Annotated in this window: 108 protein-coding genes, 1 tRNA gene and 3 pseudogenes (2 of these 112 cut by a window edge); 53 read left to right on the forward strand and 59 right to left on the reverse strand. The window is 65.0% G+C overall.

The features are described 5' to 3' along the window. Positions 1–613, reverse strand: the 5' portion of a protein-coding gene (gene miaB, locus OIE68_RS16570; protein WP_327100246.1) for a tRNA (N6-isopentenyl adenosine(37)-C2)-methylthiotransferase MiaB. 944 nt of this gene lie to the left of the window's left edge; only the first 613 of its 1,557 coding nucleotides appear in the window; the start codon lies at positions 611–613; the stop codon falls past the left edge of the window. 264 nt (positions 614–877) lie between these two features. Here miaB and gluA point away from each other — a divergent pair, with 264 nt between their 5' ends. The 4 genes from gluA to OIE68_RS16590 all read left to right on the forward strand — a co-directional run bounded on the left by gluA (position 878) and on the right by OIE68_RS16590 (position 4,191). Beyond that, positions 878–1,606 carry a glutamate ABC transporter ATP-binding protein GluA gene (gene gluA, locus OIE68_RS16575; protein ID WP_327101702.1) on the forward strand — a complete coding sequence of 243 codons (729 nt, stop codon included), beginning with the start codon at positions 878–880 and terminating at the stop codon, positions 1,604–1,606. 65 nt (positions 1,607–1,671) lie between these two features. Beyond that, positions 1,672–2,505: a glutamate ABC transporter substrate-binding protein gene (locus OIE68_RS16580; RefSeq protein ID WP_327100247.1), complete on the forward strand. Its 834-nt coding sequence runs from the start codon at positions 1,672–1,674 to the stop codon at positions 2,503–2,505. A gap of 121 nt (positions 2,506–2,626) precedes the next feature. After that, positions 2,627–3,301 (forward strand): amino acid ABC transporter permease, encoded by a 675-nt coding sequence (locus tag OIE68_RS16585; protein ID WP_327100248.1) that lies wholly within the window; start codon positions 2,627–2,629, stop codon positions 3,299–3,301. Further along, entirely contained in the window at positions 3,298–4,191 is an 894-nt protein-coding gene (locus OIE68_RS16590) for an amino acid ABC transporter permease (RefSeq protein WP_327100249.1), read from the forward strand. The genes OIE68_RS16585 and OIE68_RS16590 overlap by 4 nt, the downstream gene beginning before the upstream one ends. 367 nt (positions 4,192–4,558) lie before the next feature. Here the strand turns inward: OIE68_RS16590 and OIE68_RS16595 are convergent, their stop codons facing one another. Then, positions 4,559–5,509 (reverse strand): LysR family transcriptional regulator, encoded by a 951-nt coding sequence (locus OIE68_RS16595; RefSeq protein ID WP_327100250.1) that lies wholly within the window; start codon positions 5,507–5,509, stop codon positions 4,559–4,561. Between the two features lie 96 nt (positions 5,510–5,605). On the opposite strand from OIE68_RS16595, the gene OIE68_RS16600 reads away from it, so the two are divergent. After that, positions 5,606–6,490 (forward strand): NAD(P)H-binding protein, encoded by an 885-nt coding sequence (locus tag OIE68_RS16600; protein ID WP_327100251.1) that lies wholly within the window; start codon positions 5,606–5,608, stop codon positions 6,488–6,490. Positions 6,491–6,621: 131 nt separating this feature from the next. On the opposite strand, the gene recX is transcribed toward OIE68_RS16600, so the two are convergent. From recX to OIE68_RS16615, 3 genes are all read right to left on the reverse strand, one after another. After that, complete coding sequence (gene recX, locus OIE68_RS16605; protein ID WP_327100252.1) at positions 6,622–7,191, reverse strand: recombination regulator RecX; 570 nt, start codon at positions 7,189–7,191, stop codon at positions 6,622–6,624. 613 nt (positions 7,192–7,804) lie between these two features. Next, positions 7,805–8,851 (reverse strand): recombinase RecA, encoded by a 1,047-nt coding sequence (gene recA / locus OIE68_RS16610; RefSeq protein ID WP_327100253.1) that lies wholly within the window; start codon positions 8,849–8,851, stop codon positions 7,805–7,807. A 208-nt stretch (positions 8,852–9,059) separates the two neighbouring features. After that, positions 9,060–10,082, reverse strand: coding sequence for an Lrp/AsnC family transcriptional regulator (locus tag OIE68_RS16615; RefSeq protein WP_327100254.1), 1,023 nt, complete (start codon positions 10,080–10,082; stop codon positions 9,060–9,062). Positions 10,083–10,179: 97 nt separating this feature from the next. Between OIE68_RS16615 and OIE68_RS16620 the strand changes: the two genes are divergently transcribed. Continuing rightward, entirely contained in the window at positions 10,180–11,586 is a 1,407-nt protein-coding gene (locus OIE68_RS16620; RefSeq protein WP_327100255.1) for an MFS transporter, read from the forward strand. Positions 11,587–11,690: 104 nt separating this feature from the next. On the opposite strand, the gene OIE68_RS16625 is transcribed toward OIE68_RS16620, so the two are convergent. Genes OIE68_RS16625 through OIE68_RS16635 form a run of 3 tightly spaced genes read right to left on the reverse strand, consistent with a single transcriptional unit; the run spans position 11,691 to position 13,544 of the window. Next, a complete protein-coding gene (locus OIE68_RS16625) occupies positions 11,691–12,140 on the reverse strand; it encodes a nuclear transport factor 2 family protein (protein ID WP_327100256.1) in 450 nt (149 codons plus the stop codon). Between the two features lie 27 nt (positions 12,141–12,167). Then, the gene (locus OIE68_RS16630; protein WP_327101703.1) at positions 12,168–13,055 is read right to left on the reverse strand and encodes a pyridoxamine 5'-phosphate oxidase family protein; all 888 of its coding nucleotides are present in this window, start codon (positions 13,053–13,055) and stop codon (positions 12,168–12,170) included. A 24-nt stretch (positions 13,056–13,079) separates the two neighbouring features. Beyond that, positions 13,080–13,544 (reverse strand): VOC family protein, encoded by a 465-nt coding sequence (locus OIE68_RS16635; RefSeq protein ID WP_327100257.1) that lies wholly within the window; start codon positions 13,542–13,544, stop codon positions 13,080–13,082. 154 nt (positions 13,545–13,698) lie between these two features. On the opposite strand from OIE68_RS16635, the gene OIE68_RS16640 reads away from it, so the two are divergent. Then, positions 13,699–14,214, forward strand: coding sequence for a CGNR zinc finger domain-containing protein (locus OIE68_RS16640; RefSeq protein ID WP_327100258.1), 516 nt, complete (start codon positions 13,699–13,701; stop codon positions 14,212–14,214). Positions 14,215–14,216: 2 nt separating this feature from the next. Here OIE68_RS16640 and OIE68_RS16645 read toward each other — a convergent pair whose 3' ends face one another. The 3 genes from OIE68_RS16645 to OIE68_RS16655 all read right to left on the reverse strand — a co-directional run bounded on the left by OIE68_RS16645 (position 14,217) and on the right by OIE68_RS16655 (position 16,885). Further along, positions 14,217–15,413, reverse strand: a complete 1,197-nt coding sequence (locus OIE68_RS16645) for a phosphotransferase (protein ID WP_327100259.1) — start codon at positions 15,411–15,413, stop codon at positions 14,217–14,219. After that, complete coding sequence (locus tag OIE68_RS16650; protein ID WP_327100260.1) at positions 15,410–15,604, reverse strand: DUF3046 domain-containing protein; 195 nt, start codon at positions 15,602–15,604, stop codon at positions 15,410–15,412. The genes OIE68_RS16645 and OIE68_RS16650 overlap by 4 nt, the downstream gene beginning before the upstream one ends. A 120-nt stretch (positions 15,605–15,724) precedes the next feature. Then, a complete protein-coding gene (locus tag OIE68_RS16655) occupies positions 15,725–16,885 on the reverse strand; it encodes a glycosyl transferase (RefSeq protein WP_327100261.1) in 1,161 nt (386 codons plus the stop codon). A gap of 66 nt (positions 16,886–16,951) precedes the next feature. On the opposite strand from OIE68_RS16655, the gene OIE68_RS16660 reads away from it, so the two are divergent. The 5 genes from OIE68_RS16660 to OIE68_RS16680 all read left to right on the forward strand — a co-directional run bounded on the left by OIE68_RS16660 (position 16,952) and on the right by OIE68_RS16680 (position 19,965). Continuing rightward, positions 16,952–17,098, forward strand: a complete 147-nt coding sequence (locus OIE68_RS16660) for a hypothetical protein (protein WP_327100262.1) — start codon at positions 16,952–16,954, stop codon at positions 17,096–17,098. Between the two features lie 55 nt (positions 17,099–17,153). Beyond that, positions 17,154–17,238 (forward strand) — tRNA-Leu (locus OIE68_RS16665). 109 nt (positions 17,239–17,347) lie between these two features. Next, positions 17,348–17,803, forward strand: a complete 456-nt coding sequence (locus OIE68_RS16670; RefSeq protein ID WP_327100263.1) for a hypothetical protein — start codon at positions 17,348–17,350, stop codon at positions 17,801–17,803. Next, complete coding sequence (locus OIE68_RS16675) at positions 17,800–18,855, forward strand: site-specific integrase (RefSeq protein ID WP_327100264.1); 1,056 nt, start codon at positions 17,800–17,802, stop codon at positions 18,853–18,855. The genes OIE68_RS16670 and OIE68_RS16675 overlap by 4 nt, the downstream gene beginning before the upstream one ends. Before the next feature lie 501 nt (positions 18,856–19,356). After that, a complete protein-coding gene (locus tag OIE68_RS16680) occupies positions 19,357–19,965 on the forward strand; it encodes a hypothetical protein (protein WP_327100265.1) in 609 nt (202 codons plus the stop codon). Here the strand turns inward: OIE68_RS16680 and OIE68_RS16685 are convergent. Further along, a complete protein-coding gene (locus OIE68_RS16685; protein ID WP_327100266.1) occupies positions 19,894–20,433 on the reverse strand; it encodes a hypothetical protein in 540 nt (179 codons plus the stop codon). The genes OIE68_RS16680 and OIE68_RS16685 overlap by 72 nt on opposite strands. A gap of 244 nt (positions 20,434–20,677) precedes the next feature. Continuing rightward, positions 20,678–21,007: an alpha/beta hydrolase gene (locus OIE68_RS16690; protein ID WP_327100267.1), complete on the reverse strand. Its 330-nt coding sequence runs from the start codon at positions 21,005–21,007 to the stop codon at positions 20,678–20,680. Between the two features lie 821 nt (positions 21,008–21,828). Here OIE68_RS16690 and OIE68_RS16695 point away from each other — a divergent pair. The 3 genes from OIE68_RS16695 (at position 21,829) to OIE68_RS16705 (ending at position 26,676) form a co-directional block, all read left to right on the forward strand. Then, on the forward strand, positions 21,829–23,367 hold the full coding sequence (locus OIE68_RS16695; RefSeq protein ID WP_327100268.1) for an RNA-directed DNA polymerase: 1,539 nt from the start codon (positions 21,829–21,831) through the stop codon (positions 23,365–23,367). Further along, positions 23,364–23,963, forward strand: a complete 600-nt coding sequence (locus OIE68_RS16700) for a hypothetical protein (protein WP_327100269.1) — start codon at positions 23,364–23,366, stop codon at positions 23,961–23,963. Before OIE68_RS16695 ends, OIE68_RS16700 begins: the two co-directional genes overlap by 4 nt. Before the next feature lie 682 nt (positions 23,964–24,645). Next, positions 24,646–26,676 (forward strand): hypothetical protein, encoded by a 2,031-nt coding sequence (locus OIE68_RS16705; RefSeq protein ID WP_327100270.1) that lies wholly within the window; start codon positions 24,646–24,648, stop codon positions 26,674–26,676. 587 nt (positions 26,677–27,263) lie between these two features. On the opposite strand, the gene OIE68_RS16710 is transcribed toward OIE68_RS16705, so the two are convergent. Further along, positions 27,264–27,716 (reverse strand): hypothetical protein, encoded by a 453-nt coding sequence (locus tag OIE68_RS16710; protein ID WP_327100271.1) that lies wholly within the window; start codon positions 27,714–27,716, stop codon positions 27,264–27,266. Positions 27,717–28,418: 702 nt separating this feature from the next. Here OIE68_RS16710 and OIE68_RS16715 point away from each other — a divergent pair. The 30 genes and pseudogenes from OIE68_RS16715 to OIE68_RS16860 all read left to right on the forward strand — a co-directional run bounded on the left by OIE68_RS16715 (position 28,419) and on the right by OIE68_RS16860 (position 60,852). Continuing rightward, entirely contained in the window at positions 28,419–28,760 is a 342-nt protein-coding gene (locus OIE68_RS16715) for a hypothetical protein (RefSeq protein WP_327100272.1), read from the forward strand. A gap of 406 nt (positions 28,761–29,166) precedes the next feature. Continuing rightward, entirely contained in the window at positions 29,167–31,590 is a 2,424-nt protein-coding gene (locus tag OIE68_RS16720; RefSeq protein ID WP_327100273.1) for an ATP-binding protein, read from the forward strand. Positions 31,591–31,638: 48 nt separating this feature from the next. After that, positions 31,639–32,679, forward strand: a complete 1,041-nt coding sequence (locus OIE68_RS16725; protein WP_327100274.1) for a hypothetical protein — start codon at positions 31,639–31,641, stop codon at positions 32,677–32,679. A gap of 478 nt (positions 32,680–33,157) precedes the next feature. Then, positions 33,158–33,643: a DUF3560 domain-containing protein gene (locus OIE68_RS16730; protein ID WP_327100275.1), complete on the forward strand. Its 486-nt coding sequence runs from the start codon at positions 33,158–33,160 to the stop codon at positions 33,641–33,643. After that, the gene (locus OIE68_RS16735; protein ID WP_327100276.1) at positions 33,640–34,179 is read left to right on the forward strand and encodes a hypothetical protein; all 540 of its coding nucleotides are present in this window, start codon (positions 33,640–33,642) and stop codon (positions 34,177–34,179) included. The genes OIE68_RS16730 and OIE68_RS16735 overlap by 4 nt, the downstream gene beginning before the upstream one ends. 79 nt (positions 34,180–34,258) lie before the next feature. Next, a complete protein-coding gene (locus OIE68_RS16740) occupies positions 34,259–34,399 on the forward strand; it encodes a hypothetical protein (protein ID WP_327100277.1) in 141 nt (46 codons plus the stop codon). Beyond that, on the forward strand, positions 34,396–34,677 hold the full coding sequence (locus OIE68_RS16745; RefSeq protein WP_327100278.1) for a hypothetical protein: 282 nt from the start codon (positions 34,396–34,398) through the stop codon (positions 34,675–34,677). Before OIE68_RS16740 ends, OIE68_RS16745 begins: the two co-directional genes overlap by 4 nt. Positions 34,678–34,957: 280 nt before the next feature. Continuing rightward, positions 34,958–35,134 carry a hypothetical protein gene (locus OIE68_RS16750; protein ID WP_327100279.1) on the forward strand — a complete coding sequence of 59 codons (177 nt, stop codon included), beginning with the start codon at positions 34,958–34,960 and terminating at the stop codon, positions 35,132–35,134. Positions 35,135–35,179: 45 nt separating this feature from the next. After that, the gene (locus OIE68_RS16755; protein ID WP_327100280.1) at positions 35,180–35,407 is read left to right on the forward strand and encodes a hypothetical protein; all 228 of its coding nucleotides are present in this window, start codon (positions 35,180–35,182) and stop codon (positions 35,405–35,407) included. A gap of 74 nt (positions 35,408–35,481) precedes the next feature. Then, positions 35,482–36,714 carry a hypothetical protein gene (locus OIE68_RS16760; protein ID WP_327100281.1) on the forward strand — a complete coding sequence of 411 codons (1,233 nt, stop codon included), beginning with the start codon at positions 35,482–35,484 and terminating at the stop codon, positions 36,712–36,714. 113 nt (positions 36,715–36,827) lie between these two features. Next, complete coding sequence (locus OIE68_RS16765) at positions 36,828–37,043, forward strand: hypothetical protein (RefSeq protein WP_327100282.1); 216 nt, start codon at positions 36,828–36,830, stop codon at positions 37,041–37,043. 142 nt (positions 37,044–37,185) lie between these two features. Then, positions 37,186–39,018 (forward strand): ParB/RepB/Spo0J family partition protein, encoded by a 1,833-nt coding sequence (locus OIE68_RS16770; protein ID WP_327100283.1) that lies wholly within the window; start codon positions 37,186–37,188, stop codon positions 39,016–39,018. 109 nt (positions 39,019–39,127) lie between these two features. Beyond that, entirely contained in the window at positions 39,128–39,991 is an 864-nt protein-coding gene (locus tag OIE68_RS16775; protein ID WP_327100284.1) for a bifunctional DNA primase/polymerase, read from the forward strand. Positions 39,992–40,022: 31 nt separating this feature from the next. Then, a complete protein-coding gene (locus OIE68_RS16780) occupies positions 40,023–40,292 on the forward strand; it encodes a hypothetical protein (RefSeq protein ID WP_327100285.1) in 270 nt (89 codons plus the stop codon). Positions 40,293–40,768: 476 nt separating this feature from the next. Beyond that, the gene (locus tag OIE68_RS16785) at positions 40,769–41,989 is read left to right on the forward strand and encodes a DUF4192 domain-containing protein (protein WP_327100286.1); all 1,221 of its coding nucleotides are present in this window, start codon (positions 40,769–40,771) and stop codon (positions 41,987–41,989) included. Beyond that, positions 41,989–42,198 carry a hypothetical protein gene (locus OIE68_RS16790; protein ID WP_327100287.1) on the forward strand — a complete coding sequence of 70 codons (210 nt, stop codon included), beginning with the start codon at positions 41,989–41,991 and terminating at the stop codon, positions 42,196–42,198. The genes OIE68_RS16785 and OIE68_RS16790 overlap by 1 nt, the downstream gene beginning before the upstream one ends. Positions 42,199–42,299: 101 nt before the next feature. Continuing rightward, positions 42,300–42,855, forward strand: a pseudogene (locus OIE68_RS16795) (single-stranded DNA-binding protein). Positions 42,856–42,961: 106 nt separating this feature from the next. Continuing rightward, entirely contained in the window at positions 42,962–43,549 is a 588-nt protein-coding gene (locus OIE68_RS16800; protein WP_327100288.1) for a hypothetical protein, read from the forward strand. Positions 43,550–43,918: 369 nt separating this feature from the next. Continuing rightward, positions 43,919–45,493: a hypothetical protein gene (locus OIE68_RS16805; RefSeq protein WP_327100289.1), complete on the forward strand. Its 1,575-nt coding sequence runs from the start codon at positions 43,919–43,921 to the stop codon at positions 45,491–45,493. A gap of 100 nt (positions 45,494–45,593) precedes the next feature. Continuing rightward, entirely contained in the window at positions 45,594–45,980 is a 387-nt protein-coding gene (locus OIE68_RS16810; protein WP_327100290.1) for a hypothetical protein, read from the forward strand. Positions 45,981–46,313: 333 nt separating this feature from the next. Beyond that, on the forward strand, positions 46,314–52,340 hold the full coding sequence (gene mobF, locus OIE68_RS16815) for a MobF family relaxase (protein ID WP_327100291.1): 6,027 nt from the start codon (positions 46,314–46,316) through the stop codon (positions 52,338–52,340). Between the two features lie 153 nt (positions 52,341–52,493). After that, positions 52,494–53,540: a radical SAM protein gene (locus OIE68_RS16820; RefSeq protein ID WP_327100292.1), complete on the forward strand. Its 1,047-nt coding sequence runs from the start codon at positions 52,494–52,496 to the stop codon at positions 53,538–53,540. Further along, positions 53,537–54,907 (forward strand): B12-binding domain-containing radical SAM protein, encoded by a 1,371-nt coding sequence (locus tag OIE68_RS16825; protein ID WP_327100293.1) that lies wholly within the window; start codon positions 53,537–53,539, stop codon positions 54,905–54,907. Before OIE68_RS16820 ends, OIE68_RS16825 begins: the two co-directional genes overlap by 4 nt. Before the next feature lie 60 nt (positions 54,908–54,967). Continuing rightward, entirely contained in the window at positions 54,968–55,906 is a 939-nt protein-coding gene (locus OIE68_RS16830; RefSeq protein WP_327100294.1) for an LD-carboxypeptidase, read from the forward strand. A gap of 31 nt (positions 55,907–55,937) precedes the next feature. After that, the gene (locus OIE68_RS16835; RefSeq protein ID WP_327100295.1) at positions 55,938–56,945 is read left to right on the forward strand and encodes an amino acid--tRNA ligase-related protein; all 1,008 of its coding nucleotides are present in this window, start codon (positions 55,938–55,940) and stop codon (positions 56,943–56,945) included. An 11-nt stretch (positions 56,946–56,956) separates the two neighbouring features. Beyond that, complete coding sequence (locus tag OIE68_RS16840; protein WP_327100296.1) at positions 56,957–57,367, forward strand: hypothetical protein; 411 nt, start codon at positions 56,957–56,959, stop codon at positions 57,365–57,367. Further along, complete coding sequence (locus OIE68_RS16845; protein WP_327100297.1) at positions 57,364–58,086, forward strand: SDR family oxidoreductase; 723 nt, start codon at positions 57,364–57,366, stop codon at positions 58,084–58,086. Before OIE68_RS16840 ends, OIE68_RS16845 begins: the two co-directional genes overlap by 4 nt. Next, complete coding sequence (locus OIE68_RS16850) at positions 58,083–59,138, forward strand: helix-turn-helix transcriptional regulator (RefSeq protein WP_327100298.1); 1,056 nt, start codon at positions 58,083–58,085, stop codon at positions 59,136–59,138. The genes OIE68_RS16845 and OIE68_RS16850 overlap by 4 nt, the downstream gene beginning before the upstream one ends. Next, complete coding sequence (locus OIE68_RS16855) at positions 59,131–60,105, forward strand: hypothetical protein (protein WP_327100299.1); 975 nt, start codon at positions 59,131–59,133, stop codon at positions 60,103–60,105. Before OIE68_RS16850 ends, OIE68_RS16855 begins: the two co-directional genes overlap by 8 nt. Positions 60,106–60,171: 66 nt before the next feature. Next, positions 60,172–60,852: a hypothetical protein gene (locus tag OIE68_RS16860; RefSeq protein ID WP_327100300.1), complete on the forward strand. Its 681-nt coding sequence runs from the start codon at positions 60,172–60,174 to the stop codon at positions 60,850–60,852. 360 nt (positions 60,853–61,212) lie between these two features. Here the strand turns inward: OIE68_RS16860 and OIE68_RS16865 are convergent, their stop codons facing one another. The 5 genes from OIE68_RS16865 to OIE68_RS16885 form a co-directional block, all read right to left on the reverse strand. Next, positions 61,213–61,455, reverse strand: coding sequence for a hypothetical protein (locus OIE68_RS16865; RefSeq protein WP_327100301.1), 243 nt, complete (start codon positions 61,453–61,455; stop codon positions 61,213–61,215). Then, the gene (locus tag OIE68_RS16870) at positions 61,452–62,057 is read right to left on the reverse strand and encodes a hypothetical protein (RefSeq protein WP_327100302.1); all 606 of its coding nucleotides are present in this window, start codon (positions 62,055–62,057) and stop codon (positions 61,452–61,454) included. Before OIE68_RS16870 ends, OIE68_RS16865 begins: the two co-directional genes overlap by 4 nt. Before the next feature lie 101 nt (positions 62,058–62,158). Then, on the reverse strand, positions 62,159–62,380 hold the full coding sequence (locus OIE68_RS16875; RefSeq protein ID WP_327100303.1) for a hypothetical protein: 222 nt from the start codon (positions 62,378–62,380) through the stop codon (positions 62,159–62,161). A gap of 6 nt (positions 62,381–62,386) precedes the next feature. Further along, the gene (locus tag OIE68_RS16880; protein ID WP_327100304.1) at positions 62,387–62,989 is read right to left on the reverse strand and encodes a hypothetical protein; all 603 of its coding nucleotides are present in this window, start codon (positions 62,987–62,989) and stop codon (positions 62,387–62,389) included. Between the two features lie 6 nt (positions 62,990–62,995). Then, on the reverse strand, positions 62,996–63,214 hold the full coding sequence (locus OIE68_RS16885; RefSeq protein ID WP_327100305.1) for a hypothetical protein: 219 nt from the start codon (positions 63,212–63,214) through the stop codon (positions 62,996–62,998). A 289-nt stretch (positions 63,215–63,503) separates the two neighbouring features. On the opposite strand from OIE68_RS16885, the gene OIE68_RS16890 reads away from it, so the two are divergent. Continuing rightward, positions 63,504–64,739, forward strand: coding sequence for a helix-turn-helix transcriptional regulator (locus OIE68_RS16890; RefSeq protein WP_327100306.1), 1,236 nt, complete (start codon positions 63,504–63,506; stop codon positions 64,737–64,739). Between the two features lie 521 nt (positions 64,740–65,260). Here OIE68_RS16890 and OIE68_RS16895 read toward each other — a convergent pair. From OIE68_RS16895 to OIE68_RS16960, 14 genes are all read right to left on the reverse strand, one after another. Next, positions 65,261–66,130: an MBL fold metallo-hydrolase gene (locus OIE68_RS16895; protein ID WP_327100307.1), complete on the reverse strand. Its 870-nt coding sequence runs from the start codon at positions 66,128–66,130 to the stop codon at positions 65,261–65,263. 247 nt (positions 66,131–66,377) lie between these two features. Beyond that, complete coding sequence (locus OIE68_RS16900; protein ID WP_327100308.1) at positions 66,378–67,307, reverse strand: hypothetical protein; 930 nt, start codon at positions 67,305–67,307, stop codon at positions 66,378–66,380. Further along, on the reverse strand, positions 67,304–68,227 hold the full coding sequence (locus tag OIE68_RS16905) for a hypothetical protein (RefSeq protein WP_327100309.1): 924 nt from the start codon (positions 68,225–68,227) through the stop codon (positions 67,304–67,306). Before OIE68_RS16905 ends, OIE68_RS16900 begins: the two co-directional genes overlap by 4 nt. Further along, a complete protein-coding gene (locus tag OIE68_RS16910; RefSeq protein ID WP_327100310.1) occupies positions 68,224–69,102 on the reverse strand; it encodes a DUF4913 domain-containing protein in 879 nt (292 codons plus the stop codon). Before OIE68_RS16910 ends, OIE68_RS16905 begins: the two co-directional genes overlap by 4 nt. Continuing rightward, the gene (locus tag OIE68_RS16915; RefSeq protein WP_327100311.1) at positions 69,099–70,976 is read right to left on the reverse strand and encodes a type IV secretory system conjugative DNA transfer family protein; all 1,878 of its coding nucleotides are present in this window, start codon (positions 70,974–70,976) and stop codon (positions 69,099–69,101) included. Before OIE68_RS16915 ends, OIE68_RS16910 begins: the two co-directional genes overlap by 4 nt. 47 nt (positions 70,977–71,023) lie before the next feature. Beyond that, positions 71,024–72,016 carry a hypothetical protein gene (locus OIE68_RS16920; RefSeq protein ID WP_327100312.1) on the reverse strand — a complete coding sequence of 331 codons (993 nt, stop codon included), beginning with the start codon at positions 72,014–72,016 and terminating at the stop codon, positions 71,024–71,026. A gap of 337 nt (positions 72,017–72,353) precedes the next feature. Beyond that, positions 72,354–73,334 (reverse strand): hypothetical protein, encoded by a 981-nt coding sequence (locus OIE68_RS16925; RefSeq protein ID WP_327100313.1) that lies wholly within the window; start codon positions 73,332–73,334, stop codon positions 72,354–72,356. 12 nt (positions 73,335–73,346) lie between these two features. Further along, entirely contained in the window at positions 73,347–74,279 is a 933-nt protein-coding gene (locus OIE68_RS16930; RefSeq protein WP_327100314.1) for a hypothetical protein, read from the reverse strand. A gap of 70 nt (positions 74,280–74,349) precedes the next feature. Beyond that, a complete protein-coding gene (locus OIE68_RS16935; protein WP_327100315.1) occupies positions 74,350–75,258 on the reverse strand; it encodes a hypothetical protein in 909 nt (302 codons plus the stop codon). A gap of 54 nt (positions 75,259–75,312) precedes the next feature. Next, on the reverse strand, positions 75,313–76,329 hold the full coding sequence (locus OIE68_RS16940; RefSeq protein WP_327100316.1) for a hypothetical protein: 1,017 nt from the start codon (positions 76,327–76,329) through the stop codon (positions 75,313–75,315). Then, complete coding sequence (locus tag OIE68_RS16945; protein ID WP_327100317.1) at positions 76,326–76,688, reverse strand: hypothetical protein; 363 nt, start codon at positions 76,686–76,688, stop codon at positions 76,326–76,328. Before OIE68_RS16945 ends, OIE68_RS16940 begins: the two co-directional genes overlap by 4 nt. Positions 76,689–76,861: 173 nt before the next feature. After that, positions 76,862–77,530, reverse strand: a complete 669-nt coding sequence (locus OIE68_RS16950) for a hypothetical protein (protein WP_327100318.1) — start codon at positions 77,528–77,530, stop codon at positions 76,862–76,864. After that, positions 77,527–78,663 (reverse strand): C40 family peptidase, encoded by a 1,137-nt coding sequence (locus OIE68_RS16955; protein ID WP_327100319.1) that lies wholly within the window; start codon positions 78,661–78,663, stop codon positions 77,527–77,529. Before OIE68_RS16955 ends, OIE68_RS16950 begins: the two co-directional genes overlap by 4 nt. Then, positions 78,663–80,372 (reverse strand): hypothetical protein, encoded by a 1,710-nt coding sequence (locus tag OIE68_RS16960; RefSeq protein WP_327100320.1) that lies wholly within the window; start codon positions 80,370–80,372, stop codon positions 78,663–78,665. Before OIE68_RS16960 ends, OIE68_RS16955 begins: the two co-directional genes overlap by 1 nt. Before the next feature lie 176 nt (positions 80,373–80,548). On the opposite strand from OIE68_RS16960, the gene OIE68_RS16965 reads away from it, so the two are divergent. From OIE68_RS16965 to OIE68_RS16975, 3 genes are all read left to right on the forward strand, one after another. Next, positions 80,549–81,622, forward strand: coding sequence for a site-specific integrase (locus OIE68_RS16965; RefSeq protein ID WP_327100321.1), 1,074 nt, complete (start codon positions 80,549–80,551; stop codon positions 81,620–81,622). Continuing rightward, positions 81,623–81,952 (forward strand): helix-turn-helix transcriptional regulator, encoded by a 330-nt coding sequence (locus OIE68_RS16970; RefSeq protein WP_327100322.1) that lies wholly within the window; start codon positions 81,623–81,625, stop codon positions 81,950–81,952. Between the two features lie 558 nt (positions 81,953–82,510). Further along, the gene (locus OIE68_RS16975) at positions 82,511–83,758 is read left to right on the forward strand and encodes an integrase (protein ID WP_327100323.1); all 1,248 of its coding nucleotides are present in this window, start codon (positions 82,511–82,513) and stop codon (positions 83,756–83,758) included. A 26-nt stretch (positions 83,759–83,784) separates the two neighbouring features. On the opposite strand, the gene OIE68_RS16980 is transcribed toward OIE68_RS16975, so the two are convergent. The 13 genes from OIE68_RS16980 to OIE68_RS17040 form a co-directional block, all read right to left on the reverse strand. Then, complete coding sequence (locus tag OIE68_RS16980) at positions 83,785–85,257, reverse strand: SCO6880 family protein (RefSeq protein WP_327100324.1); 1,473 nt, start codon at positions 85,255–85,257, stop codon at positions 83,785–83,787. Then, on the reverse strand, positions 85,254–86,699 hold the full coding sequence (locus OIE68_RS16985) for a hypothetical protein (RefSeq protein WP_327100325.1): 1,446 nt from the start codon (positions 86,697–86,699) through the stop codon (positions 85,254–85,256). Before OIE68_RS16985 ends, OIE68_RS16980 begins: the two co-directional genes overlap by 4 nt. Continuing rightward, positions 86,696–87,499 (reverse strand): hypothetical protein, encoded by an 804-nt coding sequence (locus OIE68_RS16990; RefSeq protein WP_327100326.1) that lies wholly within the window; start codon positions 87,497–87,499, stop codon positions 86,696–86,698. The genes OIE68_RS16985 and OIE68_RS16990 overlap by 4 nt, the downstream gene beginning before the upstream one ends. Positions 87,500–87,511: 12 nt before the next feature. Beyond that, positions 87,512–88,150 carry a hypothetical protein gene (locus tag OIE68_RS16995; RefSeq protein ID WP_327100327.1) on the reverse strand — a complete coding sequence of 213 codons (639 nt, stop codon included), beginning with the start codon at positions 88,148–88,150 and terminating at the stop codon, positions 87,512–87,514. A 22-nt stretch (positions 88,151–88,172) separates the two neighbouring features. Then, positions 88,173–88,382: a hypothetical protein gene (locus tag OIE68_RS17000; RefSeq protein WP_327100328.1), complete on the reverse strand. Its 210-nt coding sequence runs from the start codon at positions 88,380–88,382 to the stop codon at positions 88,173–88,175. Positions 88,383–88,399: 17 nt separating this feature from the next. Next, positions 88,400–89,389 carry an alpha/beta hydrolase gene (locus tag OIE68_RS17005; protein WP_327100329.1) on the reverse strand — a complete coding sequence of 330 codons (990 nt, stop codon included), beginning with the start codon at positions 89,387–89,389 and terminating at the stop codon, positions 88,400–88,402. A gap of 3 nt (positions 89,390–89,392) precedes the next feature. Then, positions 89,393–89,689 carry a hypothetical protein gene (locus tag OIE68_RS17010; protein WP_327100330.1) on the reverse strand — a complete coding sequence of 99 codons (297 nt, stop codon included), beginning with the start codon at positions 89,687–89,689 and terminating at the stop codon, positions 89,393–89,395. Next, positions 89,686–90,336 (reverse strand): hypothetical protein, encoded by a 651-nt coding sequence (locus tag OIE68_RS17015; protein ID WP_327100331.1) that lies wholly within the window; start codon positions 90,334–90,336, stop codon positions 89,686–89,688. Before OIE68_RS17015 ends, OIE68_RS17010 begins: the two co-directional genes overlap by 4 nt. A 3-nt stretch (positions 90,337–90,339) precedes the next feature. After that, positions 90,340–91,038, reverse strand: a complete 699-nt coding sequence (locus tag OIE68_RS17020; RefSeq protein ID WP_327100332.1) for a hypothetical protein — start codon at positions 91,036–91,038, stop codon at positions 90,340–90,342. Between the two features lie 126 nt (positions 91,039–91,164). Beyond that, positions 91,165–92,661 carry a cutinase family protein gene (locus tag OIE68_RS17025; protein WP_327100333.1) on the reverse strand — a complete coding sequence of 499 codons (1,497 nt, stop codon included), beginning with the start codon at positions 92,659–92,661 and terminating at the stop codon, positions 91,165–91,167. Between the two features lie 77 nt (positions 92,662–92,738). Next, positions 92,739–93,881 (reverse strand): lipase family protein, encoded by a 1,143-nt coding sequence (locus tag OIE68_RS17030; protein WP_327100334.1) that lies wholly within the window; start codon positions 93,879–93,881, stop codon positions 92,739–92,741. Further along, entirely contained in the window at positions 93,881–95,128 is a 1,248-nt protein-coding gene (locus OIE68_RS17035) for a cutinase family protein (RefSeq protein ID WP_327100335.1), read from the reverse strand. The genes OIE68_RS17030 and OIE68_RS17035 overlap by 1 nt, the downstream gene beginning before the upstream one ends. Further along, positions 95,125–95,682, reverse strand: a complete 558-nt coding sequence (locus OIE68_RS17040; RefSeq protein ID WP_327100336.1) for a hypothetical protein — start codon at positions 95,680–95,682, stop codon at positions 95,125–95,127. The genes OIE68_RS17035 and OIE68_RS17040 overlap by 4 nt, the downstream gene beginning before the upstream one ends. 1,243 nt (positions 95,683–96,925) lie before the next feature. On the opposite strand from OIE68_RS17040, the gene OIE68_RS17045 reads away from it, so the two are divergent. Next, the gene (locus OIE68_RS17045) at positions 96,926–97,696 is read left to right on the forward strand and encodes an MBL fold metallo-hydrolase (RefSeq protein ID WP_327100337.1); all 771 of its coding nucleotides are present in this window, start codon (positions 96,926–96,928) and stop codon (positions 97,694–97,696) included. Positions 97,697–97,920: 224 nt separating this feature from the next. Here OIE68_RS17045 and OIE68_RS17050 read toward each other — a convergent pair whose 3' ends face one another. Then, positions 97,921–98,673 carry a helix-turn-helix transcriptional regulator gene (locus OIE68_RS17050; RefSeq protein WP_327100338.1) on the reverse strand — a complete coding sequence of 251 codons (753 nt, stop codon included), beginning with the start codon at positions 98,671–98,673 and terminating at the stop codon, positions 97,921–97,923. A 97-nt stretch (positions 98,674–98,770) separates the two neighbouring features. On the opposite strand from OIE68_RS17050, the gene OIE68_RS17055 reads away from it, so the two are divergent. Beyond that, the gene (locus OIE68_RS17055) at positions 98,771–99,667 is read left to right on the forward strand and encodes a helix-turn-helix domain-containing protein (protein WP_327100339.1); all 897 of its coding nucleotides are present in this window, start codon (positions 98,771–98,773) and stop codon (positions 99,665–99,667) included. Between the two features lie 660 nt (positions 99,668–100,327). On the opposite strand, the gene OIE68_RS17060 is transcribed toward OIE68_RS17055, so the two are convergent. The 12 genes and pseudogenes from OIE68_RS17060 to OIE68_RS17115 all read right to left on the reverse strand — a co-directional run bounded on the left by OIE68_RS17060 (position 100,328) and on the right by OIE68_RS17115 (position 113,797). Next, a complete protein-coding gene (locus OIE68_RS17060) occupies positions 100,328–103,624 on the reverse strand; it encodes a protein kinase domain-containing protein (RefSeq protein ID WP_327101704.1) in 3,297 nt (1,098 codons plus the stop codon). A 297-nt stretch (positions 103,625–103,921) separates the two neighbouring features. Further along, positions 103,922–104,450: pseudogene (locus OIE68_RS17065) on the reverse strand (3-oxoacid CoA-transferase subunit A); the annotation flags it as partial. Between the two features lie 77 nt (positions 104,451–104,527). Next, positions 104,528–105,216: pseudogene (locus tag OIE68_RS17070) on the reverse strand (integrase core domain-containing protein); the annotation flags it as partial. A gap of 631 nt (positions 105,217–105,847) precedes the next feature. Next, positions 105,848–106,039: a hypothetical protein gene (locus tag OIE68_RS17075; RefSeq protein WP_327100340.1), complete on the reverse strand. Its 192-nt coding sequence runs from the start codon at positions 106,037–106,039 to the stop codon at positions 105,848–105,850. A 149-nt stretch (positions 106,040–106,188) separates the two neighbouring features. Next, a complete protein-coding gene (locus tag OIE68_RS17080) occupies positions 106,189–107,157 on the reverse strand; it encodes a fumarylacetoacetate hydrolase family protein (protein ID WP_327100341.1) in 969 nt (322 codons plus the stop codon). A 49-nt stretch (positions 107,158–107,206) separates the two neighbouring features. Beyond that, complete coding sequence (locus OIE68_RS17085; protein WP_327100342.1) at positions 107,207–108,223, reverse strand: cyclase family protein; 1,017 nt, start codon at positions 108,221–108,223, stop codon at positions 107,207–107,209. Between the two features lie 53 nt (positions 108,224–108,276). Then, entirely contained in the window at positions 108,277–109,449 is a 1,173-nt protein-coding gene (locus OIE68_RS17090; RefSeq protein ID WP_327100343.1) for an alpha/beta hydrolase family protein, read from the reverse strand. A 44-nt stretch (positions 109,450–109,493) separates the two neighbouring features. Then, complete coding sequence (locus tag OIE68_RS17095) at positions 109,494–110,327, reverse strand: SDR family oxidoreductase (protein WP_327100344.1); 834 nt, start codon at positions 110,325–110,327, stop codon at positions 109,494–109,496. A gap of 66 nt (positions 110,328–110,393) precedes the next feature. Continuing rightward, positions 110,394–111,638 (reverse strand): NAD(P)/FAD-dependent oxidoreductase, encoded by a 1,245-nt coding sequence (locus OIE68_RS17100; RefSeq protein WP_327100345.1) that lies wholly within the window; start codon positions 111,636–111,638, stop codon positions 110,394–110,396. Then, entirely contained in the window at positions 111,635–111,850 is a 216-nt protein-coding gene (locus OIE68_RS17105; RefSeq protein WP_327100346.1) for a ferredoxin, read from the reverse strand. The genes OIE68_RS17100 and OIE68_RS17105 overlap by 4 nt, the downstream gene beginning before the upstream one ends. Before the next feature lie 16 nt (positions 111,851–111,866). After that, on the reverse strand, positions 111,867–112,421 hold the full coding sequence (locus OIE68_RS17110; RefSeq protein ID WP_327100347.1) for an aromatic-ring-hydroxylating dioxygenase subunit beta: 555 nt from the start codon (positions 112,419–112,421) through the stop codon (positions 111,867–111,869). Beyond that, positions 112,421–113,797, reverse strand: coding sequence for an aromatic ring-hydroxylating oxygenase subunit alpha (locus OIE68_RS17115; RefSeq protein ID WP_327100348.1), 1,377 nt, complete (start codon positions 113,795–113,797; stop codon positions 112,421–112,423). Before OIE68_RS17115 ends, OIE68_RS17110 begins: the two co-directional genes overlap by 1 nt. A gap of 557 nt (positions 113,798–114,354) precedes the next feature. Here OIE68_RS17115 and OIE68_RS17120 point away from each other — a divergent pair. Both OIE68_RS17120 and OIE68_RS17125 read left to right on the forward strand, forming a co-directional pair. Then, positions 114,355–115,215: an ornithine cyclodeaminase family protein gene (locus OIE68_RS17120; protein ID WP_327100349.1), complete on the forward strand. Its 861-nt coding sequence runs from the start codon at positions 114,355–114,357 to the stop codon at positions 115,213–115,215. 10 nt (positions 115,216–115,225) lie between these two features. Further along, positions 115,226–115,343, forward strand: the 5' end (the start) of a protein-coding gene (locus OIE68_RS17125; protein ID WP_327100350.1) for an NAD-dependent succinate-semialdehyde dehydrogenase. It continues 1,376 nt past the right edge of the window; 118 of the gene's 1,494 nt are visible here — the first part of the coding sequence; its start codon is at positions 115,226–115,228; the stop codon falls past the right edge of the window.

Below are 115,343 nucleotides of genomic sequence, written 5' to 3' on the forward strand. Positions count from 1 at the left end.
CCAGCGCCTGCACCTCGGCGAGCACATCGCCCGGACGGCGGTCGACCTCCTTGCCGCGCAGCGACGGCACGATGCAGAACGTGCAGGTGTTATTGCAGCCCACCGAGATCGAAACCCAACCGGCATAGGCGGATTCGCGCTTGGCGGGCAGGCTCGACGGGAATGCCTCCAGCGATTCCAGAATCTCCACCTGTGCCTCGGCATTGTGCCGCGCGCGTTCCAGCAGCACCGGCAGCGATCCGATGTTGTGTGTGCCGAATACCACATCGACCCACGGCGCCTTGCGCACGACGGTGTCGCGGTCCTTCTGCGCCAGGCAGCCGCCGACGGCGATCTGCATGCCCGGCCGGTCGGCCTTGATCGGGGCGAGGTGGCCGAGAGTGCCGTAGAGCTTGTTGTCGGCGTTCTCGCGCACCGCGCAGGTATTGAAGACGACGAGGTCGGCCGTCGCACCCGGCGCGGCCTTCACATAACCCGCATCCTCGAGCAGGCCCGACAAGCGTTCGGAATCGTGCACGTTCATCTGGCAACCGAAGGTGCGGACCTCGTAACTGCGTGCGCCGTCCGCGGCCGCAGGGGCGGGAGACAACACTGCCTGTCCGATCGAATCCACCCGTCCAGGGTACGGGGGTGCGCAACGCGGGTTTTCAGCGCATCGGCGCAGGCTCCGGGCCCCGGCCGGGTCGCATCGGAAGGGTTACGGCGCTGTGTCGTATCGGCGCGGCGTGACGGTGTGTCGCCGAAACCCGGGCAAATCGCCGTTTTCCGCTTAAGGTCTTGGACCATGACCGACGACGCCACCACGCCCGACACAATCGGGTTGGCCAAAACCGGGGCAGCTAGTTCTGATGAGGGCAGTACCGCTACGAGCGCGCCGATGATTTCGATGCGCAATGTGGAAAAGCACTTCGGTGACCTCCATGTGCTGCGCGATATCAACCTCGAAGTCCCCAAGGGACAGGTCGTCATCGTTCTCGGCCCCTCGGGGTCCGGGAAGTCGACGCTGTGCCGCACCATCAACCGATTGGAGCCGATCGACTCCGGCGATATCGCCATCGACGGCGTACCACTGCCCGCCGAGGGCCGCGCGCTCGCCGCACTGCGCGCCGATGTCGGCATGGTGTTCCAATCGTTCAACCTCTTCGCGCACAAGACGATCGTCGAGAACGTGATGCTCGCGCCGCTGAAGGTCCGCAAGGTGAAAAAGGAGGGCGCCCGCAAGCGCGCGATGGAACTGCTCGAGCGTGTCGGGATCGCCAATCAGGCCGATAAGTATCCGGCGCAGCTCTCCGGCGGCCAGCAGCAGCGCGTGGCGATCGCCCGCGCGCTGGCGATGAGCCCGAAGGTGATGCTGTTCGACGAGCCGACCTCGGCGCTGGACCCGGAGATGGTCAACGAGGTGCTCGACGTCATGGTGTCGCTGGCCAAGGAGGGGATGACGATGCTGGTCGTCACCCATGAGATGGGCTTCGCACGCAAGGCGGGCAACCGGGTGCTCTTCATGGCGGACGGGCTGATCGTCGAGGACGACACACCCGAGGTGTTCTTCACTGCGCCGAAGTCCGACCGTGCCAAGGACTTCCTCGGCAAGATTCTGAGCCACTGAACCGAGCAATCACCGCAAACGTAAAGACCTCGGCCACCGAAATCACCAGAGGGAGAAGGAACACGATGAGGATCAACCGTTCGCTTCGACTCGGCATCGGGGCGATAGCCCTGACGCTGGCCGCCACCACCGCCGCCTGTGGCGGGGGTAGCGACAAGTCCGCACTCGACAACGCCAAGGACGGAAAGCTCACCGTCGGCATCAAATTCGACCAGCCGGGCCTCGGCCTGCGCAACAAAGACGGCTCCTACAGCGGCTTCGACGTCGAGGTCGCCAAGTACGTCGCGGGCAAGCTCGGTGTGAAGCCGGAGAACATCACGTTCAAGGAGTCCCCATCCGGTCAGCGCGAGACGCTGATCGAGAACGGTCAGGTCGACTACATCGTCGCGACCTACTCGATCAACGATGCGCGTAAGCAGAAGGTCGACTTCGCCGGGCCGTATTACGTTGCGGGCCAGGCGCTTTTGGTGAAGGCCGACAACTCCGGCATCAACGGTCCCGATGATCTGAAGGGTAAGAAGGTCTGCTCGGTGAAGGGCTCCACCCCGGCCCAGAACATCGAGAAGAACTACCCCGCCACGCAGTTGCAGACCAACGACACCTACTCGCTGTGCCTCGAGGGCCTGCAGGCCGGTTCGTACGACGCGGTGACCACCGATGACATCATCCTGGCCGGTTACGCCGCGCAGAGCGCGGGCACGTTCAAGGTCGTCGGCAAACCGTTCACCACAGAGAACTACGGCATCGGCCTGAAGAAGGGCGATAAAGAGTTGCGTGACAAGGTCAACGACGCGATCGAGGCCATGATCGCCGACGGGTCCTGGAAGAAGGCGTTCGACTCCACGGTCGGCGTCTCCGGCTACCAGGCGCCCACGCCGCCGACGGTGAACCGGTACTGAGATACGTGATCGGGTGGCCTGCACGGGCCACCCGATCTCTTGGCTACGAGCAACCTGTACATCGCGCGCGGAAGGACGATCTCCGGCCGCCGCACAATCCGATCGGAGGGACGCGAGCACAGTGTTCGACCTGATCTCGAGGTATGACGTCCTCGGCGCCTTCTGGGTGACCATCAAACTGGCCGCGTCGTCGGCGGTCCTCGCCCTGATCCTGGGCACATTCGTCGCCGCGATGCGCGTGTCCCCCGTGCCGGTCGCCCGTTTTCTCGGCGCCGCCTACGTCACCATCTTCCGCAATACCCCGCTGACGCTGATCATCGTGTTCTGCTCACTGGGCCTCTACTCCACCATGGGCTGGAAGCTCGCACCGGAGGGCCCGAACTCGCTGGCGCAGAACAACTTCCGTTACGCCGTACTCGGACTCAGCATCTACACAGCGGCATTCGTGTGCGAGTCTTTGCGCTCGGGCATCAACACCGTGCCGATGGGCCAGTCCGAGGCGGGCCGCTCACTGGGCTTCACCTTTACGCAGAATCTGCGAATCGTGGTGCTGCCGCAGGCATTCCGCTCGGTCATCGCCCCGTTGGGCAGCGTGCTGATCGCGCTCACCAAGAACTCGACGATCGCCTCGGCGATCGGCGTCGCCGAGGCCGCGACCCTGATGGCCAAGATGAACGAGAACGAGGCCGCTCTGATCACCATCGGCTTCATCTTCGCACTCGGCTTCGTAATCCTGACCCTGCCGACCGGCCTGCTGTTCGGCTGGCTGGCCAAGCGATTCGAGGTGGCTCGATGAGTGCTTCGGTTCTTTTCGATGCGCCGGGGCCCCGCGCGCGCATTCGAAATCAAATCTATTCCGTCATCGCGATTGTCGCGGTGCTGGCACTCGGCTGGGTGTTCTACCGCGGCTTCGCCGATAAGGGCCAGTTCACCGCGGAGAAGTGGAAGCCGTTCATCGAGGCGGACGTCTGGAAGACCTATCTGCTGCCCGGCCTGCGCGGCACCCTGATCGCGGCGCTGCTGTCGATTGTGTTCGCGCTGGTGATCGGCATGGTCTTCGGCATCCTTCGCCTGTCGGATCACCGGGTGGTGCGCTGGGTGGCGGGAGCGATCGTCGAAGTGGCCCGGGCCATTCCGGTGCTGATCCTGATGATCTTCCTGTTCTACGTCTTCTCCGATTACAAGGTGTTCAAGGTCGATCAGCTTGCGCTGTGGGCCGTGGTGATCGCGCTGACGGTCTACAACGGTTCGGTCATCGCCGAAATCGTGCGAGCCGGCATCAAATCGCTGCCGAAGGGGCAGACCGAGGCCGCGGTGGCGCTGGGTCTGCGCAAGGGGCAGCTGATGCGGTTGATCCTGCTGCCGCAGGCGATTACCGCCATGCTGCCCGCCTTGATCTCGCAAATGGTTGTGGCGCTGAAGGATTCGGCGCTCGGTTACCAGATCACGTACCTCGAGATCGTGCGTCAGGGCTCGCAACTCGGTGCGGCCGAACGCAACACGGTGCCCGCGCTGATGGTCGTCGCCGTCGTGATGATTCTGCTGAACAGCACGTTGACGATCGTGGCCAATAAGCTGGAGCAGCGGTTGCGCTCGCGCAAGCGGACCAAGGGTGCCGGCGTCGTGGCGGCCGACTCGATTCTGGCCGATGCGACTCCGGGGATGGATATCACGCAGAAGCCGTGAGTCCGTGGCCTAACGGGTCTGAGCGCGCACCTTCGCCCGAATCCAGCTGAGATCGCCAGATTTCGCGGGAACGTGCACGCTCAGACCCATTTCGGGCTGACTCGGCTTTCGCACACGCAGTATCGGGGGCGTGCGGCTGATACCAAGCGCGTGCAGATTCCAGTGTGCAGCGGTTGGGTTATCGTCGCGTCGATCGGGTGAGTGGCGCGCAATCGGTCGCGGTAATCAGGACGAGAGCACTGGTGGCGCGGAGGCTTTCACCCCCTTTTGGGACGGCCGCACACCCGGTATGCGCGGGTGTGCGGCCGTCACAGGGGGTGCGGGAGCCCAGCGTATGCGCGGGGCACGTCGATCAGGTGGTTGGTGATCAGGACGAGTGCACGGTGCTGCGGAGTTCTTCGGTTTCGGAGTGCGAGGCAGCGGTGAAAGTTTCGGCGGGTATTGCGGATTCGGGTGGGTAGGTGGCCGCTGCTACGGCGGTGGCTGCGCGGACGAAGGCCGCTACCGCGGGTGAGTGGCAGTTTTGCGGCCAGGCTATCGCGAGGGCCGTTGGTTTGAGGTCGGCGACAGGGCGGTAGGCGATCCCGGGGCGGGGGTGGCGGCGAGCGACCGAGGTGGGCGGGAACCAGATGATGTTGCCCAGTTCGACCAAGTTGAACAGCTGCGCCAGATCCAGGACCGGACGTGGGGGTTCGGGAGGCGGGGCGAGGCCGTCGCGGTCGGCGGGAGTTCCGTCGGGGAGCGTTCGACCGGCCAGGTCGGCAAGGCACAGGGTGGTCCGGGCGGCGAGCGGATCGGATGCGGCCAGCGCGACCAGGCGGGGTTCGGTGAGCAGCGGTTCGACATCCAGACCACGGTCGTCGAATGGGGTGGCCAGGAGGGCGACATCTGCGCGGCCCTGACGAAGGGCCGGGACCTGCTCGCCCCGACCGCCCAACATCAACTCCACCGGAACTGCCGCGTCCTCGAGGTGATATGTCTCGAAGATCTGTGGCAGGAGTCCGGCGTCGTAGTCGGCTTTGAGCGCGAGCCGTAGCCCCGGTGCGGGCCTGCCGACGTGCCGGGCACGCTCAGCAGCCGCCGCGACGGCATCGAGTGCGGTCCGCGCGTCGCGGAGCAAGGTCTCGCCGGGCGGGGTGAGCACGACGTGTCGGGTGGTGCGCTCGAAAAGTTGAACGCCCAGCTGACGTTCCAGTTCCCGGATCGCCCGCGAGAGGGGTGGTTGCGCCATCCCCAGTCGGTCGGCTGCGCGTCCGAAATGCAGTTCCTCGGCGACGGCCACGAAGTATCGGAGTTGCCGAACCTCCAGATCACTCATATCCCCACGGTATCAACGCTTATCGAATCGGTCCTTCAGGTTCGGTGCCGCGCCGACTTGACTGGCCAGTGCCAAATCACTCGAGCAGAGGTTGTCATGATCGTTGTTACTACCCCTACCGGCGCCATCGGCCGTCAGGTCCTCCCCCATCTCCTCGACCGCGGCGCGCCGGTCCGCGTTATCGTGCGTGATCCAGCACGCCTGCCCGCGCACATCCGCGAGCACGTCGAAGTCGTAACCGGATCGCATAGCGATATTGATGTGGTCACCCAGGCGTTCGCCGACGCCGACGCCGTGTTCTGGTTGCTGCCCCCCGTCCATCGTGGCGCGAGCCTCGAAGCCGCGGTTCTGGACTTCACACGGCCCGCGTGCGAGGCATTCAAGAGTCAGGGTGTCGAGCGAGTGGTCGGAGTCTCATCCATCGGTCGCGGGTCAGCGGTGGTCGGGAACGCCGGACTGGTCACGGCGTCGCTGGCCATGGACGATCTGATTGCGAGTACCGGCGTGAGCTACCGAGCGCTGGCGATGCCCTCGTTCATGGATAATCTGCTTCGCCAAGTCGAAGTAATCAAGACTCAGGGCATATTCTTCGCACCGCTGTCCCCCGATCTGAAACGCCCCACCTGCGCAACCCGCGATATCGCCGCCGTCGCCGCCGAACTGCTGCTCGACGACTCGTGGAGTGGATACGACAGCGTCCCTGTACTCGGCCCAGAGGACTTGTCCAACAACGACATGGCGCAAATCATGTCCGAAGTGCTCGGCCGCCCGATCCGCTTCCAACAAGTCTCCGGCGAGGCCTACAAGACCACAATGCTCGAATCCGGCATGTCCGAGGCCATGGCCCAGGGCATGTACGACATGCTGGAGGCAAAGGAGAACGGCCTCGACAACGCCGAACCCCGCACCCCCCAATCCACAACCCCCACCACCTTCCGCCAATGGTGCGAAGAAGTTCTCACCCCCGCCCTTCAGCTCTAACCACTGAAGCCAGTCCGCAGCCCGAGCCGGCCCCTGTTCACCACGCACACGCGCGGCCGCACATGTGCCTCGAGCAAGAGTCACGTGGGCGACCAAGACCTCACGCAGGTGGGCGGGGCGTGCTGCCAGGCTCAGTCGAGGTCCGGCGTGTCGAACTGGGCCTGTGCGAGTTCGGCTTTCACGACGGTGAAGGCTGTGGATTGGTTGTAGCCGCGGCGGGCGAGCATGGAGACGAGGCGGCGGATCGTTTTGTCGCGGTCCAGGTTTGTGGGCATGGTGCGTAGTTTGCGCCGGACCAGTTCGGTGGCGCGTTGTTCCTCGTCGTCGGCGGTGATGGCGTCGAGGGCGCAGGCGGCGTCGGATTGGGAGACGCCTTTGCGGCGAAGTTCTTGGGCAAGAGCTTGTTTGCCCTTGCCGGAGAATGTGTGGCGGGACTGGACCCATTGTTCCGCGAAGGCGGCATCGTCGATCAGGCCGACCTCGGTGAAGCGGTCCAGGGCGCGTTCGGTGATTTCAGGCGTAAAGCCCTTGGCCGCGAGACGCTGCGCCAGTTCGGCACGGCTGCGGGCGCGGACGGCGAGCAGGCGAAGACACGCCTCCTTCGCCTGCTCGACCGTCCCGCCTTGGGGAGTGCGCTCCACACGGGACCGGTTCGCACCGGTGCCAGTCGAGGACGCACCTTCCTCGGATCCGGCCGCCACCGGATCCGCCCATCGGCCTTCGGAACTCTGTAAGTCAGCCGAGTGGGAGTCGTTGCGCCGGAATTCGTTCCGGCGCCCGCGACCGCGCCGGGACCCAGTCGAGCGCACCCGCTGCGGATCGGGCGCGCTCGACCGAGTTCCCATGATGTCCGAATCGGCCAAACCACCTTCGGCCAACCGGACCCGCCTATCCCCCTGCCCCCTCCCCCGAAACCCCGATCCCTCCGAATCCCCCTCGAGCCACTGGCCCCGGCCCGACTCGTGCTCGTCCGAGTGGAAATCCACAGCCTCCGACTCGATCTCGGACCGCCGACCACGGCTCCGCTGGGAACCACCCGACCGGAGCCCGGCAGCCCCTGCGGACTGCTGGACTCGCCTGGACTCAGGCTCGCCCACCTGGAAACCAGCGGCTTCCGAACCGCCCTCGGACCAGTGCACCCGCCCTGGTTCGGGCTCGCCCGAACCGGATCCGGCGGGGGTTGAGATGGGTGGGCGGCCTGAGGCGGAGAGTAGTTCGTTCAGGCGGTGGCGGGCCTCGGTTACCGGGTCGGGCCGCGTTGTATCGGGTGCGGGCCCGGTGGGGTGTGGGGCTGGGCGCCGAGGGGGCATCGGATCAGAAGTCGGCGGGGACCTCGGCGGCCGCGCCGTCGGCGGTCACGTCGGCGCCGATGCCGAGCTTTTCCTTGATCTTCTTCTCGACCTCGTCGCGGACGTCGGTGTTCTCCAGCAGGAACTTGCGGGCGTTCTCCTTGCCCTGGCCGAGCTGGTCGCCCTCGTAGGTGTACCAGGAGCCGGACTTGCGGATGAAGCCCTGCTCGACACCCATATCGATGAGCGAGCCCTCCTTGGAAATGCCATGGCCGTAGAGGATGTCGAATTCGGCCTGCTTGAACGGCGGCGAGACCTTGTTCTTCACGACCTTCACGCGGGTGCGGTTGCCGACCGCATCGCTGCCGTCCTTGAGCGTCTCGATGCGGCGCACATCCAGGCGCACCGAAGCGTAGAACTTCAACGCCTTACCACCGGTCGTGGTCTCGGGCGAACCGAACATCACACCGATCTTCTCGCGCAGCTGATTGATGAAGATGGCGGTGGTGCCGGAGTTGTTCAGCGCACCGGTCATCTTGCGCAGCGCCTGGCTCATCAGGCGCGCCTGCAGACCAACGTGGCTGTCACCCATCTCGCCCTCGATTTCGGCGCGCGGTACCAGCGCGGCCACCGAGTCGATGACGATGATGTCGATCGCGCCCGAACGCACCAGCATGTCGGCGATTTCCAGCGCCTGCTCACCGGTGTCGGGCTGGGAGACGAGCAGTGCGTCGGTGTCGACGCCCAGCTTGCGGGCGTAGTCGGGATCGAGCGCGTGCTCGGCGTCGATGAAGGCGGCGACACCGCCCGCGGCCTGGGCATTGGCCACCGCGTGCAGTGCGACGGTCGTCTTACCCGAGGACTCCGGGCCGTAGACCTCGACGATGCGGCCGCGCGGCAGACCGCCGATACCGAGCGCCACGTCCAGGGCGATGGATCCGGTCGGGATCACCGAGATGGGCTGGCGGGCCTCCTCGCCGAGACGCATGACCGCGCCCTTGCCGAAGCTCTTCTCGACCTGAGCCAGCGCCAGCTCGAGCGCCTTATCACGGTCGTACGCCTGTGGTGCCATATCCTGATCCCCTTCTCGACGGGTAAGTCTCGTTCTTGGTTGGCGCCCACATTAGAGGGCGGCACCGACAAGTTCTGACGACCAGCCTAGACGAACAGATGTTCGAGTCAAGCGACGCGCCCGACAACACGCGCCGCGAACTTCCCGACCACAGCAACCGCCGCGCTACGGCCGATCGCAGCCCCTTTCTGAGCGCCGAACACCCCCATCACCGCCCCAGCGAAATCCGATCACTGTCCAGCAACGTCTGCGCCTGCTTGTACACCCGCAACGCGGGCGTCACCTCCACATCCGTGATCCCGTCGAGCGCACCCAGCCGCTGCGTGACGTACCGGTAGAGGTGTGCGGTATCGCGGCACATCAACGACGCCATCAGATTGGTCGGCCCCGTGGTCGCGGCAATGAAAACGATCTCCGGATGGGTCGCCATCGCGGTGCCCACGGCCTCGAGATCCGCCGGTCGCGTGCGTAGCCACAGCGCCGCCCGCACGGCGTACCCCATCCGTTCGATCGCGAAATCGAGATCGAAATACAGCACCCGGGATTCGACTAGTTCGGCCATGCGGCGCGCCACTTTCGTCGCGGTCCAACCGATTTCGGTGGCGATCTGGGCGTACGGCGCGCGACCGTCACGACCGAGCAGTGCCAGCATCGCCTCGTCCTGCGCCGAAAGTTCCACCGGCGCTTCCGGTCCCGTATCGGCCCGCCACAGCGGCCGCGGGCCGAGTTCGCGCAGTTGCGCCGCGGTGAACAGGTGCCCGAAATGCGGCCATTCCTCGTCGAGCGGGAAGCGGTGGATCACCTCATGGGCGGTCAGTCCGATCACCTGACTGGCCTGAGGCAACGTCTGCATCAACAACTTGTCGCGCCGCTCGACCGAGCGCGGCCTGCTCACGCACGTCACCTCGGATCCGGTGGACAGCAGGGTGACCCAGCTCAGATCCGGAAAGCGGGCCAGCGATTCGGCCAGCCGCGCCGCCTTGTCCGGAGTGGATCGGAGCCGGATCACCCAGCGCGCATGCCCGAGCGGCACCGTGTTGACCTGCCCCGCCACATGCAGGATGCCGCGCTGCCGCAGCGATCGGTAGCGCCGCGCCACCGTCTGCTCCGAAACCCCGAGGATCGCGCCGAGCTTGGCGAACGGGATGCGCGCATCGGTCACCAGCGCGTGCAGGATCTGCTTCTCGAGGACATCGAGTACGGAGGAATCCGCGCCGTCTTCGGATTGCATAGGAGGAATCTAACGCACATGACCACGTGACTATGTGGATATCAACGCCTGGCGCACCCTGAGTGTCGATATCATTCGAATCGCCTCGGAGGCTCCCGTGAGGAAATGGCTGCCCTTATTCGCCGCGTGCCTGGGCACGCTGATGCTGCTCATCGACGTCACCATCGTCAATGTCGCGCTGCCCGACATCGCCGCCGATCTCGGCACCGGTCTGTCCGGACTGCAGTGGGTAATGGACGGATACGCGCTCGCGCTGGCCGCGCTGCTGCTGGTGCTCGGTTCGCTGGCCGATCGGGTCGGCGCGAAATGCGCCTATCTCGCCGGACTCGTCGTTTTCGCGATCGCATCGCTGATCTGCGGGATCGCCGATACCTCGGCGAGCCTCATTGCGGCGCGCGCACTTCAGGGCATCGGCGGGGCCGCGATGTTTGCGACCACACTGTCGCTGCTGCACTCCACCTACACCGGCCGTGATCGGGGTGTCGCCTTCGGCATCTGGGGTGCGGTGTCGGGTGCGGCGGCCGGAATCGGTGTGGTGCTCGGCGGTGTGCTCACCGAGGCACTGTCTTGGCGGTGGATCTTCTTCGTCAATCTGCCGATCGCGGTACTGGCGATCGTGTTGACCGCCATCGTGTTCCAGCCGTCGCCGCGGCAGGCGGATCGGGTCATCGATGTGCCGGGCATGCTCGCGTTCGCGACCGCCGCGACGGCGGTCACCTACGGCGTCATCCGCGGCGGCGAACACGGCTGGTCCGATGGCCCTACGCTGCTCGCCCTGACGCTCGGCGCGGTCGCACTGCTGGCCTTCGTATTCGTCGAATCCCACAGTGCGGCAGCGATGTTCCCGCTGGCACTGCTCGGCAATCGCAACTTCGGGGCGACCCTTGTCTCCGCGTCCGGCCAGACGTTCGCCGCCTTCGCCGCCACACCCCTGATTTCGCTCTGGCTGCAGCAGCAGTTGCATATGTCACCCATGCACGCCGGACTGGCCATGCTGCCGATGGCGGCGACAGCGTTCGTGGTCGCCGGCGCATTCGGCAAACTGCTGCACGACGTTTCGCCGAAGTGGACGATCGGAGCGGGTCTGGTGCTGGTCGGCATCGGCACCGGCCTGCTCACGATCATCGATACCGAATCATCTTGGGCCGCACTGGTTCCTGGATTCGTGGTGATCGGTGCCGGGATCGGCGTCAACGCACCTGCGCTGGTCGCGGTGGGGATGGCGGCGGTGCCGCCGCAGCAAGGCGGGATCGCCGCGGGCGCGGTGAATACCGCACGACAGCTCGGCCTCGCTCTCGGAGTCGCGGTGCTGGGCACCGTATTCCGCGAAGTCGCCGACGACAGTCACCCGATGACATTGTCGCGGTTCGTGGATGGGTTGGATGCGGCATTCAGTGTCGCGGCCGGAGTCGGAATCGTATTCGGGGTGATCGCATTCGGACTGTTCCACCGTCAGCGACATGCTGCCGATGCCGCGGTTCAGCCCGAGACCGTCGCCGCCTGAGCCCCACCGGCGCGACCATCAGGCATGGCCGGGCACCCCATACACCAACCGGGCACCCGCACGTGGGATGCCCGGTCTGGCAACGGGTGCCCGGTACCTGCCGATTACTGCTGCGGCAGAACGGATTCGTCGCCTTCCGGGCGCAGGCCCGGGATGCGACGGTCGGATTCGTCGATGCGGACATCGTTGATGCTGGCCTCGCGCCGCGACATCAGGCCTTCCGGGGTGAACTCCCACTGCTCATTGCCGTAACTGCGCCACCACTGGCCGGATTCGTCATGCCATTCGTACTGGAAGCGGACCGCGATGCGGTTGCCTTCGAATGCCCAGAGATCCTTACGCAGTGCGTAACCGTTTTCGATGGACCACTTTCGGGTGAGAAATTCGACGATGGCGGCGCGACCGGTGAAGAACTCGTCACGATTGCGCCACACCGAATCCTCGGTGTAGGCGGCGGCGACGCGCTCGGGATCCCTGGTGTTCCAGGCATTCTCGGCGGCGCGCACCTTGGCCTTGGCGGATTCCCGGTCGAATGGTGGCAGCGGAGGTCGCATTTGCAATTCTCTTCTCGGGGATCGGGGTCAGGGGTTGACCGGGGAAAGTTCGGCGGGACCCCAGCGGAGGGGGCCCGCGCCGTGGATTTCGATCACTTCCGTAATGGTGAAGTCGATCGAGCACTGAGCTCCGGCGGTGAAGGTTTCCGGCGCCCAGGACAATTCGGCGGTTCCGGTGAGTTGGAGGGTTCCGCCGGTGGTCCACTCCGGGATCAGGATGCCGCAACGTGGGTTCACCGCGATGTTCCCGAGTGTCATGAACATCGAATTCCCCTGGTAATCCGGCCATCTCAGCCGAGTCGGCGAAAGCACCTGCAGGAAGCCGGGATTCCCGCCACGGTGGGAGGCGTCGGCATTGCCGTCGGTATCCGCGGTGGCGGCGAAGAAGGCGTCCGCCGCGGCGATCAGTGCACGCTGCCGCGCATCGAGTTCCGTGCCGTGCCGGGGCGCTGGTAGGTCGATATCGGGGCGATACGATTCGATTTGCCTGCGCGAGATGTACTTCGGGCAGTTCGAATACACCTGCTCGACGGTAATCCGTAGCCCCGCCTCCGCCGGAGCAGCGAATCCGTTGACGCGCATTCGCCTGCGCCGCTCAGGCTGTAGCGCGATCATGCCGATCCGGGCAGGGCGGGCAAGTGCTTCGTGTAGCGGATCTCCCGCTGCCGGAAATGCATCGATTGCGATCGTCTCGGCATCGACGACGTGCACGAATCCCGGCGACCCGACCACCGCGCCTGCCCACATCCGTCCGTCGAGGTCCGCAGCCGCGATCACGACCATCGGCTGCTCCGCCAGGAAACCCGCCGCGATATCCGGGATGTCGGCACGAATCATCCGTCCCACCCGGTCGGCGATATGCGCCTGGCCCATTCGCTGCTGCACGGCGACCTCGCCCGAATGAAAGTGAGACATCACGGTGTTCAACAGCATCCGGGCTCAGAAGAATCCACACGTCGGGGCGGCACCGCTGGGCGCGGGAGCGGATTCGGCGCCCGTGGGTGCGTAGATCTCGAGGCGGATACCGTCGGGGTCGACGAAGAAGATGCCCCCCGAGGCGACACCCTCGCCATGTGCGACCACCCCGTCGTGGGCGAAGCTCACCGAGAGTTCACGCAGCAGCGCCTCGATCGAACGCACCTGTTCGATGGTGTCGACATGGAACGAAAGATGGTGCAGACCAGGGGTTTCGGTGGAGAACGCGCCGTCGGACTGCTGCCAGAGGGTCAGCACTAGCTTGCCGTTTGCGCCGAGGAAGGCCCACCGCTTTTCGTCGTCGTCGGCGCTGGCCGCGAGCTGCTCGAAACCGAATGCACGGCGATAGAAGTCCACCGATCGGTCCAGGTCGGAGACGTTCAGGCCGATGTGTCCGGTGGCCAGTTCGGGCGCGATGGCTGTGGTCATCGTGATCCTCCTCGGAATTTGTAACCGCTCTAAGCAGATGTACCAGTTAGAACATAACTAGAAGCCGGAAGACAGTCAACCTCTAAAATCTAGTTAACTGGTTAGAACGGCGGTGGTTGCCTTGGCAACGAAAGGAAGATCGTTACCCTCAGGTATGCCCGATCCACGCCCCCACGTCGGTGAACCGCTGGCACTCGACCTGCTGAACACCCGGTGGATCCAGGACGGACCACAGGATCTGCTCACCGATGTCGCAGGCTTGGGCATATGGCTGACCTCAGCCGGACTCGACGCTCGCGCGAATGCCGACGAGCGGACCCTGCAGGCGATACTCGCCGCCCGTACTGCCATCTACGACACCGTGAAACACACCTCACACACCGCGCTCAACGAGATCCTCGACCACGGCCGGATCCGACGCATGCTGACCGACACCGGCCCCGCCGAAATCGTCGACGTACCCGAAACCACCTGGCTCCCCGGCTGGCTCGCCGCCGACAACCTGCTGCGACTACTGGCCGAGGCGCCCGACCGGATCCGCCAGTGCGCCCATCCGGACTGCGTCCTGTTCTTCTACGACACCTCGAAAAACGGCACCCGCCGATGGCATTCGATGGCGACCTGTGGCAACCGCACCAAGGCCGCACGCCACTACGCGAAAAAAGCCTGAGCTCAGAAGAGTTCGTCGAGCGTCCGGTAGTAGCCCAGTCGCCGCCGGTCCGGCTCGGCGAGCCCATAGGCGGCGTAGAACGCGCTCAATTCGTCGGTACCGAAGTCCTCGCGCAGGTCGCGCTCGACCAGGGCCAGATCGCGGTACCGATCCGCAATACCCAAACCGCCGACGTCGATCAGTAGACCGCCGCCCAGCACATTGGACGGGGTGAAATCACCATGCGCGACAACGAGATCCTCCTCCGGCGGACGTTCGGCGAGCAGTCGTTGGTAGATCTGTTCCGGCGTCAGCCCTCGATTGTCGTCGTCGAAGTCGTCGACATCGACCAAACCCTCGAGCACACGGCGCCGCGCCTGGGCCAGCATCACATCCAACCTGCCGTCGAACGGGCACTCGGCAACGGGAATGTCATGCAGACGCCGCAGCAGCGAGCCCATGACCGCGCCCACCGATTCTGTCGGTTCAGCAGCCAGACTCGGCAGACCCGCGTCGGCGAGAACCAGCACATCCTCTTCGAACACAGCAACGTCGGGTAGCTGAATCCCTTTGCCCTGCAACCAATTCAGCCGCGCATACTCGGCCGCGGCCTTCGGTCCCCGCTTCACCCAGTACGCACCGTCGACGTGCGCGACATCGCCGCTCATTCCCTCGTGTTCCTCCGACCACGCGGGGTCCTCACCCAGCACCGCGGCGACCTTCGGCGGCAATGTCGTCGGCAGATCATCGAGCAGGTCGAGGGTGGAGCAGGTGGCTTCGATCAGCTCGGCATCCCCCTCGACGACGCGCAGTTTCAACGCCTCGGTGAGCCGCGCCCTGGCCTCGGGGAGTCTGCCCTGTTCGGCAAGGGCCTTGCCCAGGTGCTGCAGCGCGAAGGAGAGCACCTCGGAGTCGTCGGCCCGGTCCACGGCTCGGCGATACAGCGTTTCGGCGGTGACGGTGTCACCCCAATAGCGGTAGACATCACCGAGGTTGATCCAGACCGACATCCGGCGATAGTCACTATCGGCGAGTTCGAGGGCGCGATCGAGGTGATCGAGGGCCTCGACGTAGCGGCCGAGCAGCATCAGCTCGATGCCGATCTTGCGGAATTCGGCGAAGTCGACGGGCCGCGCGGTCGCAACGCGAGCGGCCAGCTGCGCATGATCGATGGGGATCATGCGCAGCCGCTCGTCGAAGCGGTATCCGTGATCGCTCACCAGCGTGATCTCGGTACGTCGAAGTCGGCGCAGAGCGCGCGCCACACGTCACGCGGGTCGAGGCCCGCCTCGATGGCGGCGACGCCCGTCCGCCCGCCCAATGCCGGGATGGTGTGGTCCCTGAGCAGCGCATCGCCGCGGGACACACCGAACTCGGTGTGCAACAGCTCCTGGAACTCGGTCAACCGCACCGTATTCAAGATACTCGCGCCGCTGGGAGCCTTCACTCGGGCCGTTCGATTGGCGTCAGCGCATTTCCTGCGCGAATTCCGCAGAATCAGCTCAGGAACGGGTGAACAGGCCAAACCCCTCTAGTGGGTCCGCACGCTGAGAACTTCGCGGCAGATACGGATCGGGTCGGCGACTTGCCCGATACCTACTGCCGCTCGTTGCGCCGCGGCCGTGTAGTCGGGGGTGTTGAGCAGATCGAGGACCGCGGTACGCACCGCATCGGCAGTCAACGGGCGGACCAGGATCGAACTACCTTGGCGGGCAGCGCGATTGGCGAGTTCCCATTGGTCGCCGCCGCCGGGGACCGTCACGATGGGCACACCCGCGAGCAGGGATTTCGCGAGCAGACCGTGGCCGCCGCCGCCCACCACGACCGACGCGTGGGTGAGCAGTTCGTCCTGACGACCGAGTCCGGCCGTTGCCCATGGCGGCAGGTCGGCGGGCGGGGTGTCGAGCATCGAAATGGCCACCCGGACGCCCACTCCGTCCAATGCGGCGAGCACGGTTTCGACCATGCCCGCGACACCTGTATGCGCGGTCGACGGTGCGACCATGACCAGCGGCTCATCGCCGAGCGGTGGCTCGAGGATTTCAGGAGTCGGCTCCCACAGCAGTGGGCCGACGACGTGGGTGTGCTCAGGCCAGTCGGGGCGCGGCACCTCGAGGGCGGGCAGGGTGGCGATCAGGCGGGCCGCCGGGCCCGGATCGGTACCGGGCAATCCGACACTTTCGCGGGCCTGCTCGCGCTGACGCAGACCGTTGCGAACGGCACGGGCGGTCATGGTGCGCAACACGCCGTCACGCAGGCGGCCGCGCACCCCCTCCCCCGGCGCGAGGCCACTTCCGATGGGCGGCAACGCTTTCGACGGTAGATACAGCGGATGCGGCGACAGCTCGACCCACGGCACCCCGAGCCGCTCGGCAGCCATCCCGCCGCCCGCGGTCAGCACATCCGACACCACGAGCTCCGGCAGCATCGCGCTCAGATCGGGCAGGATTTCGGTCGAGATATGCGCCGCACGCTCATGAATGCGCTGACCGGCATCATTGTCGTCGTCGACCGTGCGCGGCGCGAGCCCCTTGAGTCTGCGCACCGCGATGCCCGCCTGCCTGGCGGCGTCGAACCAACGCGGTCCGGTGAACAGCACCGGATCATCACCGGCGGCCAGGAAGCGTTCGCACAGCGCCAGCGCCGGAAACGCATGGCCGGGATCCGGCCCGGCAACAACGGCAACACGCATGCGGCCAGCCTGCCACATCGATCTCAGAACTCGGTGCGGCACGGACCGGGTTCGGGCGAGCACCCAATGCGGCATGAATTCCGAACCGATCCCGATTTCACCGCCGCCCTCGCCCTCCGCCGCGCCGACGACGCGGGCAAAGTGGGCGGCCTTCGAGTCGCCTCCGTCGAGTCCTGGCGTCCAGTGATCGAACGAGTCGCCGGCACCCACTGACCCAACCGATTTCAACACTCCCCTACCCATCCGTTACCCTTGCTCAGCAACACCCGTCCGGGTGGCGGAATGGCAGACGCGCTAGCTTGAGGTGCTAGTGCCCTTTATCGGGCGTGGGGGTTCAAGTCCCCCTCCGGACACCTAATTGTGGCATTTATGCCCCCAAAATCGGGTCCGGGCATCGCCTGGACACCCTGTCCTGGCCGTACACCGTCACCTGCGGGTTTGCTCCATTCGGCGGTGGTCGATGTGACCGATGACACATTATCTCCGCTGATACCTTCCTTCTCCGCCATCGGGCTCGGCGGTGGCGATGGCGGCGGAATCGGTGCCGGTCTGCCGATGGCGAGCATCGAGCAACCACCAGCACACACCGCGGTGTACAGCGTGCGGCCGGTCGACACCAACGGGCGCGTGGTCGACAAAGCCGTTCTAGCAGCGCTGGATTGGCACCCGGGTGACCTCCTGTCGTGGCGGATCGCCGCAGGGCTGATCGTGATCACCCGGCCCGGCTACGGCCGCCGCGGGGTCACCAAGCATGGGCATCTGTCCTTGCCCGCCCATGCACGGCGCGCCGCGGGCATCCAACATCACGACAGGGTCCTGTTGGCCGCCGATCCTGATCAACGCCTGCTGGTGGTTTTCCCACCGCATGTCCTCGACGAGATGGCCGCTCAGCGCTTCTGCGAGGGGGTAAGGCGATGAGCGCGCGCAGCGACGCCGACATCGCCGCGGTCCGGATGATGATGGAGCGGCTCGATCTCACCGTCGCCGAGCTCAGTGACGACACCGGTCGGGCCACAAGCGTGCCGACCTTCGGTGACTACATCCCAGTCGTCGCCGACAGCATGCCCGCGAGCCGGACTCGCGACCACTACCAGACATACTGGACCAAGATTCTTGCCCAGCCAGGGTGGGCCGAGCGGGCATTGAACGAGCCGACTCCCGTGGAGCTGCAGCGGTTGTGCGAGGTGATCAAGACCCAGCGACTGATCCGCCGCAACGGGCGAGACGGACGGGAAGTCGTCCGCCACGTCATCGACGCGTTGCGCCGGGTCTACAAGCACGCCGAAGACAACCGGATCATCGACCCACGCGACAACCCGGCCGCGAGGCTGACCAAACCCCGGCGCACCCGATCCAATCGGCGTGCACTGCCCGAAGACATCCTCACCGAGATCAACCGCGTCGCCGCTACCACCGGCAACGACCCGCAGCTCGACACCCTGCTGCTGCGCCTGCACACCGAAACCGCCTGCCGCCGTGGCGGTGCACTGGCCTTGCGTCCTCGAGATCTCGATCCCGTGCAGTCGGTGATTCTCTTACGGGAGAAAGGCGGCACCGAACAATGGCAGCCGGTCTCCCCCACACTGATGCGCGCGCTGTGCCGCCACGCCGAACAACGCGGAGCCGCACCGAACGAGCAACTGCTCCGTGCCCGCAACGGCAAGCCCATCACTCGCCGTCGCTACAACTACCTGTTCGAGCGTCTCGGCCGATATCTGCCCTGGGTCATCACCCACGGCATCTCCATCCACTGGCTGCGCCACACCACAACCACCTGGGTCGAGCGCCGCTACGGCGGCGCGATCGCACGCGAGTTCGCCCGCCATGGCCTCGGCAGCGCCGGACCCACCGGTGTCTACACCACGGCAACAATCAACGAAGTCGCATCCGCGCTCGCCCACCTCACCGGGGAACCCCACCCCCTCGCCACAACGGACACGCCGGCAAAGAAGAACCATATGACGACATAACCGACGCGGTCAGGCAGATGGTCTGCCCCGCGGCCGGCGATAGCCACTGGGACGAACTCTTCGACATTGGTCCACAGCGAATGCCGCTCCTCGGGGCAACCCCAGGATATGTGCTGCCACGATCCGTGTTTCGAGCATCACCCCACCGCGCGCACCGCAGGCAGTTCACCGGCGCGACCTCACCCATGACAGACCCGTTTCGAGCGGCGCTTCCAGCCGCTCCCAACAGTCGCCCCAGGGCTTCATTTCACCGATCGTGCAGGACAAGACACAAGCCATACGCGCGACAACATCAGGGTCTGGGACCGCGTGCAGCTGGATCGCCCGAATCCGCCTCAGCCCACAGCCCTCAGCTAGGAAGGGACACCAATGCATCAGCACGCCAATACCTCTCGACAGCGGGTCGCTGAAGGTGTTGGATACCTCACAGAGCTTTCGTTGCAGGTATCAGCACCACAAACGCGCCGCTACAGCGCGACGGCTTGGGAGGGGGTCCCCCGCATGGACATCGACCTCACGTGTCCACACTGCCGCCAGCTCGACTCGGTTCAGAGTGTGCCCGCGTTGAATGCGGACGGTGTGTCGACCAGCTCCGGAACGGACGTCTATTCCGGCGTTGGTGTGGCTTCAACCGGCCTGGTCCCCGTCTTCGGTACTGCCACGGTTGAGCGCACTCACACCACAACACTGGCACGGAGTCTGGCCCGCGAGCCCGCACGTACTCCAGCCGGGCGCCTGACCTTCTTTGCGCTTGTGCTGCTGTTGCCAGCGATGTGCTGGATCGTTCCGGCAATCATCTCGGTCGCCGATCCGTATCCCGGCGTATCACCGTGGGTCGCGGCTCTTTCCACCGTGATCTTCTTCGTCGTCCTGACGACGCCTGGCGGCCTCCTGCTCAGCGTTGCTGTACGTCGTATTCGCCGCAACGGGAAGGTCGTACGAGGACGTCGGCGCGCTCACGCCGTATGGCAAGCCGGTTTCTACTGCCATCGGTGCGGTGTCGCGTTCTGGCCCTTGTCTCCAGCGCCGGGCATTCCGTCACGGCAAGCCTTCGCGCCGCAGCACTTCCGGTGGTTCGTGTGGAACGCCGGTGGTTACGCGAGCGCCTGAATCCAACATCGAGTCGGAAGAGGTGGTCGGCGTGGCGGTCGGCTTCGGTGATGGGCTCGCCGACATTGTGCCGCCCATTGCGCGTGCGGCGGTGATCAGTTGCCGGGCTTGTTTGACGCTGATTTCGAGCAGATCAGCGACGTCTTCGTCGGTTTGATCTTGGTCACGGATCACTGCGGCGGCAACAGCTTGGTCGGTGCAGTGGCGGGCGATCTCCTCAGTGGCTCGTGATTCGACTGCGCTGATCTGCTGGCGCAGCGCCTGGATTTCTTGGTCACGCTTGGCTTCACACGTCGTGATCGCCTGCCAATCGATGAGGTACCGCTTCACCGCGTCGGTGATCGCTCGCTCCCGCTGACGTGCCTGTTCTCGGCGTTCACGAATACGCGCACGCGAGCGTTCCAGGCGCTCAAGGGTTTCCGGGGATCGAACTGTCCGCGGTGACCGCGGCGGATGACGCGACGACATGGCCGACCTCCTAGTCGGGTCTGCCTGCTGATTCTCCCGCCATCGATCATACTCCCGCACTCGCGCGGCAAGTCTCGGTCGTATTCGAACGATGATCTGTCGAATTCGATTCCTGCGCCTCGCCCAAGCTGGCGACGAGTGCTCCAGCACTTGTGATCTGGTCGCCGCAGTCTTGCCGCTCAGCTAACCCGGTTTACGCCTGATCCAGATCGCGAGCAAATTCCGAGCCAGATCCAGGCGTTATCTATCCGCTCAGGTTGGCGAGCAGAAAGTCACGGGCGACGCCGGAGGCTCGTTGAAACTCCTCGTACACCGCGAAGTGCGGGCCGGGGATCAGCGCCAGTTGTTTGGGTTCCAGTGCCTCGGCGTAGCTCTGCAACGCGATATCGGCGGATGTCAGAGTGTCCTGCTCGGCGATCACCATCAGCAACGGTGTCGGAGATACGCGCCGTAGGAACGCTTCCGGGGCGTAGGACTGGAATTTATCGATGCTGGAGAGGGTGACCTCGTTGCGCCAGGTCGGGACTTGCGGCCCATTGGCCATCAACCAGTTGTAGACCTCGATGCCGGGCATGGCGACGAGCCAAGTTGATACCGTCCTGGGGCCGCGCGTCCTTGGGAGGGCTCCGCCGGCGCGAATCCACCCTGGAGACTAAGCATCCTGGCGTTGAGCAGGGCATGCGCTGCGGCAATCCCGTTGCCCGCGGCCGTCGCGGTCTGCGCTGCCTTCGCGTCGAAGCGTCGCGCGTCCAGTCGTCCGGCGTCGTAATGCACCCAACCTGTGGCGGCCATGATCTCACCCGCTCGCCTACCTCTAGGCAAGCTGGAGGGTTGAGAACGCCAGAACAGAGGCGGAAAAACCGCCTCTGACCTGGTCGGGCTGACAGGATTTGAACCTGCGACCACCTGACCCCCAGGACTGGGAATCGGCTATTTGCGCACGTCTAGCACGTTCTGCCGGTTGTCCGAAAGTTCGTGTGTTCTGCGGATGTTCAGTGCCGCGCATGACGTGTGGTCCCCAAATGGTCCCCACACTGCCAGGCATGGGCGAGGCGCCTGGTCAGTCCGAATCCCGCGGTGGTCCCTATGTCGGGCAAGCAGCGAAGGTCCATGATTGTCGTCGTTGCTGTTGTCACGAGTGTTCACCCAGTCCGCAGGCCAACTTGGCCCCCAGCAATGGCGATCTGTCGTCCAGGCACGTCGCGCACGTTGTGCGCGTCCGCCCCCCTCGCATGTAGGACGTTTGGCCCTACCAGTCCCCACCACTAGGCCCAAGCTGCCGTCCTAGGCGTGCGAGATGTAGCGAGTCCCTGTGGTGATGATGTGGACGCAAAGCTTTGTGGAATCGAGTGACGCACACTAAGTTTTCCGAGTGTGCGTCCAATCACAACTGAGGTGCTCGAGAAGCTGAAGATCGCGGATTCGCTTGTGCGCGTCGCGCGCACACAACGCAACCTTGTCCCCTCAGAACCCGGCTGGGAACAGCTGACAGTCAATAATGCCACGATTACACGTGTCGAACGGTACATCAAATCCCTTTGTCGCGGAGGCATGGAACTAGCAACAGAGCGTGAGCTAACGGCACGGAAACCCGGTCATGGAGTGCGGCCAGTCGCCTTCTGGGGCATCAAGGAACAGGTACTATACGATGCGCTAACAGCTGCCGCATTGCAGACTCTTCCTGTTGTAGACCGAAGCGTAGCGAAATATATCGAATTCATTGAATCGCCAGTTTCCTACGCTCGAGAAATTCAGCCCGACAAGAAGACCACCAATGCCAACAAGGTGCTGTTCTTTGTATTCGACTCCGAGGTAAAGTATGTTGTCAAGTCCGATCTGACGTCTTTCTATCAGTTCATCGACCACTCAATCCTTGCTGATGAACTCATATCTCAGGGTGCCGATTTCGATATAGTTTCCCACCTTATCGATTTGATTTCCGAGGTCACTGGGCGCCCATTGGGACTACCCCAGCTGTACCATGCATCGGACCGACTTTCGGAGGTTTACATCGACCAAGTTGAGCGAGCCCTTCTCCGGAAAGGCTTCGCCGTATGGCGCTTCAACGATGACTTCAGAATCGCATGTAAGAACTTTTCCGAAGCGATTGCGGCAATCGAGGCACTCGACAGCGCGGCCAGATCGGTGGGGCTTGCAATAAACGAGTTGAAAACCTTCACATATCAATTCTCGACATATTTCTTGAGTACGTACGATATCGACAAGTTGCCCGAAGGTGGGATAATTTCACTGGATGATGTTGAGGCTGCTGCTGGTGACTACACCGACGATTTCAGCGAAGCTCCAGATTCTGCTCTTGCTTTCATTCAATCGACCAACCTTACCGGAGAAAACGACGGCCTAGATCTGAAAAACGCGGATCGCGACGACGTTCGCCGAATCCGGCGTGCTTTAGATTCATTGGCGCAGGACCAGAACGCAGAAGCCTTCGACTCCATTGAGCTTCTGATCAGTTTCGTTCCCTCACTAACCCCAGATCTAATCAAATACATGATGGCCGCCGGCTCTGGGGATCATCGAATACGAGCGGGTGAGATTCTTGATTCCATAATCGAATCAGTCTCGCTGAATAGTTGGCAACAGGTGTGGCTGATCGAGGCACTCCGAGCTCTTGACCTTCTATCCGATGCAGACCCAAGCTCTATAGCGAGTCGATTAACATGGGTTCAGAAGTGCTTTGCTACTGGTAAAGAGCCATTGAGAGGGGCCGCATTCTGGGCACTGGCGGCCTCTTCAAACCTGGAAGTAGTAGAAACTGTGGCAGAAGCCATGGACGCCCCTGAAGCGGTGAAGTCTCTATACCTGGCCGGTGTAAGAGACCGTTTGCCAATCAACCCAACGATGCAAGAAGGGAATGCAGTTTCAGGGCTGCGCGAAACCGATGACATAACCCGGGCTCTTCTGGCTTCATGACATCACTGCGGAAAGTTCCTTGGGATGTTACCGAGGAAGCGTTGAGACTCCTGAACCTTACGGTCGCTGACTTTGCGTCTCTTCCGCCTGTCAAGGGTGGCCGATGGTCCGGCGCATCAGGTGCGGCAAAGTGGGCGAGATTCGATCCACGTCAGATTCGTTTTCAGAGTCAGTATCTGCGAATGGTCAGTATCGTCGAAGCTTACGTCGATACAGTGTCTGAGGCTTTGTTCGATCGTCGGGTCGAATCTCTTGATTCATTCTTCAAAAACTTGGCTGTGGCCATTCAAGATATATCGTCAGCCAGCTGGAATGAGCGCAAAAATTGCTTCAAGGCCCATCACGGATTCAGCCTACAGAGTTGCTCTGGATGGAGCGAGTTCGATCGAGCAATCGACGTTCGAAACTCTATTGCGCACGGCCTTGGTGTAGTAACAAAGAAGCAATTGGACTCGAATAAGGATAAGAAGATACGCTTGGCAAAGGTTAAGATTACAGACGGGAGAATTGAAGTGACCAAAGATTCGTTACGGGTCTGCTCAACTGCCTGCGCAATGCTAATAAAATCAATTGACGACAATCTGCCACACCCATGATCAGAAAGAATTAGGTAAGCAACCACAGCCTAGCCCCATGTTTCAAACTGCGCGGCTTCGTGACTAATCGATGCGACTTGAGCGCTCCGCGCGTGCAGACTCCGAGCATCACATGAATCCGAGCGGACGGACGCCCGCAGATGGACCTCCGTGTGCAGGTCGGAGGCTTACAACGACGTACACCTCGAAGTAGAGCTCGGACTACCACCTGAGTGTTTGCAGACGTTGGTGGGATTAGTGAAGCGACCTGACCTGCTGTTTCGATGTTGGTGGGGTTGGATGATCGCTGGCTCTGATCGAAAGTGCTGCGTACCCTCTGCGTACCTGCACAGGGAATGACGCTCGGCCCCACTCTCCTGCAGCTGGCCTAGCGAGGGCAGCCAGTGTTCGTTTCGCCCGATCCAGCGCATCACCAAAAACGGATGGCTGCGACTCAGCGAATTTCGCAAGGATCTTCACTGCTTCGGTCGCGGCCTGCAGTGCCACAAGCCCACCCATTTATCAGATTTGGTTGTCCTGGGAACAGTAGCCTCCCGGCGCCCGCTCGGAGCACCGGTTTCTTGTACATGCCGCCGCGGTCTGTCCGGTCGCAGCCAGCTCAAGCATGAGTTGCGTGCGGATGGCGTGACCAGTGTCGCGAACATCGTCACGGCGTTCCGGTCAGTGCGGAACGATCGTCTTCGTGAGTGGACAAGTGGAGGCGGACGAGGTTGCGTCGTGGGTGGAACGACTTACCGCGGCAGCTGAGCGGGGTGAAGTACTCGATCTTGCAGAAGAGTTTGCCTCTGATTCGGCCGGTGGCGCCTACTGGGTGCCCGAGCGGCGGATTCCGGCTGCCGCGCTGCGCACAGTCCTGATCAACCGGAACCTTGCTGTCGATCCTCATGGAATCCGAATCCATGGCGCTCTGATCACCGGGGCGGTCGATCTGGAAAACGTCAAGTTCGAGCACCCTGTACACCTCACGACATGCCTCATCGAGGATCACGTCGATCTTGCCGGTGCGACGTTAAAGGAACTATCCCTCAGCGGTTCTCACATCAGGTCGCTTGGTCTAGCTCATGCGACGATCACCGGCAACCTGTTCGCCGACAGGCTCACCGCCACTGGGGAGATCAACGCCATTGGCGCAACCATCGGCGGGCAGCTCTCGCTAAGGGGTGCCGGTCTCTCTAACCCTGATGGCATCACGCTGAACCTCGCTGGTGCGACAATCACCGGCGGTCTTTTCATCCGAGACAGGTTTACCGCTGCCGGGCAGATCCGCGCCATCGGCGCAACCATCGGCGGGCAACTCTCGCTGAAGGGCGCCAGTCTCGTCAATCTCAATGGCATCGCACTGAACCTCGACGGCGTCACGGTCACCGGCAACCTGTTCGCCGACGACGGGTTCACCGCGACAGGGGAAGTCCGCGCAATCGGCGCGAACATAGGGGAGCTCTCGTTGAAGGGTGCCAGTCTCGTCAATTCCGACGGTGTCGCACTGAACCTCGATCGGGCGACGGTCACCGGCAACCTGTTCGCCGACGACGGGTTCACCGCGACAGGGGAAGTCCGCGCAATTGGCGCAACCATCGGCGGGCAGCTTTTGCTGAAAGGCGCCAGTCTTGCCAATCCCGGCAGCTACGCCTTGTCCCTCGACGGCGCGGCGATCGCCGACAGCCTGGTTGCCCGCGACGGGTTCACCGCGACAGGGGAAGTCCGCGCAATCGGCGCGAAGGTGGGGGGACAGCTTTCACTGACTGGCGCCAGTCTCGCCAACCCCGCAGGCGTTGCACTCAACCTCGATAGTGCAACGATCGCTGGAGACTTGTTCGCTGACAAGCTCACCGCGACAGGGGAAGTCCGCGCAATTGGCGCAAATGTCGGCGGACAGCTCGCACTGAACGATGCCAGCCTTGCAAACCCTGACGGCAAGGCCATTAACCTTGAGTCTTGTGTCATTACAAGACTTAGGTTGATACCAGCTTGCGTTGACGGGACGGTCGACCTGACCCGGGCCACGATCACTGATCTGCGGACATCATCGAAGTCTTTGCCACTTGGGCGACTGATCGCGACCGGTTGGCAGATCACCGACGTACACGGATTGATCCGCACCGACCGAGGTGCCGTGACAGCATGGCTGAAGTCGACCCCTGCTGGACACGAGTTCACCGCCCAACCCTGGCACGCACTGGCTGCGGTCTATGACCGCAACGGACATCCGGCCGATGCGCGCCGCCTCCAATTCACCGCCGCAAACCAAACCACCGCACACGCCCCCTGGTCGACGAAACTGCTGCGCTGGATGTACCTGGCGCTGGCCGGGCACGGCTACTACCCACTGTTGGCTGCCCTGTGGCTCGCGGGAGCCCTGCTGCTCGGGACGTTCATCGCCGACCACAACACGGAACATTTCGTCCCCACCGACCGGACCGCCGCAAACAAGGCCGCAGCCGTTCAAGCCACCGAAACCTCCACGCCCCAACTTCAATCGATCACCGCAGCCGAGTCCTGCGCCCGATACCCCGACTATCCGTGTTTCAACGCCTTCAGCTACGCCCTCGCAGGCGTCGTCCCCGCCGCGACCGGAGCAACCAAAGCTGACTGGACCATCAGCTCCACCGCGCCCACCGCCCTTACTCTCAGCATTCCGGCCCTACGCATCCTGGGCTGGATCTTCACCGCCGTTCTCCTTGCCGGCGTCACCGGACTACTCCGCAAAGGCTAGTTGTGCTATCTCGTGAGATTGGTGTCGACAGGCGGGCGTTTGGGTAGATCGTCGGTCTCATGGACCAGCCAGCGCAGGAACGCCACCACGTGTGCGTTCAGATTCGAGTCGACCTGCGCGACAGCTGCTTTGGCGCGTTCGTGTAGATCCGGGTCGGGTCGAGCTGCGTTAGATTATGTGCGCATCTGACCTACTCCGCCATTGACTCGAACGTGACCGATGCGCCATCGACCGCAATCAGGCCGACCACGTCAGGAGGGCTCGCCAGGAGCTGCAGGAGACGGCGGACGACCGACATAGCTTCGGTCCGCGACTTGATGCCTTTTGTCAGTTCCAAACTGGTCCGATCATGTGTGAACCAAGTGGCCGACACACCGTAGCTCTCGGCCTTGTCTCGGTAGCCCTCGCTGGTCGTGACCGCAACCGCGATTACCTCGTCCCCGCGGACCCATACTTCCCGGCGACCGCTGCTCTCGATCCGGAGCCAGACACTGCTCGACATCTTCTTACCTCCCCTGTAGCGCGAAACCGTTACGGCACAACACTACTGACTGGAACAGGGTCTTTGTTGCGTATCTAAGTTGGGCCTACTCGCCGTACGGAAAGTGGGGGAGTCGATAATCTGGGCGTGCAGGTAGCTCATCGGTGTCTCGAATGAACCAGCGCAGGAACGCAATAACATGCTCCCGATAGGTTGAATCGACCGCCTGAAGGGCTTGCTCGACCCGTTCCTTTAGCTCACTGTCCAACGTCAGCGACACGGCCGGGTTGCGGTTGCGCTTGGGGGTGGACGGGACAATTTTCAACTCTTCGCGCCGGGTTCCGGGACGAACAGCTATTCCGGGGTCGGGGTAACTTCGACTGGCCTGGTTCCGGTGTTCGGCACTGCCACTGTAGAGCGTACTCACACAACGGCACTCGCGGCGAGTCTGTCGCGAGAGCCAGCCCGCACCCCCGGCAGGGCTCCTGACCTTCATCGCGCTGGGATTGCTCTTGCCAGCAATATGCTGGGTAGGGACGGCACTCGTCTCGATCGTCAATCCGGCTCCTGGGGAGTCGCGATGGATCACCGCGCTAGCGATGGTCGTCTTCTTCGCGATGCTGGCGGCGCCCGGGGCCGTCCCGCTCACCATTGCGGTGTGCCGTATTCGTCGCAACGGCAAAGTCGTACGGGGACCGGCGCAAGGCGCATACGGTGTGGCAAGCCGGTTTCTATTGCCATCGGTGCGGCTTTGCGTTCTGGCCCTACTCACCAGCACCGGGTATCCCCTCCCGGCAGGCTCTCGCGCCGCAGCACTTCCGCTGGCACGTGTGGAACGCCGGTGGCTACGCCAACGCCTGAAACCTCGCACCGGGAAGCTGGCAGAAATCCGCACACCGCAATCGACCGACCTGCCGCCACCGTTCGATATTCCTCGCAACTGTGGAGTCCGAAATAGGCTCTCTGATCCGCGTGGTTGCGGGTGGGGTGAGCGTGTTCGGCATCCTCGATATCGGTGTGGATGGCGACCCGACCAAAGCCATCGCCTGAATCGCTCCGGTGAGTCCGGAGACCTACTTGTGTGACAGCCCGGCCGGTTGCCAGGCTGGGTTCTGAGCGTAATAGGCGGCCTCCATTTCGGCGGGCGGGATGTCCCCGCAGTACTGATAGAGGCGCCGGTGATTGAACCAATCGATGTTCATATTCAAGAAAGGGTGGTGGTGACTGTGGTGACGATTCCCATACCGCTGAGGAAGGCACCGTGTTGGAGGGCGCGGTCCGTGGTGACGGCACCTATGAAGTGATGGTGGGGGTGAAAAAAGCTGTCGGGCATTGGCGTTGGGCTCGCAGCCTGGGGATGTGGATCGTGGTGTCCTCCCGGGATCGCCAGCCTAAGCAGTTCGTCATCGACGCCGCCGCGAAGGCGTTGCGGGATGCCGGGTTCGACGTCGAGATCCAGATCGATCGCACCGCGCGCCCGCCCCTGCTTGCCGAAGGTGACCGCGCTGTACGCCAGGTCGACCGGGTGCAGGCGTTGCAGGACAAGGCGTCCCGCAAGGACGCGGAAGCTGTCGCTGCCGATGCGGCGCACGAGCGTGCTTGAACTGGTGGAGTGCCGGTATTCCAAACGTGCGCTATTCCGGTCCACACGGCGACTATCATCGCGAAACGGTCTCTGCAAGACCACATTCGGCTCCCGGCTGCGGTATGTGGTGCAGCTCAGGTCCTGCTACAGCGTGCTGCTGGTTAACGCGGCCGGGCGGCCACTACAGTGGAGCGCCACAGTGAGCGGTCTCGGTCAGATTGGATATGGCTGCACCGTGTTGGAGCGGGTGCATTCGCTCTTCGCTATTCGAGACTGCGGATGATTCGATGAGGAGGTGGGAGGGGTGAGCGGTGTCGATGCGGCAGGTGGGTTCGCCTATCAACACGCTCAGGCGGTGCTTCGGATCCTCGACCTCGCGGCAGACGCAAATCTCGGATTCGTTCGTGTAGAGGCCACGAACGACGTGATCGACATCGAGACATACACGATTGACGGCAGCCTGGTGTCGGCCGCGCAGTTCAAGCGTCGGGATCGGCGATACACCTGGGGCAAAGGCGAACTCGTCGCAGAACTTTCTCGATGGTCGGAGTTGGGTTGTGCCTATCCCGACGCGTACTACGCTTTCGTGACTGACGGAAGGCTCGGCCCGACCGGACGAGAGGTGCAGCAGGCCATCGAGGCCGCAGGTGCCGGCGACGCCAGCCAGCTGCGGACTCTGGAGCAGGAACATGGGGTGCCGCTCGACTTCGATGTCTGCCGACGGGCAACCATCGTCGCCGATACACCCGGATTCGACACGCTGATCGACTCAGCGGCACGCCGCGCAGCAGGTCTGCTCCCCCACGTCTCAAGTGAAATGGAGGCAGAAGAGCGATCGGTCGGCGTTGTGCTAGAGATTCTCCGGATCGTGGTAGGCCGTAGCGGTGAGACGGACCCGCAGGCACGCATCGTCACCAGAGCCGAAGTCGTCAGCCTGCTCGGTGACCGAGTCGAGTACGTACCGACTGTTACGTGGTCGGATGAACTGAAACACGTATTCACTACCGCAGTTCAACAGTCGCCCCCACCTGGCATGGTCCTGAATTGCCTGAGGATTGCCCCCCAGTCCGCCGCAGACACGCCGGACGCGGCGGTGCCTGTGCAGCTTGTCGCCGCCGCGGTCACCGGGCGGACACCTCTTCTGAGTGGACCGACCGGCACGGGGAAGACCACCGTGTTGCACCACATACAGAACGCCGCCGCACAACAGGGACAGGTCGTGATCGTCGTCGACGCCGAGGCCTATGTCCGACAACGTCTCGGCTCACTGGTCGCGCACGGAATCAATACCCCCGAATTCGCTGGCGCCTACTCCGCGACAGGAGTCCAAGCGCTCAAGGATCCAACTGTTGTCCTCGTCATCGACGGAGTCTCGGAGATTCCGAAACCCGACCGCGATGCGCTGGCCGAGGAGCTTCGACAGCTGCTGGCTTCCGATAGCCGTGCTGGCCTGGTGCTCGTAGGAAGGGACGCGACAGTCCTTCGGTCTGTGCTTCCCAGCCACGCGCCATCGATCCGCGTGGGCATTGAGCCGTTGAATCGCAAGCGCCGCATCAAGCTGCTGAAGACCATCGCAGGCGATGGGTCTAACGACCGGATCATCGGCGAACTTGTAGCCCAGGTCGAGCATGCTCTTGCAGGAGCGGCCGATAATCCGCAACTGTTCGTCGTTGGTATCACACTCGTTCTTGAGGGACACGTATTCACAGACCCGGCGTCGATGTATCAGAGCTACGTCCGCGCCACGGCCGAAAGAAACGGGTACCCAGGCGTCACTGTTCTAGAGACAGGATTGGGAATGGCGTTCGCCGCCTTGGCAGGCCAGGGACGCCGATACTGCGAGGCAATCGAGTGGACCGAAGTCATCGAACGAGCCTCCAACGCCCTCGCAGAACGCGGCGAGGACATCACAGCCCGCGACCTCCGTTCGTTCGGCTTCGAAAGCGGACTGGTCGTGCGCTCGACCGGAGACACGGTCCGGGCACTGCACGACTCCTTCGCCGACTATCTCGCCGCAGTCGCATACAAGCGCCGGCTGGCCTCGTTGCCGACCGCACTGACCGGCGACGATCGCACACGAATCGAGTTCTACGCCGAACTCGCCGGAATCGACACAGCCTTGGCAGACTTGATCACCAAGAACCTCCCATTCCTGGTTCCCAAATTGTGCTCACGCGAGAATCAGTCGCCGGATCCTGTGCGCTGGTATGAAGCCACTCGCAGCTACATCGACCGATTCTTGCCCATGAATCAGCAACCACCACGCATCGCGTATTGGAGTAGCGCAGATCGCCTGGTCGTCACTATTGATGGAGACGTCGAAGGCTGGCTCGGCGAGCAGTCCATCGACAACATCGGCATAAATGGATTCACTTTCCACGCCGAACGAGGTCCACTGACCGTTGCGACGCGGATCTGGGAACAAAGGATGCACTCGATTCTGGATACCCACCACCAACGTCCCGATGCCGTGCCGACATCCGACACCGAGACGGTCGACATCCTCGACCGCTACTCGGCGTCCCTGATCGAGTCTGTGCACGAACTGGTCGGCCAGACCGCACCCGCATGTCATGAGACAGACCTCCAGACCGCGATCGGCGCCACGCGCATCCAGTTTCTACTCAGCGAGACACAAAAACCTCAATCTCAACGCAACCGGCCTCTGAGGTATCGATTCATCGACAACGGAACTGCTCCTACCGTCCTCCGCGGGCCGGACACGGTGCACGAGGATGTATGGACCGGGTACGGATTTCTCGACTCGTTCCTGGCCGGTACTCATGGCAGAGCAAAGGACATCGTGACCGATGCGATCAACGATCTCGCCGGGATGAAATGGCTGTGACACTGGATATGCCCTGCAATCCACTGATGAACTCATAGAGGAGGGCCGTTGTCGACCAAGAAGGTCTGGGACGCAACCCGATCGCTTGCCGAACTCTGGCGGGAAAGTGAGACCATACAACAGTTGCGTACGCAACTGCCAGAAAACAACTCCTCCGTCGAAGGCATCCCTGAGATGCTTCGCAATATCGACGCCAGCACAAGCCTTGTCTCGACCGAACCTCTGTTACCGAACAAATGGGGTCCGATGGGTGCGGCGTTGCCCCTCGTCAACCTTCAAACGCCCGGCGCGGCCGACTTTCTGACCAAGATGCAGGCTGTGGGGTTCGCTGCTGAATGCAACACCGCGTGGTTGCGATCGCGCCTCCGTGGATATCCCTTGATCCCCGTTCCTCAATTGGCCGCGAATACCCATCTAACATCGCCCGAGGTCAGCCCTGGCCTCGGCTGGCGTCGGGAAGCTCTGCAAGGTGGCCTGCAATTCGACTCGACCCCACGTGGGGTCTCCCAGCTACTCGCACTGCGACAACAGGACCACGATCGCGCAGCACGCGAACTGGCCGACGCCCTGACGACCGCGCCGGAATGGCTGGCATTCAGCGAACTTTTCTCAACCTTAACCGAAGGAGACCGTCAACAACTTGCCCACGCTCGACAAAGACTCAAGCCGCTCATATCCGCCGAGGCCGTGGACCGCCATGATCCAGAACGGATGATGCGGCGTTACCACTACCGCCGCGATCGAGTCATGGAGGTGGTCAGTCAACTCGACGGACAGGCCGCCGAGTTCACCCGCTCCTTCGATAATGTCAACAGCCTTATCAATCTTGCGTCACTGAACGTGCTCGGTCAACTCGTCGCATATCACGGACCAGTCGAACTTACGAACGTCACGGATCTTGAGCGACATGGCCGCACCATCCGTTTCCGTTCGACCGACCCGCTGCGGCCAGCAGCACTCGTTCGGATCGCAGACCCACTGACACCAGACGCTGCGATGATCACTGACATGGAAATGCACGGCGATGAAACGGGACTGGTAGTCCAATCTTTCGGAGCAGAGGTACTCGTTGGTGCCAGGTCTTTCTGAGGTATCTACCGCCCGTGCGTTTGTCTTCACAATTCGCGCTACCTGATTTCGAATGCGCGTTCATTGACGATCGTCCTCCGACGCCAATATTCGAGATCGAAGCATTTCGGGCCACATCCAACGGACAATCCATGAAAGCGACCACGAAGAAACACAACAGAAGGGCTCGAAACTGTGCAACTCAGGCAGATCCAGCAGTAACGCGGCGAATTTGATCCGCCAGCCCACGCTGTTCAGTGGTCGACCTCGGATCAGTCGACTGGTTTGGGTTCGTCTTCGGCAGCGGCGAGGTATCCGGCCCAGCTGGCCCCCGCCTGTTGTATCAGACGCAACATTGATGCCGCAAGACCTCAGAGAGGCTGCTAAACCCCGCAACTGATAGTCTCGGCAACGTTCGCCGCACCCGACCGACGAGGACGGACAGGCGTCGCCCGGTCGACGGAGATGCATCAGATGCAATTCCGCCTAATTTCAGGCGTTGCCGCCGGGTGGTGAGCCGGTCAAGATCGGCCATCACTCCGAACGCCGTCACCGTCGCGCGATCGAGAAGACGTGGGATGCGTTGGGCCGGTCGGTGCAGGCGGGCCGGGACGCCGATCACGCGCATGATCGCGCCGACGCGGCGGCGCGAACCACCGATCACCGCTACGCCCCACGCACCGTGGCCAATCGTATCGAGGCCCTAGAGGCCGAGCAGCGCGGCGATCAACGCACCCTCGACGGTCACACCCGGGTGATTTCGAGAACCGCCGACGGTGAGGTCCAATACGGCGAAACCCACTCCCCCGCAACGGGTGAGTACCGGCAGCGAGTCCTGGACCGCATGGCGCAACGCCGCGATGAGATCACCTACTGGCATCAGCTCCGCGATCAACAGATCGCCGACGGCCTCACCCCCGGCTGGGGACCCGCGGATTTCAGCGTCGGTGACTTCGTCCGCGTCGGTGGCAGGTCACTCGCGTGAACACGAAATCGGTGTCGGTGGCCAACATTCCGCAACCGCGCACGCCGCTGCACACCATCCTCGACAAGCGGACCTGTCATCGTGAGGTCACCACCGACTACACCGTGCGCTACCACGAGATCACTGCTGTGATGACTGAACCCGAAGCCCGCGACCGGTTCCCGGATGTCTTCGAGGACTTCGACGCGAGCCCGTTGCCGCCGCGTCCGAAACGCTGTGGTGGGAAGACCAAACTCGGCCACCACCGCGGCCCGCAGTCCGATCGCTGGTACTGGGAAATCGACGGCCTCGAATACGCCGCAGTGTGGGCGCACCCCGACCGCTGGTATGCCACCCCACCAGAGCCGGTCACCGACCCGGGAGTGGTCCGGGTGAGCGCGCAGCGCCGCGAACCGTGCCGATTACGCGGTGAACCGATCGAGCTGCCGGTCACCGAGTTCCCGGTGTCCGGGCCGGTGTGCTGGCGCGAACAGGTCCACAACCAGGTCCGCGTCATCGTCGAGGCCCGCACCTACCTGCCCGCCGCCGCAGCCTGAAAACAAACTCTGTCACCGCCGCCCCGCACCCGCATGGGTGCGGGGCGGGCTCGTCGATCCCACGAAGGAGCTGCTCGCCATGTCCGCACACCAGCCGCCACGACCAGTGCCGCCGGAGTTCCTCGCCCAGCGGCGCACCACCCTGTCCTCGAACCCGAACTCCTGGCGGGCGTGGCTGAGCTGTGGCGAGGTCGCCGACGGACCCGGAGCAGACCGATGACCCGGGTGCCGGCGTTCGAGCAGTACACCGCCGCGATGCGGAACCGGAGCGCGGAGTTGTTGTGTTTCGAGGCCATCGGCTACGTGCGTGGCTGGTGCGACGCGCGTGGGGTCGGTGCTGGGGAGGCGATCGATTTCGGGCATGCCTTCGCCGTACTCGTCGCCGCGGGCGGTTCGCGCCCGAATATCGCCGACGCTTGGACCAACTGGTGCCACGGCCGCGACATCGGCGTCGGCCCCGAGTGCGAATGCACCCGGCCCTCAGCCCTCCACCCCTGAACCCGGCCTCGCTACCGCAGTCGTCACCACCGACTTCGCCGACACCACGAGTCGCGCGCCACCGCCGGTCGCGGGCAGCGATCACCCAGATCGAGCAGCCATTCTCCGGCCCCGTCCGGGCACCCAACTGAACACACCCCGTCATCGGGAGGAAACCCGGATTCGTCATGCCCGCTCCAGCATTCGCCGTCAGCGCCTACACCAACTCCACCGCTACGGATCCTCCTACACCCGGTCCTCCAGCAATGACGCACCCATCCGTGGGCAGGTGTCCGCCGGGATGAGCGAGCACCATCCGATGGTGGATGGCATCACCGAGGCCCGGCCGATGGTGGTGCTGCAGTTCTTCAGTCTGGTCGTCGAGGAGGAGCGCCTCGGCAATCCCCGCGTCACCGCCCGGTTCGAACCGGGCGCGGCGCTACCGCGCGGGTGTGTCTGGACGAACCCGGATATCTGAGCGTGCATCTGGGGTATCCGCTGGCCACTGCCGACGCGGACATCCGTGAAGCTGGTGTCCGACACCGTCACCAAGATCACCGGTGAATTCCTCACCGATGACCGCGCCGCCCGCTATCGGCACTGGGCCGCCGAGCAGCGCCGCCAGAACGCCGCCCGCGACCTGGAGGCCATTCAAGGCCTTGAGCAACTGGCATTTCGCCGCCACGCTACGGCCCGCGCGGAGGTCGACGCGTCGTGGGCGCTGGTGGCCGCACTGCGCCAGCAGCAGTAACCCGCACGGCGGCCCAGGCCTGCACTCACCTGCTCTGGAATCCGTATCTGTCTGTGCGAGAGGAGTTTTGACTTATGTCGATCGCTACCTGGGTGCGTCACGCCGAGTTGGGGGATCTGGTCGGGTTGCTGAATGCTCAGCATGCCGCGAAACTCGATGTCGTCGCCCCGGCATCGGCGTTGCGTGCCAGTGATGGTCTGCTGCAACTCTCCGGGGTCGAACCGGTCCTGGATGAGCGGGGTTTCACCCTCGTCGACGGCCTCTACCGGCCCACCGCCGCCGCCGACTCCCACCTCGGGTCCAAGCTCAAGATCCCCGTCGGGTATCTCAAGTGGTTGCGCGAGGAGTCCCGCACCGATCTCTACGACGCCAACATCAACGGCCTGCTGCATGGCTGCAACGCCCCGCGCCTGCCCAGCACCGGTGATGACCGGTCGTTTCTGCTACGGCTGTTCACCTCCGGTGTCCCCGACGAGCCCGGGATTCTGCGGGCAGTGTTGTCGGATCGCTACGGGATCATCGACAACCTCGACGTCCTCACCGCCGTCTTGGAAGGTATCCGCCAAGCGGATGCGGATGTGTCTGTGCGTTCGTGTGATCTGACCGAGTCCTCCATGCATTGCAAGGTGTACTCGCCGAAGGTGCGGGCGCTGGCACCGGGTTTCCTGGCGAATTATCGGACCCCGTTCGGCAATCCCGACCTCGAGGCCGAACGCCGCCGCGCCACAGGGGAACTGGCGCGGTGGCGCCCGGTCGCGGCCCGCGAAGGCCACGGCTATCGGCCCGGCAGCGAGCCGATCGTGTTCGCCGGGTTCCGGTTCTCCAACTCCGAGATCGGACACCACGCAGTCACATTGAAACCGGAACTGGTCGTCCAGATTTGCGGCAACGGACTCACCTTACCGATGTTCGCCTACACCAAACGCCATATCGGGGACCGCCTCGACGTAGGCGGAAGCTGGTCACAGGACACCTACCGCAAACGCCTCGCGGTGATCACCGCGGAAACCCGCGACAAGGTCGCCGAATGGCTGTCCCCCGAATTTCTGGCCGCCCGTGTCACCGAGTTGGAGCGGCACGCCGCGACTCCGGTCGCGCACCCCGAACGCACCATCGAAGTCGTGTCCAAGAAGTTGGGGTTCACCGACGACGAACGCAGCGGGATCCTCGACCATTTCATCGCCGGCGGTCAGCTCACCGCCGCCGGCATCGCCAACGCCGTCACCAGCTACTCCCAAACCATTCCCGATGCCGACCGCGCCGACACCCTGGACGACCTTGCCCTGCAAGCGATGTCCCTCGTCTGAACCACTAGCGCCACAGGCCCAGCACGCCCGGTCGGCCGGATCTAGTCGTTGTTTTCCCTCACCCATCCCCTGGGGCCCTTGGCGGCCCAAACCCACAAGGAGGTTGTTTCCGCATGCCCGAAACCATGACCCTCACCCGCACCGAGTTCGACAGTGCCGAACATTTCGGTATCGCCGGAACCGTCACCGCACTCGGTGAAACCACCGTCACCCGCTGGCGCGAGCAGCACCCGGACTGGAAAGCCAAGCATTGGCGCTACAGCGACCCCGACCAGCACGGCGCGCGGTTCCTGCACCCGATCAACGTCGCAGCCCGCACCAAGAACTAACCCTCGCAACCAAATCCACCGCACCGCCATGCCCTCGAGCGGCCCGCCACCAGTTCACACCTGTCATATCCGTTCTCAGGTAGGCACCGACCAGTCCAAAGCTGGCCGGTGCCTACCTGTTTCACGATAGGAGCCATATTCGATGTCGCACGACACCGACACACCCACCCCCGACACCATCGATACCGACACAACCATCACCATCGACGACACGGCACCCGACGCCAGTGACGTCGCCGCCGAGTCCGACAGCGCGGTCCCCGCCGCGCCGGGGGCGGGTCAGGGGCCGACGATGGATCCCGCCGAACTCCACATCGACGAAAACGTGCGCAAGACCTTCCGGCTCGAAGACCACCCCGATGTCACCGAATCCATCCGTGAGCACGGTGTGAAGAACCCGATCAAGGTGATCCGGATGCCCGACGGACGACATGTCGTGCGCGACGGGCAAGTCCGTACCCTGACCGCGCTGGCGTTCGAACAGTCCGAGGTGCCGGTGTGGGTCACCGACTTCGATACCTCGGTCGATGCCAACGAAGCAGAGATCGACCGGGTCCTCGAACAGATCTATGTCAACGACCGCCGCATCCCGCTCACCGACGGCGACCGTGCCGCCGGTATCGCGCTGGCCCTGGACCTCGGTGCCACCGTCACCCGGGTCGGCAAAGCCCTGCAGACCAAACGCGACGACGTCAAACGTGCGGGAAAGATCGGAACCTCCGCCACCGCACGCGGATTGGTCGACGAGGGCCAATACGACCTCGAACAGGCCGCTCTCATCGCCGAATACGACAACCTCGGCGACACCGACGCCGTCGAACGACTCACCCGCGCCAACCGCAACTGGTTCTCCTACGAAGCCAACCGAATCGCGCAAGACCGCACCCAAGCACGCGCCTACCTGGCCACGGCACTGCCCTACGCCGAGACCGGGATCGGGATCCTCACCGATTACCCCGCCGACGGACAATTCACCGACAACGGGCCGCTCGTGCTGGCAGCGGATCTGGTCGACGCCGACGGCACCGCGGTCGATACCGGTCATATCAATGCCAACCCCGGATTGTGGCTGGTGTGGTTGGAGATCAGCGAGGACATGGTGTGGGTCGAAGTCGACACCGGCGCCCTCGTCGACCCTGACACCGTGGACTGGGACACCCGCGAGCACCCCAATACCGAACCCGCCGAAGGGCGGCTGCGCCATGCCCGCGAGGTCGAGCAGCGCGAACAGGTACTCGCCGAATACTTCCTGCCGCGGGACCGGCTGGAGGCGGCCGGGCTGCGGGAGCGCGAGAGGGACACCGACACCAATGCCAGTGCCACTGCCGGTGCCGGTGCCGGTGCCGACGGCACCGACACCCGCGACGCCTGCCAGGACGAACAAGACGGCCACAATGGGGGCGACGAGCTCGCTACCGCGCGTCGCGCTGCGGCGGAAGCCGCCGCGCAGGCCCAGTCGGAGGCGCGGGAGCAGGAGCGGTTGGCCAGGCGGCGGGTCCGCGAGCTCAACAAGCAGGGGTTGGCGGCCAAGACCACCCGAACCGAGTTCGTGACGCGGCTGTTGACGCGCAAGACCCCACCGGCGCAGGCTCCGGTGTTCCTTGCCCAGGCGTTGGTCGCCGACAGTGGGCTACTGAGCGAGTACCACGCTTTCAGTACGGCCCTGGAACTGTTGGGCATCAAGGGTTTCCGCGCTCGTGACGAGGTGCTCGCCGACCTCGACACAGTGAAACCGGCCCGCGCCCAGGTGATCGTGCTCGCGCTCGTCCTCGGTGCCTACGAAAGCCGATGCGAGAAGACTCTGTGGCGCTACGCCGACCGCGGCGTGCGCCGCTACCTGAAATTCCTCAGCCAGCTCGGCCACTCGCTCGTGCCCGTCGAACTCGCCGCCCTCGGCGAGGTCAACTCCGACGACATCGACATCGACACCGCCGCAACCGAACCCGACGAGCCGCAGCAGGCCGACGCCGCCTGACCAACCTCCTCGGCCACCCCGGCATGCCGGTGCGCGCCTCGTTCATCACCGCGCGCGTACCGGCATGCCTGGGGTTGTCCTTCCTTCGAACATGTAGGAGGTCCATCCCGTGACCGCTGTCCTGGATCTGCGGGCGGTGGCGTTTGCTGCCGCCGCCCGCGGCTGGCCGGTGTTCCCGCTACGCCCGGGTGGGAAGAAGCCGGCGATCAAACGCTGGCCCGACCTGGCCAGCACCGACGACGATCTCATCCACCGCTGGTGGGGTTACAACCCGCGCTACAACGTCGCGATCCAGACCGGCCCGCCCAGTGGGCTGCACGTCATCGATCTCGATCCACGCCACATGAGCCCACCCGCTCACGACCTCACCGACGCCCTGGCCCGGCTCACTGACCATCTGCCCCAGCCCGCGCCACCGACGCTGACCATCGCCACCCCAGCTGGCTGGCACCTGTACTTCCGTGCCCCGAACGAGCCGATATTGCGGTGCACGGTGGCACGCATCGGCGACGGTATCGATTCCCGCGGGCACGGCGGCTACATCGTCGCCCCCGGATCCCGTACGCCCCACGGGGATTACACCGTTGCCGAGAACCGGCCGGTCGCCGATCTTCCCGGCATGCTGATCGCTCTACTCCTGCCGCCCCCGCCGCCTCCGCCACCGACCGGTGGCTGGAATAGGTCGGTGGCGGTCGCGCCGGATTCGTATCTGGCGGCGATCCTGGCCGGGGAAGCCGAGCGAGTCGCTCGCGCGCGGGTGCACCTGCGCAACCACACCCTGTTCCGGTCAGCGTTGGTCCTCGGTCGGCTGGTGGCCGCCGACGAAGTCAGCGAAAACGACGCCCGCACCGTCCTGTTCGATGCCGCCGCGGCCCACATCGGTGTCGAGGGATTCACCGCCGCCGAAGCGCACCGCACCGTCAGCAACGGATTCCGCTACAGCCGCGCACGCCCCCGACGGCTGCGCCACTAAATCCCCTGCCATCGGATCAGGAGGTCCCGCTGTGCCCGAGTATTACGTCCGCTGGGAGATCGACGTCAGCGCTGACGATCCGCTCTCGGCCGCGTTCGCGGCGTTCGACATCTATCGTGCGCCCGACTCGACAACCACTGTTTTCGACGTCATCGAACCCGACGGCCACACCTACCGCGTCGACCTCGACGATGCCCCGATCACAGCACACCTGATCAGGAAACGCCCGCACCAAGGACCGGTGGCGCAGCGTCTGGCCCCGATACTGCCCGCGCGGGCGCGCCGCTGGGCTACCGCCTAGTGCACTGCGGTGTCCACCGTCCCTGCAGCAGTACAGCTGATCACCCGAATCCCGCCACACCTCGAACTCGTCCACGCCCAGATAGGCGGGACGGCGGGCCCGCACGATGAACCCTCTGCGGTCGTCGTCGATCGCGATCGCCTCACCCTCGGCACGGCAAGGTCCGACGCCCTCCCTCGCCATGACCGGGCTTCCCACCTCACCGGGCATCGCCTGAGCGGGAACGACTTTCACTCCACCGCAACGCCCATTCCGCCTGGATAGGTGCGGGCCGCCCGCTGACCCTCACCACCGGTCGAGCCACACCCACCGGGCGCGTGCACCCCTGATCCGCCCCGCCGGGAGGCCACTGCTGCTCCTGCCGCGGCATCGACCCAACCGGTCGCATTCCTCGAGCCGAGAGGCCGGGCCCGGCACGGCCTACCCCCGGCGAATCGCACCTACCACCGACATCATTCCGAAGGAGACGAAAACCCATGCCCGACAACACCGACGACGCCGAGTGGCCAGCCAGCACCGATACGCACTCCGCCTCCGACCAGACCGACGAGAACCACACGGCCGCGGACAGATTGCATGTCGATGATCCCGGGCAATTGATTGTCGCGGTGCCCGCGATGGTCGGGTTCGTACCACAGCGGTCCCTGGTAGTCGCTGTCCTGCGGGATGCACCGAATCCGGGCCACAGTCCGATCATCGACGCGGTGCTGCGCTTCGATCTGCAACCCGACGGCGGCCCTCGGCGTGGTCTGGCCGCGGCATACGCACAGCCAGTGGCGCAGATCTGTGCCACAGAGGGGGCCTCGCAGGTGCTCGCGGTAATCGTCGATGATCGGGTGCGCGAACCACGTCCCACCCGCAGACACGGCGCGGTGAGTACCGGGCCGTGGGCCGCGCTCATCGCCGCGTTCGCGCGGCGGCTCGCACAGCAGGAGGTGTTCCTCGAGGGCGCGTGGGCCGTACGCGCGATCGAGGCGCAGCAGCGGTGGTGGAGCCTGCTGGAGGCGAATCGTCGTGGGGTACTGCCGGACCCGGCCGCATCGATGGTCACCTTGGCGCACGTGCTCAACGGACGCCCGATCCGCGGCGACCGCTCGGAGCTGACCGATCTGGTAACCCCCGATGGCGAACTGGTCCAGCAGGTGACGGCTCATCTCGACAGCGCCCACACTCTCGTGCACGAACGCTACGAGACGGCGGTCCGGCGTGGTGATCCCGACGGATATCACCGGCGCGCACTCGAACTCGTGTTGTGGCAGATCGCCGACACCGACTCCGGTGGGGCGCTCACCGCCCCGGCATGCGCAGAACTGGCCGCGGCACTGCGCGATCGGACCGTGCGCGACTCGCTGTTCGCCCTAGCCGTCGGCGAGCACGCCGCCGCCGCGGAAAACCTGTGGGCCACACTGACGCGAGCATTGCCGGGCAGCGACCGTGCCGATGCCGCAACACTTCTCGCCTACAGCGCCTACCTCCGCGGCGACGGCCCCCTCGCGGGCGTCGCCCTCCAGGCCGCCCTCGACGCCGACCCCACACACTCCATGGCGACCCTGCTGGCGACAGCGCTACACACCGGGATGCGCCCTGACATCCTGCGCCGGTTGGCCTGTCGCGGTCTGGGGATCGCCGCCGACCTCGGCATCGACCTCGGCACCGATCCGATGAGCTGTGCGGCTCCAGACCACACCGCACTGTAGTGATCGGTAGCGCCGCCGAGCTCGTGGCGTGGATCCGCGCGAACCTGCCCGCGCTGGATGAGGACCGGTTCGAACCCTGGCACACCGGATCCCCGGCACCCGGCGCGCTCACAGCGCGTATCGAGGTGCGCATTCACACACCCGCAGCCCGTGACCGCGTCACCAGCATCACCCTCACCGCCACACCCGTCGGCGACCTTCCCTCCTGATCACCGCCGTCGACGCCACGACCCGCACACATCCCTGACCCCCACACCGTGCGCCGTGGTCGCACACCACATCCCCCGCGAATAGTGAAGGAGCACCCCCCATGGCCGGAGACACCGTCATCACCGTGATAGGCAACTTGACCGCCGCCCCGGAACTTCGTTTCACCCCGAATGGTGTTGCGGTCGCCGATTTCACCGTCGCCTCCACACCACGCTACCCCGACCGCAACACCGGGGAGTGGAAAGACGGGGAGGCGTTGTTCCTGCGCTGCAACCTCTGGCGCGAGGCCGCGGAGAATGCCGCGGAGACGTTGATTAAGCTTGACCAGGGGCTCGCGTGTCATTGTGACTGGCCGTCTGAAGCAGCGCCGCTGGCAGACCCCCGACGGCCAGAACCGCACCGTCGTTGAGCTCGAAGTCGACGAGCTCGGCCCGTCATTGCGCTATGCCACGGCGAAAGTCAACCGAGTCAAACGTGGCACAGGCGGCGACAACGGCTTCGGACGCTCGGACGCTCGCCCGAATTCCGATGACCGGTCCGGCGAACTGGTCGGCGCAGCAGCCACCAGTCGCACCGGCGGGACCGACGATCCGTGGGCGGTGAACGGCGCGGGCTCCTTCGGCGGCGGCACCGGCAACGACGACCCCCAGTTCTGAATCTACCTCCTCAACACACGATGCCCGGCGGTAGCCGCCGGGCACCGTGTCGCCCGCCGAAACGAATCCCGCTCTATCCATTCCACTTTCGTGATCAGGAGCCGATGTGACTACCTCCTCTGCCTCCCGCACCGCGATCGCGGTGACCCCGTTGCTATCCGATATCGCTGCCCTCGCCGAGCTGATCGACACCGAACCGTATCGGGCGCGCCTGGAGTTCCGCCAAGCGCTCAACGACGTCACTGCCGAAGACTGGGCGTTTCTCGGACTCATCCACCGAGCCTTCGCCCACAGCCCGAAAACAGCGCTGGCACGGGTGGTCTCGATCGCACGCGCCCGCATCGGCGCGCCCGAGGTCGAAACCGGTGAGATCACCGACGGTGATACCGGCCTGTACGCGACCGCTGACGCCGTCGAGGTACCGATGGAAGTCGAACTCGCTCGGTGGACGCGGACCTCGGTCCGTGATCTCGCCGACGACCTTCGCCTGCACGCGATCCCGACCACAGCGACCGATGCGGCACGGACCGCGCCCGAGGCGATAGCGCGCCGCCGCGCCCGCCACACGCCCCGACCTATCGGGACCGTGATGCTGCGCCACCGCGCCCGCGACGAACGCAGCGCCGCACGCCGCCGCCGCGGCGAAGCAGACGCCGATGCCTACTTCGCGGACCGTCCGCTGTTGGTGGCCTGACCCCGGTCTCACGAAGGAAGAACACAAGAGGGTCAGGTGGGGTGTCCGGGGTGTTCGTCTGGTCGAGCGCCCCGCCTGACTGAAGGGCTACCAGGGTGGCGTCCGCCGCGCCTGCGTGCCCGCGCCCGTGCGTGCACGAATTTCCCTCCGGCGCGACGCCCAGCGGTTCGGGTGTGGGTTGGGTTGTGTGCGCGGGAAATTCGCGCCCACCCAATTTTGGCGCGTTCCCTCCGCCGCGTCGCACGCCACGCTGGTCGATCGCCCTTCAGGCGGGTCACCCGACCAGCCGCCCACCCCTCGTGTTGCGAAAAAGCGCACGCGATCTCCCGGGGTGGGTTTCCTTTTTCCTCGCGAGACAGGACATTCGTCATGCCCAGTGCTTTCCTCGATGCTCTGTTCCACCTGGACCGGCTCTTCCACGTCGACAGCCCGCGCCTCGCGCGCGAGATGTTCCCCGACGTGCTCGCTCTCGCCACCGCCGAGGAACGTGCGTTCCTCGACGAGCTCACCGACACCTTCACCCGCTACCCGTTCCAGACCGCGCACAAACGGCTCGACGCGATGTGGAAGACAGCCGACGCCGAACGCCGGGAGCTGATCAACCTCTGCGCCCCCGACACCGACCCCGGCCTGCACACCCGGCAGCTGCCCGAGATCGTCGAGGTCTCCTACACCGCCGCCGAACTCCCACCGATGCCGGTGCGTGAGCGCTACCGGCCGCTGATCACCCACCGCGTCCCAGCGCGAGCCACCGACTCCGCCCGCCTCGCCCCCGACAAGGTCGCCGCGCGCACGCAGGCCCGCCCGGTTCCGACGCTGAGTATTCCTGGGGATCACCGTGCCCACCTGCTGCCGTATGCGATCGCGACCGAGGCGATGATCACCGGGTACGTGACCGGCAGCATGTTCACCGACGGCACCACCATCCCCGACCCCGACGCCGCGCCCGAACCGCCGCAGCGCCCGATCGAGGTTCCGGTACCCGATCCCGACTCCGAAGAGGAACGCGCGAAGCGCCAGCGCCGTCGCCATGCCCGCGACCACGCCGAAGCCACCGAACTCTGGGACCGCGTCTACCTCAACTACGTTGCGGGCCAGTACGACACCGAGCACCGCGCCGCCTGGAAGGACCGCCGCGACGGCGAGCACACCGACCAGACGTTGGACGAACGCACCAGCGACTACTTCGACAGCCACGACGACACCGCGCCGCGGGGTCCGCGTTCGCGCCGACGCGGTCACGGCGGTGCGCCCCGGCGGGGCGGTCGGATCACCGAGGACGAGGCGAAGGCGTTCGCCGATGCCCGCACCGGGTTGCGGGTGCGTGACGACGCACGACCGGAGATCCCGATCCAGGGCAACGGCCTGGACTACGACGACGCCGCGATGGTCCCGGTCATGGGATGGCGGTGCGTGTCCTGCTTCATCGAACGCCCCATGACCGACCAGCGCCCCATCCACATCCGCGACGGACAGCTGGTCTCCGATGACGGGCTCTGCGATTCCTGCCGCGCCGACGGACATCCTGGGGTCCCGCCGCTGCCCAAGGAGTTCACCACCGCGGACTTCGTGATCTCTCGTTGTGAATTCCTCGCCGCCACCTACCCTGCCGCCGCGCACGCCCTGATCGTCGAAGTCTGGCACCGGGCGGCACCGCACCCGATCTGCCGCCACATCACCCGCTTCCTCGCCACCCATCCCGAGCTGACCCCGAACCCGGCCAAGCCGCTCCAGCTCGCCAGCGAGGTTGCCGCCACCGATGCAGCACCGCGTCCCCGCGCCACCGGGCGGAAGGGGCGGGTGAGGTTGGGCGCCGATCAGCGTCACGGCCGCTGCGATGGCTGCACCCGCCACGCCGTCATCCACGCCGACAACTACTGCCTCACCTGCCGCATCGACCTCGGCCTCACCCCCGCCCGCCCCCGTCAGTCGCAGGCGGCCTGACCCGACATCCAGCTGCCTCCCCTTGATCGCCGGTCCGCCGTGGCTGCCTCGCGCCCACGGCGGACCGGTCCACCACCCCAACATCTCAGGAGCCCACCTGATGCACCGATACCCGACCGGGCTACGCCGCCTCACCCGAATGCTGCACCGCGCGGTCACACCACACCGGCGCACCGTCACCGTGCGCGTGTTCCTCAACCACGCCCCGCACTCCCTGCTGCACGGCTACACCCCCTCCGCGCCGCTGGCCCTCGCCTACGAGTACGCCATCTCGACCGAAGGTCCCGCGGCCGACGCGGTGATCCTCGAGCGCGCCTTCGCCGCGTTCAACGGCCACCCCGAGCACCCCGACGACCACGCCCACGCCGACGCGTGGACCGACAAACGACTGCGGTCGCTGTCGGTCGGCGACGTCGTCGCCATCGACGACCGCCACTACGCCTGCGAGTCCGCCGGGCGGACGCGCATCACCGCACCACTCACCTGAGCGCTCGCACCGCCGACGGCCAAGGGCCGGGACCACGCACATGGATCCGGCCCCACTCACCAGCCCCCTCGCGACCACCATGTCTCCTCACTCTTCACCCCACCGCTTCTCCACGCATCACTCTCATCCACCCACCCGCATACCTCACTCACCTCCTATACACTTCTTCTTCTACTACTCACCTACTCCTCCCTCTTTATCTCTTTCTCACAAGCAAACCTCTTTCATCCAGGGTAACGATTTGGTAACGACCTGGGGATTTGCTTAATTTGACTAAAAAATAGTCAAATCCAACCCATTGCGGTAATCGCCTGATTCGTGCCTGATGGATATATGACCGCGACAATTCATAAAGTCGTGGCAGGCAATGGCTATCAGTATTACCTGCGTAATGTCGCCGCGAACGATGATCCCGCTCGCGGCCGGTCCAGCCTGGCCGACTACTACTCCGCTCACGGGGAGGCACCAGGGCGCTGGCACGGCACCGGCCTGGGGTCTCTGGGCATCACCACAGGCGATGAAGTCACCGAGGAGCAGATGAAATCGCTGTTCGGTTTGGGTCGTCATCCCAACGCCGACGTGATCGAAACCTCGGTCTATGACGAACAGATCCGCCTCGGCGCGAAACACAAAGATGCTGCCCGCGCCGCCGATAAAGCCTCTCGTCTGGGTAACCCGTTTCGTGTTTATGCCGAGGTTTCCGAGTTCCGGAAACGGTGCGCGCAGGCATTCGAGCAACACAATATTGTGCGCGGTTCAGACCCGCACGACGCCATTCCCGACACTGAACGGGCGCGGATTCGCACCACTGTCGCGACACAAATGTTCACCGAAACATACGACCGTGCGCCATTGAATGAGCGTGAATTGTCGGGGTGGGTGGCACAGAACTCTCGCCCGAACACGACCGCGGTCGCCGGTTTCGACATCACGTTCTCGCCGGTGAAGTCGGTGTCGGTGCTGTGGGCTCTGGCGCCGCGCGCGGTCGCGGAGAAGATCGAGGCCGCACACCAGGCCGCGATCGGTGACGCACTCGCTTGGCTCGAGCAGCATGCGGTGTTCACCCGGTTGGGGCGCAACGGGATCCGGCAGGTCGATGTCGAGGGCATCGTCGCGGCTGCATTCACCCACCGCGACAGCCGCGCCGGGGACCCGGACCTGCACACCCACGTCCTGATCGCCAACCGGGTCCGCGCCCTGGACGGGCGTTGGCGCACCCTCTACGGTGGCGCGATCTACCAGGCGGTGGTCACCGTGTCCGAGATCTACAACACCCGCCTGGAGCACCACCTCGAAGATCTCGTCGGTGTGGAGTTCACCGAACGCGCCGGAACCGATCCCACCAAACGGCCGATCCGCGAAATCGTCGGCATCCCACCCCGGTTGATCGAGGCGTGGTCACGGCGCGAAGCCGCGATCAAAGTGCGTTTGGGCGAGCTCACCGCCGACTTCCAACACCAGTTCGGCCGCGAACCCGTCCCCGGCGAAATCTATGACCTCGCCCAGCGCGCCACCCTGGAAACCCGCCCCGCCAAACACCACCTACGCTCACTGGCCGAACAACGCACCAGCTGGCGGGCCGAAGCCGTCGCGCTGCTCGGCGGCCGGGAAACGCTGTCGCGGATAGTCGTGGCGGCGTTGAATCCGATTCGTGCGCCGCGTGTTCCGGTGTCGGCGCAGTGGATCGCGCACACCGCCGAGCGCGTGCTGGAGGTGGTGGCGGAGCATCGAGCGACCTGGCGGCCCAACAATGTGCGCGCCGAAGTCGAGCGGCAGATCCGCGGCCGCATCCGAGGCCAGGATTGGCAACAGGCCACCGAAGCCGTCTTGACCGAGGCACTCTCACCGGCACAGTCGATCGGACGCGGCGACCCCGATATCGCGGACGTACCCGAATTGCGTACGGTGCCTGAGCTGTTGCGTCGTCGCGACGGCTCCAGCGTCTATACGGCCGCAGGCTCGCAGCTGTATACCTCGGCGCACACGTTGTCGGTGGAAAAGCAGCTGATCGAGCTGTCGGTGCAGTCCGGCGCCCGCCAACTCACCCCCGATACCGTGGCTGCGGCGGTGCGCGACTACAACACGCTGCACCCGGATAGGCCGTTGAATGCCGGGCAGGTCAGTGTGATCGAAGGATTCGCGACCTCGGGATTACGAGTGCATACCGCCAACGCCCCCGCCGGATCGGGCAAGACGACCGCGATGGCTGTGCTCACCGACGCCTGGCACACCAGCGGCGGGCAAGTCCTCGGTCTGGCACCCACCGCGTCAGCCGCCGCGGTGCTCGGGGAATCGATCGGCGCCCGGGTCGAGACCGTCGACAAGGTCCTCGACGTGTTATCGCGTCACACACCGCGCCCGGACAACCCGGCTTTGGACCGCGATGTCCCGCCGCCGCTGCCGCAATGGGTGCTGCAAATCGACTCCGACACGTTGGTCATCGTCGACGAGCACGTCAAACTCGGCAACCTCAAACGGCTTCGGCTGCTGCGGTTTCTGGCTTCTCGTGGTGCGACGGTCCGCTGTATCGGCGACGATCAGCAACTGCCCGCGATCGAGGCCGGCGGCGCGGACGCGGACATGAACGCTGCCGCTCCCGAGCACACCCTGACCCTGACCCACGTCGTGCGGTTCGCCTCGACGGCCGAGGCGACGGCCAGTTTGCAGTTGCGCGAAGGCGATCCGGCCGCTCTGGGCTGGTATCTCGACAATGCTCGCGTGCACGCGGGCCACCTGGGTGCGACCCAGGATGACACCTACACCGCCTGGGCTGCTGACCATCTCGCGGGCCGCGAGGCGATCATGCTGGCCGCAAACCACGAGGTGGTCAAAGCGCTCAACGCTCGCGCCCGCACCGATCGCATCACCCGCAGCGGCGGCACCGTAGGCGCGGAATGTGTGCTCGCCGACGGCTTGGTTGCGTCGGTCGGTGACACGATCCGCACCCGCCGCAACAATCCACGCCTACGTTTGGGCGCACACGACTGGGTGCGCAACGGTTACACCTGGACCGTCACCGCCGTTCACGACGACGGCAGCCTGACCGCAACGCATCTACGTTCCGGGGAAAAACGCGGTGCGAGTGTGCGGCTTCCCGCCGACTATGTGACCGCGCATGTGCGCCTCGGGTACGCCACAACGATCGATTCCGCGCAGGGAATCACCGCCGATACCTGTCACATCGCGCTCACCGGAGGTGAATCCCGGCAGCAGCTTTACGTCGCACTCACTCGCGGTGTGTACGCGAACCACGCCTACATTCCGACCGCGTTGGACGGCAGTGAGGGCTCGTTCTGGAGTGAACCGGCGGTGTTTCCGCGCACCGCCGTCGAAGTTTTGCTGCGCATCCTGGGCCGCGACGGCGCACAAAAATCGGCACACACCCAACTACGCGACGCGCTCGACCCGCGGATCCGGATCGGGCGCGCCCTCGATATCTACCTCGACGCGCTCGGTGTCGCCGCCGAAAATGCCCTCGGCACTGAGCGTCTAGATCGTCTGGACGCCGCCGCGGAAGCTCTGCGCCCGCACCTCACCGACAGCCCCGCCTACCCTGTTTTGCGTCAGCATCTGGCGATGATCGCGCTGTCCGGGCACGACCCGATCGAGGCCCTGCACACCGCCGCACGTCTGCGGGAACTCGACACCGCCGATGATGTTGCCGCGGTGTTGGATTGGCGTCTGGACCCCTCCGGCGCGCATTCCACCGGCGCCGGACCGCTGCCGTGGGCACAAGGAATCCCGCGCGGTCTGCGCGAGGATCTCGACTCCACACAAGTCACCCCGCGTGCCCGCATCGTCGGCGACCTCGCGTCCCAGATCCGCCGCGACAGCCATCAGTGGACTCCGGTCACAGCGCCGCACTGGGCCCGACCGCTCGTCGGCACCGATCCGGAGCTGCTCGGCGACCTCGCGGTCTGGCGCGCCAGCCTGCACATCGACGACCGCGACATGCGCCCCACCGGAGCACCCCGCTACGGCGCGCTCGAACGTGAACACCAACAACTCCTCGACGCCCGCGTCACTGACGCGCTCGGCGATATCGGTCTGCCGGTGAACAAGTGGGCCGCCACCGTGCAGCGGTTGGAGGCCCGCGTCGTGACCGACCCGTATTGGCCCGTTCTCGCGGACAAGATCGAAGTCGCCTCCCGCGCGGGAATCGACATCGAAACCCGGCTCACCGACGCCTCGGCGCTGCGGCCGCTGCCCGATCAGATGCCCGCCGCCGCGCTGTGGTCGCGCCTGGAGTTGGAACCCTCCGCACTCGACACCGGCCGCGGACACCGCAACCTGCGCCCGGACTGGATCACCGATCTGCGCGCTGTTCTCGGTGACGAGGCCGCCGACCGGGTCACCGCCGACCCGGCATGGCCGCGTGTGGTCGCTGCGATCGACCGCGCGACCGGCACCGACTGGACGCCCCAGCAACTACTCGCCACCGCGCACGAACTGCTCCTCGCCGCCCAACCCGACGACACCCCCGGCTTACGCCCCGACCAACTCGCCAGCGCGCTGGCCTGGCGCATCGACGCACTCCTGCACCACACACCCACCCCACACACCAACGCTCCCACCGCCGACGCGCCTGGTCGCGCGGATTCGCCCGAGTCCACCACGCCCCCTGTTGCACCACCGCAACCCGAATACAACCAGGAAGGCCGCCAGACAATGCCCCCCGAACCCGTGTCACTACCGGCCTCCGAGGTAGACATCGGAACTGAAACCGACGCCGCTGAGTTCCCCGAACGTATTCGCGAGGTGGCCGAACTGTTCCGCACCGGCCAGATCGCTGTCGGCGTCGATGCGTTCGGCGAGCTCGCCGATATCGCTACCGATGAACAACACACCGTCCTCGCTGACATCGCAGAAACTCTGTACCGCAATGCCTTTCCCGTCGCTCGCGCACGGTTGCGGTGGGCTGCCGAGCGTCTCCCTGAGCATCGGGCACTCATCGAGGCATGCACACCGACCAGCGACCCGCACGTCTACCAAACCCCCACCCGCCCAGCCGAACCCGGCTACCAGCGCGACCGACACCGCGAAGTCGCCCGCGACCACCCTGACCACATCAACCCCAATGCACGCCGCGAACAACTCACCGACGCACAGATCGCTGCCCGCCAAGCCGACCAGGGCTACCACGACACCCGCGCCGACATCGACGACCAGCCCCACGACAACGTAGTTCCGGATGGAGTTCTGCATCACTACTACCGCGAGGTGTTACCCGATGCGCGCCCGAAGCACCGCCCACTCGATTACGACCGCGCCGCCCTTCCCGACACGCGCGGATTGGGCTGTGTCGCCTGTGGTCTGGAACGCACCCGCACCGACGCCTCCCCGGTGCCGCCGCGCCGTGCCGACGACGGGCTATGCGGCGAATGCCGCGACCGCAATCAGCACGGCATCCCCGACCACGATCCCGCCGACCACATCGCCGCACGCTGCGCCCACATCGCCGCCACCAAACCCCCCGCCGCCGCGCGCGCGATGCTGCGCCGCGACTGGCGTGCCAGCCCCAACCCAGCCCACCGGGCCGCGATCGAAGCCTGGCTCCACGACCACCCACTCCCGAACACCACCCAGCCATCGCGACGCACCGACCCAGCCACCGCCGACCCAGTGCTGGACAATCCGCTCTACCTGCTCACCGACACTCAACTCGACGAGCACATCGCCCAACTACACCAACGCCTCGCCCTCGCCGACACCGACACCATCCTGTTCAACCCACCCCAGCACCCACCCGATAATCAGCCAGACCCAGACGATCTCGCCCGCCGCCACACCGCAGCACAACAGGCGATCCGCGACGCCCACACCGCCGACCAGCAACTCCACACCGCCGCCAAAGCGTTCCACGCCGTCGCGACCGAACTCCACCAAGCCCGCACCGATCTCGACGCCACACCCACCTACCGACGCGGCCAACGCCGCACACTCCCGGCCCTCATCGACACCCTGATCGCCGAACAAACTACACGCAGCCGCGAACACAGCACCGCACGAGCCGCCGCACGCCAGGCAAAACGTGACGCCATCCTGCTCGCCGGCACCCCCGACGGCTGGGACAAACTCCTGAACACCGCCCCTGAACACACACCAGACACCGACCAACACCACACCGAAGCAGGAACCGACACCGGCGAGGAAGTCCGGACCCGCATCGCCGACATCAACCAACAACTCGAGGAATACCGCGCCGAACAACACCGCCGCCGCAACCTCACAGAGACCCAGCTAGCGCACGAACAACACCATCGACAGCACGCCGAACCGGCAGACGAATTCGGCTATGAGATCAGCACCGACCACGCCGAGGCTGTCAATTACCTTCCATACGATGACCTCGGACTGTAGGCAGATTCTGTTGATGCAGTGAAAGGTGACGCAGAATGCCAGGATTTGTGTCAGCAATGTCAGCATCTCGCGGCGCTGCTGTCGGCATCTATGACACTAAACCTTTTGGTAATCCGTTGACCTGACACCATTTTCGCGCAGACCATGACATCTATGGATGTCAGCAATAGCCGCCCCAAGGCGCTTCGTCTGCCGCAGTTCCGCGTCACGCTGAACGCGCGGTGCGGCCGGGCCTGCTTCTTCTGTCGCCCGTCCGGTGAGGCCGTCGCCACCGCCGCGGGCAGTGAACTGCCCGTCGATCACCTCATTGCCGTTGCCAAAGTGATTCGCTCGGCCGGGATCACCAGCATCAAGCTGACTGGCGGTGATCCAGCCCTATACGACCCCCTTGAACTCGCGGTGCGGCGTCTACGAGGCGAGGCCGGTTTCGAGGAGATCGAGATCATCTCGCGGCATCCTCGTATCGGTGAGCGAGCCGAACACCTTGCCGCCCTAGGGGTGACACAGTTCAACATGAGCATCGATACCTTGGATCCGCAGTTGCATCACGAACTGTGCGGCGTCGACGATCTACCCCAGGTGATCGGTGCACTGCAGCGCTGCGTCCAGACCGGCGTGCCGGTCAAGGTCAATACGGTGGTCATGGGCGGCATCAACGACGACGAGATAGAGCAGCTCGCCGATTTCTGCGCGCACAACGGCATCCGGACCCTCAAGTTGCTCGACGTCATCAAGGATCTGGACGAGGGCGCAGAGAGTTTTGCCCGGCGCTTGGCGATCAAGCGGCGCAAGACCCTTCGCGATCTGTACACGCCGCTGGAGGTGTTCTCCGAGCGTTTCGCGGCCCAGGCGGTGAAGCGTGAAGTGATCAGCCAGGGCGGCCTCGGGCATCCGATGACGGCGACCACGCTGCCGACCGGATTGAAGCTGATGCTGAAGGACAGCAAGGCGGGTGCGTGGTACGGCTCGGTGTGTGATGGCTGCCCGTTCTACCCGTGTCACGACGCGCTGATGGCGCTTCGCCTCACTGCGGATCTGCGGTTGCAGTATTGCCTTCTGCGCCAGGACAATACGCTCGATCTACAAGGGGTGATCGGTGACGAAGAGCGCCTACGGGCCGCTGTTCTCCCGGCGTTGGCACCGTATACGCAGGCGACATTCCGGACGCCGGTGCGGCTGAAGCTGGAGGTGGGGGCATGACGAGCTTTCTTGGGCTACCGGGCAAGCGTCCGCTGGTGATTTTGTTGTACCCCAAGGTCGATCATGAGAAGGACTACGTCTACTTCTGGATGCCATTCTCATTGCTGACATTGGCCAAACCACTGATGGACGATGACTTGGCCGATGTGGTGTTGTTCGACGGCAACCAGCACAGCGCGGCCGACTGGGAGCGCCTGCTGAATGAACACCTAGACCGGACGCTCTGCATCGGGGTCAGCATCATGACCGGCGGTGGGCAGATTGGGCACGCGCTGGAGCTGGTAAAGATAGCCAAAGAACGAAGCAACTGTCCGCCAGTGGTTTTCGGCGGACCTCACGTTAACGTTCTGCCTGATCAGACGGCCCGCCATGAGCTGGTTGATGCCGTTCTGGTTGGGCCGGGACAGAATTCGATGCCTGCGTTCGTCACCGCGCTTCGAGACAAAGCGAATTGGGAGGATGTGCCCGGCCTGATCACCCGTCGTGGTACGGAGTTGGTCCGCGGGCCGGTCAATCCGCCCCGTACCGGCTTGATGGGCCATTACCCCTGGCATCTGCTCGATGTTGAGAAGTACGTGCGTGATGACCCGACCGTGGCGCCGCGGACGCTGAATTACATCAGCTCCCAAGGCTGCGTCTACAAGTGCCAGTTCTGCTACGAGCTGACCTACCAACGCAAATACAGTGCGATGGCGGCCGATGGGCTGGTGGCGGACATTGACGACTTGCGGCGGCGGTATGGCCTCAATGGCATCAAGTTCTACGATGCCGACTGGTTCGTCAATCTGCGCCGTGCTGCAGCGTTCTGCGAGGGTGTGATCGAGGGCGAGCTGGACATCCGGTGGGCGGCCTCAATCAATCCGAATGACATCCTGAAAGCGCGGCGGGCCGGTATTCCTCTGCTGGAGCTGGTAGCGAAGAGTGGCGGCTCGCGCCTGCTTATGGGGATCGAGTCGGGGAATGAGCGGGTGCTGCGCGACGTGGTGCGAAAGGAGGTCACGCGCGACCAAATCCGTGAGGTGACAGCGGATATTGCGGGGCATGGCCTACTTGGGTCATACACCTTTATCGTCGGCTTTCCGGGCGAACAGGACGACGAGGTGGACGACACCTACAGCCTGATCGAAGAGCTGCGCCAACTGGAGCCCACACCGGAGACACGGGTGCATCTGTTCGCGCCCTACCCGGGCACGCCGCTGTACGAAGATGCGGTGCGGGCCGGCTTCGAACCACCCTCGACGCTCGAAAATTGGTCGCATTTCGACTACTACGACTCCCAGACACCGTGGACCTCGGCCGCTACGGTGGCACGGGCACGGGCCGCCACCCAGATGCGGCTGCGGCCAAAAGCAGTCCTACAGGGTTGAACTCGTTCTCACGATTCGCCCGTCTGTCCACAACAATTTGGAATCTTGGAGGCAACTTCTATGGCCGAAGCCATCCTTCCTCGCGCGCTCAAGTCCGGTGACCGCGTCGGCATCGTCACTTCGTCGGCACCGGAGCCATTCACTGATCCTGAATGGTTCGAGCGCGGCCTGACTGCGCTCAAGGCTGCGGGCTTTGACGTTGCGGTGGCACCCACCGCGACCCAAGGGTTCGGCTATCGGGCCGCGCCGGAACAACAGGTGTTGGCCGATCTTGATGCCTTCGTGCGTGATCCTGCGACCAAGGGCATCATCTTCGCCGGTGGCGGCAAGAACTCCAACCGCCTGCTCGGCGGACTCGACCTCGGCGCACTGGCCCAGCACCCGAAAGTCATTGTCGGGGTGAGCGATCCGACCGTGCTGCTCAATGCCATCACCGCCCAGACAGGTCTCATTACCTTTCACGGTCCCTCGGTGGTCTGGGATTGGGGCACTGAGCAGTTGAACGAGTTGACCGCGTCGCACTTCGTACAGACTGTTGGTGGCCAGAAAGAGGCGGGCCGCTTCGACGGCTCCTCGCTGCGGGTCCTGCGGCGAGGCCACGCCGAAGGGCATCTCGTCGCCGGATGCTTGTCCGCGGTACGCAACCTGCTCGGCACGCCGTTCGAGCCGAACTGGGACGGCGCGATCCTGGCATGGGAAGACGTAAGCAAGCCGATTGAGCTGCTTGATGCCACGCTGACGCATTTTCGGGATCTGGAAGTGCTGGACAAGATTTCGGGCATGGTCGTTGGCGAACTGGTCAACTGCGAAGATTCGCGCGGCTGGGGTGTCGAGGCCATGCTGCACGACCTGACTGACGACTACGACTTCCCGATCCTGACCGGACTGCCCTTCGGGCACACCAGCACCAAGTACACCCTGCCCATTGGCGCGCAGGTGCGGATCGACACCGGCGATGCGTCACCGCTGCAAGTCGTCGGTCCGTGGGTCAGCAAATAACCAAGTAGCACAGGAAAAGTGGGGGTATCCCATGACCGTTCTCACCAGCAGCGACCGGCAGCAGTACGGCCGGTTCCTGCATCACCACAAGCAGGAGCGCGAACTGGCCACTCGCCGCCTGCACTTCATTCAGGCCGTCCGGGACTATCTGCGATCCAAGGGATACCAGGAGACCCCGGTGCCGGTGCTGACCCACTATCCGGAAAGCGCACCGATCGGACAATTCGAAACGCGCGACCCGATCAGCGGTGAAGGCTACTACCTGCGGCACTCAGCCGAGGAGTTCCTGCGTCGGCTGGTGGTGGCCATCGAGCGCGTCTTTGATCTCGGCCCGGTTATGCGGGCCGAAACTCCGGATGCCATGCGAGCGGTGGAGTTCGTCATGTTGCAGTCGGCCGCCCGCAGCATCAGCGTGGGTGAGGGCATCGAGCTGGTTGTCGGGTTGGTGCAGAGCGCCATTCAATCCGCCTTCGGTACCCAGCAGGGTGAATACGTCGATCTGAGCAAGATCACCATCAAGCGGTTCGACGAGGCGGTCGCCGAGCAGCTCGGTTTGGACATCGAGCTGCCGGACATCGAGCTGCTTCCCACTGCCCGCAAGTGGCTTGCCGATCACCAGCTCGCGGCCGATGGCACCGACTGGGAAGTGGCCGAGGCATTCATGAAGCACGCCATCGAGCTGCGGCAGCAACAGCCCACCGTGCTGACCGACTTCCCAGCTATTCTCAAGCACAACAGTCAGGTCGACCCGGCATCCGGTCGTGCCCAACGCTTCTCGCTCATCGTTGATGGCATCGAGTGTGCTGATGGTGGATTGAAGCTGCGCACCAGTGACGACTATCGCTCCATGGTCGACGCCAATGCCGCACTGCGCACCCAACTGTTCGGTACGCCGATCGACGACGGCCCCACCGATTTCTACGCCGACGTCGACACCGACCCGTGTGACGTTGTCACGTTCGGCCTTGGGATCGACCGGGTGCTGGCCGTCTTCACCGGCCGATCGATTCACGATCTGCAACTCTTCCCCTACCACTAGGAGCTGCGTACATGGACGCGTTGCCCGAGTTCCGCGCGGTCGTCATTCGCGAGAGCCTGATCGGCGGTGACCTGCCGGCCGATCTTCGCGAAGCCGCAGCACGCGAGTATCCGCACCTGTTGGATGAGGTCACGCCGATCAGCATCATCGAGTTCCCGGTTGCTGCCGACGTCGCGCTACAGGTCACTATGCAGCTGGCCGAGGTCCTGCTGCCGGAAAAGTACTACGCCCACCTGGTCTCCGAGGGAGAGATGCTGATCGCTTTCCCAAATACCGCCTACCGCCTGAGCCGTAACGACGAACGCGGCGAACAGCAGGCCCAGGCCATCGGTCGCGTCTTCGGCATCCCGGACGAGCAGATGCGCTTCCTGGAGATGTTCGAAGTCGATCATCCCGACGCCCCCGCGCTCGCGGCGGAATGACCGCAGCACGCCTCGCTGTGGTCGCGGGCGCCAGCGGCGCGATCGGCTCGGCAGTCACTAGCCAGCTTGCCGAGGCCGGCTGGTCGGTGATCGCCACCTATCGAAAGCAGCAGCCCGATCCGATCCACGGCGTCACCTGGGTGCGCTTCGACGGCACCCGCGATGACGAAACCGAACAACTCCGCACGGCGATCCAGGCCGCCCTGCGGCCGGTCTCCGCAATCATCTGCTGCATCGGTGCGCCGTCTTCCAAACGGCGCATCGCTGATACGCCCGGAGCCGAATTCGACGCGGTGTTCGCGTCCAATGTCACTGCCGTGGTGCGCTTCTGGCAGATAGTTGGTCATTCGGCTCGGGTGGGGAAAGCCGGTGTCGTGGTGCTGGGATCCAGCGCCACCGAGACCCTGCGGCCAGGCAACGGCGCATACAGCGCGGCTAAGGCCGGACTGGAGGCCCTGGTTGCCACGCTGGCCGTCGAAGAGGCGGAGCACGGCGTCCGGGTCAATCTCGTCGCACCGTCACTGGTGGACTCACCGCTGGCCGAATCCATCTTGGCTCTGAAAGGTGTGACCGACCCGGTTGCGTACTACCAGGCTCTGCCGTGGGGCCGAGCATTGACGACAGACGAGGTGGCCTCGGTTGCCATCGATATCGCGACCACGCCACACTGGCGCTATGCCAGTGGTCAGGTGGTGCGGCTCGCGGTGCGTGGTGAATGACCACGACTAAACGCCACGCCCGCCAGGTGGGCATCGTCCATTTGCTGCGCTCCCGCGAGTGGGTCTCGGCTGCATCCTTGGCACAACGATTCGAGGTTGCCCCGCGCACCATCTACCGGGATATCGAGGAACTGTGCGCGGCCGGCGTCCCGATCGAATCCGTGCCCGGGCCAGAGGGCGGATATCGGTTGGCGTCTGATCAGCCACTGTCACCCCTGACGCTGGAAGCGGATGAAGCGCTCAAGCTCTACGTGATCAGTCTGCTCGACCGATCAGACGATGCCGCCACCACGACCGGCATCGAGGGTTTCACCAACGCCTACTCCCGGGAGGCATTGCGCCGGTTGAGCCAGCGCATCTATTTCGACACCGCCGACTGGTACTGGAAGGACGAAGGCTCCGGTCACCTGCCGGTGGTTCGCCAGGCGCTGCTCACCGGCACCGCAGTCAAGATGAGCACCCGCGTCAAAGGCACCAATGAGCCCGCTACCTCGATCGTCAAGCCGTACGGCATCATTTGGAAGTCCGGTGAGTGGTTCCTTGTCGCCGCTCCGATCGATGAGCAGCCGGAACGCTACCGGCTCAACCTGGTCGACCAGCTCAGCCCGACCGACTTGCGCTTTTCCTATCCCGAACAGTTCCAGCTGCGCGAGTGGTGGGCCGACGAAATGGAGGCGTACGGCAAGGGCGAGGTGCTCGTTCAGCTCCGCGTCGCACCCACCGCCCGCGACGAAATGGCAAGGCTGACACTAAAATCCAACTCCAAGCTCATCAGTACCCCAGACGGGGGATTGACCATCAAGCTGTACGTCGATCGTTGGGAGTGGCTGATTCCGCTCGTCACCAGCTACGGCGCCGACGTGCTAATCGAAGAGCCCGAAGCATTGCGCCACGCAGTCATCGCGCACCTAGCGCGGGCGCTTGACGCGTATGACCAGGCAGTTTTCAATAAGGACAGCGGCCCGGAGAGTGAGCGGAGCAGCTACCGCAACGACGATTCCCGACTTCGCTCCACCCGCGGACGCGCATCCATCGGAGACCTCCATGCCTGAGCCCACCACCCTGAACCACACCGACACTCTGCTGCTTGCGGTCAAGCAGCCCTTTCACTTTCGTTACACACTGTGGAAGCCGTCCCACTTCGCCACCGATCTAGAACAACACAGCCGGGACACCAGCTGGCGCACCTTCCGCGTCGGCGAACGGATCTGCGGTGTGGTCATGACCATGGACAGCGACGACATCCTCCGCGCTGAAGTATTCAGCGATTCCGGCTGGACCGACGCTGACCGGGATCGCCTGAGCACCCGCCTGATTCACTCCTACGGCCTCAGTGAGGACATCTCCGCTTTCGTCGCCGAGGCCGAACGTGTGCCACAGATGGCCGCACCGCTGTCAGAATTGGCCGGGATGCGGCAAAGCTGCCCCGAGAACCTGTTTGAGATCGCCATCATTTCGCTGCTGCTCCAAAACGCCACCATAGCGCGCACCACGCAGATGATGACCAACCTGCTCGACCACTACGGCCACCTCGCCACCTTCGACGGCGTCACACTCAAGGCGTTCTTCACCCCGGCAGATATCGCCGGGATCGATGAAGCCGTCTTCCGGGAGCGCGACCGACTTGGATACCGCGCCAAGTACATTGGCCGCTTCGCCGAGTTCTTCACCAACCATGACCCGGACGAAGTCGATCACGCTTCTAAGGCCGAGCTGATGACGAAATTCCAAACGATCAAGGGGGTCGGACCGTACACGGCGGCGATCATCGCCGGGTCCGCCGTCCGCGACCCCTCAGCCCTCGGTCTGGACGTCTGGAACCGCAAGATTCTCGCCCAGCGTTTCCTCGACCTAGATGACGCCGAAGTCCCTATCGTCCAAGCCAAGATGAGCGAACTGTTTCCTGGATACGAAGGGCTCGCCGGCCTGTACGTGATCGAGGACGTCTATCGGCAGCAGGCGGTGGTGGCGTTGGTGGGTGAGATCGAGTCAGCCCCAGACCGGTGGACCAGGAAGTAATCCGGCTTCGGCGAGTCCAACTCGTCGCTCTAGCGTGTTCGAACTCCTAGTCGGATCATCCCTGGTATGGAGTTGAGCGAGGCATGGCTGACGTACTTCGAAGTTGTTGCGCTCGTTGCTGGAGCCATATTGGCGCTGCTGTTCGTCGGTCTGCAGGTGGGGTTTGAACGATGGAACAACACGGCGCTCCGCATCTATGTCGCGGCAACCACCCTGTTAGAGCTCGCATCTCCTCTGACGATCAGCATGTTCGCTCTGCTACCCGGCAATCGGTGGTGGCTTGCCTGCTTCATCGTGGCGGCGATCGGCTTGTCCTCGGTCGTCGGGCACGGGGTGGTTTATGGCATGGATTGGTACGGCAGGAAACAGATCAAGTTTCTTGATCACTTTCAAATGTGGGCAAGCGTTGCTATCTCTACGACCGTATACACACTGGTGCTCTTGTCCGGACTCTGGAGGGACGATCCGACGTGGTTGGTTGTCGCCGGATATGCATGCATCTGGCTGATCATCTCGGGAATGTTTGAGTCGTGGTTGTTGGTGACGCTACCGACGGACGGCGTTGCGCCTGGGCATGTCGCTGCCGACGTGAAGCCCGGCGTAGCCCAGCCAGTTGAAATAAGACTAAAGGAAAGCCCACCGTCGCTCTCTCCGATGCTCGCGGCGGTTGGCGGCGCAACCGCCGTGGTCCTTGCGCTGGGAGCTGTTCGAATGCGGCTGGGCAGCAAGCAAGTTCACGATCGTTAGGCACTGCATAGTCGCCTAAGGTCGCCGCATCCCCGGATCTTTGGGCGGCAGTGTCCGCCGCCGCTCGGCCTTCACTACGGGCAACACATCTGTGTCATCGTCTCTCCCGGGTTCGTCGTCATACCACGACCACCGCGTCCGCCGCTCCGGCCTTCGGATTGGGGGCGCGGGTGCGTCATCCACACGCTCGTCAGGCGGTTCCTCATCGATGTCCCAGACGTCGTGTCTCGGTATATTCCCCACCGCGTGCCGCCCTTGCCGCTCCGTTGTCTTCCACCAGTACCCCAGCCGAAAGCCCAGCACGCCAGCAAATATCAACGATGCGAGCCACGGAATGATGACGAGGGGTGTGGGCATCGGTCAGTCCGACGTCCCGGCGGTGTCTTGGCCGGTATCCCAGCCGTCAGCCTCCGCTTCCAGCACAAACACCGCCACCTGAAGATGGACCAGGCAATCGTCGGGTCGGTGATGACGGTGGATGAAGCGCAGTTCGACAGCGCGCCGGACAGTCAGATCCATCAGATGGGCGTGACACCAGCGTTCAGCCAATTTGCCGTCAGCTTCGACAAAGACCTTTTGCTCCAACGGCTCTGGCATCGTCATTGCCCTGCGTGGTCGGCGATGGCGTCGCTGCCGCTATCCCCATCTGAGGTCTTGACCAGCCTGCGGACATCGCCAGAGCTGACATTCGGTCGCACTGTACGAGGCGGCAAATCATCCGTCGCTTTCTCCGGCAGCCGCACCGTTCCTGCACGTACGTCCTCGACCAACTGGTCGAATGCCTTGCACTGCTTGAGCAATGCTGCAGCATCACGTTCGCCGTGGGCGGGGTCGTGCTGCCGCAGGGCGTAGAGCAAATACTTCCAAGCCAGCCAATAGACCATCTCGCCGTATGACGACGGATTCATCGGGGCGCTGTCCTCGACGGTGATCTCCCGGACGTGTTCACCGGCCTCTTGGTCGATGAGGAAGGTCAATACCGACAGTTGCTCGTGGAAAATATGGGGAACATTGCGGCGCTGGTGGTAGATCAGGCGCAGGATGCCGATGTACTGCTGAGCGCAGCGCAGCATGACTGTTGTTGGTTCTTCTGCACCACTGAAGACCCGCAGGAAGCGTCCAGCATCTGGCAGCGGCTGGTCGGGCTGGGCCTCGACGGGTGGGAGCGAGAAGACGAGCGGCTTCTCCGGGGGATAGCCCATCACGAAGTGACTCGGCGACTGAGCATCTGGCGGCACAGGTGAGGTGTCCCTTCAGGTTTCGAGCGTGGATGGTCTGCGCGGCTGCGGCGCAGGATGGAAAAATGTCAGTCCCAAAGCTGGGCGCACGGCAGCGGAAGAAGATCCACTGTGACTTCGTCATCGACCGTCACGGTGAACTCCGGAAAGCCCTGGGCCAGTTCGTCGGCGACGTTGGCGGCTTGCTCGGCCGAAGCAGAAAAGTCCAGCTTCAGAGCGCCGGACTCGATGTGGATGTGCCGGATACGGCGCGGTGGACGGCGTGCCCGGACAGGCAGAAGCGGTGCCATCGCTGGTCACCGCCCGACTACGAACTGCTGACCAAATTCGATCGCGGCCACGAGGCAGTCGTAGCCCTGGCAGAGCTGCGCCAATTGAGTTGCCTCGGGTGGCTCCTCATCCGTCGCCACGGCGTCTAGCACCTGTACCCAGAGGTCGGCCATCCGGGCGACCAGTGCCCCAATACTTTCCGTTTGCACGACCATGACCGGGGTGTTCTCGGGGACGTCGTCGATCGGGACCGGTGGTGGCGTCGCCGGTGCCACGAGCGCCTGCTGCTGGTCGACGGCATCGTCAATGACGGCGGTCAGGATGTCGCAATTGGCACGGGCTGAAACCAGCTCTGAGGCAGCCTGTTGCAGTTCGTAATGCCCGATCTGCTCGTCCGCCAGGGCGAGTAGCGCGTGCCGGTGCTGCCGCTGGCAAACCACCAAGTCGACCGCCGTATCCACGATGTCACTGCCGTGAAGTTGCCATACCCTAGCGAAGGCCGCCAACAGCAGCTCGCTCGACGGCAAGGCCATATCTGGCGCCCATTCCGGGATCGTCTCGATTGGAGCATCGCCCGTGGTGCTCGACGGACGACCTTCCGGAGTGCCGCTATCAGGCACGCTGGTCATGGACGATCACCGCGGCTTACTCGTGCTGAGCACCATCCGGCCGGCCTCGACCAGGACGTCCTGAGCTGCTGCCTTGCGCGGGCAAATCTTTGCCCGGCAGGCAATATGGATCTGCAAAATGTCGTGCGCTTGTGCCGGGGTGAATGGAAGCATCGGCGCAGCGTGAGCAGCGGAATCGCACAGCGCGATGAGTTGATACATGGCAAGGGAATTCGTGGTGGCCACCGGGATCTCCGTTTCGGGTACAGCGGGAGGGATAGGGCGGTGCCCGGCACCGGGGGCTTTCGCCACCGGCCTGCCACTGTGGCGGGCTAGTGCGCCGGACGAGGGGTAACGGCGTCGGCCCGGTGCCGGGTACCGTGGTTGACCGTAAGCCCCGCAAAAAGCCAGCTAGGCAGCTAAATTACGGGTTCCGTTTGGAATATACGAAAAGGCGTATATTCTTCGGTGCGAACGCATTTCGGGTAGACAGCCAGGGGAAATCAGCCGACAATCGGGGATGCTGGAAATGCATATGACGACCGGCGAAGTTATCCGACGGATACGCAAATCCATCGGCATGACCCAGAACGAGCTGGGAGAGCTGATCAACTTCTCTCAGCCCGCAATTTCGGGCTTGGAGCGTGGTGGCCCCGCCGCATACGACATTCGCGTCTTACGGCACGTGGCGCGTGCGCTTCAGGTTCCGCTGGCCATACTGGTAGTGGAGTCGGACGAGGAGGCAGACGTGGACCGTCGCAACTTCTTCAGAGCAGGGGCACTCGGCAGCGCTGGAGCCGCCATGATTGCGGCGACCGGATCCATTCATGCGGGATCGGCATCAGCGGTGAAAGTCGGTGCCAGCGACGTGGCCGGGATCAGCGATAGCATCAACGAGATTCACGAGCTTGACCTGCTGGTAGGCGGCGACCGACTCTGTGTCCTTGCGGCTGGGCAGGTGCGATACGTCAAGCAACTGCTGGACGCGGGCACCTTTACCGAAAACGTTGGCCGACAACTCGCCACGGCGACCGCCGAAATGATGACCGCTGCTGGTTGGGTGCACTACGACGCCGATCGCCGGGACGACGCACGTGGCTTCTACGCCGACGCAGTCCATACGGCGAATGAAGCTGGTGATGGCATCGCAGCTGCCCATGCCCTAATGAATGCCAGCATCATTGACCTCGACACGGCTGGCTTAGTGCAGGGAGCCGCCAGCGGGCATCAGCCACGCCCGCAGAAGGCGGCACATTTAGCACAGGCAGCCCAGAATGCCGCCCGCCGTAACGGTGGCCCGAAAGTACGTGCGTTAGGGGCGCTCCGCGAAGCCCAGGCGCAGGGCGTTATCGACAAGACAGCGATGCACAAGGCCATCGCCCGCGCACACCGGGCGTACGAATCCGGCCGGGGATACGACCCTGACTGGGTCTACTTGCCAGAAGCAGAGATGAACGGGCTCAGTGGCATCGCCTACATGTTCGCGGGCCAATACCCTCAGGCTGAGGAAGCCTTGCAGGCTGCCATCGACGCGTCTGCTGAGTGGCCTCGCGAGCGGACCGGCTGGCAGCTGTATCTGGCGCACACCTTCATCGAGGCCGGTGACCCCGCGAAGGCGTGTTCACTGCTCACAGATAACTTCAGCACAATCGGTACCGTGGCCTCCACCCGCCTGCAGCGAAAGCTAGACACAATTGCGGCCGCAGTTCAGCCGCATGCTGCTGTACCCGAAGTGAAGACGTTTTTGGGAATGCGGGCATCCCGGGTCTGAGGAGTAGTGGCGCCGTTGTCATTCTGGCGTCGGAGTGTGTGAGTTCGACACCCCACCCAGTCTGCGAACTAGCGTACGAACTCCTGAATACGTTGTCGGTAACAGCGATTTCGGAGGTGTTGACGCAGACTGAGCGCTCGTCGTCGTCGACGACGAGCCCTCGGCTTCCAGCAGCTATGGTCATCTCCTGGTCCTTAACTCACGCCAGGCTAGGCGGCCGCCCTTGAGCGTGCTCTACATCGGCGTGCCGCGGACAAGCGTGAAGCGGAGTTAGTACGAGGCGAGCAACTCGTAAAGCTCGCGGCCTCGCTCCGGCAACTGTCCCAGCGGCTGGCCAGCTTCGTATGGGACTGGACTGGGCCATCCTTTGCCGCATACCGCGCTGTCCGAATCTGCCAAGCTGCGTTGCGCAAGGAGCAGACCTGTTGCGGCCCATGGTATCTGGCGCTCCGCGAATATGGCATGTTCGGTCAGCGTCTGCGGAGGCCGGGACGAGTTCGACACCTTCTGACATTTTCGGCCTACCAGCATTCGGATTGCCACACCCGTTCGCCGCTGGCGCCGACGGTGACGCGGCCGAGTTGCACGTCGGCGAAGTGAATTCCGAAACCGAGAGTGTCAGGTTGCGTGAGTTGGTCGATCAGTCGACAAGCTGTGGCCGTGGATTCGGCGGGGTCGTCATCGGCGGCGGCGTTCAGTTCAGGGTGGGTGATCTGGAGTGGGGTTTGCATGGCGTCGCCGAAGACGATCAGCCTGTGGCTGGGCGAGGTGATCTCGTAGGCGAGGTGGCCGAGGCTGTGTCCGGGGGTAGCGAGTGCGCGCACTCCCGGGAAGATCTCTTCGCCGTCAGCGATGGTGTTGACGTGGGCGGTGAAGACGTTGAGCATTTCCGGGTTGATCCCGTCGGTGACCGTGAGATCGCGGTGGGCCCATTCGGTGTCTCCGACCAGGACCGGGATATCGGCGAACGGACTGACGGTGGTCGCGGGCACGGATTGCCATAGCCAGCCGATGTGATCCAGATGCAGGTGGCTGACGGCGATCAGTTCGGCATCGGCCGGGGTTTTGCCTGCGGTGGCGAGGCTGGTGAGTAGCTGCCCGCCGCGCATCAGCCCGTAGGGCGTGGGAATGGCGAGTGGTCCGAAGCCGGTGTCGATGAGCATGGTCCGGTTGCGGTGCTCGATCAGCAGCGCGCCGATACTGGCGACCAGGTATCCGTCTGGGTTGATCAGATGCGCGTGCTCGGCCAGGATCTGGTCGTCGGAGTCGGGCAGCCACAGGCGGGGGTCGAGCAGAGCGATCCCGTCGGGTAGGTAGGTGATGCGGTGATCACCCAACTGGTGGCGGTGGGTTGTCGCGGGGCGGGTGAAGTGGTCCAGGCTCACGGTCACGGTGGAGACTCCTGTCGTATGGGTGTGGGACGGACGTGGGAGGCGGGGCGCGGCATCGGGGCGACCGTGACGTTTGTGGGCTCTGGGACGGCGCTGGTCACGACGGCCTGGTGGCTGTGTCATGGCGTGAACGGGCAGGCTGTCGTGGTCGCCGACTGCTCGGCAGCGACGACGCTGGTGGTGCCGACGTTCGATGAATGCATGTTGCCTCGCTTGAAAGTTGTTGGTGGACAACGGCTACCGTCCGCTACAGGTCGGGTCCGGCGTTCGGGTACGCGTCGACGACGGCGCAATCACCGCTGTCGAGCTCGGCTGAGGCGTCCCATCCGTACGCGGTGCCCGGTATCGCGACGGTGATCACTGACTCGATCTCGGTTCCGGTGTCGGTGTCGTTCGTGGCTGCCGCGTCGAGGCTGTGGCGAGCGCGGTCGATCAGCGCCTGTGGCGTTGGGGGTTGTTCGGTGTCGCCTGCTGGGGTGTCGGTGCCGCGATCTGTACTGCGCAGGCTCTTCAGTGAGCGCCGCACGCTGGCGGCGATGGCAGGGGCGGTGTAGGTGCGCCAGGCAGCGTTGAGGTCATCGAGGCTGTAGTGCCGGTAGGTCTGGACCCTTCGATCGAGGTACCTGCTGGCGGTGTTGAATACGCGGGCGCGCTCTTTGCCGTCCATGCCGAGCGAGGTGGCGGTGGCCGCAGCGCGTGTCCACAGTGCGTCCATATTGCGTCGTAGCTGTTCACCGGCAGCAGGTTCCGGGCCAGTGCTGATGCCATTGGATGCGAGTCGATGCTGGCGAGCGACGGTGATAGCGGCCATGTCGGCGAGCTGTCGGGTGTCCTGGACAACCCGCTTGGCGCTTCGGCGTCGTGTCGGCGATCGTGTTGGGGGCAGCAGTAGTTCGTCGGTCCATGCACGCCCGGATCGCCCGGCCGCGCGGGCTTGGTCGACCCAGCCCGCGGGCATACCGTCTGCGCGGGCGCGGATCTCGGTCAGGTCCCGATCGCGATCGACTTCAGCGATATGGTCGAGCAACTGGCGGCCCTCCGCGGAGCGCGGCGTGATGTCCGGTAGGGCTTGGCGCAGCCGCTCGCCGAGGGCGGCGAGGTGATGGATCTGGCGTAGGAGCGCGGCCTGCTCGGTCGGGATATCGCGGATCCGCAGCGGCGAGGTCGGGCCTGTCACGGCTCGGCCTCTTGCCACATAGGTGCCGCCGCAGCTACGTCAATCTGTGCGGCGCTCCAGGGTTCGGTGCCCGTTGAGTCGCTGAATATCGGTGCGTCCATGACTGTTTCGGCATCGGCGCTATAGATGGGGCTCGCGGCATCGACTGCGGCGTCGATGGCCGCACCCGCTGTGGCCGCCGACAGGAACAGCGGTGTCGGGGGCGTGAGCGCGGCACTGATCGCGGACTTGAGCGCCTCGTGGGAGGGCAGCGCTACTGCGGCGTCGATCGCGATCCCGGCCTCGGCCAGCGCGCGGGCTTGCAGTGCGTCGGTACGGGTGTCGGTGCGTGCCACTTGATGCCAGCGCTGCGCAAGACCCTCGACCGGGACACCGTCGAGCATCGCCACCCCTGCGGCCACCCAGTCGCCTTCGGCGCCCCACAACTGGTGGGCCTGTTCAGTATTGACCCCGAGCAGGTTCGCCACACCTGCGGTCCTGGCCCGCAATACCTGCAGGTTGTGATCGAATCGTGCGCTCGACCCGTCCTCGGTTCTGGCTGCGATCGGGCTGTAGGCGGCGGACAGGGCGGTCCATTCGCGCAGGCGCTGCACCTGAGTGTCGAGGCCACCGAGGATCTCGTCCCAGTTCAATGGCTCCGGTGTGCGCAGGTAGAGGTCGGGGTTCCACCGCATTGCTCGGTCACCGCGCTCGCGGACGTGATCGACCCACGCGCGCGGCACCCCACCAGCGAGTGCGACATCGGACAATGCTTCCCGCAGCGTCGCGCGGTTGTGGAAGACCTCGAACCAGGACGGCGGTGGACGTTGCCCGCTGTGTTGCTCGTACTGGGCCGCCTCGGCCAGCATCGTGGTGACTATCACCGACTGGATCTGCAGGGACCGCAGCACCTGCACCTGCGGGCGCGTCGGCGTGATCACAACCCCGGGCCTCCCGCCGCACCATTGACTGCGAAGGCTCGGAAGTCGGGGCCGAATCCCAGGTGCTCGATTGCGGTTTTCGCACCGGGGGCACCGAACCACGCGGCGGGGATGGGTTCGGTACGCAGTCCGGGTATATCGAGGTGCTGGTCGGGAGTACAGCGGTGAAGCGGGCCATTGGCGGCGTCGAGGATGTAGCGCATGTGGGAGTCGATATGGCGCACGAACAGCCCACTCATCGCGGACTTGTCCTCCGCCAGGCGCGCTGCCTCGAAGACCGCGTGCAGGCCGCCGAAGCGGACCGCGACCCCTTGGTGGCGCCACCACTGCCTACACCAGCTGTACTGGCCTTCACGATTCGAGCCCGCGATCCGCACCGCGGTAACCGGCAGCAACCAGTCCTGCACGAACTCGCTGTAATGAGCGAACCGCGGCGGTGGCTTCTTCGGCTCCTGCTCCTCGCCCTCGGGTGCGGCCTCGGGTGGGCGGTTCGCGGAGGTGAACCACCCCACTGGGACGGGGTCGAATGGCAACGAGGGTGTGGGCAGGTGGGTGGTGCGGGTGCAGCGGTGCAGCGGACCGTTGGCGGCGTCGAGGATGACTTTGAAGTGGGCGTCGAGGTGTGAGAGCAGGAACGTGCTGAGGCTGGTGGCGGTCTGTGCGCGTCGTTGGGCCTCGAATGCGGTGTGCAGGTGCGCGAACCGCACGGCGACGCCGCGGTGGGCCCACCACTTGCTGCACCAGGTGTAGGTGTTCTCCCGGTTCGCTTCGGCCAACCGGACGTTGATCGTGGGCAGCAGCCACTTTTCGGTGAACACGGTGAAATGCCGGTATGCCGGTGGCATCGGCTTCTTCTTGCCCGCCGCCGCGCTCATGACCGCTGACCACCGTCTGCCGGATCGTCGTCCACAGGCTCAGCAGCCCCAGTGATCTGGTAGGCGGTTTTCTCGAAGCGCTCCAGTGATGTGCGGATCAGGGGTGCGTATTCGGTGTTGGACCACCAGATCTTGTGCACGACTACCGGTCCGTGGTTCGGGAGTCGTACCAGGGCACGGTCTTTGGGCAGTGCTGCCAGCAGGGCGACGTCGAGGATGGGTTCGGGGCGCCAGGTCAGGGTGCGGTTGACTCCCCCGGCGCCGTGGCTGCGGGACCGGTCGGCCACATCGTGGGGGCCGGTCATCGCCGACCAGTGTTCGAGGTAGTCGACCGCGGCGATCCCGCCGCCGTAGACCTCGATGGATTGGGCGCGCATCGTTTTGAGACCGTTTGCGCCCCACAGGTCTTCGCCTTGTTCGAGGACTTGCAAGATGGTGATGAGGATGATGCCGCAGCCACCGGCATAGGTGTAATAGGACGGCAGCTCCGAGATGCGGGCGCAGTTGGCGGCCTCGTCGAGCACCCCCAGCAGCGGCACCGCCAGCCGCCCATCCGGGCGTGCCCGCGCCGCCTCGAGCCCAGCCTCGAGGATCTGGCCGACCAGCGCCGCGGTCAACGGTGTGGCTCCGTCGGGACCGGCCATCGACAGCGCATATAGCGTGTCCGTGGAGGTGACGAATTCGGCGGGTTTGAACTCCGGCAGGCTGTGGGTCGGGTCCTGTTCGGTCTTGTCGATGACGACGCGGGTTTTGCGGGTCTTCTTGTCGGTTTCCTCCCGTACCGCCAGGAGCTGGCGTCGTGGTGGGGTGACCAGCCGCGCGTAGCCTTCGTCGGACAGGACGTTCAAATACCGCCTGGCCATGTCGAATAGGCCGTCGCGTTGGCGGGCGTAGAGGGCTTGGGATTCGATGATGCGTTCGGCTGGCCGATGGTGACCGTAGTGACGCAGGATCAACGCCGGGGTTTGATCTTGATCTCTGCCCAGCCATTCCGCCACATGCAGCAAATCCCCGCCCGCGCACGCCGCGGCAAACATGTACAGGCTCAGAAGTTCTTGAGCGCCACCGTCGAAATAGGAATCCACTCGGGCGTTGGCGGCCTGCGACACCGACCCGGAGGCGGCCGAGACGAAGAACCCCGCCAGCTTTCGGGCCGCGGGTAAGTTCGTGACCTGGGTGAGCAGGTTGACCCAGAACCCGCACTCGATCGTGCCGGTGACCGCTTGCAGATCACACAGCCAGATCCGGCCTCGCTGTTCGCGCCCATAGACGGTGTGCCGGTACAGGTCCGGTCGGATCGAGGTGGCCAGGCACGGCCCCCAGGCGGCCAGAACCGCAGGCACCGCCCAGACCATCGTCTTGCCGGTGCGGGCGCCGGCTGCCAGTGTCACGCACATTTCGGCCGGTACGAATAGCTCGACGCCGCCGATCACTGTCTTTCCTAGTGGCGGGCCCTTGAGGGCTTGGATCGCTGGGTCGGCGTCACGGAGAAGTCGCTGGTTGGCGAGCGCGTTATCACTCGCGCGGGCCAACCGAATCGCCGCGGGTCGTTGCATCGTGCGCGCGGCCGCGTCGATCTCGTTACGGGCGCTCAATGCCCGCCAGCCCGCGATAACCAACGCTGCTCCCGCGGCGGTGAAGACGACAGCCAGCACGCTGGCTTGCCACGGCCAACGGTGTTGGCCCGCAACGACTTCCAGCAGCGCGGTCACCGGATGGCCGGTGACCGGCAGTCCGGCCCACCAGCTGCCCAGGCTCAACGCCGCCCACAACTCCAGCGCGAAGGCCACCAACAGCAGAAACATCAGCAGCAGCGTGGTTTCCTCGCCCAGGCCGCGTTTGGTGCGGCGACGGGTCTCTCGTGTCGAGATCATGATCAAGGTCCTCCAAGTGGGTGTAAAGGATTGGGGTGAAACGGTTTTCACAGCGCAACGTCGGCGTCCACGCTGTGGGTGCGGTGGGTGGTCGCAAGGTCTTCCTCGACGCCGTCGGCGGTGCCCCATTCGGCGAACTCCGCGCCGGGCAGAGCGGCCGCAGTGGCGTCGTCGATGGCCGCGCCACCGCCTCGATCGGTGTTAGCGAGCCCGTGATAGGTGTTGTCGAACCCGTCGGCCACGGCTTCGGAGACAGCTGGGTCACGTTCCGGCTGTGGGTTGGACTCCAGCTGCGGGTCGCCGGTGTGTTCGTGCTGGTAGGTGCCGTCGCGTCCTGCCCGGATGGCGGCTTCGATATCGGCGGACGCGACACCGGCGTCTGCGGCGTCGACGCGGGCGGTGCGGGCCGCCGCGAGTAGCGATTCCAGGCGTGCGATGTGGGCTTGGTCCTGTTCGGGTGAGCCATCCCAATGTTCGGACTGCCAGGTGTGTTCGGCGGTGAGATCCTGGAGTCGGCGTAATGCGGCGCGCTGGCGTGCGGCGCGTTCGTCGGCGCCGGTGTCGAGGTCGCCGAGTTCTTCCTCGGCCGCGAGCAGCTCATCGGTTTCGGCGATGATCGCGTCGACCTCGGCCAATGTGCGCAGTTCCGGGCCGCGGCCGCCGAGGGCTCGGTCGAGCAGGCTGGTGCGCTCGGCGTCGCGTTCGGCGGAGTGCTCGGGGGGCTGCCAGCGCACGCGGTCTTGATCGGAGCCGGTGATGGTGGTTTCGATGTGGCCGGTGACTTCGGCGGCTTGGCGAAGGTTGCGCCACACCAGAGCGTCGACACCGAGTTCGCCGGCGGCTTTGGCTTGGTCGATGCGGGTGTAGGCGGCGCGGGTGGCTTCGGGTCGAAGCTCCCACCCTGAGACCGCGGCTTGTAGTTGTTCCCACTGTCTGCGGTGCTCGATGGATTCGTGGCGGCCCCACTGGGCGGCCAGCTCATCGGCCTGGGTGGTGAATTCTTGCTTCTGTTCGGGTGTTTCGGCGAACGGCGCGAACATGCGCAGTTGGTAGTAGCGGGTGAAATCGGCCCGGATCTGGGCCTGGTGGAATCGGCTGCGTCGTGGTAGTAGGCCGGATCGGTGGCTGCGTGCCGTGGTTCTGGCCAGCTCATCGCGCGGCCCATTCGGATGTGGTGGACATCGACTTCCTCTGGTGAGGGAAGGGCGTGTACCGCAAACCGGTTATCGACGGTGCGGCGGTGTTCGGATGTCCCCTGGCAGTGCGGTTTCGGCGCCTCCGGTCAGTACCCGTGACCGGTGCGTCGACGAAAAACGATTGCTGCGAATACCTTCTGGTGGATCAGTGATCGGCGCAGGGTTGGATTGGTGAGTTCGGCTAGTAAGGTTCGGTGCCCAGGTCGATCTGGTGGTGCGGGTTGGTGGTCTGGTCGCCGTGGTCGGGTTCGCTGTCCCAGCTGTGGGCGCCTTCGGGGAGGGCGGCGTCGATGGCGTCGGTGATGGCGGTGGGCTCGGCGTTGTGATCGGATTCGCTGGCGGCGTTGTTGATGGCCGCGTCGACGAATTCCGCGCGCAGCGACGCGGTGGCGGCGGCGATCATGTGTTGCGGTGTCGGTGGGATAACCTGCGCGCCAGCGATGGGGGTGCCGGTATCGGGGTCGGTAGGAACATAGGGCGGAATCGCTAGGTCGGTGCGCACAGTTGCGTAGGAGTTCCATTCGTTGACCAGCGTCAATTCGTCATAGGTTGCGAGATTGACCGCGAGCTGTCGCCGGACGCCTTCGGCGACCGGCCCCCACAGTTCGCCCGCCTCGGTGGCGGTGATCTGCGCGGCGTGCGCCAGAGCGGTCACTCGTTCGTGGTAGAGCTGCATGTTCTGTGCGAACTGCGCCGCCGCGATGGGATTGGTCGCGAAACTCCACCGTCCAGTAGCGATGCGGTCCGCGCGGGCCGCGGACAGCCCAGCCATCCGTTCCAGATGCCACAGATCCAGCGACAGCATGTCGACGTAGAAGTCCTGGGCAGCGTTGTCGCGTAACGGGTTTTGTCGCACCCCGGCATCCACGCGCGGGCGAGTGCTCTGGATGCCGAGTTCGCGCGCGTCCTCGATCCAGGCCGGTTCGATCCCGGCGGTGAGCGCGGTCTGTTCGGCCTGCTCCCGCTGGGCTTCCAACCCATCCAGATGCGTTTGCCACGCCGTGCGCGGATTGTCATCGACGGTGAGGGCTTCGAAGTTCTCCCACCCGCCATCCAGGATGCGGGTGTGTTCAGCGGCCAGCAGCCGGATCCGCAGCAGCAACTGCGCCTGCCATTCGACCACCGACTGCGGCGGCAAAAACTCTGGTTCGGGAGTCGTCATCGTCGTCGCGCCTCACCGCTCGAACCCGACCGACGCCCCGGGTTCGGGAGGACGAATATCGGGTTCCGACGCTGGTTCGCTATCCCATTCCGCTGCTACATCGAGCGGCAACGCGGCGTCGACGGCAGCGCCGATACTCGGGTCGGTACTCGCTTCACTCGGTATTCCGGTGAGGGCTTGGGTGGCTCGTTCGATGAGTTCGGGCGGCGTCGGGGGCGGCGCCACATTGGGGTCCTGTATCCGGTCGGCGGCGAGGTTGTCGACGCTGCGCCAGGCTTCGTGTTCTATCCCACGCCAGGTATAGGCACGCCATCGTTCGTGCAGAGCGGCGTCACCATAGCGGTGCACAGTCGCTGCCACCAACTGCGTCCACCCCGCCTGGCCGCGGCCCCACAACTCGGCCCCCTCGTCACTGGTCAAACCGATGACATGGCCGGTGTCGTACGCGCGGGACCACAGGGCGACCATGTTCCGGTCGAACTGTTCGTGTGCCTGCGGGTCAGGCGGGAATCGTCCGTCCGCGCCGCGGAGTCGGTGGGCGACATTGATCGCGGCCATGTGCTCGAGCTGCCATACGTCGTTGGCGATTCCTTCGACCATATGGGCGCGTACGGGGTCCTCGCCGTGGCGCATGGTGGGTGGGGAATTCACGCTGTCGCCCCATCGCAGTCCCCGCTCTCCCATCTCCCGCGCCTCAGCGATCGCCGCGGGCGGAACACCAACGGCGCTGGCATGGATCTCTATCTCGTGACGATCGGCGGCCAGCGCTCGCAGGTGGGTACGCCAGGTCTGCAGCGGGATTTCGCCGCCGCCATAATGGGGTTCGTAGCTCGGGTGCCCCCGTAACAGGAGCTGCATGTGGTCGGCGGAGGCGTTCTGGATGCGTTCGAGCAGCCGCAACTTCCAGCTGGGCTGGCCCTCCATCCCGGGTATCGGTTCACTCATGCTTGTCCCTTTCCTGAAAGAGATTGGTATTCGGTCGTTTCCGGCTTCCAGAGGCTGCCGAGATCGACGGTCATGGTTCGTGTCCGTGGTCGACCTCGGCCACCGCCGACGCGGGCGTCGGATCGGTCGTGGTGTCGGCCGGTTCGAGTGCTGCGGGCGGGTCGCCGGTCAGACCAGCGGCCTCGATCGCGGCGTTGATTCCCGCGGCATCGGGGTCCCGGTCGGGGTCGGTGACCGTCAGCTGCGCTGAACGTCGGTCGAGTGTGGTGAGGGCGTCGGCGGCGAGTGAGACCATGTGGTCCGGGGAGATCGGCATCTGGGTGGTGATGTCGTCGTGGGTGATTCCGGCGGTTTGCAGCACGATCACCGGCATCGTGATGGCGGTGAAGTCGGTGCCTGCCACCTGGTTCCAGCGCGCCGCGAGCTGCTGGTCGCTGTGTGTGGCGAACTTTGCGGCGACCGCGGTCGACCAGTGCTGGGCGCCGCGCTGCCAGATCTGGTGGCGTTCTTCTTCGCTCAAGGTCAAGGCGTACGAGACCGCGCCGAGGCGCTGCCAGGTCATCCCCATCACCCGCCGAAACCGTGCCACTGCATCGCGGTTCAGCTCGCCGCGGCGGGTGTAGGCGGCGGCCACGCCCGCCATATCCTGCAAGCCGCGTACCTCGATGCCCAACGCGTCGGTCAGTGCGGTCCGGTCGACCTGTCCCGACCCGAGCAGCGCTTGCCCCGGCTGCCACTGCCCGCCACGCTCGCCCGCGGCGCGGACGTAGTCGACCCATGGCTTCGGCACCCCGACCGCCAACGCCACATCCTCGAGCTGTTCGCGCGAACCCTCGCCGATACGCAACTGCTGCAACACTTCTGGCGGTGGGCTTGCGTGTCCGGCGTGACGAGCGTGCGCGAGGCGCTGCTGGTTGTCGTAGGCCAGGTTCTGCACGGCTTTGAGCAGATGCGCCTGCAGCGGAGTCGGGGTGTCCATCTCACCGGCCCCCGCCGCCGGGTAGCCGCACCGCTGGCCTCCTGGTTTCGCTGGTCATGGCTCGGTCGCCAGCATCGGTGCCAGTACCACCGGACCCGAGAGCGGTTCGGCATCCAGATCGACATCCATGGCCTCGGTGAGGCCCTCGCTGGTGGCTCCGGTGGCGTCGATCGCCTCCCCGATCACCGCTCCCTGCTCGGGCTCGCTGTCCGCATCGCCGGACAGATCAGCGAAGTCGTGGGCGAGGTGGGTGGCGAAACTGAGTTCCTCGGTGAGACCGACAATGTCCTCGATTCCCACCGACGACCTGGCCTGCTCCCCAACCCCCACGTCGAAGTCATCGAAGTCGCCGAAGTCTTCGACGATGGTGGCGTCGATGATTTCGGCGTCGGTGCCGGTGTCCGCAACGAGCGTCGCGTCGACGACCTCGGTGTAGTCGGTGCCGGTGTCTTCGGCGAATCGCTCGTCGTAGGCATCAGCATCGCGTTCATGTTGGTCGGACAACCCTTCCGCGGCTTTGGCGGCGGCGAACGCGGCTGCCGACGCCTTCGCTTCGCCGGATTCCCCCTGCGCGGTCAGGGTGTCACTGAAACCCGCTGCACGGCGGCGGATCTTGATCATCAGTTTCTTGAGTTTGACGTCGAGGTCGTGCAGCTCGACCGCACGCTCCTCCCGGTTGGTCAGGTGTTTGCGTTCAAGCTTTCCTGCCTTGTTTCGGCGCGACAGATCAGCATCGGCACGCTGGATTTGGCGCCACTTCTGCCACTGCTCCATCTGGTGTGCTTGCCCACCGCGCTCGATGCGGGCGCGCACCTCATCGACCCTGGCGGAGTTGAAATCGCTCTTGTGGCCCGCTTCTTCCACGGCATCGATCACCCGGAGCCGGTGTTCGATGAACGAGCGCCACTCTTTGGCGTTCGCGTGGCGAACCCGCTGCTCGGACTCCGTCTTCGACCGCGCTTCCCCACCTCGCCCACGCATCAGCGCGGCGGTGGTGTGCGCGGTTTGCAACGCTTGAACGAAACCCTGGCGCATCGCCTGACTGGATTCTTCGACGGGATCTCCACTCATGGCAGAACCCCCAATTCGGATAACACCCACGCCGATCCCGCCGTGGTGCGGGTGGCGTGGGCGTACACCGCCCACCTGATCGGCGGCTGGTCACCCGGTTGCAGGTCCACACCCAGCACGCGGCTGGCCGTGGTCGCGGTGTCGGTGGGATGGTCGTCGCTGGTGATGCGAGCCGACGTGGTGATCACGGTGGCAGCGGTACGCCACTGCTGCCATTGCGTCGGGCTCACTGGCGCCCACACCAGGGAAGCGGATTCGGCGCGGTCGGCGAATCCGGGATCCATCAACACCCGCGCGGTACGAAACGCCACCCGCGCATCGGTTTGCTCGCTGGGCCGATAACCGAACACGGTGCTCACGGTCGCGGTCAGTACAGCTTCGGCCGAACACGGGTCCACCGTGTCAAAGGGTGGGGCGAAACTCGCTGTCCTGCACCGTGTTGCGTCGTTGGCGGCGGGGTGGGGTGGGTTCGCGGCGCAGGCTGCGGTTACGGCAGCGAGGGAGACAGCTGCGGTCAGGACTTTTGTTGGGGTCATGCCGACTCCCGGGATGGGTGTAGGAGGCCGCCGAGGTCGGTGGTGGACCAGTCGATGGCCTCGTGGCGGTCGCATTGTTCGGCGGCCGGGTTGTGCACTGGTTCGCTCACCACGTCCAGCACCAGCGCGGCGGTGCGGGCGGCGTGGTGCAGGTTCTCGACGTCGATGCCGCGGGTGCGGGCCAGGATCAGATGCAGGGTGGCCGCCTGGGCACCCCATTGGGTGCGGGCTTGCCCGGCCAGCCAGATCGCTTGTCGCGCTGAGGCTTCCGCAGCCGCGGCACCGGTGGCGATGACGGTGTCGCTGGCAAACCGGTCGTGCCAGATGACGCGCCCGTCACCGCGGCACACGGTGAAGGCGTCCATGGTAGCGGCCGACCACAGCATCAGCCGCGGCCCCCGCACCGCCATCGCCACCAGCCGCTGATCGGCGCTGCGGCGAGCGGCTTCGATCTGACGCAATCCTTCGTAGTCGATCCCGGCCTCGACCATCAATGCGGTCAGAAATCGCTCGAAGGCGCGGCCGTCGGTGAACTTGTGCTCGACCGCGACCCGATCGAATTGGCGGGTACTGGTGAACCCGTGCAGCTCGGCCGCACGCACACGCACGACCATCTCCGGTGTGACACCAGAGTGCGGGGCCGCTACTGTCGGTGTGGTTTTCATTCTCGTCCTCCCGGGGTGGTGTCGAGGGGTGAAGGGGCGGGTTTGCTGTAGCGGCGCACGGCCATCCGTTCTCCGTCGAACACCGATAACGCAGTGAGAGTGACGTTTTGGCCGCTTTGCGGGCTGTGTAACAGCAGGTCGCGGCCTTGAGCGTCGCGGCCGTAGTAGATGCCGACGTGATGGGAATCCGTATCGCCTGGCGCGGTGAAAAAGATCAGATCCCCCGGTGCGCGCTCGGCATAGGGCACCGGTTGGGCGCTGGGGTGGTCCTGTTGGGCTTGGGTGTAGTGCGGCAACCGGATTCGCCCGCCCGAGGCCTGATAGATCGCATATAGGGTCAGACCCGAGCAGTCGAACCCGCCGCTGGTCGGACCATTGGTGTCGCCGCCGCCCCATACATACGGGGTGCCGATCCATTTCATCGCCGCCTCGATGACCGCGCGACCGAAGGCACTGGCGTGCGCGGGTAGTGGCGTCCCGGATCCGTTCGGCCCGCACCCGGCGGGTGAGGACCCGCCGGGGGTGGAGGGCATCGAGGCGGTATCGATGTCGGCGAACATCAGATAGAGCCGTTGCGCTAAATCCAGTTGCGCTCCATAGGCATTGGGTGCGGATTGTTCGATCGCTTGCGCCAGGTCGGCCGGTGACATGTGGGCGGCGGCGGGCCCGAGTTGCGCGGCGTGGTCGTAGAACCAGTTGATTTGGTAGATCGGGTTCATCAAGGTGGCGATACCGACCGATCCCCAGACACTGGCCCGCATCTGGTGCGGACCGACCGAGTCGTGGTCGTAGCCCAGGCCGTCGTTGCTGTAGTTCAGCGATTCCGGCACCGCGGGGTTGGCCAGGTTGCGGAAGGTGGATTCAGTGGCGGCGGCGGCCAGTTCGGCGATGATCATGTTCTGTGTCATGCCGCGTTGTTTGCCGATCGCGACACCGTTGCGGGCCAGCTGTAACTGGCGCTCCGACAGCCCCGCCACCGATTGTCCGGTGGCACCCCTGACTCCGGCGGCACTGTTGGCCAGTGGGGCTGCACACGAACGGGCCGAGTCGACGCCGACAACGATCAGCAGTAGTATGATGAACGCGATCGGTAGCGAGATCGCCGTCGCGATCACGGTTTTCGAGGTATCCATCACCTACTCGCTTCCCCTGCTGCGGGCAGATTGTCGAAGCGGCGGTTGGTGTTGTGGATGTCGGCGGCGCGCTCGGTGGGGGTGAATACCAGCCGGAACGGGATGCCGGGTTCGTTGGCTTCACCGGTTTTGAGCAGGAAACAGCCTGTGCCCGGTGGGGTTTCGCGGCGTGAGGGGTCCAGGTCGTCATCGGAGGGTGGCCGAGGAGCCGCCCACGAGGTGACCAGGCGTTTCTCGGTATCAGTGATACCGACCGCAGCACGGATGCGATCGATCTCCTCTGGCCCCACCGGACCGATCAGCTTCGCCCGAGCTCGCTCGAAGAACCCGAGGGCTTTGGCTTGCGCGGCAGGCGAATCGAAGCTCGACAGGTCCTTGATCGTGTGGCTGCACATGATCAACCCAGTGCCCAGGACACGGTTGAGTCGGGTGAGGGCATCGACGCGATCGACCATGAATTCGCCCACGCCGAGCACACGCCAGATCTCGTCCATGACGACTTCGAACGTGCGTGGCGGGGCGAGTCCGGCATCAGCGAGTGCGTGGGCGGCGGCGACCGCGCCGAAACCCTCGCTCCAGCAGACCATCAGCACTGCCGCCAAGAGCTTGGTGTCGCCTTCAGGTATGCGGCTGACGTCCACACACACTGCGGGGCTGGCCAGATCTAGGCGGGTGGTGGTCGGCCCGTTGAAGATCGCGCCGAACGGTCCTTCGACCAGCGCGCGCAGGGACCGGCGCAGGGTTTTGGTGCTGGCGCGGTAGGCGGGTTCGTCGTCTTCTTCGGCGAACTGGCGCAGTTGGTCGCCACCGCCGGAAATGACCTCGAGCAAGTTCGACAGAATCGGCGGGTGTTCGTAGCTGAAACCCCCTGCGGGGCTGTAGAGTTCGCGCAGCCCGGCGGCGAGCAGTACTTCTTCGTAGTCAGCGACGCGGGATCCGCGCACGAGCTCGATGAGCCCGGCAACGATGTTGACCTGCCCGGCCTCCACGCGCGCGGTGACCTGGCGCCGCTGGTCGGGGTCGGCGAGTCGCGCCACCACAGCACCGAGCGCGCCGACATCCAGGGGGTTGATGGTGCCGTGCCCATAACCGACGTCGACGACCTGCCCGCCGAGTTCCACGACAAGGTCGCGGTAGTCGGGTTTGGTGTCACCCATGCACAGCACGGTTTCCCCGGCCACGACCGCGCCGGTCACCATGCGCCGGATCAGACTGGATTTGCCGAAACCATTGAGCGCCAGCACGAACGCGATCGGGGCGGTGATGAAGCCGCGCAGAAACCAGCTCATCGGGTCGAAATGCACGGGCGCGCCGGTGATGTAGTGCGCACCGACCGGGGTGCCAACGGTGGGGGCGCTGGCACCGACGGTGAAGGGCCACAGCCCGCCCACTTGCACGGTCGTCGCGCGCCATTCCGGCATGCCGGGCACGACCGCGGCGCGGCCACCGCCGAGCCCGCGATAGCCGCGATCGGTCAGCGCCAGCAGCGATCGGTCGAAGCCCTCGCGGCCGGTTTCCTCCCCGCGACCGGCCGCGGTCGCCCGGCGATGATCATCGCTGGATATCGCCAGCCGTGCCCGCCAACCACGCAGGCCAGACTTGGCGGCAGACGCCTCGATCGCGGCGCGCGCCTGCGGTGTGAGAACGCGGACACCGGCGATTGTTTCGGTGCGGGTGGGGCGAGATCTCTTGGGGCGCTGGGTGTTCATGCCAGTTCCCCATCACTCAGGTTCGACTGGTGGCGAGCAGTGGCGGTGAGCCGCAGACCAGGGGCCTTAACCGTGATACGTGCTGCGATCGGCGTGTTGAGGTTGTCTCGGCTTTTCTGAAGTGGTCTCATGTTTCTCGATCTCCTTCCACGTCGGGTGAAGGCGAGGTGTGTCAGTTGGGCATCGCGGCGGTCCGGGATCTGCGGTCGGCTCGGCCAGCTGCCTCGGCCGAGGAGTTGGAACGGTTCGAGACCGATGTGCTGGCCGAGTTCGTGCTCGCGCGCTCGGCAGCGGGGCTGGCCGATGCAACGATCCGGGGTGACCTGAGCAATCTCGAACAGATGCGGACCTGGTTCGGTCGCCCGTTGTGGGAGATGGAGCCACCAGACGCGGACACCTACTTCGGGCGGGTGCTGCGCGGGTCGCCGAGCGGCACGAGGTTGGCCCGTTGTGCGGCGTTGTCGGTGTACTTCGAGTTCCTCGAGCTTCGGCACAAGGTCGAGTTGCATGCGATGACCGGCCGGGTGGTGGAATGCCCGATCGATGAGATGAACCGCCCTCGTGGCCACAAGGACACCAGGGTGCGGATCCCGCCGCTGCGCGAGGAAGTCCAAACCTTGTTCGCGGGGTGGGCGCAGGAGCTGGCGACGTGCAGGAAGTTCGCTCCGGCCGCCCGGAACTACACCGCGTCGCGCCTGATGGCCGATGTCGGGTTGCGGATCAACGAGGCCCGCCATCTCGATCTCGACGACATTCGTTGGGAGCTGGGGTATTTCGGCAAGCTCCATGTCCGCGTCGGCAAAGGCGCGCGAGGGTCGGGACCGCGGCAACGGATGGTGCCCTTGCTCAACGGCGCCGACCGCACCCTGCGCTGGTATGTCGAGGACGTGTGGGGACAGTTCAGCGACGATCACACCCGCCCAGGCGCACCGCTGCTGCCCTCCGAACGCATCAACGCGGACGGAACGCGAAATCGCGTCGGCTACAACGCCTTGCGTCGCAGTTTGGCCGAGGCGACGCGGGCGCATCTGCCAACGTGGATAGGGCGGATGTCGCCGCACGTGCTGCGCCACTACTGCGCCTCGCAACTGTACTTGGACGGCGTGGACCTGATCTCGATCCAGGAGATGTATGGCCATGCCTGGGTGACCACCACGATGAAATACGTTCACGTGCACCGAAGCCGGATCGAGGACGCCTGGATCGCCGGTCAACAACGCGTCGGCACGCGCTTGAAGGGACTGATGTGAATGCGCTGGAATCTGCGCCTGGCCGCGGCCAACCGCGGTATCTGGCAAGCCTCGCAGATGCAACGCCTGCTGGCCGAGCACGGCCTGGTCATCTCCGCCGGCAAGATGTCGCACCTGTGGTCGGGCCAGCCCGCCTCGATCAAGCTCGCCGATCTGGACGTGGTCTGCGTCGTGCTGGGTTGTGACATCGGCGAACTGCTGATCCCGGAACCGGACTCGGTGTCGCGTCCCGACTCCGGCAGCGACAACGACGTGCAGGCTGCGGCACAACAATCTCGCCCCAGGGTGGTGCCCCGCCGCCGGGACGGGCGTTCGATGCCGCCGACCTGAGCGATGGCCGCCCGAGATGGTGCCCGGCCGCCGATCGCGCGCTCGGTGACCAGTTGCTCCGAATGCCTGGCATGGGGCCCGACCTACGCTCAGGGCGTGTGCCTGGCCTGCTACAACTTCGCTGTCGGCTATCGCCGACCCGTGGGCAACTGTTCGGCTTGCCACCGCTGGGTCGCCCTCAGGAATGGCTACTGCCGCCTGTGCTGGTGCCAGGCCAGGCTCGACCGGGCCGCCACCGCCGAAAACGCTCGCGACAGAGCCATTCTCGCTCCCTATGCAGCGAAAGTCCGCTACCACCAGCTGTTTCTGGCCGACCTCTATCAGCCCCACGCGCCACCGCCGACAACGCCGCGACAACGCGGGGCCAAGGGGCGTCGGCCAAGACAAGCACCGCCGGCAGCATCCCGCCCTAGTCTCGACTCCGCGCAGCTGCTGTTGTTGACAGACCTGCCCCGCACCTATCGGCGTGGCCGTGTCGACCTGAGAAAGGGGCGTCGGCCAAGACAAGCACCGCCGGCAGCATCCCGCCCTAGTCTCGACTCCGCGCAGCTGCTGTTGTTGACAGACCTGCCCCGCACCTATCGGCGTGGCCGTGTCGACCTGAGATCGGATGCCGCGCCGGACAATCCGTGGCTGGCCTGGGCCCTGCACCTGTCCTGGACAATGGCCGAGGCACACGGCTTCCCCCATGAACAGCGCCGAGCACTCGATCGGAACCTGGTCATGCTGTTGGCCACGCACGCCGACGGCGACCTCGTGCGGGTCTCGCAGTTCCACCGGCTGATCTGCCGTCAGGGTGGCGGCGCGCTCGTCCACGTCATCGACATCTTGTCGATGATGGGGATCCTCCTCGACGACCGACCCACGGTGTTCGATAGCTGGCTCGACGCCAAACTCGACGGCCTCGCCCCGGCGATCGCCCACCAGGCCGAACGCTGGGTTCGCACCCTGCACGAAGGCGGGCCCCGCCAGCACCGCCGCACACCCGCGACCGCGATGGCCTACTTCAACGGGGTCCGACCCGCGCTGCAAGCTTGGTCGGCCAGCCACGATCACCTGCGCGAGATCACCCGTGACGAGGTCCTCGCCTATCTCGCCGATCTGCACGGCGAGCCGAGGATGCTCGCGTTGGGAGGGTTGCGGTCGCTGTTCATCTGGGCCAAACGCAACGGCGTGGTCTTCCAGAACCCCTGCGCCCGCATCCGGCACACACCACGAGTCCGACGGATCTGGCAACCACTGTCCGACGACGAGATGACTGCCGCGCTGCGCGCCGCCGACACCCCACCCTCGCGTCTGTGTGTCGCCCTGGCCGCCATCTACGGCGCCCGGCCCGGACAGATCCGGGCCCTGCTGCTCGACGATGTGGACTTGGGCAACCGGCGCATCACCATCGGCGGCCGCAACCTCCCGATCGACGAGATCACCGCCACGGTACTGCGCCAATGGCTCGACCACCGGCGCAGCCGCTGGCCACGCACCGCGAACCCGCACCTGCTCATCAGCAAGGAAACCGGACTGCGCACCGGACCGGTCAGCACCGCGTTCCTGCCGAACCTGCGCGGCCTGACAGCGACCCTGGAACGACTGCGCATCGACCGCAAACTCGAGGAAGCCATCAACTGCGGCGCGGACCCACTGCATCTGTCGGTGATGTTCGCGATCTCCGACACCAACGCGATCCGGTGGGCCACCAACGCCAGGCAACTGCTGACCGACCCTCACACCGCCGGCCCGCCAGGTTCCACACCAACCCGAGCACCCACCCTCCCGGATGCCGGTGGAGCGCACTCGGGTTCCCTCTGAAGACGCTTCAGTTTCCGTGAACCCGTTCAATTCGACACCCGGTTGGAGATGGAGGTGTGCTCCGGCAAGATCAACCCGATCCCGAGGCTCGCGGCGAATGCGGCGGCTTGTGTGCCGTAGCAGCGGCGCACCCCTAACCGGGAGGCAGCGGCCATCGCTTTCACCGACGCCTCGATCCCAGGTAAGTCCCCATCGAGGTGATCGGTGACCGTCACCAGCACCCCGAACCGCGTCAACCCCGCCCCACGCGCCTGCTCCTCTCGGGCGGCTTGGGTATTGCCGACCCGGATCCGCGCCGAAGCCGAGGCGATTCCGCGTTCGGTCTGCTCGGCCGCGACCGCGTCACGAAAGTCGGAGTCGACCAACGTGGTTGCCTCGGCGGCCGAATGCAACCGGTACACGATCGCCACCCGCTTGCGCGGCACGTCGGCGCGCGGGCGCAGTAACTCCTCGAGCACAGTTTCCATGACCGCCCCGCGTGGGGCGGCGTCCATTTCCCAGGTGATCGAGCAGGCGCCGTCGTGTAGGTAGTGATCCCAGCGGTCCCTATGCGCCAGTGGCCCGACCGAATCCCACGACTGTGTACGGATAATCTCGACACCGGCGGCTTCGACATCACGTTGGGAGGCAAGGTCGTAGCGGGTGCGCACCAACCCGAGGACCTCCCACGCCTGCAACGGTGTCGCCGGAAGCCCCGCACGGGCCAGCTGGGACAGGACTCCTTGCAGGCGTTGCCCGATCTCGCGGGCCTGCTCGGCCTCATCACGACGGATACGGCCCTTACCGATCGCGCGGTAGGTGATCGCGATCCGCGCCTCGATCCGCACCCCGACCCCACCGACATCGGCGGCGGCTTCCCGCATCACCGCCTTCGCATAAGCCGGGGCATCCGGGCGCACCAGGCGGGCGACCTCCCATGCCTGCCTGAGCCGGGTCTCGACCACGTTGTCCAACACCGCGGTCACCGCGACAACTTCCCCACCGCGACTCTGCGTCGCCAGGAACTGGCCATATCCTTCGACCCAGGCGTCGATCTGAGTTTGGTCGACCAACTCTTTGCCACGTGGGATCACCCGCAGCACGACAGCGTAGTGATCGCTGCGGCGGATATGGATCATCGCGAAGCGTTTCCCACCCGCCGTCTCGTACTCCGAGAGCCGCGAATCCGCCAGCAACCCAGGAAGTTTCGCGACTCCCGGGATTTTGGAGAACCGGCCGGCCTGGTAGACGTGCTCACCGCGGGCCGCGGCAGCGGCGAACTGGATACGCAGCACGGCGATCTCCCAGCCGGTGCGGCCGTTACGGGTGATCGCCAGCGGCGTGAACACCAGTGCCGAGGCCACGACCAAGCTCGCCGCCATCGACAGCGACCGGGTGATCATGAACCCGACCATCACCATGATGATCAAGCCCAGCCCGAGCATGGACACACCCCAGGTCAACCCGAAGAACCCGGCCGAGCGAGGGCGTTCCCAACGGCCATACATGCGTGTGGTCATCGCCGAACCTCCCCCGGCCCCAACGCATCCGGATCCAGACCGCCCTCCGTGGCGTCTCGCGTCTGGCTCTTGAGGGCCGACGCCCCCTGCTGCCCCAGTTGCGCACCCAACGCGACCGCACCGGCCACGCCGCCAGCAGCACCGGCCGCCTCCCCGCCGCTGCCCGCACCCGCCGCGTTCGACGACTTCGATGCCGCGGCTTCTGGTGGCGGTGCACCGCCACCATTCGAACCCCCGCCCGAGCCACCGGGGGCGACCCCTGATGAGGTGTCCGCCCCCGAGGCGGAGGAACCATTGCCGCCAGTACCACCGCTGCCGTCGGGCATCGGTCGACCCCCTCCGCCACCACCGCCTCCTGGAGATGGGTCCTTGGGTGGTGATGCGCCGCCAGGGTCGTTCTCGCCTTCGCTGACCTTGCGGCCTCCCGAACGGTCGCCCAGCGATGCCATCGCTATACCTGCGCCGCCGCCTGCCAGCACTGCCGCCGCGCCGCCCCCGCCGCCGAGTGTCGCCACCGCGGGTGCGACCAGCCGGATCAGCGCGGGCAAAACAATCACCGTCATGACCAGCAAGATCAAACCTAGGAGCACCAGCTGTGGATCCTGCTGATCACGCCCGGCCACGGTGAACGCCATCGCATAGATCAACGCCCCGACCGGCTTCCACAACACGAACGCCAGCGACCAACTCAACAGACGCTTGTATGCCTGGAAACCCGGCCCTGTCCCAGAAGCAGCCGCCGCGATCGGGATAACAGCGACGACCAGGATCAGCAAGGCTTGCCGCAGCACCAGCATCACCAGCTGTATGAGCATGCTGATGATCCCGAGGAGGAACAGCACGAACAAAACACCAGTTCCCAATCCGGAGTTGTTCGTCCTGAGATCGAACTTGGTCAGCTCAGCGACGATGTTGTGGGCGTCGCCTCGGGACGAGTCGAAGATCACCCACTCGGCAAAGGCGTCACCAGCACGAGTTCCGGCGGTGATGACCGCAGCGAAGGCCATCGAGGCGAACACCGCCCGGCCCAACATCAGCACGCTTTCCTGTGCCTCACCAGCGACCCCACCGCGCTTGGCCAGCGCGAGCCGTGCCGCCGCGAACATGATTCCGCAGGTGAGCAGCAGCACCTGCAGGCCGCTGGTGTATTCCCGGATGCCCGACAGCGTCGGTCCGAGTCCTCCTTGGTTATCGGTCAGTTGCGGTGAGGGCAGCGCGGTCCACCAGGTCATGACGAACCGCAGGATGTTGCTGAAGCTCTCCGCGAATTGCGCGACTATGTCGTCGAGGGCCGAGCCCGCCGCGTCGGAGGCGGCCTGTCCGAGTTGTTCGCATGCTTGTTGCGGCCCCAGCGGCATCTCGCAGACATCGGGGATGGGCAGCTGGGTTCGCCATGTCGTGATCGCAATGACCGGAGTACCGGCGATGGCAATATCGGTCACGACAGGCCCTTCCAGTATCCGAATCCGGTCAGAGAAGAGGCGGAAGTGCCTGGGCCCCAGAGTGTTTCGATATCGTCTGGTACTCGTACATGCCAGTCGCCGTCGATCCATGCCATCGGCCAGGTCGAGATCGTGTAACCGATGTCGTTGTGCGTGGCGAACTGCACCAGCGCGAGGTCGTCGCGGTAGCCAGGCTGGATCCGGACGCCGTCGGGGACCACGACGTAGCGGGCAGCGTCACGAGTGCGCTCGCGGGAGCGGGCGAACCGGTCGAGTAGCGCTTGGCCGCCGCCGTAGTAGCGTTCCCGCACTACGTGCTGCCATACACCCTCGGGCGCAGCTAGAGCGCGGGCGAGCGCATCGGCGGCGGCCAGTGCCGCGCCTTGCGGGGTGTGGGCGAATCCTGTTGCGATGCCGTCGGATATGCGGGCGGGTCCGTCGCTGCCCGATGCCGGCAGTGCCGCGCCGCCCCAGCCGCGCTGCCACTGCATCCGGGCGGGTGGGGTGGTCAGGTAGGCCGGGCTGGCAGGGTCGGTGCGGGTGCTCGGATCTTGCGCAAGCGCGACACCGGATTCGTCGTGGGGCACTTCCAGGCGGTTGCCGAACAGGTCGGTGGTCGGCGGCAGCGGAATTGTGGTCGGCGGCAGGTCGGGAAACGTTCGCTCTGTTGGCGCTGGGGCGCTGCCGGGGTCGGCGGGGATGTCGCCAGGGCTGGTGTTGGTGATGGTGAGTACGAACACCGCGATCACCACGGCGGTGATACCGGCGAGCAGGATGATCAGCAGGCGATAGGATCTCATGAGTTGGGCTCCTCAGCGCGGGGTGAACGAGACGATGTCGGCGGGGAGCACCGCGGCGGTGGTGACCAGGGGCAATGTCGCGTTGCCGGGTAGGTGCAGCCGCCAGTCCCCGCCTTGCCACAGGACGTGGGCGTTGTTGCGGGTGATGGAGTTGTCGGGGTGGATGGTGTAGATGTCGACGTCGGTGGCGTCGAGGGTGTAGTGGGCGATCACGTAGCCCGCGACTTTCGGTGCGCCGCTGGTGATCGGTGCGGTGATCGAAATCTGGGCGCGGGCAGTTGCCCAGGTGTCGCGCCCAGGGCCCTCGGCGAGCATGCGCTGGCCGACCGTGGGCCACTGACTGTCGGTGCCGATCGACATCCGCACCGTCGAGTGGATCGCCGCCAGCGCCGCACCTACCGGTGAGCGGTCGAATCCGCTGGCTACCGGTCCTTCGATGCGCTCAGGGCCTTGGTCAGCGACTGGTAGATCCACGCCTTGGAAGCTCTGCCAGCGCAATCCGGTTGGCGCGGTGACGGTTACGGTGGCGCTCGGCTGTGCGGATCCGTTGGCGTCCTGGCCACTGCAGGCGAGCAGGCCCGCGACGGCGAGCGCTCCGGTGAACGCGAGCAGTGCCACGACGCCGATCCGGTGTGCGCGCAAGGGGTTCACGGGGTCGGTCTCCTTCGTCCGGTCAGGTGGGCAGGACGGTGATGGCGATGGAGCTGGCCGACCCGAGCAGAGCCGCGCCCAGCAGTGCGCCGAGGAGTCCTTCGACGCTTTCTTCGCGGTACATGCGGATCGCGAGCAGCCCGCCGACCCACACCGCGCGGGCGATGCACAGCAGCAGCACGAACCACATCAGATAGCCCAGCAGTTGAGTCAGCGGCGAAAGCACCTGCACGGGAAGAGGTTTAGCGATCACAGCGCGCCGCCGTGCTGTTGTTGGGTGCGGTAGGCGACCTCGAGCGCGGCCAGGATCGGCTCGCAGGCTTTGCCCGGCTCGACGTAGGGCAGGGAATGTCCGGCGTCGGGGACGCTGTCGTAGTCGCCCCAGATCCGTTCGGCCAGATGCTGGGATCTGCTCGGGGCGACGACCGGGTCGAGCTGCCCGGTCAGTACCCAGGACGGGACAGCCCGCAAAACGCTGGCTGCCTCACCCGTCAGAGTCGCGCCGCCGTAGACGGCGAGGTCGGCGAGCATCGCGTCGAGGTTCTCGAGGCGCGTCGCGCCACCGATGGCGTCGAACGGGCTGCGGCGCGGCGCCCGGTAGCGCAGCGGCGGCTCGAACAGATAGGTGGTCAGTTCCCCGAGCAGCTGACGCGCTGCGCGTCGGGAGCGTCTTCCCTCGACGTGGATGTCATCCGTTGGGCGCCAAGGGAACTCGGGGCAGCCGTTGAAAAACACGATGCCCGCCAAGGCACGGGCACGGTGCGGGTACTGCTCGGCCCATGCCTGCACCAGCAGCGATGCCACCGAGTGCGCGACCAGCACGACCGCTCCGTGAGCGTGGGCGAGGACCGTGTCGAGGTCATCGACCAGCGTCGGCAATATGGCTCGGGCCCCGGGGGCCGAATGCTCGGATGTGCCGTGTGCGCGCTGGTCGTAGACGATCTGGGCGATCCCGCCGTCGAGCCGTTGGTGCAGGCACTCGGTCAGCGGCGTCCAGTAGGTGGAGTCGGTGAGCAGGGCGTGGACGTAGACCACACTCGCCGGAGGATGCGCCGGGCCGAGGCGTGCGGCCGAGAGCCGCAGCCCGTCGGGGGCCGCGATGGTGACCGGACTCGCGTCGCGATGATGGGCCGAGCGATGTTCGCGTGTGGTGTGCGCCGCGGGTGGGAACCGGGTGTCGGCTCTCCAGGCACCGGGTGTGGCTGGCGACGGTTGGGGATGAATCGGGAAGTGGCGCATGGGTTATGCGCCTCCGGTGACGACGGCGTTCATGATCGTTCCGGCGCTGGTGGCGATGATGCCGCCGACCAGAGCGCCGAGGATGATCTTGGGGGATTCGACCGCGCCGCCGTGGAATCGTTCCCACCCGAATTTCCCGCCGGCGTAGATCAGCGACGCGATTCCGGCGAGCATGACGATCCAGGACAGATAGTTGACGAGGTTGATCAACTTGTCCGCGCCAGGCGGCGCTATAGGGGTGGGTTTGATTTCTTGGGCGAGCACGGTGATCGCCTCGCCGACCGCGTAGGCGGTGGTCATGGCGTTTTCTCCGAATCGGGTTGTGCAGCAATCGAACGAGTGGCTGCGAGATGGGTGATGATCTGGGTTCCGGCGCGGTGCACGTCGGCGGGGACCGCATCGCGCAGCCCTGATCGGCGCGGTGGCGGTGGGTCGAATGGCACATACTCGGCGAGTTCGGTCAGTTCACAGACGACGAGTTCGTCGTGCCAGCCGATCTCGTAGACGTCGGCGACCAACTCGGCGACCACAGCGCGATACCGGCGCACCACAGCGGGTACCTTTCCCGGGCGAGCCGCGGTGAGGACCAGCCCGATCACCTCCACCCCGTCGGGTGTCAGACAGGCGTGCCATTCGCGGAGGCGTTCGGCGGCTGCGGTGAGTCCGGGCATGCACAGGCGGGCTGCGATGATGACGTGCTGGGTGGTGCGCGGTGATCCGGGCCAGGCCAGCCCGGTGTCGGCCGCCGGTGCCCACCACCGCGCCAGCGTCGAGGTTGCGGCACCGCCATGCGCACCGAGCACCGCGAACAGCGGTGGATGGGCACCTGTGGTCGGCAACGGTGTCTCCCGCACCGAAGCCAACTGTTCCGGTGCGGTGATGGTGCCCGGATCGAGACGCTGCCCTCGGTCGCGGTGGTCTCGGTGTAGGTGCAGCGGTGTGGCCATCGCTCAGCCCCGCTTCTGAATGTTGGTGATGACCACGTCGTCCGAGGTGTGCCCGACGTTGATCAACTGCAGGTAGTCGATGCGCTGTCCATCGGGATGCTGTGCGACCAGATGTACTTCCGCGGTGCCCTCGGCGATCGGGGTGATCGCCACACAGTGGCTGGTTCCGGTCGGGGTCGAGGCGATGCCCGCTGCCAGCCCCTCGAGGGTGAGACCAGCCTCGGGGGCGACCAGCCCCAAGGCGGTTTCGGCGCTGCGCTGTCGGTAGTAGGCATGCTCGAAAGCCGCGATAACCCCTTGCAGGCTGTGGGTGTCACCAGCGGTGTCGGTGACGGTCTGCCCCGACAGCCCGGTGCATGCCCCACCGGTTGGTGGGGTCATTGTCGGGGGGCTCGCGGTCGCCGTGGGGATCACCGCGGTCGTGTCCGGATGGTCAGCGATCGAGCTGATTCCCACAGCGATCAGCGCGGCGGCTATACCGAGTGCGCCGGTAAGCCCGATCCATACCCGCCGTGGTATGCCCGAGTGTGTTCCGCCGCTGGCGGGTTGTGGGGTGTGCTGTCTGATCCACTGCCATTCGGTGCCGCGCTCAGGGTTCGCGTCGCCGGTGGCGGGCGAGATGGTTTGCAGGGCAACGGGTTCGCCGCGATGCAGCCAGCCGCCACCATGCCCAATGTCGATATCAGTTTGGGTGTTGGGCATTTCGGTTCTCACCTCCTTGATGTGGTTGGCGGGCGGAGTGGGGGCCCTTCGGGCGGGCGGCCAGGGGAGAATCAGCCGACAAGGTTGTGGGTACGTCGGGCGGATTCGGGCTCCGCCCGAAGGGGTCTAGGGGCCAGTACTCGACGTCGGGCCCGCTGGTGTCACGGCACTGGTGCTGGGGGTGGGTGGTGTGATCGTCGAGCGGGTGGCGGATTGTGCTGGGGCTGAAGCGATCCCGGTGGCGGCGAGGTCGCCGGCCAGGGCGGTGAACCAGTCGGCGGTGGCGCGCAGCGCTGAGTGCCCGGTTTGTGTGGCGGCCACGGTTTGGTAGGAGCCGTGGCGGCCGGTGGTGTCGCTGTATTTGGCGGAGCTGGCCAGGGTGTAGAGCTCGCTGTGGTCGCTGATGGTGCTGGTGATCGCGTCGAAGGCTTGATTGATCCAGCGACTGGCGCTCTGTGGCGGTATCAACTCCACGACCGCCGCGGCGAGCTTGGTGCCCAACGCCGCGATCGCCGCCCACGGATTGGACATACCGACAGTCGCCAGCTCGGCAACCGTCGCTGGTGTGAATACCTTCTGCGCCACCGAGACGACCGCCCCGAGCCCGATTGTGCCGAGCTTCATCAGTGCTGAGAGGGCGTCGGCAGGTGCTGGTTGTGTGGCGGTCGGACTGGACGCTTCGGCTAGGCGTTGGCCGAGAGATTTGCTGGGTTCGTAGGACAGCTGATCGAGGCTGGTGCCGCGCAGGTCCTCGTTGACCACATTCACTGCCGTCGTGTAGACCGTCGCCGACAACGCCTGCGCGACAGTCGAAATCGCGGCAATAGGATCTCGCAGATCCGACCGTGCAGCGATGTTGGCCACCGTGGTGACCAGCGGGCTTCCAGCCGGTGCGTCGCAGGTAGCGTCACCTGCTACACACAGATCCGCGATTCGCCCGACCAACGTTCCGTACCCGCTCGACCCCGCCGGGGCGGCAATCCCTATACCGGTCAGCGCTGGATTGCTCAGCGTGATCGAGGCGACCTTCTCCCCCGTCGTACCAGGCGCCGCCGCGGGAGTAGTCGCCTGGGGCAGACTGGGCAATACAGAGGTATTCGCCACGCGAGTCGGGTTGGCCAGCAACGCAATTCCAGCGACTCGGTCTGCACCGACCTGAGCGCTGCCGGCTCCGACTCGTTGGGCGAAGGTCGAGACTGCGGCCGCGCCCTGTGCGTAGCCGACTGCGGCGATCTTGGTATGGGGACAGCGCGTCAGGACCTCGGCGGCCATCTGTTCCAGGCGCTCCGAGGCGGCGGTGATCGCGGCGTCGTAGGGCAGGGCCTTCCCATCGGCTGTCTGGCCGTAGGGGACGTAGGCGCGCTGCACGAGGTCCCCCGCGGCAGCGGCCAGCGGACCGAAGACCTGGCCCAACGCCCCGGAGTCGCTGACGATCCCGGCCTCCGGGGCTCCCTCCTCACTGCCCTGCACCCCCAGCACATACAGGCTGGGGCACTTCGCTCCGAGAGGGACACCGTCATCGGCGTTCACTGTGCTGACACCGGCCACAGACACGATGATCGACATCAGTGCCATCGCGGCGGCGCACCGCAACGTCCGAGTCCTGACAATGCGGGGATGCATGAGATTTCACCTCGATCTCTGCTGATTTGGGGCCTGCCCGCACCCCGGCGAGGGGTTCGCAGGTGCGGGCAGGCGATTCAGGTGGTCTGCGGGCTCGGTGGTGCCGGGCGCGTGGTGTGGTCGGGTCGGCGGGCCAAGTAGTGGGCCAGCTGCGCGATGGCTTCGGGAGCGCCGTCAGTGGCGGTGCCGCTGTGGCTGTTCGGGTATTCCCGCCAGTTCAAATCGACTCCGAGAGAGCGGTATTCGGCGAACAGGTTGCGTCCCATCGCTACCGGTACTATGGCGTCCTCGGTGCCGTGGTAGAGGTGCACGGGTACCTCCGGGGTCGCGTAGCCGCTGGTCTCGTTGGCCAGCACGTATCGCCAGATGGGGTCGTTCCAGGGGTCGGCGCGTTCGCACCAGTGTCCAAGCGGCTGGTTGCGATAGGTGACCAGCAGCGCCGCCGCGTCGAGTTCTCGAGCGTGCTCGACAGCGCGGTGTCCCTCGTCGGTGAGTAGATGGTCTACCGGCAGATGGGTATACGCGCGCGCCAGCCCGATCAGCCCGGCCAACGCCAGCCCCGACCACGGCCCGCCATCGATCTCACTGATCAGCGCCCCGGGATCGGCCACGACAGCACCGGCAGCGACCCCCCGCAGATCCAGGTCCGATGCATACCGGGGATGCTGCTCGGCAGCCCAAATCGCCGCGCGCCCACCATCGGCGTACCCCCACACCGCGCACGGCGCGCTCGAAGAGTCCAGGTCCGGCAGCGTGCCCACCGCGCGGGCGAGGTCAAGCACAGCGTGCGCGGCGGCACGACCGGCCAGGAACATGTGCGGCCCCAACCCGGTGATGCCCAAGCACTGCCCGTCGGGCACCGCGACCGTCCAGCCGCGCTCGAGTGCGCTGGCTATGAACCCGGATTCCGGTTCGGTCCCCTCCCCCGCCAGCAGCTGCGACGGCGCACACCGCCCACCGAGACCGTGGAATTCCGTGCAGTACACCAGGATCGGGCTGGGGCCAGCGGTGTCTGGCCGGTCCGGTGTGATCACAATCCCCGACGCCGGGATGGGGCCGTTGGACGCGGTGCGGGTGGCATAGACGAGCTGCCACGCACGCTTCGCGCCGGGCAGCCCCGGGGTGGCTACGCTGCGGCACCGCTGGATCTCCCCCGGCTGGGGGGTGAAGTCGATTTCGGGGATGCTGTAGAAATCATCGATGGTGGTGGGGTCGGTCATTATCGGCTCCCGGCGATGTCGTGGGCGAGGGCGACCATCCAGGCGATACCCGAGTTGAGTTGGCCGTTGATGGCGTAGTTGTTGTGTCGGGCGACGGTGTCGGCGTAGCGGACCCAGATCGCAGGATTGAGCAGGTCGGCGTTGTCGGCGACGAGCCCACCCCACGCCATGCCGAGTTGGTCGACGAGCTTGGGAACCAACCCGATCGGGTTCGCCGCGACGGTGGCGGTGATCTCGCTCCACCGCGCGCCCGCCGCGCCGATCTGCTCCGGGTTCGGGCCGGGTTTACGGGGATCGGCAGCCTCGATCAACCGGGCAGCCAAACCCAACTGCGGGGCATAGTCGACATCGCCCGCGCGGACCTGAAAGTCATTGAGCACCACAGTCGTCCAGGCATCACCGATTGCAGCGGTGAGCAAGGTATTCAGTGATCCGATGGCGGCAACAGGGTCACGCAGGTCGGCTTGGGCGGCGATCTCGGCACCCACGCGCAGCAGCGCCGCCCGATCCGGTGCCGAACAAGCCAGGTCACCGTCGGTGCAGATGTCGGCAACACGACCTGTCAGTGCGCCGTAGCTGGTCGCGCCGTCGGCGATGCCGCCGCCACCGGCGGGCGGGTTGGAGATCTGCACCGCCGACACCGCCGCCCCGCTGGTGCCAGGCGCGGGGTCGGGTCCTGTCTGGCCCGGGCGGCCGGGGAAGATCGGCGCGTCCGGTGCGCGGTCGGGATGGGCATACAGTGCGATGCCAGCGATACGATCCGGCGCGACCGGCCCGACGCCCGCGCCGACATCCCGAGCAAACAACGACATCGCCTGCGCACCTTGGGAATAGCCGATCCCGGCGATCATCGTGCTGGGGCAGGTCTCGGCGATCTGGGAGGCAGCAGCGTCGAGGTGGGTACGGGCATCGGTCACCGACACCACATACGGGTCAGGCCCACCACCGGGGACCGCGCCACCGAACCCAGCGCCGTAGGGAATGTAGCTGCGCTGCACCAGACCGGGAGCGGCCGAAAGTACCGGCGCGATGAGCGCGCCAACGACTCCGGTGTCAGCGAGCAGGTCTGCGGTTGGCGAGGATTGCCCGGTGCCCTGGACGCCGAGCAAATACAGCGCGGGGCACCCGGATAGCGGCACGGCCTCAGCTGATCCGGGGGCAGTAGTGACCCCGGCCAAGCCCAGCATGGCAGCGGCGGCTACCGCCGCGGCAAGGACACGTGCGCGGTTGTTCTCCTCTGCGGTCATGGCTGCCCGACTCCGACTCCAGCGCCGAACCCGGCACCAACCGTGCCCGCAGCGACCGCACCGACGACAGCGGCAGGGATACCGGCCGCGGCGGCACCCACGAACGCACCGGCCGCGGCGCCAAGCGCTGTTCCGGCCACGCCGGATGTCACCGTGCCGATGATCGGCACCGCCACAACCGTGCCGAGCGCGGCTCCGGCGATTCCGCCGATGGTGCCGCCGATCAGGCCACCGACCACCGCTCCAGCAGCAGCTACCGGCGCTCCCACGATCGCGGCGCCTGCGGCGCCACCGATTCCGGCACCAGCCAGGGTGGCGCCGCTGACACGGTCCGACCGTCCAGCTGGGATGCCGATCGAGTCCAACGCGGTCGCGACCTGAGCTTCGGCACCAGCGGCAGTGTCGTTGATGACATCCGCGCATTCCGCAGGCAGCCAGTCCGGGCGCGGGGTCTGCCACTGCCCGATACGAATCGTGTTCTCCGGCGGCTCAATCGGTGCTACTGGGGCTACGGGCGCGGGCAGATGCAATTCGTCGATCCGTATCGGCTCCACCGGCTCCTCCGGCGGTGGAGCTGGACGCGGGGTCGCCTCATTCCGGATCTCTGGCGGCTGCGAGTAGTACACCGGCGGCGCTGGCTGCGGCGGCGCTGGTTCAGGCTCCGGCGAAGGCGGCGGCAGGGTGGTTGTGCCGGGCTGCGCGGGGCTGGTGACACCGGGCTGGTCGGCGATTGCGAAGAGACCCTCGACGGCACTGGCTGTCCCCGCACAGGTGGCCAGCACTATAGCCGCGGGTATCGCACCCGCGAGGAGGACACGGCTGCCTCGCCCGATGCTGCTGCACAAATGATTTCGCCCTTGCACAGCACCTGCTTCAATTCGGTGATCAGGTATGCGGTGGCAGGGAATTCTGGTGGATTCGAGCATGCCAAATAACCCTTCGTCGTGAAGGCGGGGAATAGTGATTTACGACCCCGAATGCGCGGGGCGGACGCTGTTCGAGGTGCCTCCCAGCAGCGAATACGCTTCTGGGAGGCGGCTTCTCAACTCTTGCGTGTCAGATGAAGGGGGCGATGAGCGCCAGCGCCTGTGCTGCTACGGACAGGCCACTCGACAGTAGCGACAGAGCGTAATTCGCCCATCCGAGTATCACGTAGGGATCCATCTCTTTCCTTTCGAACGGCGTGGACTTGCATGTCCATCAAAAGCCTTGAAAGACAGAGAAATCCAGAGCTCGAACGCACCTAGATTGCGTTAACGCGCGCTGCGTAAAACTGCAAAGGGCTTCTAAGCGCAGCGTTTGCCAAAGGTTTTACGCAGCAAGCGTCAACACAATTTTCGAGACGGTTGGGGCGCCGAGTCCTCTAGCCTTCCTCCGTGACGTCATCTTCGTTGTGCCCCGAGCGAACCTCCTGGCGATGCGGCGGCTGCACACCGGCATGCACTGGCTGGCACTACGTGAGATTGAGCACATGTCGTCGCGCTACCCATGGCGAGCGAGACCGATGCGGTCGATGACTCGGAGTCTGAGTTCGAAATGCTGTTCTGAAGGCCGCACCTGCGGACACCAGCGTCGTCGCCAGTAGCGACTCCAGCACGGCGACGGTGCCGACGTACCCGCCAGACCGAATTATGTTTCAGCACTGGCACTTTGGTGTACTTTTGGATGACTTCCATATGTCGCTAGGGGGCAACGGGGCCGCGTCTAGGTGGCTGGTTGGTCGGCAACATGGATCGGAGCAGTGTTATGCATGTCCATCATCTGGACGCTGGAGGTACCAGGCCTTTCGGTGGGCGGTTGATCGATGGTCGTCCGGGCGTTCTGCGGAGGGCCGTGGGGGCGTGCCACTGCCTGCTGATCGAGCATGCGACGGGATTGGCGTTGGTGGACACCGGCTACGGGGAGCAGGCCATGGTTCGACCTGATGTTTGGGTGGGCCAGAAGCTTGTCCGCCGGACCAACCCACTGCTCGACAACCCAATTGCCAAACAGGTAGAGGCACTGGGGTTCGCGCGCACCGATGTTCGCGACATCATCGTGACGCATTTGGACTTGGATCATGCGGGGGGTCTTGCGGACTTTCCGGCAGCGATCGTCCACGTCCACCAAGCCGAGCTCGATGCTGCGACAGGGAGCCGGCAGATGCGGTACCGGCCCATACAGTTCGAGCACGGACCCAAGTGGAACACCTACGCCGACTCCGACAGTAGCGACGAGAATTGGCTCGGATTCAGGGCGGTGCGCGAGTTGACAGGGCTGCCGCAAGGAATCCTGATGATCCCGTTGGCAGGACATACACGCGGGCATGTCGGGGTTGCGGTCGACACCGGAAAGGGGTGGTTTCTCCACGCTGGAGACGCCTACTCCTATCACGGCCAGATGGCGAACAATCCGTCCATGCCACTGGGGGCCCGCATATTTCAGTGGTCTGTTGACACTCAACGCCAGCAACGGGTCGACAATCAGAAGCGACTCCGGGAACTGGTACGCGATCATCGAGACGAGGTAACCGTCTTCTCGTCGCACTGCGCGTCCGAGTTCCAGCGATTGAGTACCGCAACCCGTTGATATAGCTGAAGGTACCGACGAAAGTTCACCGTTGCGCTCCCCATGCACGAGCAGCATCCTGCACTGCGCGCTAAGAAATTAACGATCCCTGGCCATTCCCCCAGACCCCGGTGCGCGGTTGCGGCAACTTGATCGGACCGCCGGTGCGGCGGCCAACACGAACACAAACCTCGGATGTTCGCTTCTCGCACAAGGACTGCTGGACATCTGCGCTACAGATAGCGCTACACCGCCATGGCTAGTGGACCGTCGACTGAGGTCAGGTGGTAGACCCACCACGGTCTAAATGGCAGCTCACTGGCATCGATAGACACCCACATCTGGTACTCCTCACCGGTATCGGCGTCCCTGATGACTGAGTACTCGAGAGACCGGGCCGGTGTCGCCAAGCTTTTCGGTAGTTCGGAATTCCAGAAGTCATCCCACTCCGGCACGTGGCGACAAGCATCGACGACGGCGTCGACTTCATGTTGTGGCACGATCCCCCGCGACATGAGCTTGAGTCCTTGTGTCATCAAGTGCGTCTCGAACCTCCAATTCACCAGCACCCGGCGAGCAATCGGCTCGTTCACCATCCACTCGATGATGTTGCGGCCCGGCGTCAATCCAGGAAATGCCTTGAGGTACTTACTATTTGCGGCCTTCACCCTGAACAGAGGCACCTCCTGAAGGCATGCCGGCCCCGGGTACGCCTCCAGAATCCGCAAATCCCGGGGCAGCAATGGGGCATCCACACCAAGGTGCGACGGTATGAGGTTGGTACGCGTGAGAGCCAGAATCGTTCGGCCCCACCAAACCGGTAGAGCCAAAGCTCCAACAATGGCTTCGAACGACTCGATGCTCAACGAACGCGTGCCGTTCTCGACCTTCTTGATCTGATCACCACTCAGGCCGACAAGACTGCCAAGGTCTTCGGGTCGATCCAGCCCGATCTCTATCCGGCGCGCTCTCAACCATTGCCCGACGGCCTTAGACATCTCTTCCAAAGTTCTTCTCCCCCTCGCGGATAGCCCCAGGACACGTTGTCCCCGTAGTGATCTTGACGGTCACCGCCCGGATGTCAAGACTCGGTCCATGGACCTCAAAACGAACCGCTCAGCCTACCTGAGTCCTCCCCACGACGGAAGGCAGCCGACAGACGAGGAGCTACCCCTGACTCGACACTCCCGTCACCACGGGCCCAACAAGCCCAGATACACACCGCAACAACATCTCCCGACCCTACCCACCACATTGCGCCTAATCCGAGATCACCTGCGACTATCCCGCGTCACCGCCCACGCACGACACGGGATCAGCCCCTCCTACCTCAGCCAAATCGAGCGTGGCGAACGCACCCCATCCATCGAGACACTCGAAATGATCATCGCCGGTTACAAACTCACACCGGTTCTGGCGCGTCACCTATGGGACCTACGGACTCCCGCACAGGATCTCCCGGCAGTGGAGAACCTTCGTCAGTGCGTCAGCGAGAATGTCGGACTCATGGCCTACCTCCATGACCTCGAAGTACGGGGAGTACTCGCGGCCTACGTGGATCCAATGTGGAATGTACTGGCCTGCAACGGATTATTCTGGTCACTCGCACCTGACCTCAATGAAACCAAGTGCATCCCGGCATGGCTGTTCAGCCCGATCGCCCGGACCGTCCTCCTCCAATGGCGTAGCGAGGCCGCCTACTCCGTCGCCACCATCAAAGGCGCTCTCGCACGGTACCGCGGCAGCGAACAAGCACATGCCCTCATACGACGGCTTCACTCCGACAAGGACTTTCAAGAATTGTGGTCCGGCACCATCGACGTCGCCTACGGCCGTGACACCAACCACCTCCTGCACGCGCGTAACCCCGCGACCGAGGAACTGGGCAGCTACCGCCTCTGCGTGGCGGACGTGACACAAAATCAGCACGTTCAGCTGATCACCGCGATCCGGACTCGCTACTCCGGCCCCAAGTTCTCCCAACCACACTGAAGGAGCCGGCGGCGAGCTCGCTGACCGGGCTCACCCGTCGACGGAACGTATTCAAGGGACTGTTGTGACGCTCCTGCGCGGGGCGGGAATCCTGCCTGCCTGCTGGGCCATCTCGGGAGAGGCTGTGCACGAAAGTTGACAGTCGAGACCATGGTCGGTCCCATGTGCTGCGTCCCGCGGGATCAGTCGTTGCGTTCCAGGCATCGTGGGTGTAGACCGGCATATCCGGAGTCCGGCAATTGCTGCAGGCCGGAGTCGACGACGTCGTCGGCACCCTCATGGACGAGAACATCAGGCCGCCGGCGCCGCCCACGGCCGGCGACTCGATGAAGCCGAACCGGCGACGACGGTCGGCGAACTCGGCAGGCAGCTGACCCGGCGCACCACACTCTACGACGTCCTCCTCGACCCACCCACGCTTTGCGGCCCACGCTGCTCGCCCGGCAACCGAGATGGCATTCGGCATGAAAACAGCAGGAAGACGGCCTCGTCGGCATCAGTCCCGGCGGCACCCCGGGCTCGGCTTCATCGGCATGGCTTTTCTCTGGACAGTCGTTCGCGTTTCGCCCGCTCCGAGGACGCGTACAGAGTGGCCGGATCACCCGGTCGGCGTGGAACGATCTCGCCGATCGTTCAAAGGGATGACCCAGTCCGACACCTTCAACCGTGTGCGGGTCGGCTCCGCTCGGCGACCCAGGCGGCGATCTGGGCGCGGGAGCTGAATCCGAGTTTGGTCAGGATGTGTTCGACGTGTCCCTCAGCGGTGCGCAGCGAGATGACCAGGCGGGTGGCGATGGCCCTGTTGGTCAGGCCGTCGGCGACGAGGTCGGCAACCTCCTGCTCCCGTCTGGTCAGCTTCGCCGGATCAGCAGCCGCGGCCCTTGGTTGCTCTCCTAGGGCGTAGTCGGTCGCGGCGTCGAGATCGAGTGCGGCGCCTTCGCGGTAGGCGGCCTCGAAGGATCGCTGGCTGAGCGTGCGACGGACGGCTCGCTCGCAGTCCTCATGGTGGACCGCCAGGCCCGCAAACAGTATGGAAGAGCCGCCAATCGCCTGAGATAGTGCCTGCGCGGCGCCCAGCAACACCGAGGCGCGTCGCGCGCTGCCCTCGGCGCCGACAACCCAAGCCAGACCTTCCAGGGCTATCGCGGCCATGAGCAGGTCTTTCTGTTGTCTGGCCAGCTGCAGCTCCTGCCGCAGCAGCTGCAGCGCACGGTCGCGATCACCCTGGCGCCACGCGGCAATCGCCGCCCCCCACAAGGCATATGACCGATGTGCGGATTCGCCGTGGGATTCGATGATCGCGAGGGCCTTCTCGAAGTACGAGAGAGCTGCTGCGCTGTCCTCCCGGAATGTGTGCACCCATCCGAGCCCGAGCAGGGCCCAGACCTGCCCGTAGACCTCACCTTGTGCAGTGAACGTCTCGAGGGCCGCCTCCGTGGGAGCGCGGGCGCGCGCAGAGTCAGCGATGCGGACCGCGTGCAGACCTTGGGTGAGGTTCACGAACGCGTGCACGATCGGATGCTCGGTCTGTTCGGCGAGCGCCTGCGCCTGCCTGAGCAGTGCGGATGCTGCGGGGAGATCGTCCTGGGATTCGGTCACCAGGCTGGCGCGCCACAGTGCCTTGGCGCGTGCGGGCGTGGCAGTGGCGGGTGCGCCGGCGAGGGCGCGGTCGAGCCAGTGCCGAGCCTCACTGAGCTGGCTTCGGGAGAACCAGAACAGTTGCAGGGCTGCCGCGAACGACAACGCGGCGTCGGATCCTGCTCGGGTGTCGGTCAGGCAGAAGTCCAATGCCTCGCGCAGGTTCGGTTGTTCGCGGTCGAGGCGGGCGATCCAGTCGAGTTGTCGAGGGCTGATCCAATCGGCCTCGGCGTCCTCGGCGAGCTGCCGATACCAGTCCAGGTGCCGGCGCCGCAATTCCAGGTATTCGCCGGCTTCGTCGAGTTTGTCGCGGCCGTAGTCACGGACCGTCTCGAGCAGCCGGAACCGCACCACCGACTCCGACTCCTCGCGATTCAAGATGGACTTTTCGACCAGGGCGGTGAGCACATCGAGCAGATCCTGTGCTCCGAGGTCGTCTCGACACACCTGTTCGGCGGCGTCGAGTTCGAAACTGCCGGCGAATACCGACAGCTGGGCCCACACCTGCTGTTCGGCCGGGGTGCACAGCGAGTGACTCCAGTCGATGCACCACTGCAGGGTCTGCTGGCGGCTCGGCGCGCTGCGGCTGCCGCGGGTGAGCAGCGCGTACCGGTCGGTGAGCCGTTGCAGGATCTGTTCGGGTGACAGTGCTGGCAGCCGGGCTGCCGCCAACTCGATGGCCAGCGGCAGCCCGTCGAGGTGGCGGCAGATCTCGGCTACCGCGGCGAGGTTGTCCTTGGTGAGCGCAAAGCCGGGCACCGCGGCGGCGGCTCGTTCGACGAACAGGCTGACCGCGTCGTAGCGGGGCGCACCCCGCAGCGACGGTTCCCGATCTGGATCGGGAACCGTCAGCGGCCGCACCCGCAGTACGGATTCCCCGCCGATGCCCAGCGGCTCGCGGCTGGTGGCGAGGATCCGCAGCCCCGGGCACGCCCGCAGCAGAGTCTCGGCAACCTTCGCTGCCGCATCCACGATTTGTTCGCAATTGTCGAGCACCAGCAGCAACTGCTTTGGCGCCAGATATTCGATCAGCACATCGAGCACCGACTGTCCCCGCGGACGCAACCCCACAGCGGCAGCGATCACCCCCGGCAGCAGGCCACCATCGTGCAGCTCGCTGAGCTCGACCAACCACACCCCGTCAGTGAAGTCGCGTCGCGCACCGGTCGCGACCCGCAACGCCAGCCGGGTCTTGCCCACCCCACCGATCCCGGTCAACGTCACCAGCCGCGAGCTCGCCAGCAGGCTCTTGGCCTCGGTCAATTCGGCGCGGCGGCCGACGAAGCTCGTCAGCTCCAGAGGAAGAGACGCCTGTGCGCTGACCCACGAACCAGACGGTGCGGGCCCCCGAACCGGCGAGCGGCCGGTGGCAAGTGGAATCAATGGAATCGGGGTTCTGTCTGGCTGCTCGGCACCCGTTGTGATCCGCACCGCCATCTCATCGACCGGCCACCCGCGCTCGACCTGCAGTTGCTGCAACTGCTCGCCGAAGGCCGCCGCGGCGGGCCGCTGCTCGGGAGCGCGGGCCATGGCATGTTCGATTGCGGTCGAGATCTCTTCGTCGATGCTGTGCTCGCGCAGATTCGGCGTCGGCTGCGTGGTGATCCGCAGAAACTGGGCCACCATCTGCTCCCCGCTGCGTCGCTCGAACGCCGCATGCCCGGTCAACGCGGCGAACAAGGTAGCGCCCAGACCATAGACATCGGCCGCCGCGGTCGGCTGTTCTCCCGCCAGCACCTCCGGTGCGGTGAACGCCGGCGAACCCGTTATCGTGCCCGTGGCGGTACGAAATCCGTCGGCGATACGCGCGATCCCGAAATCGGTCAGTGCCGGCTCACCGTAATCGGTGATCAGGATGTTGGCGGGCTTAACATCCCGATGCACGATGCCGAGCCGGTGCGCGGTCTCCAGCGCCCCGGCAACCTTCACCCCCACTTGCAACGACTCCTGCACCGACAGCGGACCGTAACGACGGATTCGGGCGTCGAGGGAATCCTGCGGATAGTAGGGCATCACCAGATAGGGCAGACCGGATGCGGTGGTGCCGACCTGCAGTACTGCCACGATGTTCGGGTGCCCGGTCAGCCGGCCCATCGCCCGCTGCTCCCGAACAAACCGCTCCCGGTTGCCCTCCGCGAGGTCGGCGGTCAGAATCTTGACCGCCACAGTCCGATCCAAGGCCGTCTGGGAGCACCGATACACCACGCCGAAGCCGCCGCGACCGATCTCCTCGGCGTCGGCGAATCCAGCTTCCGCCAGCTCCACCGGGACCGTGGAGATCACCTCGCGCTGAGTTTTGAACGAGTCGATTTCACCCATATACAGGTCCTGCTCGATGGTGTACCTCAGCATATAGCGCCAGACCAGTGCAGTGGCGTCGCCCTTGGCCCCCGTATCTGCAGCCAACTGAGGGTCTGTCCTGACCTGCAATATTTTGGGGCACGCGTGTCGGCAAGAGTGCTAGCTGGTGGGGTCGATTCCCGCGGTCGGGCGGGTGCTTGGCGGGTAGTGGCCGATGATCCCGCTGTTGGCTTTTCCGCAGGCGCCGTTGGCGAAGTTGATCCATGGTCCGGCACCGGCCGACCCGCTCGTTCGGGTGCCCGACCGCGATCTCGTCTATGTGGAATCCGTCGACGAGGCAGTCGCCGGAATCGACGACGGCGCAACGGTTCTCGTCCCCTGGACGATGGTCGACGCGGCGGCCGTGGCCATGACGGGGCCGAAATTCCGGGCGGTCTTGCGGTAGACCAGGTTGCCCAGGGTGTCGGCGCGATGGGCGCTGATCAGTGCGACATCACCCTTGATCGGGTATTCGAGAACGTATGTGCGCCCGTCGATTTCGCGGATCTCCTTGCCCTCGGCCAGCGGTGTGCCGACCCCGGTCGGGCAGAAGAACGCACCGATGCCCGCACCCGCCGGCGCGCATTCGCTCGGCGAGATTGCCCTGTGGGACGACCTCGAGTTCGACCTCGCCCGCGCGGTACAGCGTGTCGAAGACATACGAGTCGGTCTGTCGTGGGAAGGAGCAGATCACTTTCCGGACCCGACCGGCCTGCAACAGGGCGGCCAGCCCGACCTCACCGTTGCCCGCGTTGTTCGAGACGATGGTCAGATCCTTCGCGCCCTGGCGGATGAGCCCGTCGATGTTGATTGTTCAGCAGCAGACTCGGTGATCGCCGTGGGTGCAGTGTTGGTAGCAGCCGGCGTCGCATCCTTTCGTGTGCGGAACAGCGTCACCGGGGAGGCCATGCCCAGGGACTGATGTGGGCGTTGGGTGTTGTAGCTGTGCACCCATTCATCGAGGGCGGGCTGCGCGGCTTCGATTGTGGCAAATGGCCCCACTTCGTCGAGCAGTTCGCGTCGCAGCGTTCGGTGGAACCGCTCGATCTTGCCGGTGGTCGTCGGTGATCGCCGTTTCGTCAGGCGGGCGCTGATGCCGTGCTCGCGGCAGGTGCGCTCGAAGAGCACCTCGACGGGTAGCGGGCGGGTGAACCTGCCGGTGAACTGCTTACCGCTGTCGGTGAGGACTTCGAAGGGAACGCCCCATCGCCCCATCGCGGCGACGAACGCTGCGCACACGGCCACACCGGAAGGCTTCTCGAGCACGGTGGCGACGACGATGAATCGTGAGTGGTCGTCGATCCCGGTCAAGATCTTGCATTCGCGACCTCCTACCAGAAAGATCCCTCCGACCAGGTCGAGCTGCCACAGGTGCATCGGAGCTTCGCGTTCCCACCGCTTGTAGATTCGTTTGTGTTGCTGTTCTTGAGGATTGATCAGTTCGTTCCTGGTAAGGGCTCGGTGGACAGGGCACGATTGCCGAGTTCCTGTCGCAGCTCGTGCGCGATGCGGCGTGCTCCCCACCGGCGGTGCTGTCGGCGCATCTCACAGACGGACGCTTCGATCACGGGGTGCGTGCGGCGCACAGCATGGTGGCAACGATCGCGACCGGGACAGCTACAGTTCCGCTAGGTGATTGCGCGTGAGGCTCACCGGTGATGGTGACCTCCGATGTCGGGACGCCTCCGGCAAGGGTGCGCGCTGCACTTCCATCGGTCCACCCGAGGCTGTTAACTTGAAGATTCTGGGATCGTATCCCCCGCAGGGTTCGACGGACCTGCGGAGTTGGCCACCGTGGCGGTGAGGTCAGGGGGTTTCCCGCGTCGTCGGTAGCGTCAAGTCGACCCTGCGGCGAGGACGTTCACCAACTCGTCCGCCCATTCGGCGTCGATCGCTGTGCGCCGGCAGCCCGGCGCCAGAAGACAGCCGCGGTGGCGGTATCCGGCATCGATCGAAGTTGTGCTTCCGCTATGCCGTCGCCTCGAGCCGAGGCGCCGCGTTGTCGTTACGGATGACAGGGAACAGGTTGGGTCAGGTCTTCATCCCTGCCGCGGCGGGAGTCATGTTGTCCAGCACAGGTATCGGGGCAGCGTTCGTCACGACGGGAGCTTTGTTGTCCGCCGCGGCAGCATCGACGTGGCGCGCTCATCCTGACACCGCCGCACCCAGAACCCGCATCGAGAAAGACTGGGCAAGTACAACTCAGCCGTTTCCAAGGTCGAAGTCGAGGCTTTCCACCAGCACTCCGAATGCACGGTCAGTCCGGCGCTGCAGCCTCTTCCCGGCCCAGTAGTCATAGTCGAATGGGACGTAGGTCGACGCGAGGCCCGCAACACCCTCCGCGATGTACCAGCCGACCTCCGCGATCAGCCATATGGTGTTGGATTTCGTCATCACGTAGCTACCTCAATTGTCGAATGAGTAATTCGGTGAGTTGGCGATGGGCCGGCGCGACCACGACGCCAGGAATGCAGGCTCGACGACAACGTCCATGTCAAAGGCTCTGATGATCTGAATGTCCTGCCGGCCCACCGTGCTCGAACTCAGTTGCGGCGCTGAGCTTTCCAGTCGTGTCGACGTGCCTCGCGGATCGCCGGCGCTTCTGGGCCCGGAACGACGGTGTTGCGGATCGTGCCGAGTGTCGCGACGGTCATCTCGACCACGTCGCCGGGCTGGAGTGGCTCCGGCGTGCGCGTACCGGAGCGACCCCACAACTCACCGAGACATCCGCCATTGCCGAGGGTTCCGGATCCGAGGACGTCTCCGGCCCTGACCCACGTCCCGCGTGACGCTTGTGCCAGAAGTTCGTCGAACGACCAGCTCATGTTGCGCAGGTTGTCCCGGCCGATGACTGTGCCGTTCACCGACACAGTCCCGTCGAGGTCCAAGAGGCCGTCGGCAGTCAGAAATGGATCGAGTTCATCGGCTGTGACGAGGAACGGGCCGAGCGTGGTAGCGAAATCCTTGCCCTTGGCCGGGCCGAGGCCGACCTTCATCTCCCCGGCTTGGAGGTCTCGAGCCGACCAGTCGTTGAAGATCGTGTAGCCGAAGATGTAGTCCCGAGCCTCTGCCGGTGTGACGGACGATCCGTCCCGCGACACGATGGCTGCGACCTCGAGTTCGTAGTCCATCACCTGGCATCCCGGTGGCACGGCTACGTCGTCATGGGCACCGATCATCGCGTAGGGATTACTGAAGTAGAAGACTGGTCTCTTGTACCACTCGGGCTCGACTTCGGCCGCAGCCGCCATCGATCGGCCGGCCCCAACGATGTGCTCTTCGAAGGCTGCGAAGTCGCGCACTGTGGGGGGCTCTATCGGCGGGAGCAGCCGCACCGCAGTGAGATCGACGGGACGTCTACCCAGTGCGGCGGCCCCGGCTTCGAAGGCGACCGGGAGTCCGGCGCGAACAAGCTCGAGGATCGTGGTCTGCCGGTCGAACGCGTGCAGGCCGTCGTCGCTGGCGACGCCGGTCGTGACCTGACCATCCTGAACCCACGTGGCGAAACGCATGGGTGAAGCTCCTATCGTGTTGGTACGCGGGCTCAGCCCGCCGGTCGAGTCACTTGATCGCGACGGGGTTGACCGGCGCACCGACGGCGCCCGTCACCGGAATGGGCGCGGCAGTCAAGAAGAAGTCGAAGATCCCGTCGGAGGCGCAGTCTGCGGCAAGCTTGTCGAGATCCCACATCTCCCCGATGAAAAGCCCCATGTGCGGGATCACGACCTGGTGCAGCGGTTGGAAGGCGTTCTCGAATTCGTTGGGGCGGACTTCGAAGCCCCACGTATCGGTGGCGATCGCGGCGACCTCCCGGTCGTGGAGCCAACCCGCGGTCGTGAAGGACAACCCGGGGGCGGCACCGCCGGCGTAGCTGCCCCATCCGTCGCGACGGACCCGGGACAGCTGCCCGGTGCGGACGAGCATGATGTCGCCACGCCCGACGACGGACGATTCCCCCTGCGCGGAGATGGTGTTCTCCAGGTCCTCGACGGTGATCGCGTAGCCGTCGGGCAGCTCCCCGTCTTCCCTGAGCGCGCGACCCACGTCGAGCAGCACGCCGCGCCCTGCGATGCGGTCGGCCACGGTCTCGATGCCCGTCAGAAGATCGCCCTCGCTGGTGACGACCTTGGACGCGGGACGTCCGTTGTAGGCGACACCGTGGTCGAAGATGTGGCCCAGCCCGTCCCACTGGGTGGAGGCTTGCAGCGGCATCACCACGTAGTCATCGGCACCGCCGAAGCCGTGCGGCATATCGGGTTCACCGAATTCAGCATCGAGGCCGCTGACCAGCATGGTGTGCACCGGGTTGTTGCGCTTTCGCCAGCCGTGCTGCGGGCCGTTTGCGTCGAAGCTCTGGGCGAGCGAGAAGGCAGCGCCCCGACGAATTCTGGAGGCACCCTCGACCCGCTTCGCGTCATCGAGGAAGTTCATGGTGCCCAGCACGTCGTCGTCGCCCCACCGTCCCCAGTTCGAGCAGCGCGATGCGGCTTCGGCGATAGCGTCCTCGGCGGCGGGACTGTAGAAGGGACTGTTCGTGTCGACGTTGCGAGTCTCGGCAACGGCGTTGGTGTCGGGCATGTGGGATCCTCACCAGATTGATGGGCGGACAATGCAATCGGCTGGCTTGGGTACTAACCAGTCGGTTGCGGGACCATGGCCGCGAAGGTGTCGGTGACCCAATCAGCGATGTAGGCGCCGACGTGGGGGAGGTGATCGATCCCGATGTGCTCGGCACCGCCCTCCTGCCGGGTGAAGATGCGAAGGTCGCGAGAGGGTGCGTTCACCGCCTGCTCATAGGACCGGTGCGCGTACTCCAAGGGAATTTGCCGATCGTTCTCGCCGTGCACGATCAGGAACGGCACCGTGATCTTGTCGACGACGCCATCGAGGTGAATCGAGTCGGCGAACTCGATGAACTCGTCGAGATCGTCATAGCCCCAGACCCATTTGACATGGTCCCAGTAGTGCGGCACCGGGTGCTCGCCCTCGCGGTCGAGCCGACGCCGCTGCACGGCACCCCAGTTGTGGTTGGCTCCCCAGGCGACGCACAGGGCGAAGCGCTTCTCGAAGGCCGCGACCCGGGGCGAGTAATAGCCGCCCAACGACCAGCCCACGACCCCCATCCGGGCGGTATCGACATCATTTCTGGCCGTCAGCCAGTCGACGACCCAGCTGGCCCAGGTCTCGGACTCGCGGCGTGCGATCAGACCTTGTAGCCGAAGTGCCTCCCCGGAGCCGGGTTGGTCGAGCATGAGACACGAAATACCCCGATCTGCCAACTCGGCCCAGAATCCCGAGATGTACATGTGTTCCTTGGTCGAGTCCAGGCCGTTGATGAGCATGATGACCGGAGCCGGCCCGTCCGACGTCGCCGGTGCCGCCGAGAAATAACCGGGCAGTGTCGTGTCCTCGAATGGGATGGCAACCCGGGTGATGCTGTGGTCACGAAGGTCGAATCCTTTCTGAGCCAGCTCCAGCACCCGGCGGTAGATGGACACGCGGTCGGGGTGACCCGCGGAGAGCATCCGCTCGGCGGTGCACAGATAATTCGTGGCACGGGCATAGATCCCGCCGGCGGTCCGATCGTGGCCCGCCTTCTCCGCGGCCCGAGCCGACTCCACCAGCGAATCCGTGAGGTCGGTCCAGACCTTCAGGAACTCGCCCGTGCCGGCATCGCTACCTCCTTTCGCGGCCTCGAGCAGCGGGCGGCAAGCGCGGTCGACCTCGTCGATCCGGCCGCCGGAGTTCATAGCGCCTACCACGGACATGTTCCAGACGTAGTTGCCCGGGAAGTATTCGAACATCAGGCTCTCTCTGTTGCGTGAAATTCGGGTGTGGGGTGGGGTGCTCAGGCGCCCGGCATCGTGGCGAGAAGTTCGGGGATACTCATCAGTGCCCGGTTCAGGGCGCCCGAATCCGCCAAAACCGTCTGTCCGGTCATGACTGTGTTGTGTCGTGACGCCAGGAATGCGTAGAGCGGGCCGTACTCCTCCGGCGAGGGCATGTGCTGAAGCGGAGCCAGCCACTCGAACTGCTGTCGGAAAGCGTCAGCCGGTATGTCGGACTGTAGGGAATTCTGCAGATCGAGTGCGGCAGGTCCGCGCAGCTGACTGTTCGCGATACCGGTCGGTGCAACCGCGTTGACGCGGACTCGGGGTGCGAACTCGAAGGACATCTGATTGACCAGGGCGCGAATGGCACCCTTGCTCGCGGTGTAGGCCACTCCTCCCCCGTCGGCGGCGAACGCCGCCTGCGAGCAGGTCAACACGACAGCACCCCCTTCGGCCTCGAGCAGGTCGAGGAAGATCCGTGCGGTCAGGACGTAGCCCTTGACGTTGATACTGAAGACTTCGTCGAGGAGGGTGTCGACACGCTCCACCGGGATGTCGGCCAATCGCACGTTGCCGTCCCAGATGCCCTGGGCTCCCACGATCGTCGTCAGCCGGCCGAAGCGCCCGACGATCTCGTCGCGGCAACGCGTCAGGTCGGAGATGCTGCGGACGTCGCCCTGTACCACCAGTACGTCGTCGCCGAACTCTTCCCGGAGCGTCGCGACTTTCTTTTCGTCGTATTCGAACAGTGCCAGCGTGGCGCCCTCGTCACGGAAGTACCGGGCGATGCCGAGTCCGAGGCCGGAGCCTGAGCCGGTGATGAGAACGACGTGGTCGTCGAGAAGTTGCATAGTTGTAGTCCTTTTTGGGATGTGGCTGGCATGACATGTGGCGTGAATCGAGCCTGCCGACACCGATCAACGGACGGCTGAAGGGGCCTGATCGGGGTTCGACGCGTGCGCGAGAGCGAGGGCCTCGTCCCAGGTGCCGCCTCGAGCGAGGATCTTGCGATAGCCTCGCAACGACCGTGCGAGCCCACTGGCGAACACGGAGTGGAACTCACCGCCTCGGCCGAACAGGACCAGGAATTCGTCGGTGAACAGCGATCCCTCCGCGACGTAGATCTCGTCACCGGGGGACCGCCGCCCGTAGCTGTGGAACCGATGTCCGAACTGATCGCTCCAGAAGTAGGGCACGCCGCCGAAGGACTCGTCGGTGCCGCGGGCGATGTTGAGCCCTACGTGCCTGCCCTTCTCGACGGCGTGTGTCCAGTGCTCGATACGCAACGGCTCGCGGAACATCGGGTGATCGGAACGGGCGACGTCACCGGCCGCCCACACTCCGGGCACGTTTGTTCTACCCGCCGCGTCGGTGAGCACTCCTCTGTCCAGCGCGACACCCGAGCCGAGAAGCCAATCCGCGTCTGGGTCGACCCCGATGCCGGCGACCACGTAGGAGCTCTGATGCGTCGAGCCGTCCGCCAAGTGCAGCGTGTAGGCGCCCAGTCCACCCGTCACGGACGTGACAGCACTCGACATCTTCAACCGGACACCGTGCTTGGCGTGCAGGTCGGCGATCACCTGGCCGAGCTCGGGCCCGACGATGGTGTCCAAAGGTCGCTCGGTGTCGTGCACGACCGTGATGGATACACCGTGGGCGGTGAGTCCAGCTGCGATCTCGAGCCCGATGAGACCCGCGCCGACGACGGTCACGTCCCCGTGGCGGGCGGCTGCCCGCCGTAGCGCACTGAGATCCTCCGGGGTCCGGAGAACCGGAAGCGCTTCACCGTCGACCGTGGTGAGTACCCGTGGGCGACCACCGCACGCCAGAACAACGGCGTCCCACGGCAGCGTTTCACCGTGATCGGTGATCACGTATTTGCGATCGACGTCGAGACCCACCGCTCGGTGCCCGAGCATGAGCGAAATACGGTTCTCACTGATTCTCTCTGCCGAGCGAATCTCGAGAAGCTCCGGCTCACCACGGCCGAGAAGCAAGCCCTTCGACAGCGTCGGGCGGTCATAGGGATGGTGCAGTTCGGAGCCCAGGACGGTGATCCGACCCTCGAACCCGCCCTCACGCAATCCATCGGCTGCCGCCAGGCCCGCCGCCGACGCCCCTACCACGACGACATTGTCGGTCTCCAACAGCGCGGCCGTCACGTCGGCCCGGGACCTTGGAGGATGGCTTGGGCCGGGCACGCTCGTACCGCCTCTGCGAGGTCGTCGACATCATCGGGATCGACGTCGTGACGCAGCAGGACCGCCGCTGGGGCGTCTGCCGGAAGATCGAAGACATCGGGCAAAATGCTCGTGCAGATCCCATAGGAACGACACCGGACGCTGTCCAAACGGACGACGGTCTGGTCACTCATCGAAACAATCCTTTGCTCACAGAAACAGTCCGAGGTTGGGAGTGGCGATCGCAACTTCGGTCAAGAGGATCTCCCTGCGCAGAAGTCGTGGCCCGTCCGCCGTAAGGCGGAGTTCGTCGTTGCGCCGGTAGGGGATGAGGTCGAAGTGCGGATCGATACCCCGCTGGCGATATAGCAACACGGCACTCGAGACCGAAATGACGTCGTCTTTATCGGTTCGTCTGGCCAAGATCGACCCGACGAGGCGCATCGTGCGCGACGGCGGAATTTCCGAGTACGCCTGGGAAGTAGCCAGACGATCGATGCGTAGACGTACGTGCGCCAAGGTGTCGCGGACCCGATACGCGGCACGATTGACCTCGTCCGATCGCTTTTCGGTTGCCTGCCTGATCGGGATCGTATAGAGCAGTTCGGGGTCCAGGAGCTGGAACCATTCTTCTTCGTTGGCTTCGTCCAACAACTTCGATTCGAGAGCCAAGAACTGGGTCGCAGTGTTCTGCAGTTCGAGGTCTGCCAGGGGGCTCAGGTGGGCAGCAGTGGGCGCGTTCTCGGTGGTCTCGATGGTGGTCATCACGCGGACCGCCCGTCGCTCGTCGCGGATGACGAGTCGCCACGCATGGCGGCAAGCCAGTGCTTGTAGAAATCCAATTGAGCGAATTCCCCGAAACCGGTGGGCCGTTTGATGCCCGGGCCGTGATAGTTGGGGTCCGGCGCGGTGTCGACCGTGGTCCGACCGGCCTGCTCGAAGTTGAAACTCAAGTTTTCGCGTTGCATCCACGCGCTTTTCGCCGCGCGGGCGGAACCCTCCCAGGCGACGGTGTCATCCGTTTCGAATGTGCCGGCAGATCCGAAAAGCAACTGGCCCGTCACGTAGGCATCGAGCTGCTCCTGGTCACTCTGGCACTCGTAAACGAATTGCCAGTTCCACAGCTCCATCTTGCCCGGGGCGATGGGCTGCCACACCCGGAAAGTGGTGACGACCGCTGAAGGGCCGCCGGGAACCGTAGGGGCGAAGGCGCGGAGGTAACTGAAGTTCGGAAAGATGTTGCCGATCGTCGGCGGGTTGGTCTCGAGGACGTACCGCTGAGCGTCGTCGAGGACCGAGAGATCGAACTGAGCGACAGTTTCCGGTGAATAGCCCCACAGCGGCATGCCGATTTGCGCCCACGGAAAACCGAGCGTCGCGTGGCCGCCGCCAAGGTCGTACGAGTGCATCATCTCGGCGTTGGCGCTTGTACCCTGGATCATCCCCACCTCTTCGTTGCTGAAGTGCAAGGTGTCGACGTGGTAGGCATCACCGGAGAAGTTTTCGGCGCCGGCTTTCCAGTCCGCGTTGATCTGATATCTCTCGGGCGGGCCGGCCACCTTCATGCCGCCGGGCGCCAACTTCACCAGGATGTCGAGCATCCAGCCTCCCCCGCCCAGATACTCGTCGAGCGACGGACCTTCCTGCGCTAGCGACGCGAAGATGAAGCCGGACCGGACGTCGACCCGTGGGGCCCTCTTCAAACCCCATTCCTTCGGGTCCAGCCGCGTTCCGTACGCCGCGCGCATGTGAGGCGTGCCGACGAGGTCGCCGTTGTTGGAGTAGGTCCAGCCGTGGTATGGGCACTTGAAGAAGCGCGAATTTCCGGAGTCGGTTTGGCACACCTGGGTGCCGCGGTGGCGGCAGTAGTTGGACAACACGTTGATGTCACCCTTGCCATCGCGCGTGACGATCACGGGATCGAGGCCTATGCGGCGCTGGACGAAGTCACCAGCCTTCGGGATTTCGCTCTCGTGCGCGACAAAGACCCAGCAGGTGCCGAAGACTTGGTCCATTTCAGCGCGGAAGATCGCCTCGTTGTTCCAGATCTCGGCCGGTACCCGATTCTTCTCGAGCTCCGTCTCGACACGGTCGAGGATCGGCGTGACTTCCGACGCGAGGGTGGGTGTGATGACAGTCATGTAACTCCTTACAAGCACCGGGCGGACCGATATGACGCCAGTGATAGTTGGCCCATCGTATGACCGCGATCACAGTGGTTGGCCCATCGTATGACCGCGCTCACAGTGTCGGAAGGCGTAACTTTCGATGCCCGACAATTGATGGCATCGATGGAAGACCACACTCGAGCCAGCGCCAAGAGAGGCTCGGATCCACGCCGGTATCGATGTCGTCGATGGTCGAGCATTCACGGAAATTGTTTGTCGCGAATCGCAGGTCGTCTTAACGTGACGTTGGCGCAGCGGATCTCCCGCATATCCGTGTTCGCGGGACGCCGAGACCCCGATGAGGTGGTTCCAATGAATCGATTCGAACGCATCAGTCATGCCGGTGGCAGACACGTTGCACGCTCGGCGCACCTCCGGGCGCGCACGCTCAACCTCAGGGCCTCCGCCTCATGACGCTATTACTCGACGACCAGGCCGTCCGAAATTCATTCGGCTGGGGACGGGCAATCGATGCACTCCGCGCTGCGTACGCCGGCGATGTTGCAAACTCCCGCTATCCGGAACGGTCGATGGCTCGCGGTGACGCCAGCTGGCTCCGTACGCTCACCGGGGTATCGGCCGACAACGGTCTCATGGGTGCCAAACACATCGCTGCATCCATGAAGACCCGTCAGGTGTCCTACCTGATTCCCCTGTTCGACGAGCACACCGCTGAGCTGGTGGCTTTGATGGACGGCCAGTCGATCACCGGATTCCGCACCGCCGCCACCTCGGCGCTCGCCGCTAAGCTGTTGGCGAGCCCCGGCGACCTCGACGTTGCCATCATCGGCTCCGGCTTCGAAGCCGGGAAGCACCTGAGCGCCATCGCCGCAGCACGCGCCCTGTCCTCGGTCAGCGTCTGGAGCCCCCGTGAGGAAAGCCGGTCTCGGTTCGTCGCAGATTTCCATGATTCGGACCTGCCCGTCAGCGCAGCCCACGATGCCGAGAGTGCAGTCGCAGCAGCCAATCTGGTGATTTGCGCGGCCCGTTCGCGCGATGAGTCACCCACCGTCCGGGGTGCCTGGCTCCGGCCCGGAACCACCGTTGTCTCCGTCGGATCGACCCTCCCCGAACAACACGAGGTCGATGTCGAACTGATGGATCGCGCCGAGCTGATCGTTGCCGACATGGTCGACGAGGTTTTGCACGACACCGGGGATGCACTGGCGGCCAAAGCAGCCGGCGTCGATCTGGGGTCGAAAACCATCTCACTGGCAGACCTCGTGGCGAATCGGCATCCGGGCCGCACGAGTGGCGACCAGATCTTGTTGTACAAGTCGGTGGGCTCAGCGGTGCAGGACATCGCCGTCGCGGCGATGTGTCTGGCCGAGGCCCGGCACCGTGGACTCGGAGTCCCGCTCCCCATCTCGATCCCGACCGTTCGGAAATAAGGGTGCACCGATGAATTTTCTCCAGACCGCACAGAGATCCAGCCACGGTCTCGCCGACCCCTCACTGTCCAGGTCATCCTCCTACGTCGACGGGCAGTGGCTCACCCGCGACGGCGGCGAACGACTCG

This window comes from Nocardia vinacea, assembly GCF_035920345.1.
GTDB classification, from domain to species: Bacteria; Actinomycetota; Actinomycetes; order Mycobacteriales; family Mycobacteriaceae; genus Nocardia; species Nocardia vinacea_A.

Excerpts from the sequence above, each read along its gene's own strand:
- gluA (WP_327101702.1), top strand. The coding sequence starts at position 878 with ATGATTTCGATGCGCAATGTGGAAAAGCACTTCGGTGACCTCCATGTG.
- OIE68_RS16580 (WP_327100247.1), top strand. The coding sequence starts at position 1,672 with ATGAGGATCAACCGTTCGCTTCGACTCGGCATCGGGGCGATAGCCCTG.
- OIE68_RS16590 (WP_327100249.1), top strand. The coding sequence starts at position 3,298 with ATGAGTGCTTCGGTTCTTTTCGATGCGCCGGGGCCCCGCGCGCGCATT.
- OIE68_RS16595 (WP_327100250.1), bottom strand. The coding sequence starts at position 5,509 with ATGAGTGATCTGGAGGTTCGGCAACTCCGATACTTCGTGGCCGTCGCC.
- OIE68_RS16600 (WP_327100251.1), top strand. The coding sequence starts at position 5,606 with ATGATCGTTGTTACTACCCCTACCGGCGCCATCGGCCGTCAGGTCCTC.
- recA (WP_327100253.1), bottom strand. The coding sequence starts at position 8,851 with ATGGCACCACAGGCGTACGACCGTGATAAGGCGCTCGAGCTGGCGCTG.
- OIE68_RS16615 (WP_327100254.1), bottom strand. The coding sequence starts at position 10,082 with ATGCAATCCGAAGACGGCGCGGATTCCTCCGTACTCGATGTCCTCGAG.
- OIE68_RS16625 (WP_327100256.1), bottom strand. The coding sequence starts at position 12,140 with ATGCGACCTCCGCTGCCACCATTCGACCGGGAATCCGCCAAGGCCAAG.
- OIE68_RS16630 (WP_327101703.1), bottom strand. The coding sequence starts at position 13,055 with ATGTCTCACTTTCATTCGGGCGAGGTCGCCGTGCAGCAGCGAATGGGC.
- OIE68_RS16635 (WP_327100257.1), bottom strand. The coding sequence starts at position 13,544 with ATGACCACAGCCATCGCGCCCGAACTGGCCACCGGACACATCGGCCTG.
- OIE68_RS16640 (WP_327100258.1), top strand. The coding sequence starts at position 13,699 with ATGCCCGATCCACGCCCCCACGTCGGTGAACCGCTGGCACTCGACCTG.
- OIE68_RS16655 (WP_327100261.1), bottom strand. The coding sequence starts at position 16,885 with ATGCGTGTTGCCGTTGTTGCCGGGCCGGATCCCGGCCATGCGTTTCCG.
- OIE68_RS16660 (WP_327100262.1), top strand. The coding sequence starts at position 16,952 with ATGCGGCATGAATTCCGAACCGATCCCGATTTCACCGCCGCCCTCGCC.
- OIE68_RS16675 (WP_327100264.1), top strand. The coding sequence starts at position 17,800 with ATGAGCGCGCGCAGCGACGCCGACATCGCCGCGGTCCGGATGATGATG.
- OIE68_RS16680 (WP_327100265.1), top strand. The coding sequence starts at position 19,357 with ATGGACATCGACCTCACGTGTCCACACTGCCGCCAGCTCGACTCGGTT.
- OIE68_RS16685 (WP_327100266.1), bottom strand. The coding sequence starts at position 20,433 with ATGTCGTCGCGTCATCCGCCGCGGTCACCGCGGACAGTTCGATCCCCG.
- OIE68_RS16690 (WP_327100267.1), bottom strand. The coding sequence starts at position 21,007 with ATGCCCGGCATCGAGGTCTACAACTGGTTGATGGCCAATGGGCCGCAA.
- OIE68_RS16700 (WP_327100269.1), top strand. The coding sequence starts at position 23,364 with ATGACATCACTGCGGAAAGTTCCTTGGGATGTTACCGAGGAAGCGTTG.
- OIE68_RS16740 (WP_327100277.1), top strand. The coding sequence starts at position 34,259 with ATGTCCGCACACCAGCCGCCACGACCAGTGCCGCCGGAGTTCCTCGCC.
- OIE68_RS16745 (WP_327100278.1), top strand. The coding sequence starts at position 34,396 with ATGACCCGGGTGCCGGCGTTCGAGCAGTACACCGCCGCGATGCGGAAC.
- OIE68_RS16750 (WP_327100279.1), top strand. The coding sequence starts at position 34,958 with ATGAGCGAGCACCATCCGATGGTGGATGGCATCACCGAGGCCCGGCCG.
- OIE68_RS16760 (WP_327100281.1), top strand. The coding sequence starts at position 35,482 with ATGTCGATCGCTACCTGGGTGCGTCACGCCGAGTTGGGGGATCTGGTC.
- OIE68_RS16765 (WP_327100282.1), top strand. The coding sequence starts at position 36,828 with ATGCCCGAAACCATGACCCTCACCCGCACCGAGTTCGACAGTGCCGAA.
- OIE68_RS16770 (WP_327100283.1), top strand. The coding sequence starts at position 37,186 with ATGTCGCACGACACCGACACACCCACCCCCGACACCATCGATACCGAC.
- OIE68_RS16785 (WP_327100286.1), top strand. The coding sequence starts at position 40,769 with ATGCCCGACAACACCGACGACGCCGAGTGGCCAGCCAGCACCGATACG.
- OIE68_RS16805 (WP_327100289.1), top strand. The coding sequence starts at position 43,919 with ATGCCCAGTGCTTTCCTCGATGCTCTGTTCCACCTGGACCGGCTCTTC.
- OIE68_RS16810 (WP_327100290.1), top strand. The coding sequence starts at position 45,594 with ATGCACCGATACCCGACCGGGCTACGCCGCCTCACCCGAATGCTGCAC.
- mobF (WP_327100291.1), top strand. The coding sequence starts at position 46,314 with ATGACCGCGACAATTCATAAAGTCGTGGCAGGCAATGGCTATCAGTAT.
- OIE68_RS16820 (WP_327100292.1), top strand. The coding sequence starts at position 52,494 with ATGGATGTCAGCAATAGCCGCCCCAAGGCGCTTCGTCTGCCGCAGTTC.
- OIE68_RS16825 (WP_327100293.1), top strand. The coding sequence starts at position 53,537 with ATGACGAGCTTTCTTGGGCTACCGGGCAAGCGTCCGCTGGTGATTTTG.
- OIE68_RS16830 (WP_327100294.1), top strand. The coding sequence starts at position 54,968 with ATGGCCGAAGCCATCCTTCCTCGCGCGCTCAAGTCCGGTGACCGCGTC.
- OIE68_RS16835 (WP_327100295.1), top strand. The coding sequence starts at position 55,938 with ATGACCGTTCTCACCAGCAGCGACCGGCAGCAGTACGGCCGGTTCCTG.
- OIE68_RS16840 (WP_327100296.1), top strand. The coding sequence starts at position 56,957 with ATGGACGCGTTGCCCGAGTTCCGCGCGGTCGTCATTCGCGAGAGCCTG.
- OIE68_RS16845 (WP_327100297.1), top strand. The coding sequence starts at position 57,364 with ATGACCGCAGCACGCCTCGCTGTGGTCGCGGGCGCCAGCGGCGCGATC.
- OIE68_RS16850 (WP_327100298.1), top strand. The coding sequence starts at position 58,083 with ATGACCACGACTAAACGCCACGCCCGCCAGGTGGGCATCGTCCATTTG.
- OIE68_RS16855 (WP_327100299.1), top strand. The coding sequence starts at position 59,131 with ATGCCTGAGCCCACCACCCTGAACCACACCGACACTCTGCTGCTTGCG.
- OIE68_RS16860 (WP_327100300.1), top strand. The coding sequence starts at position 60,172 with ATGGAGTTGAGCGAGGCATGGCTGACGTACTTCGAAGTTGTTGCGCTC.
- OIE68_RS16865 (WP_327100301.1), bottom strand. The coding sequence starts at position 61,455 with ATGACGATGCCAGAGCCGTTGGAGCAAAAGGTCTTTGTCGAAGCTGAC.
- OIE68_RS16875 (WP_327100303.1), bottom strand. The coding sequence starts at position 62,380 with ATGGCACCGCTTCTGCCTGTCCGGGCACGCCGTCCACCGCGCCGTATC.
- OIE68_RS16880 (WP_327100304.1), bottom strand. The coding sequence starts at position 62,989 with ATGACCAGCGTGCCTGATAGCGGCACTCCGGAAGGTCGTCCGTCGAGC.
- OIE68_RS16890 (WP_327100306.1), top strand. The coding sequence starts at position 63,504 with ATGACGACCGGCGAAGTTATCCGACGGATACGCAAATCCATCGGCATG.
- OIE68_RS16910 (WP_327100310.1), bottom strand. The coding sequence starts at position 69,102 with ATGAGCGCGGCGGCGGGCAAGAAGAAGCCGATGCCACCGGCATACCGG.
- OIE68_RS16915 (WP_327100311.1), bottom strand. The coding sequence starts at position 70,976 with ATGATCTCGACACGAGAGACCCGTCGCCGCACCAAACGCGGCCTGGGC.
- OIE68_RS16920 (WP_327100312.1), bottom strand. The coding sequence starts at position 72,016 with ATGTTCGCGCCGTTCGCCGAAACACCCGAACAGAAGCAAGAATTCACC.
- OIE68_RS16925 (WP_327100313.1), bottom strand. The coding sequence starts at position 73,334 with ATGACGACTCCCGAACCAGAGTTTTTGCCGCCGCAGTCGGTGGTCGAA.
- OIE68_RS16930 (WP_327100314.1), bottom strand. The coding sequence starts at position 74,279 with ATGAGTGAACCGATACCCGGGATGGAGGGCCAGCCCAGCTGGAAGTTG.
- OIE68_RS16935 (WP_327100315.1), bottom strand. The coding sequence starts at position 75,258 with ATGGACACCCCGACTCCGCTGCAGGCGCATCTGCTCAAAGCCGTGCAG.
- OIE68_RS16940 (WP_327100316.1), bottom strand. The coding sequence starts at position 76,329 with ATGAGTGGAGATCCCGTCGAAGAATCCAGTCAGGCGATGCGCCAGGGT.
- OIE68_RS16950 (WP_327100318.1), bottom strand. The coding sequence starts at position 77,530 with ATGAAAACCACACCGACAGTAGCGGCCCCGCACTCTGGTGTCACACCG.
- OIE68_RS16955 (WP_327100319.1), bottom strand. The coding sequence starts at position 78,663 with ATGGATACCTCGAAAACCGTGATCGCGACGGCGATCTCGCTACCGATC.
- OIE68_RS16960 (WP_327100320.1), bottom strand. The coding sequence starts at position 80,372 with ATGAACACCCAGCGCCCCAAGAGATCTCGCCCCACCCGCACCGAAACA.
- OIE68_RS16970 (WP_327100322.1), top strand. The coding sequence starts at position 81,623 with ATGCGCTGGAATCTGCGCCTGGCCGCGGCCAACCGCGGTATCTGGCAA.
- OIE68_RS16980 (WP_327100324.1), bottom strand. The coding sequence starts at position 85,257 with ATGACCACACGCATGTATGGCCGTTGGGAACGCCCTCGCTCGGCCGGG.
- OIE68_RS16990 (WP_327100326.1), bottom strand. The coding sequence starts at position 87,499 with ATGAGATCCTATCGCCTGCTGATCATCCTGCTCGCCGGTATCACCGCC.
- OIE68_RS17005 (WP_327100329.1), bottom strand. The coding sequence starts at position 89,389 with ATGCGCCACTTCCCGATTCATCCCCAACCGTCGCCAGCCACACCCGGT.
- OIE68_RS17010 (WP_327100330.1), bottom strand. The coding sequence starts at position 89,689 with ATGACCACCGCCTACGCGGTCGGCGAGGCGATCACCGTGCTCGCCCAA.
- OIE68_RS17015 (WP_327100331.1), bottom strand. The coding sequence starts at position 90,336 with ATGGCCACACCGCTGCACCTACACCGAGACCACCGCGACCGAGGGCAG.
- OIE68_RS17020 (WP_327100332.1), bottom strand. The coding sequence starts at position 91,038 with ATGCCCAACACCCAAACTGATATCGACATTGGGCATGGTGGCGGCTGG.
- OIE68_RS17025 (WP_327100333.1), bottom strand. The coding sequence starts at position 92,661 with ATGCATCCCCGCATTGTCAGGACTCGGACGTTGCGGTGCGCCGCCGCG.
- OIE68_RS17030 (WP_327100334.1), bottom strand. The coding sequence starts at position 93,881 with ATGACCGACCCCACCACCATCGATGATTTCTACAGCATCCCCGAAATC.
- OIE68_RS17035 (WP_327100335.1), bottom strand. The coding sequence starts at position 95,128 with ATGACCGCAGAGGAGAACAACCGCGCACGTGTCCTTGCCGCGGCGGTA.
- OIE68_RS17050 (WP_327100338.1), bottom strand. The coding sequence starts at position 98,673 with ATGTCTAAGGCCGTCGGGCAATGGTTGAGAGCGCGCCGGATAGAGATC.
- OIE68_RS17055 (WP_327100339.1), top strand. The coding sequence starts at position 98,771 with ATGGACCTCAAAACGAACCGCTCAGCCTACCTGAGTCCTCCCCACGAC.
- OIE68_RS17060 (WP_327101704.1), bottom strand. The coding sequence starts at position 103,624 with ATGGGTGAAATCGACTCGTTCAAAACTCAGCGCGAGGTGATCTCCACG.
- OIE68_RS17075 (WP_327100340.1), bottom strand. The coding sequence starts at position 106,039 with ATGACGAAATCCAACACCATATGGCTGATCGCGGAGGTCGGCTGGTAC.
- OIE68_RS17080 (WP_327100341.1), bottom strand. The coding sequence starts at position 107,157 with ATGCGTTTCGCCACGTGGGTTCAGGATGGTCAGGTCACGACCGGCGTC.
- OIE68_RS17085 (WP_327100342.1), bottom strand. The coding sequence starts at position 108,223 with ATGCCCGACACCAACGCCGTTGCCGAGACTCGCAACGTCGACACGAAC.
- OIE68_RS17090 (WP_327100343.1), bottom strand. The coding sequence starts at position 109,449 with ATGTTCGAATACTTCCCGGGCAACTACGTCTGGAACATGTCCGTGGTA.
- OIE68_RS17095 (WP_327100344.1), bottom strand. The coding sequence starts at position 110,327 with ATGCAACTTCTCGACGACCACGTCGTTCTCATCACCGGCTCAGGCTCC.
- OIE68_RS17105 (WP_327100346.1), bottom strand. The coding sequence starts at position 111,850 with ATGAGTGACCAGACCGTCGTCCGTTTGGACAGCGTCCGGTGTCGTTCC.
- OIE68_RS17110 (WP_327100347.1), bottom strand. The coding sequence starts at position 112,421 with ATGACCACCATCGAGACCACCGAGAACGCGCCCACTGCTGCCCACCTG.
- OIE68_RS17115 (WP_327100348.1), bottom strand. The coding sequence starts at position 113,797 with ATGACTGTCATCACACCCACCCTCGCGTCGGAAGTCACGCCGATCCTC.
- OIE68_RS17120 (WP_327100349.1), top strand. The coding sequence starts at position 114,355 with ATGGCTCGCGGTGACGCCAGCTGGCTCCGTACGCTCACCGGGGTATCG.